The 114751-nt window shown below is 70.6% G+C and carries 97 protein-coding genes, 1 tRNA gene and 1 pseudogene (2 of these 99 cut by a window edge); 49 read left to right on the top strand and 50 right to left on the bottom strand.

What is annotated here, in order from left to right; genetic code table 11:
• Positions 1-2305, top strand: the 3' portion of a protein-coding gene (locus tag LWJ43_RS04685; protein ID WP_277331005.1) for a phage holin family protein. The gene continues 38 nt to the left of window position 1, outside the view; 2305 of the gene's 2343 nt are visible here — the last part of the coding sequence; the start codon falls outside the window, past its left edge; its stop codon occupies positions 2303-2305.
• Positions 2306-2314: 9 nt separating this feature from the next.
• Here the strand turns inward: LWJ43_RS04685 and LWJ43_RS04680 are convergent, their stop codons facing one another.
• The 3 genes from LWJ43_RS04680 to LWJ43_RS04670 form a co-directional block, all read right to left on the bottom strand.
• Complete coding sequence (locus LWJ43_RS04680) at positions 2315-3370, bottom strand: LacI family DNA-binding transcriptional regulator (protein ID WP_277331004.1); 1056 nt, start codon at positions 3368-3370, stop codon at positions 2315-2317.
• 7 nt (positions 3371-3377) lie between these two features.
• Complete coding sequence (locus tag LWJ43_RS04675; protein ID WP_277331003.1) at positions 3378-3992, bottom strand: DUF305 domain-containing protein; 615 nt, start codon at positions 3990-3992, stop codon at positions 3378-3380.
• Between the two features lie 83 nt (positions 3993-4075).
• Entirely contained in the window at positions 4076-5011 is a 936-nt protein-coding gene (locus LWJ43_RS04670) for a DUF1996 domain-containing protein (protein ID WP_277331002.1), read from the bottom strand.
• A 238-nt stretch (positions 5012-5249) separates the two neighbouring features.
• Between LWJ43_RS04670 and ligA the strand changes: the two genes are divergently transcribed.
• The 4 genes from ligA to LWJ43_RS04650 all read left to right on the top strand — a co-directional run bounded on the left by ligA (position 5250) and on the right by LWJ43_RS04650 (position 11886).
• Positions 5250-7346 carry an NAD-dependent DNA ligase LigA gene (gene ligA / locus LWJ43_RS04665; RefSeq protein ID WP_277331001.1) on the top strand — a complete coding sequence of 699 codons (2097 nt, stop codon included), beginning with the start codon at positions 5250-5252 and terminating at the stop codon, positions 7344-7346.
• Between the two features lie 147 nt (positions 7347-7493).
• Complete coding sequence (locus tag LWJ43_RS04660) at positions 7494-8342, top strand: rod shape-determining protein (protein ID WP_277331000.1); 849 nt, start codon at positions 7494-7496, stop codon at positions 8340-8342.
• A gap of 668 nt (positions 8343-9010) precedes the next feature.
• Complete coding sequence (gene secD / locus LWJ43_RS04655) at positions 9011-11305, top strand: protein translocase subunit SecD (RefSeq protein ID WP_277330999.1); 2295 nt, start codon at positions 9011-9013, stop codon at positions 11303-11305.
• A gap of 275 nt (positions 11306-11580) precedes the next feature.
• A complete protein-coding gene (locus LWJ43_RS04650; protein ID WP_277330998.1) occupies positions 11581-11886 on the top strand; it encodes a 4a-hydroxytetrahydrobiopterin dehydratase in 306 nt (101 codons plus the stop codon).
• Between the two features lie 69 nt (positions 11887-11955).
• Here the strand turns inward: LWJ43_RS04650 and LWJ43_RS04645 are convergent, their stop codons facing one another.
• The 3 genes from LWJ43_RS04645 to LWJ43_RS04635 all read right to left on the bottom strand — a co-directional run bounded on the left by LWJ43_RS04645 (position 11956) and on the right by LWJ43_RS04635 (position 15857).
• Positions 11956-12792, bottom strand: coding sequence for an aldo/keto reductase (locus tag LWJ43_RS04645; RefSeq protein ID WP_277330997.1), 837 nt, complete (start codon positions 12790-12792; stop codon positions 11956-11958).
• A gap of 134 nt (positions 12793-12926) precedes the next feature.
• Positions 12927-14726: an AMP-dependent synthetase/ligase gene (locus tag LWJ43_RS04640; protein ID WP_277330996.1), complete on the bottom strand. Its 1800-nt coding sequence runs from the start codon at positions 14724-14726 to the stop codon at positions 12927-12929.
• Positions 14727-14954: 228 nt separating this feature from the next.
• Positions 14955-15857, bottom strand: coding sequence for a LysR substrate-binding domain-containing protein (locus LWJ43_RS04635; protein WP_277335809.1), 903 nt, complete (start codon positions 15855-15857; stop codon positions 14955-14957).
• A 107-nt stretch (positions 15858-15964) separates the two neighbouring features.
• Between LWJ43_RS04635 and LWJ43_RS04630 the strand changes: the two genes are divergently transcribed.
• Entirely contained in the window at positions 15965-16999 is a 1035-nt protein-coding gene (locus LWJ43_RS04630) for a bile acid:sodium symporter family protein (RefSeq protein WP_277330995.1), read from the top strand.
• Positions 17000-17437: 438 nt separating this feature from the next.
• On the opposite strand, the gene LWJ43_RS04625 is transcribed toward LWJ43_RS04630, so the two are convergent.
• Positions 17438-17734 (bottom strand): hypothetical protein, encoded by a 297-nt coding sequence (locus LWJ43_RS04625; RefSeq protein WP_277336064.1) that lies wholly within the window; start codon positions 17732-17734, stop codon positions 17438-17440.
• Entirely contained in the window at positions 17731-18018 is a 288-nt protein-coding gene (locus tag LWJ43_RS04620) for a hypothetical protein (protein WP_277330994.1), read from the bottom strand. Before LWJ43_RS04620 ends, LWJ43_RS04625 begins: the two co-directional genes overlap by 4 nt.
• A gap of 175 nt (positions 18019-18193) precedes the next feature.
• Between LWJ43_RS04620 and LWJ43_RS04615 the strand changes: the two genes are divergently transcribed.
• Together LWJ43_RS04615 and LWJ43_RS04610 are read left to right on the top strand one after the other, a co-directional pair.
• The gene (locus LWJ43_RS04615) at positions 18194-19036 is read left to right on the top strand and encodes a helix-turn-helix domain-containing protein (RefSeq protein ID WP_277330993.1); all 843 of its coding nucleotides are present in this window, start codon (positions 18194-18196) and stop codon (positions 19034-19036) included.
• Positions 19018-19227, top strand: a complete 210-nt coding sequence (locus LWJ43_RS04610) for a DUF397 domain-containing protein (protein WP_277330992.1) — start codon at positions 19018-19020, stop codon at positions 19225-19227. The genes LWJ43_RS04615 and LWJ43_RS04610 overlap by 19 nt, the downstream gene beginning before the upstream one ends.
• A 77-nt stretch (positions 19228-19304) precedes the next feature.
• Here LWJ43_RS04610 and fdhD read toward each other — a convergent pair whose 3' ends face one another.
• The 5 genes from fdhD to LWJ43_RS04585 are packed head-to-tail and all read right to left on the bottom strand — an operon-like array spanning position 19305 to position 25864.
• On the bottom strand, positions 19305-20153 hold the full coding sequence (gene fdhD, locus LWJ43_RS04605) for a formate dehydrogenase accessory sulfurtransferase FdhD (RefSeq protein WP_277330991.1): 849 nt from the start codon (positions 20151-20153) through the stop codon (positions 19305-19307).
• Between the two features lie 5 nt (positions 20154-20158).
• A complete protein-coding gene (locus tag LWJ43_RS04600; RefSeq protein ID WP_277330990.1) occupies positions 20159-21019 on the bottom strand; it encodes a 2Fe-2S iron-sulfur cluster-binding protein in 861 nt (286 codons plus the stop codon).
• Positions 21016-22932: an NAD(P)H-dependent oxidoreductase subunit E gene (locus LWJ43_RS04595; RefSeq protein ID WP_277330989.1), complete on the bottom strand. Its 1917-nt coding sequence runs from the start codon at positions 22930-22932 to the stop codon at positions 21016-21018. The genes LWJ43_RS04600 and LWJ43_RS04595 overlap by 4 nt, the downstream gene beginning before the upstream one ends.
• The gene (locus LWJ43_RS04590) at positions 22923-24878 is read right to left on the bottom strand and encodes a molybdopterin oxidoreductase family protein (RefSeq protein ID WP_277330988.1); all 1956 of its coding nucleotides are present in this window, start codon (positions 24876-24878) and stop codon (positions 22923-22925) included. The genes LWJ43_RS04595 and LWJ43_RS04590 overlap by 10 nt, the downstream gene beginning before the upstream one ends.
• Positions 24875-25864, bottom strand: a complete 990-nt coding sequence (locus LWJ43_RS04585; protein ID WP_277330987.1) for a 2-dehydropantoate 2-reductase — start codon at positions 25862-25864, stop codon at positions 24875-24877. Before LWJ43_RS04585 ends, LWJ43_RS04590 begins: the two co-directional genes overlap by 4 nt.
• A gap of 278 nt (positions 25865-26142) precedes the next feature.
• On the opposite strand from LWJ43_RS04585, the gene LWJ43_RS04580 reads away from it, so the two are divergent.
• The gene (locus LWJ43_RS04580) at positions 26143-27093 is read left to right on the top strand and encodes a beta-ketoacyl-ACP synthase III (protein ID WP_277330986.1); all 951 of its coding nucleotides are present in this window, start codon (positions 26143-26145) and stop codon (positions 27091-27093) included.
• Between the two features lie 73 nt (positions 27094-27166).
• On the top strand, positions 27167-27844 hold the full coding sequence (locus LWJ43_RS04575; RefSeq protein ID WP_277330985.1) for a GntR family transcriptional regulator: 678 nt from the start codon (positions 27167-27169) through the stop codon (positions 27842-27844).
• Between the two features lie 103 nt (positions 27845-27947).
• Here LWJ43_RS04575 and LWJ43_RS04570 read toward each other — a convergent pair whose 3' ends face one another.
• Positions 27948-28418, bottom strand: a complete 471-nt coding sequence (locus LWJ43_RS04570; protein ID WP_277330984.1) for a MerR family transcriptional regulator — start codon at positions 28416-28418, stop codon at positions 27948-27950.
• A 150-nt stretch (positions 28419-28568) separates the two neighbouring features.
• Between LWJ43_RS04570 and LWJ43_RS04565 the strand changes: the two genes are divergently transcribed.
• The 16 genes from LWJ43_RS04565 to LWJ43_RS04490 all read left to right on the top strand — a co-directional run bounded on the left by LWJ43_RS04565 (position 28569) and on the right by LWJ43_RS04490 (position 49849).
• A complete protein-coding gene (locus LWJ43_RS04565; RefSeq protein ID WP_277330983.1) occupies positions 28569-29618 on the top strand; it encodes an aldo/keto reductase in 1050 nt (349 codons plus the stop codon).
• 430 nt (positions 29619-30048) lie between these two features.
• On the top strand, positions 30049-31230 hold the full coding sequence (locus tag LWJ43_RS04560; RefSeq protein ID WP_277330982.1) for an ROK family transcriptional regulator: 1182 nt from the start codon (positions 30049-30051) through the stop codon (positions 31228-31230).
• Positions 31231-31489: 259 nt separating this feature from the next.
• Positions 31490-33013: a sugar ABC transporter ATP-binding protein gene (locus LWJ43_RS04555; protein ID WP_277330981.1), complete on the top strand. Its 1524-nt coding sequence runs from the start codon at positions 31490-31492 to the stop codon at positions 33011-33013.
• Positions 33010-34062: an ABC transporter permease gene (locus LWJ43_RS04550; RefSeq protein WP_277330980.1), complete on the top strand. Its 1053-nt coding sequence runs from the start codon at positions 33010-33012 to the stop codon at positions 34060-34062. The genes LWJ43_RS04555 and LWJ43_RS04550 overlap by 4 nt, the downstream gene beginning before the upstream one ends.
• 101 nt (positions 34063-34163) lie before the next feature.
• The gene (locus LWJ43_RS04545) at positions 34164-35201 is read left to right on the top strand and encodes a substrate-binding domain-containing protein (RefSeq protein ID WP_277330979.1); all 1038 of its coding nucleotides are present in this window, start codon (positions 34164-34166) and stop codon (positions 35199-35201) included.
• 47 nt (positions 35202-35248) lie between these two features.
• The gene (locus LWJ43_RS04540) at positions 35249-36469 is read left to right on the top strand and encodes a Gfo/Idh/MocA family protein (protein WP_277330978.1); all 1221 of its coding nucleotides are present in this window, start codon (positions 35249-35251) and stop codon (positions 36467-36469) included.
• A 12-nt stretch (positions 36470-36481) separates the two neighbouring features.
• A complete protein-coding gene (locus LWJ43_RS04535) occupies positions 36482-37489 on the top strand; it encodes a sugar phosphate isomerase/epimerase family protein (RefSeq protein ID WP_277330977.1) in 1008 nt (335 codons plus the stop codon).
• Positions 37490-37800: 311 nt separating this feature from the next.
• Positions 37801-41508, top strand: coding sequence for a ThuA domain-containing protein (locus tag LWJ43_RS04530; RefSeq protein ID WP_277330976.1), 3708 nt, complete (start codon positions 37801-37803; stop codon positions 41506-41508).
• A gap of 97 nt (positions 41509-41605) precedes the next feature.
• Entirely contained in the window at positions 41606-42724 is a 1119-nt protein-coding gene (locus LWJ43_RS04525) for an inositol-3-phosphate synthase (RefSeq protein WP_277330975.1), read from the top strand.
• On the top strand, positions 42721-43794 hold the full coding sequence (locus tag LWJ43_RS04520) for an SCO3242 family prenyltransferase (protein WP_277330974.1): 1074 nt from the start codon (positions 42721-42723) through the stop codon (positions 43792-43794). Before LWJ43_RS04525 ends, LWJ43_RS04520 begins: the two co-directional genes overlap by 4 nt.
• The gene (locus LWJ43_RS04515) at positions 43791-44654 is read left to right on the top strand and encodes a sugar phosphate isomerase/epimerase family protein (protein ID WP_277330973.1); all 864 of its coding nucleotides are present in this window, start codon (positions 43791-43793) and stop codon (positions 44652-44654) included. The genes LWJ43_RS04520 and LWJ43_RS04515 overlap by 4 nt, the downstream gene beginning before the upstream one ends.
• On the top strand, positions 44648-45286 hold the full coding sequence (locus LWJ43_RS04510) for an EboA domain-containing protein (RefSeq protein ID WP_277330972.1): 639 nt from the start codon (positions 44648-44650) through the stop codon (positions 45284-45286). Before LWJ43_RS04515 ends, LWJ43_RS04510 begins: the two co-directional genes overlap by 7 nt.
• On the top strand, positions 45283-46131 hold the full coding sequence (locus LWJ43_RS04505) for a TatD family hydrolase (RefSeq protein ID WP_277330971.1): 849 nt from the start codon (positions 45283-45285) through the stop codon (positions 46129-46131). Before LWJ43_RS04510 ends, LWJ43_RS04505 begins: the two co-directional genes overlap by 4 nt.
• A gap of 3 nt (positions 46132-46134) precedes the next feature.
• Entirely contained in the window at positions 46135-47310 is a 1176-nt protein-coding gene (eboE, locus tag LWJ43_RS04500; RefSeq protein WP_277330970.1) for a metabolite traffic protein EboE, read from the top strand.
• Positions 47307-48698 (top strand): nucleotide pyrophosphatase/phosphodiesterase family protein, encoded by a 1392-nt coding sequence (locus tag LWJ43_RS04495; protein ID WP_277330969.1) that lies wholly within the window; start codon positions 47307-47309, stop codon positions 48696-48698. Before eboE ends, LWJ43_RS04495 begins: the two co-directional genes overlap by 4 nt.
• A 41-nt stretch (positions 48699-48739) precedes the next feature.
• Entirely contained in the window at positions 48740-49849 is a 1110-nt protein-coding gene (locus tag LWJ43_RS04490; protein WP_277330968.1) for a sugar phosphate isomerase/epimerase family protein, read from the top strand.
• A gap of 71 nt (positions 49850-49920) precedes the next feature.
• On the opposite strand, the gene LWJ43_RS04485 is transcribed toward LWJ43_RS04490, so the two are convergent.
• The 4 genes from LWJ43_RS04485 to LWJ43_RS04470 form a co-directional block, all read right to left on the bottom strand.
• Entirely contained in the window at positions 49921-51312 is a 1392-nt protein-coding gene (locus LWJ43_RS04485) for an OFA family MFS transporter (protein WP_277330967.1), read from the bottom strand.
• Between the two features lie 124 nt (positions 51313-51436).
• The gene (locus LWJ43_RS04480; RefSeq protein WP_277330966.1) at positions 51437-53593 is read right to left on the bottom strand and encodes an acetate--CoA ligase family protein; all 2157 of its coding nucleotides are present in this window, start codon (positions 53591-53593) and stop codon (positions 51437-51439) included.
• A gap of 2 nt (positions 53594-53595) precedes the next feature.
• A complete protein-coding gene (frc, locus tag LWJ43_RS04475; protein WP_277330965.1) occupies positions 53596-54834 on the bottom strand; it encodes a formyl-CoA transferase in 1239 nt (412 codons plus the stop codon).
• A gap of 12 nt (positions 54835-54846) precedes the next feature.
• Positions 54847-56538, bottom strand: a complete 1692-nt coding sequence (locus LWJ43_RS04470; protein ID WP_277330964.1) for a thiamine pyrophosphate-binding protein — start codon at positions 56536-56538, stop codon at positions 54847-54849.
• A 166-nt stretch (positions 56539-56704) separates the two neighbouring features.
• On the opposite strand from LWJ43_RS04470, the gene sucC reads away from it, so the two are divergent.
• From sucC to LWJ43_RS04455, 3 genes are all read left to right on the top strand, one after another.
• Positions 56705-57841 (top strand): ADP-forming succinate--CoA ligase subunit beta, encoded by a 1137-nt coding sequence (gene sucC / locus LWJ43_RS04465; RefSeq protein ID WP_277330963.1) that lies wholly within the window; start codon positions 56705-56707, stop codon positions 57839-57841.
• 2 nt (positions 57842-57843) lie between these two features.
• The gene (gene sucD / locus LWJ43_RS04460) at positions 57844-58725 is read left to right on the top strand and encodes a succinate--CoA ligase subunit alpha (protein ID WP_277330962.1); all 882 of its coding nucleotides are present in this window, start codon (positions 57844-57846) and stop codon (positions 58723-58725) included.
• Positions 58726-58939: 214 nt separating this feature from the next.
• Positions 58940-60496 (top strand): aldehyde dehydrogenase family protein, encoded by a 1557-nt coding sequence (locus LWJ43_RS04455; protein WP_277330961.1) that lies wholly within the window; start codon positions 58940-58942, stop codon positions 60494-60496.
• An 85-nt stretch (positions 60497-60581) separates the two neighbouring features.
• On the opposite strand, the gene LWJ43_RS04450 is transcribed toward LWJ43_RS04455, so the two are convergent.
• From LWJ43_RS04450 to LWJ43_RS04415, 8 genes are all read right to left on the bottom strand, one after another.
• On the bottom strand, positions 60582-61352 hold the full coding sequence (locus LWJ43_RS04450; RefSeq protein WP_277330960.1) for an enoyl-CoA hydratase/isomerase family protein: 771 nt from the start codon (positions 61350-61352) through the stop codon (positions 60582-60584).
• Entirely contained in the window at positions 61349-62596 is a 1248-nt protein-coding gene (locus tag LWJ43_RS04445) for a cytochrome P450 (RefSeq protein ID WP_277330959.1), read from the bottom strand. The genes LWJ43_RS04450 and LWJ43_RS04445 overlap by 4 nt, the downstream gene beginning before the upstream one ends.
• 92 nt (positions 62597-62688) lie before the next feature.
• Positions 62689-64059, bottom strand: coding sequence for a cytochrome P450 family protein (locus LWJ43_RS04440; RefSeq protein WP_277330958.1), 1371 nt, complete (start codon positions 64057-64059; stop codon positions 62689-62691).
• Positions 64060-64071: 12 nt separating this feature from the next.
• On the bottom strand, positions 64072-64632 hold the full coding sequence (locus LWJ43_RS04435) for a GTP-binding protein (RefSeq protein ID WP_277330957.1): 561 nt from the start codon (positions 64630-64632) through the stop codon (positions 64072-64074).
• 3 nt (positions 64633-64635) lie between these two features.
• Entirely contained in the window at positions 64636-65019 is a 384-nt protein-coding gene (locus LWJ43_RS04430; protein WP_277330956.1) for a DUF742 domain-containing protein, read from the bottom strand.
• Positions 65012-65857, bottom strand: coding sequence for a roadblock/LC7 domain-containing protein (locus LWJ43_RS04425; protein ID WP_277330955.1), 846 nt, complete (start codon positions 65855-65857; stop codon positions 65012-65014). Before LWJ43_RS04425 ends, LWJ43_RS04430 begins: the two co-directional genes overlap by 8 nt.
• Entirely contained in the window at positions 65854-67041 is a 1188-nt protein-coding gene (locus LWJ43_RS04420; protein ID WP_277330954.1) for an ATP-binding protein, read from the bottom strand. The genes LWJ43_RS04425 and LWJ43_RS04420 overlap by 4 nt, the downstream gene beginning before the upstream one ends.
• Positions 67042-67523: 482 nt before the next feature.
• Positions 67524-68861 carry a DUF2254 domain-containing protein gene (locus tag LWJ43_RS04415; RefSeq protein ID WP_277330953.1) on the bottom strand — a complete coding sequence of 446 codons (1338 nt, stop codon included), beginning with the start codon at positions 68859-68861 and terminating at the stop codon, positions 67524-67526.
• 189 nt (positions 68862-69050) lie between these two features.
• On the opposite strand from LWJ43_RS04415, the gene LWJ43_RS04410 reads away from it, so the two are divergent.
• Positions 69051-69138: transfer RNA gene (locus LWJ43_RS04410), tRNA-Leu, on the top strand.
• Positions 69139-69268: 130 nt separating this feature from the next.
• Here the strand turns inward: LWJ43_RS04410 and LWJ43_RS04405 are convergent.
• Positions 69269-70927 (bottom strand): hypothetical protein, encoded by a 1659-nt coding sequence (locus LWJ43_RS04405; protein WP_277330952.1) that lies wholly within the window; start codon positions 70925-70927, stop codon positions 69269-69271.
• Between the two features lie 389 nt (positions 70928-71316).
• On the opposite strand from LWJ43_RS04405, the gene LWJ43_RS04400 reads away from it, so the two are divergent.
• The 6 genes from LWJ43_RS04400 to LWJ43_RS04375 all read left to right on the top strand — a co-directional run bounded on the left by LWJ43_RS04400 (position 71317) and on the right by LWJ43_RS04375 (position 77969).
• The gene (locus LWJ43_RS04400) at positions 71317-72333 is read left to right on the top strand and encodes a LacI family DNA-binding transcriptional regulator (protein ID WP_277330951.1); all 1017 of its coding nucleotides are present in this window, start codon (positions 71317-71319) and stop codon (positions 72331-72333) included.
• Entirely contained in the window at positions 72330-73868 is a 1539-nt protein-coding gene (locus LWJ43_RS04395) for a sugar ABC transporter ATP-binding protein (protein ID WP_277330950.1), read from the top strand. The genes LWJ43_RS04400 and LWJ43_RS04395 overlap by 4 nt, the downstream gene beginning before the upstream one ends.
• Positions 73858-75822, top strand: coding sequence for an ABC transporter permease/substrate-binding protein (locus LWJ43_RS04390; RefSeq protein ID WP_277330949.1), 1965 nt, complete (start codon positions 73858-73860; stop codon positions 75820-75822). Before LWJ43_RS04395 ends, LWJ43_RS04390 begins: the two co-directional genes overlap by 11 nt.
• Before the next feature lie 20 nt (positions 75823-75842).
• Complete coding sequence (locus LWJ43_RS04385; RefSeq protein WP_277330948.1) at positions 75843-76790, top strand: ribokinase; 948 nt, start codon at positions 75843-75845, stop codon at positions 76788-76790.
• Positions 76787-77176 (top strand): D-ribose pyranase, encoded by a 390-nt coding sequence (gene rbsD, locus LWJ43_RS04380; protein WP_277330947.1) that lies wholly within the window; start codon positions 76787-76789, stop codon positions 77174-77176. The genes LWJ43_RS04385 and rbsD overlap by 4 nt, the downstream gene beginning before the upstream one ends.
• 358 nt (positions 77177-77534) lie before the next feature.
• Positions 77535-77969 (top strand): VOC family protein, encoded by a 435-nt coding sequence (locus tag LWJ43_RS04375; protein WP_277330946.1) that lies wholly within the window; start codon positions 77535-77537, stop codon positions 77967-77969.
• Between the two features lie 9 nt (positions 77970-77978).
• Here LWJ43_RS04375 and LWJ43_RS04370 read toward each other — a convergent pair whose 3' ends face one another.
• Positions 77979-78782: an N-formylglutamate amidohydrolase gene (locus tag LWJ43_RS04370; RefSeq protein ID WP_277330945.1), complete on the bottom strand. Its 804-nt coding sequence runs from the start codon at positions 78780-78782 to the stop codon at positions 77979-77981.
• A 115-nt stretch (positions 78783-78897) separates the two neighbouring features.
• Entirely contained in the window at positions 78898-79776 is an 879-nt protein-coding gene (locus tag LWJ43_RS04365; RefSeq protein WP_277330944.1) for a septum formation family protein, read from the bottom strand.
• Positions 79777-80040: 264 nt separating this feature from the next.
• Between LWJ43_RS04365 and LWJ43_RS04360 the strand changes: the two genes are divergently transcribed.
• Both LWJ43_RS04360 and LWJ43_RS04355 read left to right on the top strand, forming a co-directional pair.
• Positions 80041-80538 carry an anthrone oxygenase family protein gene (locus tag LWJ43_RS04360; RefSeq protein WP_277330943.1) on the top strand — a complete coding sequence of 166 codons (498 nt, stop codon included), beginning with the start codon at positions 80041-80043 and terminating at the stop codon, positions 80536-80538.
• A 752-nt stretch (positions 80539-81290) separates the two neighbouring features.
• Positions 81291-82265: a hypothetical protein gene (locus LWJ43_RS04355; RefSeq protein WP_277330942.1), complete on the top strand. Its 975-nt coding sequence runs from the start codon at positions 81291-81293 to the stop codon at positions 82263-82265.
• Between the two features lie 151 nt (positions 82266-82416).
• On the opposite strand, the gene LWJ43_RS04350 is transcribed toward LWJ43_RS04355, so the two are convergent.
• The 3 genes from LWJ43_RS04350 to LWJ43_RS04340 all read right to left on the bottom strand — a co-directional run bounded on the left by LWJ43_RS04350 (position 82417) and on the right by LWJ43_RS04340 (position 84683).
• Positions 82417-82572, bottom strand: a complete 156-nt coding sequence (locus LWJ43_RS04350) for a hypothetical protein (protein ID WP_277330941.1) — start codon at positions 82570-82572, stop codon at positions 82417-82419.
• 252 nt (positions 82573-82824) lie between these two features.
• On the bottom strand, positions 82825-83463 hold the full coding sequence (locus tag LWJ43_RS04345; protein WP_277330940.1) for a pyridoxamine 5'-phosphate oxidase family protein: 639 nt from the start codon (positions 83461-83463) through the stop codon (positions 82825-82827).
• Between the two features lie 35 nt (positions 83464-83498).
• Positions 83499-84683 (bottom strand): globin domain-containing protein, encoded by a 1185-nt coding sequence (locus LWJ43_RS04340; RefSeq protein ID WP_277330939.1) that lies wholly within the window; start codon positions 84681-84683, stop codon positions 83499-83501.
• Between the two features lie 850 nt (positions 84684-85533).
• Between LWJ43_RS04340 and LWJ43_RS04335 the strand changes: the two genes are divergently transcribed.
• Entirely contained in the window at positions 85534-86553 is a 1020-nt protein-coding gene (locus tag LWJ43_RS04335) for an alpha/beta fold hydrolase (RefSeq protein ID WP_277330938.1), read from the top strand.
• A gap of 46 nt (positions 86554-86599) precedes the next feature.
• On the opposite strand, the gene LWJ43_RS04330 is transcribed toward LWJ43_RS04335, so the two are convergent.
• The gene (locus LWJ43_RS04330; protein WP_277330937.1) at positions 86600-87400 is read right to left on the bottom strand and encodes an SAM-dependent methyltransferase; all 801 of its coding nucleotides are present in this window, start codon (positions 87398-87400) and stop codon (positions 86600-86602) included.
• 300 nt (positions 87401-87700) lie between these two features.
• Between LWJ43_RS04330 and LWJ43_RS04325 the strand changes: the two genes are divergently transcribed.
• Entirely contained in the window at positions 87701-88420 is a 720-nt protein-coding gene (locus tag LWJ43_RS04325) for a hypothetical protein (protein ID WP_277330936.1), read from the top strand.
• 121 nt (positions 88421-88541) lie between these two features.
• On the opposite strand, the gene LWJ43_RS04320 is transcribed toward LWJ43_RS04325, so the two are convergent.
• Both LWJ43_RS04320 and LWJ43_RS04315 read right to left on the bottom strand, forming a co-directional pair.
• Positions 88542-89354 carry an SAM-dependent methyltransferase gene (locus tag LWJ43_RS04320; RefSeq protein ID WP_277330935.1) on the bottom strand — a complete coding sequence of 271 codons (813 nt, stop codon included), beginning with the start codon at positions 89352-89354 and terminating at the stop codon, positions 88542-88544.
• A gap of 81 nt (positions 89355-89435) precedes the next feature.
• Complete coding sequence (locus LWJ43_RS04315) at positions 89436-90770, bottom strand: MFS transporter (RefSeq protein ID WP_277330934.1); 1335 nt, start codon at positions 90768-90770, stop codon at positions 89436-89438.
• Between the two features lie 47 nt (positions 90771-90817).
• On the opposite strand from LWJ43_RS04315, the gene LWJ43_RS04310 reads away from it, so the two are divergent.
• A complete protein-coding gene (locus tag LWJ43_RS04310; protein WP_277330933.1) occupies positions 90818-92137 on the top strand; it encodes a GntR family transcriptional regulator in 1320 nt (439 codons plus the stop codon).
• Here the strand turns inward: LWJ43_RS04310 and LWJ43_RS04305 are convergent.
• Positions 92114-93466 (bottom strand): MFS transporter, encoded by a 1353-nt coding sequence (locus LWJ43_RS04305; protein ID WP_277330932.1) that lies wholly within the window; start codon positions 93464-93466, stop codon positions 92114-92116. The genes LWJ43_RS04310 and LWJ43_RS04305 overlap by 24 nt on opposite strands.
• Positions 93467-93536: 70 nt before the next feature.
• Between LWJ43_RS04305 and LWJ43_RS04300 the strand changes: the two genes are divergently transcribed.
• The gene (locus LWJ43_RS04300; RefSeq protein WP_277330931.1) at positions 93537-94535 is read left to right on the top strand and encodes a GlxA family transcriptional regulator; all 999 of its coding nucleotides are present in this window, start codon (positions 93537-93539) and stop codon (positions 94533-94535) included.
• 7 nt (positions 94536-94542) lie between these two features.
• On the opposite strand, the gene LWJ43_RS04295 is transcribed toward LWJ43_RS04300, so the two are convergent.
• From LWJ43_RS04295 to LWJ43_RS04265, 7 genes are all read right to left on the bottom strand, one after another.
• Positions 94543-95199: a YceI family protein gene (locus LWJ43_RS04295; RefSeq protein WP_277330930.1), complete on the bottom strand. Its 657-nt coding sequence runs from the start codon at positions 95197-95199 to the stop codon at positions 94543-94545.
• Positions 95200-95424: 225 nt separating this feature from the next.
• Positions 95425-97560, bottom strand: a complete 2136-nt coding sequence (locus tag LWJ43_RS04290) for a UvrD-helicase domain-containing protein (RefSeq protein WP_277330929.1) — start codon at positions 97558-97560, stop codon at positions 95425-95427.
• Between the two features lie 46 nt (positions 97561-97606).
• Positions 97607-99136 (bottom strand): serine/threonine-protein kinase, encoded by a 1530-nt coding sequence (locus tag LWJ43_RS04285; protein ID WP_462100938.1) that lies wholly within the window; start codon positions 99134-99136, stop codon positions 97607-97609.
• Between the two features lie 235 nt (positions 99137-99371).
• Positions 99372-99704 carry a hypothetical protein gene (locus LWJ43_RS04280; protein WP_277330927.1) on the bottom strand — a complete coding sequence of 111 codons (333 nt, stop codon included), beginning with the start codon at positions 99702-99704 and terminating at the stop codon, positions 99372-99374.
• 111 nt (positions 99705-99815) lie between these two features.
• Positions 99816-100310: an ATP-binding protein gene (locus tag LWJ43_RS04275; RefSeq protein ID WP_277330926.1), complete on the bottom strand. Its 495-nt coding sequence runs from the start codon at positions 100308-100310 to the stop codon at positions 99816-99818.
• Positions 100311-100493: 183 nt separating this feature from the next.
• On the bottom strand, positions 100494-100904 hold the full coding sequence (locus LWJ43_RS04270) for a VOC family protein (RefSeq protein ID WP_277330925.1): 411 nt from the start codon (positions 100902-100904) through the stop codon (positions 100494-100496).
• A 112-nt stretch (positions 100905-101016) separates the two neighbouring features.
• Positions 101017-101376, bottom strand: coding sequence for a helix-turn-helix domain-containing protein (locus LWJ43_RS04265; protein ID WP_385452656.1), 360 nt, complete (start codon positions 101374-101376; stop codon positions 101017-101019).
• Between the two features lie 127 nt (positions 101377-101503).
• Between LWJ43_RS04265 and LWJ43_RS04260 the strand changes: the two genes are divergently transcribed.
• Complete coding sequence (locus LWJ43_RS04260; protein WP_277330923.1) at positions 101504-101884, top strand: hypothetical protein; 381 nt, start codon at positions 101504-101506, stop codon at positions 101882-101884.
• A gap of 34 nt (positions 101885-101918) precedes the next feature.
• On the opposite strand, the gene LWJ43_RS04255 is transcribed toward LWJ43_RS04260, so the two are convergent.
• The gene (locus LWJ43_RS04255) at positions 101919-103013 is read right to left on the bottom strand and encodes a MarR family transcriptional regulator (protein ID WP_277330922.1); all 1095 of its coding nucleotides are present in this window, start codon (positions 103011-103013) and stop codon (positions 101919-101921) included.
• 20 nt (positions 103014-103033) lie between these two features.
• Between LWJ43_RS04255 and LWJ43_RS04250 the strand changes: the two genes are divergently transcribed.
• On the top strand, positions 103034-103378 hold the full coding sequence (locus LWJ43_RS04250) for a hypothetical protein (RefSeq protein ID WP_277330921.1): 345 nt from the start codon (positions 103034-103036) through the stop codon (positions 103376-103378).
• 13 nt (positions 103379-103391) lie between these two features.
• On the opposite strand, the pseudogene LWJ43_RS04245 reads toward LWJ43_RS04250, so the two are convergent.
• A pseudogene (locus LWJ43_RS04245) lies at positions 103392-103839 on the bottom strand (transposase); the annotation flags it as partial.
• A 148-nt stretch (positions 103840-103987) separates the two neighbouring features.
• On the opposite strand from LWJ43_RS04245, the gene LWJ43_RS04240 reads away from it, so the two are divergent.
• Complete coding sequence (locus LWJ43_RS04240) at positions 103988-104869, top strand: IS5 family transposase (RefSeq protein WP_277330920.1); 882 nt, start codon at positions 103988-103990, stop codon at positions 104867-104869.
• A gap of 34 nt (positions 104870-104903) precedes the next feature.
• On the opposite strand, the gene LWJ43_RS04235 is transcribed toward LWJ43_RS04240, so the two are convergent.
• Positions 104904-105629 (bottom strand): hypothetical protein, encoded by a 726-nt coding sequence (locus LWJ43_RS04235; protein WP_277330919.1) that lies wholly within the window; start codon positions 105627-105629, stop codon positions 104904-104906.
• 113 nt (positions 105630-105742) lie between these two features.
• Between LWJ43_RS04235 and LWJ43_RS04230 the strand changes: the two genes are divergently transcribed.
• Both LWJ43_RS04230 and LWJ43_RS04225 read left to right on the top strand, forming a co-directional pair.
• Entirely contained in the window at positions 105743-106345 is a 603-nt protein-coding gene (locus LWJ43_RS04230; protein ID WP_277330918.1) for a P-loop nucleotide/nucleoside kinase family protein, read from the top strand.
• Positions 106342-106650 (top strand): hypothetical protein, encoded by a 309-nt coding sequence (locus tag LWJ43_RS04225; protein WP_277330917.1) that lies wholly within the window; start codon positions 106342-106344, stop codon positions 106648-106650. Before LWJ43_RS04230 ends, LWJ43_RS04225 begins: the two co-directional genes overlap by 4 nt.
• 267 nt (positions 106651-106917) lie before the next feature.
• Here the strand turns inward: LWJ43_RS04225 and LWJ43_RS04220 are convergent, their stop codons facing one another.
• A complete protein-coding gene (locus LWJ43_RS04220; RefSeq protein WP_277330916.1) occupies positions 106918-107217 on the bottom strand; it encodes an NIPSNAP family protein in 300 nt (99 codons plus the stop codon).
• 312 nt (positions 107218-107529) lie between these two features.
• Here LWJ43_RS04220 and LWJ43_RS04215 point away from each other — a divergent pair, with 312 nt between their 5' ends.
• Together LWJ43_RS04215 and LWJ43_RS04210 are read left to right on the top strand one after the other, a co-directional pair.
• Positions 107530-108408, top strand: a complete 879-nt coding sequence (locus tag LWJ43_RS04215) for a helix-turn-helix domain-containing protein (protein WP_277330915.1) — start codon at positions 107530-107532, stop codon at positions 108406-108408.
• On the top strand, positions 108405-108662 hold the full coding sequence (locus LWJ43_RS04210) for a DUF397 domain-containing protein (RefSeq protein ID WP_277330914.1): 258 nt from the start codon (positions 108405-108407) through the stop codon (positions 108660-108662). The genes LWJ43_RS04215 and LWJ43_RS04210 overlap by 4 nt, the downstream gene beginning before the upstream one ends.
• A 72-nt stretch (positions 108663-108734) precedes the next feature.
• Here LWJ43_RS04210 and LWJ43_RS04205 read toward each other — a convergent pair whose 3' ends face one another.
• The 3 genes from LWJ43_RS04205 to LWJ43_RS04195 form a co-directional block, all read right to left on the bottom strand.
• A complete protein-coding gene (locus LWJ43_RS04205) occupies positions 108735-111914 on the bottom strand; it encodes a type I restriction endonuclease subunit R (RefSeq protein WP_277330913.1) in 3180 nt (1059 codons plus the stop codon).
• On the bottom strand, positions 111911-113116 hold the full coding sequence (locus LWJ43_RS04200) for a restriction endonuclease subunit S (RefSeq protein ID WP_277330912.1): 1206 nt from the start codon (positions 113114-113116) through the stop codon (positions 111911-111913). Before LWJ43_RS04200 ends, LWJ43_RS04205 begins: the two co-directional genes overlap by 4 nt.
• An 86-nt stretch (positions 113117-113202) precedes the next feature.
• Positions 113203-114751 carry the 3' portion of a type I restriction-modification system subunit M gene (locus LWJ43_RS04195; protein WP_277330911.1) on the bottom strand. Its footprint extends 569 nt past the window's final position, so only the last 1549 of its 2118 coding nucleotides appear in the window; the start codon falls outside the window, past its right edge; it ends in the stop codon at positions 113203-113205.

Below are 114751 nucleotides of genomic sequence, written 5' to 3'. Positions count from 1 at the left end.
CATGCGCGTGATCTCGGTGTGGGCCGTCTCCACACTCACCATGCTGGCGCTCGCCGGGATCCTGCCGGACTTCCAGCTCCAGGCCGACGACGGCGACACGGTCACCAGGACGGCCTTCACCGCGGCCTGGGGGGCCGGCGCGTTCGGCCTGCTCTCGGCCCTGGTGTGGCCGGTACTCGTCAGGGCGCTGCTCATCGTGCCCGCCCTGGTGCTGGGCGCCCTGGTCTTCTTCCTCAACGGATCGCTGCTGCTGATAGCGCTGCGGCTCATCCCCGACGGGCGCGGCGACGCCGACCCGGAGACCGCCGTCGTCGTGGCGGCCGTCATGTCCGCCGTCGCCTCCGCGACCTCCACCGCCCTCGCGGTCCGTGACGACGACGCCTACCGGCGCCGGCTCTCCAGGCTCGCCGACCGGCGCCGCAGACGCAGCGGCATGCCGCGGAGCGCGGACGGAGGGCGCGGTGGACCGCCCGGAATCGTCTTCGTCCAGCTCGACGGTGTCGGCCACGACGTGCTCGAGCGGGCGGCGGCGGACGGCATCATGCCGACCGTGGCCGGCCTGCTCGCCGACGAGGCGGGCCACCGGCTCACCCCGTGGACCACCGACTGGTCCAGCCAGACCGGCGCCAGCCAGCTGGGCATCCTGCACGGGAGCAACTTCGACGTCCCCGCCTTCCGCTGGTTCGAGAAGGAGACCGGCACCGTCATGGTCTCCAGCAGACCGGCGAGCGCCCTCGAACTGCAGCGCAGGGCCATAGCCCGCACCCATGAGGGCGGCCTGCTCACCGTCGACGGCGCGAGCCGGGGCAACCTCTTCAGCGGTGGCGCGGAGGAGCTCGCCCTGGTCCTGTCGATGGCCGCCAGGCTCGGCAAGGGGCGCGGCTCACGCGCCGGCTACTTCGCCTACTTCTCCGACCCCGCCAACGCCGTCCGTACGGCCCTGTCCTTCGTCGCCGAGGTGGTCCGGGAGATCGGCCAGTCCGTCCGGGCACGGGTGCGCAAGGAGTCCCCCCGGGTCAAGCGCGGCGGGCTCTATCCCTTCATCAGGGCCTTCGCGACCGTCGTCGAACGCGACGTGGTGGTCGCCGCCGTGATCGGCGACATGTTCGCGGGACGCACCGCCGTCTACGCCGACCTCGTCGCCTACGACGAGGTGGCCCACCACTCGGGCCCGCACAGCCGGGACGCGGGGAAGGTCCTGACACGGCTCGACCGTTCGCTCGGCCTCATCCTGAAGATCGCGGACCACACCCCCCGCGCCTACCGGATCGTGCTGCTGTCGGACCACGGTCAGAGCCCGGGGGAGACCTTCGCGGGACGGTACGGCCTCACGCTCAAGGACCTCGTACGGGCCGGCTGCGGGCTGCCCGTCCCCCGCAGGGCGCAACGCACCCGCAGCGCGTCGGAGGCCCGCGACGCCGTGCGCATCGCGCTGCACAGGCCCGTCGTCGGGGAACAGGACGCGCATCACCCGGCCAAAGCCTCCGACCCGGTCGTGCTCGCCTCCGGCAATCTCGGGCTGCTGTCGTTCCCGGACATCGAGGGGCGGGCCTCGCGCGAGCAGCTCGACCGCCGCTACCCCGCGCTGCTCGGTACGCTCGCCGCCCATCCGGGGATCGGCTTCCTGCTCGTACGGAGCCAGAAGCACGGATCGGTCGTGCTCGGGCGGGGCGGGGCGGAGATCCCGGTGGCGGACCTGCGCGACGGGGACGGACCGATCGCCGCCTTCGGGGCCGGCGCGGCGGACGCGGTACGGCGGACCGACGGCTTCCCGCACGTCGCGGATGTGATGGTCAACTCGATGTACGACCCCGGGTCCGGCAGCGTCCACGCCTTCGAGGAGCAGATCGGTTCGCACGGAGGGCTGGGCGGCGAACAGTCGCGGCCGTTCCTGCTGTGGCCGCGGACACTGACGGACCCGTTGGACGCGGTGGCGGCGGACACCCCTCGGGACACGGCTTCGGACGCTCCGGCGAGGGTGGTGCCCGCTCCCGGGCCTGCCGGCTCCGGCGCTCCTGCGGGTCCGGCCGGTCCCGTCGTCGGGGCGGAGGCGGTGCACCGGGTGCTGGCGCGCTGGCTGAGGGAGCTCTCCGGCCCCCAGGTGCCACTGCGGCAGGAGGGCTTCACGGGGGCGGACCGGGTGGACGAACCGTTCGCCGGCGGACCGGCCGGGGAACCGCTCGGACCGGTCGGCCCCGCATCCCCGGGCCGGCCCGGGGAGGTGGCCGAGGGGCCGGTCCGTGTGCTCCGCCCCCTTCCGTCCGTCCCGGATCCCGGTGACACCGTGCCCGGCGCGCGGGGATGAGGCCTGGGGTCAGGCGCTCTCGCGCCGCACCAGCGTGGGATGGAACACCACGGACGGCGCGGGGCCGTCGGCCGGGCTGCCGATCTGCTTCAGGAGGAGCCGCGCCATCTCGGCAGCCATCTCCTCCACCGGCTGACGCACGGTCGTGAGCGGCGGATCGCACGCGACCGCCGCGGTGCTGTCGTCGAAGCCCACCACGGCCACGTCGCCGGGCACGTCCCTGCCCGCCCGCAGGAGTACGGGCAGCGCGCCCTGCGCCATCAGGTCCGAGGCGATGAACACCGCGTCCAGATCGGGCCGTTCACGGAGCAGCTGCCGCATCGCCGCCGCGCCGCCCGCGTGGGTGAAACCCCCTTCGGCGGTCACCACGTCCCCGATACCGTGCTGCCCCAGCGCGTCCAGGAAACCCGTGAGACGCACCTGCCCGGCGGGCATGTCCTGCGGACCCGCGATCGTGCCGATGCGCCGTCGCCCCAGGCTCGCCAGGTGCTCGGCCGCCATCTGCGCCCCGGCCCGCTGGTCCGCCTCGACATAGGTGAGCGGCGACGGGTTGCGGGGCCGGCCGGCCAGCACGGCGGGCAGCCGGGTGTCGTGGAGCAGACCGGGCAGCGGATCGTCGGCGTGCGAGGAGATCAGCACCACTCCGTCGACGTGCCCCTGGCGCAGATACGACAGGAGCTGATTGCGGGACGCCTCGTCGTCGGACAGCATCAGCACCATCTGGATCCCGGCCGGGCGCAGTACGTCCATCAGCCCGGCGACCACACGCCCGAAGTGAGGGTCGGAGAACATCCGGCCGATGAACGGCTCGGAGACGCGGCGCCGTTCGCGCTCCGACACGACCAGCGCGATCGAATCCGTCCGCCGGGTCACCAGGGAACGCGCCGCCCGGTTGGGGACGTAGCCCGTCGTCGCCACAGCCTCCTCCACGACCCGGCGCAACGCCGGGTCCACCGTGGTCGCACCGTTGATGACACGGGACACGGTCGCCCGGGAGACGCCCGCCACCGCGGCCACGTCCTCCAGGGTGGCGGGGCGTACGGGCGGCGGGACATCGGCAGTCATGCAGTCTTTATACCGGGTGATCCGAGTGGCAGGCGAAGGGTTCCGGCACGTCAGCGGCCCTGCCCGCGCACAGCGATGTCAGCGAGGCCAGCTGTCTCCCGCGCGCGGTGACGAGCTCCCGGGCACGTGCTGTGGCCTCGGCCCCGCTGCCGGCCGTCGTCTCCGAACGTGAGACCTGCTGCGACTGGCGCAGATGGTCCTGGATCTGCGCCACCAGCAGGCGGTCGAACGCGGCGCCCTCCGACGCGCGGGCGCTCGCGAGGTCCCCGGCGGTCACCATGCCGGGCATGTCGTGTCCCTCGTGCAGATCGGTGTCCGGCAGTCCCATCCGCGTCCGCAGCCCCCGTAGCTCCGTCAGTTCGGCGGCCTGGTCCGTCCGCAGTCGGGCGGCCCAGGCCCGGAGCCGGGGGCCGGTGGCCTTCTCGGCGGCCAGATCCAACAGGGCGACGGCCTGTTGGTCCATGGGGATCATCAACTGGATCCAGGCGGAGTCGGTCGGGTTCGCGGAGGGGGCGGGCGCTACCGCCGTGGCGGACGGCACGGACCCTGAATCCCCTTCCCGGGCGCACGCGGACAGGGCGGTGAGCAGGAGGAGTATCGATGCGGTGAGACGAGCGGGCATGGGCGGTGTCCTTGCGCGGAGGTGCCTGCCCGGGCCCGGGAGGACCCGGGCAGGCACCGGTGGGCGGGGGGACGGACGAACGGTCAGGGGGTGCCGTCGGCGCCGCACTTGATGATGGCGTTGATGCAGTCGCGCACGCGTTGCGCCATCTCCGCCTCCGGCCACACGTTGAAGAAGTCACCGTGCATCGTGTAGCCGCGCCCCGACGCCAGCCGGAACCGCGCCGGGTCGCCGTTGACGGGGTAGCGCAGCACCTGGCGCAGTTTGGGCACCGGGACGGGATGGGTCGACGGACAGGCGCCGCCCACCGGATAGGCCATGTGGCTCTTGTGGTCGGCCGAGTCGAGGTCCCTGCCGTTCCAGCACTGCGGGAAGTCCAGGTAGCTCTCCATCATCGAGCCCGCCGGGCAGTTGACGAAGTCGTGTGACGGGTTGACCTCGCCGTGGTGCAGGCACGACCAGCGGGAGATCGTGTTGTCGTCGGGGCCGGTCGCCTTCGCGTTGCCCGCCACGATCCGGAGCCCGCGGGGGAACGGCTTGATCGTGCGGATGATGTCGTCCCGCACGCCTTCACCGAGGTAGTAGAAGGTGGTGCCGGTCGGCTCCACCTCCTTGGTGCCGTCGTACAGCGTGGGGACCCAGTACGAGGACAGGTCGGTCCTGGGCGCGCAGCTGGTACCGGCCTTCTCCAGCGAGGCCAGATCGGAGTGGGCGTCGGTGGAGTCGTTGCCGAAGAAGCTGTGCATGTGCGAGGCGCCGGGCAGATTGGGCAGCACGATCGGGTCGTCCGGGGCCCGGTGGGTGTAGGGGCACTCCGCGAGGAATTCGGCGACCCTGACCACGTCGGCGGCGGCCTCCGGTACGGGCGGGACCGCCCGGTCCCCGGCCGCGTTGCCGGCGCCGGCCTGGACGAGGGACAGAGCCAGCGCGGCGGCGGCCAGCCCGGCGACGCGGTAGCGCCACGGGGGCGGGGTCCTGCGTCCGCGGTGTTGCTTCGTACGTCTGCGTAGGAAGAGCACGGCACTCCTGTTCCGAGGAAGTGGGGATTCCTCTGACCGGGGCCCGGCCAGGGGAGAGAGCGCTCTCTCATGGAACGTAGAAGCGTGACGCATGCATGTCAATCCTTTGCGCAGGCCCCCCAATTGGCGGGTATTTGATCGAAGTTGAGGCGGCCGACTATAGGAGAGCGCTCTCTCGCGAGTGATGTCCGATCTCGACGGGAAGGCGTTGTCAGTGGTGGGCGGCAGGATGGTGCCCATGACGACGAACTCAGCTGGTGCGCTCGCCGACACAGCCGCCTACGCAGCCGCGGTCGAAGAGGCCGAGCGTGCCGCCGCCGCGTATTACACCGCAGGTGAGAGCAGGCTCGACGACGATGCCTACGACCGGCTGGTGCGCGGGATCGCGGCCTACGAGGAGGAGCACCCGCAGGAGGTGCTGGACGCCTCGCCGACGGGCAAGGTCGCGGGCGGTGCGGCCTCGGGGGACGTGCCGCACACCGTGCCGATGCTCTCGCTGGACAACGTGTTCTCCGCCGAGCAGTTCGTCACCTGGACCGCCTCCGTGGAGCGGCGTATCGGCCGCCCCGTGGCGGCCTGGAGCGTGGAGCCCAAGCTCGACGGCCTGGCCGTCGCCGCACGCTACCGGCAGGGCCGGCTGGAGCAGTTGATCACCCGGGGCGACGGGACGGCCGGCGAGGACGTCTCCCACGCGATCGGGACCGTGCTCGGCCTGCCCGACCGGCTCGACGCTCCCGCCACGCTCGAGATACGCGGCGAGATCCTCATGACCGACGAGCAGTTCGAGACGGCGAACACGGTGCGCACGGCGCACGGCGCCGCGCCCTTCGCCAATCCGCGCAACGGCGCGGCGGGCACCCTGCGGGCCAAGGACCGCCCCTACCGGGTGGAGATGACCTTCTTCGCCTACGGTGCGCTCGCGCTGCCCGATTCCGGCGAGCTGACGGACACCCTGGCCGAACTCCCGCACAGCGAGGTCCTCGAGTACGTCGCCGGTGTCGGCGTTCACACCGCCGCCGACACCGCGGTCGCCCCGCGCACCGTGACCACGGTCGAGGAGGTGCAGGCCGGGGTGGAGGCCATCGCCGCGCTGCGCGCCGCGCTGCCCTTCGGGATCGACGGCATCGTGATCAAGGCGGACCTGGCGGCCGACCAGCGGGACGCCGGATCCGGGACGCGCGCGCCGCGCTGGGCCATCGCGTACAAGCTGCCGGCCGTGGAGAAGGTCACCCGGCTCCTGGGCGTCGAGTGGAATGTCGGCAGGACCGGCATCATCGCGCCGCGCGCCGTGCTGGAGCCCGTCGAGATCGACGGGTCGACCGTCAGCTACGCCACGCTCCACAACCCCGCCGACATCACACGCCGGGACCTGCGGCTGGGCGACCACGTGATGGTCTACAAGGCGGGCGACATCATCCCCCGCATCGAGGCGCCCGTGGCGCACCTGCGGACGGGTGAGGAGCAGCCGATCGAGTTCCCCGAGGCCTGTCCCCGGTGCGGTTCGGAGATCGACGCGAGCGAGCAGCGCTGGCGCTGCACCCGGGGCCGCGACTGCCGTCTGGTCGCCTCCATCTCCTACGCGGCGGGCCGTGACCAGCTGGACATCGAGGGGCTCGGTGCCACCCGGGTCGTCCAGCTCGTCGACGCGGGCCTCGTCCAGGACTTCGCCGATCTCTTCACGCTGGAGCGCGACCAGCTGCTCTCCCTGGAGAGGATGGGGGAGACCTCGACCGACAACCTGCTGGCGGCCATCGGGACGGCCGCGACCCGTCCGCTGTCGCGCGTCTTCTGCGCGCTCGGCGTCCGCGGCACGGGTCGCTCCATGTCCCGCCGGATCGCCCGTCACTTCGCCTCGATGGACCGCATCGCGGCCGCCGACGCGGAGGCGCTGCAGCAGGTCGACGGCATCGGCAAGGAGAAGGCCGCCGCGGTCGTCAGGGAACTGGAGGAGCTCGCGCCGCTCATCGGCAAGCTGGTGGCCGCGGGCGTCAACATGACGGAGCCCGGTGCGACCCCGCCGCCGGAGCCGGGGGCCGAACAGGAGGGTGACGCCGAGGACGCCCCGGCGGCCGGCCTGCCGCTCGCCGGTATGACGGTCGTCGTGACCGGAGCCATGACCGGTGTCCTGGAGAAGCTCTCGCGCAACCAGATGAACGAGCTGATCGAGCGGGCCGGGGGGAAGTCCTCCTCCAGCGTCTCCAAGCGCACGAGCCTGCTCGTCGCCGGGGAGAAGGCGGGATCCAAGCGGACCAAGGCCGAGGATCTCGGTGTCCGGATAGCCGCGCCCGAGGAGTTCGCCGAGCTCGTCGAGGCGTATCTCGCGGTGGAGGCGTGACAGCTACTCATCGACTCATGTCCTTGAATTGTCGAGGCGGTGGCCTTTTCGTGCCTTGTATTGCATAGTGAGGGTTCGATCTGACCTCGCTATCAGTGGGTCGGTGCGTGCTGGCCGCTGTGGCGGCAGACCTGAGGACGAGGGCCGATGCGTACTTCACGTGACGGGCGGCGGCGAGGCCGGCCGGTCCTCCGGCGGCAGGAGGCGCACGCCGCCCGTGCCGCGGGACGGCCCGGCCCCGTCAAGGGGCTGGCCGTCGACCTGGGCAGCTCCGGGATCCGCGCCTGGGTCACGGGACAGGGCCTCGTCACCGGCGGACCGGCCGGCTGGGAGGACGCCGCCACGCGGCCGGTCCGACGAGGGCGCATCGTCGACGCCGACACGTGCGCCGGGCTGCTCGGGCGGCTCGCGGACACCGCGCTGGGCGCCGACCGGGAGGGCAGCGCCGTCGTGCTCAGCCATCCGGTCCTGGCCGGACGGGAACACCGCGCGACGGCGAGGGAGCTCCTCGCGTCCCTGGGGGCGTCGCGTGCCATGGTCCTCAACAGCGCCGGCGCCGTGGCCCGGTCCGCGGGTGATCCGGCCGGCGGCCCGGTGCTCGTCGTCGACATGGGTGCCGGACTGACCGAGGTCGCCCTGCTCGTCGACGGGACGGTCGTCGACGCCCGGCAGGCCGACGCAGGCCTGGGCGACCTCGACCCGGGTTCGGTGCCCGCCGAACTCGCCCGGAACGTCCTCGATATGATCACGTCCATGTGGCGTGAGGACCGGCACGGAGCGGTACGGGGAGCACTGCGCCGCGGGCCGGTGCTCACCGGAGGCGGTGCGCTCCGCCGTGATGTCACCGACCGGATCACCGGTTGCCTCGGCGTGCCGGTGCGCATCGCCCCCGATCCGTCGACCGCTGTCGTTCGGGGCGCGGCCCTGTTCCTGGACTCCGTCCTGTGCCCTGCCGTCGAAGGCAAGGCGACCGTCCGCCCGGTCCGGCTGAGGTGAGCCCCCTCCCGGGGGCACCCCGGGGGAACGCGCCCCCCACGGGGCCGCACGACACAGCGCGGTACGAAACGGCGCAGTACGGCACAGGGCCCCGCCGTACGCCACCGCACACGGTGCGGCACATCCTCGCCGCGCTCCTCCTCGGCGTCCTGACTCTTCTCGGCGGCACGCCCGCGGCAGTGGAGAACGCGCTTCCGGGGCCGGGGCACAGCGCCGGACAGGCCACCGCCTCCCCGGCTCACGCCACCGCCTCCCCGGCTCACGCCACCGCCTCCCCGGCTCACGCCACCGGCCTCGTCGCGCATGTCTCAGGGCCGTCCGCCGCCGCCCGGACGGACGATCCCGCCCGGTGGGCGGAGGCCGGCCCCCTGACGGCGCCGCGTGCGGGCGCCGACCGTCCGCACGCCCCCCAGCACCTTCCCCCGCCCGGCCACGGCGCCCTGCCGCCGCGCCCGCAGAACCTCCTGCTGCCCCGTGGCGCCGCGCCCGGGGCAGCGGGCGCGGGCCCTTTCCTCGTCGCACGGTCCCGGGCGGCGCTGCCCGGTGTCCGGGGTCCTCCGGAGGTGACGGCCGGTCAGCCGGCTCTTCACCGGTTCTGTCCAACGGACCCGTCGCCCTGCCCTTCCCTCTGAGGTACGGGCGGACGACGCCCACTCGAGGGGATACCCATGACTCGCGCCACCACGGTGCGAGCGGTTCTGGCTGCCGCCGTTCTGCTCGTCTCCGTGTTCATCACCCTGACCCAGTCACCCAGACTCGGCCTCGACCTCCAGGGCGGCACCCGGATGGTGCTGCAGGCCAAGGACTCCGCCACCGCGAAGGCGGACCGGGAGAGCACCGACCGCACCCTGGAGGTACTGCGGCAGCGCATCGACTCCCTCGGCGTCGCCGAGCCGACCCTGACCCGCTCGGGGGAGGACCGGATCATCGTCGAACTGCCCGACGTGCAGGACCCGAGGCAGGCCGCCGACGTCATCGGCAGGACCGCCCAGCTCGGCTTCCACGCGGTCGAGGGCCCCGGTGCCGAGGGCGACGGCGGTCAGGAGACGCTGCCCGACGAACAGGGCGGCCTCCTCGCGCTCGGCCCGGTACGTCTCTCCGGCGCCGGGGTCAAGGACGCCACCGCCGAGTTCGACGCCCAGCAGGGCACGGGCTGGGCGGTCTCGCTCGACTTCCACAAGGACGCGGGCCGCGAGTGGAAGAGGCTCACCGGTGACGCCGCGTGCAACCCCGCCGGCGACGAACGGCGCCGCGTCGCGATCGTCCTCGACGGAAAGGTCATCTCCTCCCCCCAGGTCGATCCGTCGATCGCCTGCGAGGCCGGGCTTCCCTCCGGGTCCACCCGGATCACCGGCTCGTTCAGTGCCGAGGAGGCACGTGACCTCGCCCTGCTCATCAAGGGCGGCGCTCTGCCCGTCCCCGTCGAGATCGTCGAGCAGCGGACCGTCGGACCGACGCTCGGCGCCGCCGCCATCGACGCCAGTGCCCGGGCCGCTCTCATCGGCGCCGCTGCCACCGCACTCTTCATCACCGTCATGTACCGGCTCTTCGGCGCCCTCGCCGCTGTGGCACTGGCGGCGTACGGCGTCATCTCCTACGCCGCCCTCGTCGCCCTGGGGGTCACCCTGACCCTGCCGGGTCTCGCCGGCTTCGTCCTCGCCATCGGGATGGCGGTCGATGCCAACGTCCTTGTCTTCGAGCGGGCCCGCGAGGAGTACGCGGACCGCGGCAAGGGATCGCTGCGCACCGCGCTGACCTCCGGATTCCGGGGTGCCTGGAGCGCCGTCGCCGACTCCAACGTCACTACGCTGATCGCCGCCGCGCTCCTGTTCTTCCTCGGCTCGGGGCCGGTCAAGGGCTTCGGGGTCACACTCGCCATCGGCGTCCTGGTCTCGATGTTCTCCGCGCTCGTCATCGCCCGCGCCCTCACCGAGATCGCGGCGGGTTCCCGGTTCGTCAGCGACTACCGCGGTGTGAACGGCATCGCCCGGCCGGGCCGTGTCCGTACCTGGCTGAACGCACGCGACCCCCAGCTGTTCAGGTCGCCGCGCCGCTGGCTGCTGACCTCCACCGCGCTCGTCCTCCTCGCCGTGACCGGCATCCTCGTGCGGGGTGTCGACCTGGGCGTCGAATTCACCGGCGGGCGTCTCGTGGAGTACTCGACGAACCGTCCCGTCGACGTCGAGACCGCCCGGGACGCGATCGCCGCCGCGGGGTTCACCGACGCCGAGGTCACCACCGCGGGCGAACGCGACCTCTCCGTACGCACCGGGCAGCTGGACAACGACGGGGAACACGCCCTGCGGGCCGCACTCGCCGAGGAGGGCGGCGAGACCACCAAGGTGCGCGACGAGCTGATCGGCCCCAGCCTCGGCGACGAACTGAGGCGCAACGCCCTGATCGCCCTCGGGGTGGCCGTGTTCGTGCAACTCGCCTACCTCGCGGCCCGGTTCCGCTGGACGTTCGCCGTCTCCTCGGTCGGGGCCCTGGTGCACGACGTGATCATCCTGGTCGGCGCCTTCGCCTGGCTCGGACGGCCGGTCGACGGGATCTTCCTGGCCGCGCTGCTCACCGTCATCGGCTACTCCGTCAACGACTCGGTGGTGGTCTTCGACCGGGTACGCGAGCTGTGGGCCAGGAACCGGCGCACACCGGTCGCCGACGTCGCCAACAGAGCCGTCCTGCAGACGGTCCCGCGCACCGTCAACACGGGGATGGGCGCCTTGTTCATCCTGGTGGCGCTCGCCGTGCTGGGCGGAGACTCGCTCGCGGACTTCGCGCTCGCCCTCCTCATCGGCATCTGCGTGGGCACGTACTCCTCGGTGATGACTGCTGTGCCCGGGGCGCTCCTCCTGGAGCGGAGCAGCAAGGCCCCGCCGCCGGCCCGTAAGCGGGCGCCGGGCCGCAGGACGGGAGCCGGGCGGAAACGCCGCGACCCGGCCGACAACGGTGCGCGCGTGTAACGCGGGCGCACGAGGTGCCGGGCGGGGCCGATGCCGTCCCGCCCGGCACGTACGACCGGCACGGAAGCCGGGCTGCGGCACGGTCCGGACCACAACGAGTGATCGGAGTGTGCCGCTCGTGCCCGTCGTGCCGAGTGAGGCCCGTGCAGAAGTGGTGTTCTCCCGTGCGAGGCCCGTGTCAGGCGCGACAGCCGACGCGCCCGGACCGTAACGTCCACCTGCACCGACATCCACCCGCGCCGCCGACCGCGCCGATACGCCTCAGGAGCCGCCGTATGCCCGCCGAACCGCTGTCATCCCACGACGTCGAGGCCGGGCTGCGCGAGCTGCCCGGCTGGCAGCTGGAAGGGGACCGGATCACCCGTACGTACCGGCTGCCCTCCCACTTCGCCGCAGCCGCGCTGACCGTCCACGTCGCCCGGATCCAGGACGAGCTCAACCACCACTCGGACCTGACGCTGGGCTACAACACCGTGGCGCTCGCCGTGCACACCCATGACGCGGGCGGCGCCGTCACGCGCAAGGACCTCACGCTGGCCGCGCGCGTCGAGGCCGTGGCGGCCGGGCACGGGGCGCAGTAGCGCAGCTCCGGACGCGACGGCGCCCCCACCGCACGGATGCGGTGGGGGCGCCGTCGCGAGTGGGACGGATCAGGCGCCGAGGTTGAATTCGGCCGGGTCGGCGCCGAGGCGCTTGCCCTCGTCGAGCGCGGCGAACGCGGCCAGGTCGTCGGCGTCCAGCTCGAAGCCGAAGACGTCGATGTTCTCCGCGATCCGTGACGGCGTCACGGACTTGGGGATGACCACGTGGCCGGTCTGCAGGTGCCAGCGGAGCACCGCCTGGGCCGGGGTCCGGCCGTGCTTCTGCGCGACGGCGACCACCGTCGGGACCTCGAGGAGGCCCTTGCCGGAGCCGAGCGGCGACCAGGCCTCGGTGACGATGCCGTGCTCGGCGTGGAAGGCGCGGGACGTGGCCTGCTGGAGCTGCGGGTGCAGCTCGATCTGGTTGACCGCCGGGACGACGGACGTCTCGGCGAGCAGACGCTCCAGGTGCTCCGGGTGGAAGTTGGAGACGCCGATGGCCTTCGCCCGGCCGTCGGCGAGGATCCGCTCGAAGGCCTTGTACGTGTCGACGTAGGCGTCCTTGGCAGGAACCGGCCAGTGGATGAGGTACAGGTCGACGTGGTCGAGACCCAGCTTGTCCAGCGACGCGTCGAACGCGCGCAGCGTCGAGTCGTATCCCTGCTCGCTGTTCCACAGCTTGGTGGTGACGAACAGCTCCTCGCGGGCCACACCGGACGCGGCGATCGCCTTGCCGGTGCCCGACTCGTTGCCGTAGATCGCGGCGGTGTCGATGCTCCGGTACCCGGCCTCGAGGGCCGTGGTCACGGCGGTCGTGGCCTCGTCGTCCGGCACCTGCCAGACACCGAAGCCGAGCTGAGGCATCTCGAGGCCGTTGTTGAGCGTGATGGTGGGGACCTGGCTCACGAGCAGTCGATCCTTACGTCGTCGGTTGATACTCCCCGGTGGAACGAACGGAGGGGCCCGAGCATTCCCGGTGACCGGATCGGGCGCTGTGCCGCGCACACGTCCGACGCCCCGTCAGGTGGCGGAGGCCGTGTTCACCGGTAGAGGGCGTCCACCTCGGCCGAGTACGCCGTCTCGATCGCCTTCCGCTTCAGCTTGAGCGACGGGGTCAGCAGACCGTGCTCCTCGGTGAACTGGTGCGCGAGTATGCGGAAGGTCCGGATGGACTCCGCCTGCGAGACCGCCGTGTTCGCCGCCACCACCGCCCGCCGGACCTCCATCTCCAGATCGGGGTCGCGCACCAGGTCGGCGGCGCGCATCGGCGTGCGGCCCTGCATGGCGAGCCAGTGCTCCACCGCCTCGTGGTCCACGGTGACCAGCGCCGCGACGTAGGGCCGGTCGTTGCCGACGGCGATGCACTGCGCGACCAGCGGATGCGCGCGGACCCGTTCCTCCAGGCCGCTCGGGGCCACACTCTTCCCCCCGGAGGTCACCAGGATCTCCTTCTTGCGCCCGGTGATCGTCAGATACCCGTCCTCGTCGAGCGCGCCGAGGTCGCCCGTGGCCAGCCATCCGTCGTGCAGCACGGCGTCCGTGGCCTTGGGGTCGCCCAGATATCCCGAGAACACGTTGGCGCCGTGCACCCAGATCTCGCCGTCCTGCGCGATGTGCACGCTGGATCCGGGGATGGGCTGCCCGACGGTGCCGTAGCGGGTGCGCTCGGGCGGATTGGCGGTGGCCGCGGCGGTCGTCTCGGTGAGCCCGTAGCCCTCGTAGACCGCGACGCCCGCACCGGCGAAGAAGAGTCCGAGCCGCCGGGCCATGCCGGAGCCGCCCGACATGGCGTGGCGTACCCGGCCGCCCATCGCCTCCCGTACCTTGCGGTAGACGACCTTGTCGAAGAACTGGTGCTGCATCCGCAGGCCGGCGGACGGCCCCGGTCCGGTGGCGAAGGCCCGCTCCTCCAACGCCTCCGCGTACTTCACCGCGATCTCGACGGCCTTGTCGAACGCCCCGACGCGCCCCTCGGACTCCGCCTTGCGCCGGGCGCCGTTGAAGACCTTCTCGAAGATGTACGGCACCGCCAGGATGAAGGTGGGCCGGAAGGACACGAGGTCCGGCATCAGGGCCTTCGCGGACAGCTCCGGCTGGTGCCCGAGCTTCACCCGGCCGCGCAGCGCCGCGATCTCCACCATGCGGCCGAAGACATGGGCGAGCGGCAGGAAGAGCAGCGTCGCGGTCTCCTCACCCGGCTTCGAGAGGAACACCGGATGCCAGCGGGCGACCATGGTGTCGGCCTCGAACATGAAGTTGGCGTGGGTGATGACGCAGCCCTTGGGGCGCCCCGTCGTGCCGGAGGTGTAGATCAGGGTGGCCACGGAGTCGGGTGTCACCGCACGCCGGTGCCGGTGGACGACCTCGTCGTCGACCAGGGCACCGGCGTCGACGAGCTCGGTCACCACGTCCGCGTCCAGCTGCCACAGCCGGCGCAGGTTCGGCAGCCGGTCGATCACCGAGCCGATCGTCATGGCGTGGTCCTCGTGCTCGACCATGACGGCCGCGACCTCGGCGTCGTGCAGCATCCACAGGACCTGCTCCGCCGACGACGTCGGGTAGATCGGCACGGACTGGGCACCCACCGTCCAGAGGGCGTAGTCGAAGAGGGTCCACTCGTAGCGCGTACGTGACATCAGGGCGACCCGGTCGCCGAACCGGACCCCCTGCGCGATCAGGCCCTTGGCGAGCGCGAGCACCTGGTCGCGGAAGTCGGCCGCCGACACGTCGTGCCACCGCCCCTCCCCGTCCTTGCGTCCGAGGGCGATCCGGTGGGGGTCCTCCTCCGCGAAATCGAAGACGGTGTCGGCAAGACCGCCGACTTGAGGGGCAGCGGCCATGGGTGGGACAGTGAACTCGCGCAATGACCTGCTCCTTGTGGCGCTCCGCACGGCGCCGCGACGCTACCTCACCGCGCGAGGCCGCGGGAGGGTCCGAAGTCTCCGGAAAACGTGACATCTGGCCAGGCCAACCGCAGAAATCGGGCCAGATGGGCAAGGCTCGGGCGCACTTCCGACCACGGAGTAACCGCCTCGGGCGGGAATCTCCACCGAATCTGTACGCGGAACTTACGCCGATTCGGGATGCGGAGGCAGGACCGGAGCGCGGTGGAGACGGTCGCCGCCTGCCAGGATCGCCGCCGCGAGGGCGTCCGCGGCCTCCTGCGCCGCGTCCCTGCGACGCCCGTGCAGCAACACGAAGTCCACATCTCCCAGCTCCGGCAGACCGGCCCGGGCCGGCACCGGCACGAGCCCGGGTGGGATGAGCCCCCGGGTGTGCGCCATCACCCCGAGGCCCGCCCTCGCCGCCGCGACGAGCGCGCTCAGGCTCGCGCTCGTGCACGCGAAGCGGAAGGGCCTGCCGTGCTCCTCCAGCACCTCCAGCGCCCGCGCCCGGGTGATGCCCGGAGGGGGGAACGCGATCAGCGGCAGCGGGCGCTCGGGGTCGATCCGCAGCTGCGGGGCGCCGATCCAGGTGAGGGTGTCCTGCCAGACCAGCTCGCCGTGGGTGTCCCCGGTGCGGCGCTTGGCCAGCACCAGATCGAGCCGGCCCGCCGCGAGCTGCCGGTGCAGGACGCCGGACAGCTCCACGGTCAGTTCCAGCTCCACCTCGGGGTGCTCGCGCCGGAAGGACTCCAGGATCTCCGGCAGCCGCGTCAGGACGAAGTCCTCGGACGCCCCGAGGCGCAGCCGCCCGCGCAGCCGGGTGCCCGTGAAGAACGCCGCCGCCCGCTCGTTGGCCTCCAGGATCGTCCGGGCGAAGCCCAGCATGGCCTCGCCGTCCACCGTGAGGTCGACCCGGTGCGTGTCCCGGCTGAACAGCTGCCGGCCTGCCTCGGACTCCAGGCGGCGGACGTGCTGGCTGACCGTGGACTGCCGCACGCCGAGCCGGCGCGCCGCCTGCGTGAAGCTCAGGGTCTGGGCGACGGCCAGGAAGGTGCGGAGCTGGACGGGGTCGTACACGGGAGCCAGGTTATCGCGATCCGTGATGACAGTCAGTGCGGTGTACGGGATTCCCGATCGCTGCGTTCGGGAGCAGGATGGGGAGGCCACGATTCCGCCCAGAGAGCACGGAGCACATGAGCCGCCGCACCAGCCGCCGTATCCCCGCGCCGCCGTCCTGGCTGCCGGTCGACCCCTACATCCTGGCGCTGATCGGCACGGTGGTACTCGCGGCGCTGCTGCCTGTGTCCGGGACCGGCGCGGACGTCGCGGGCGGCGCGTCGACCGGAGCGGTGGCCCTGCTCTTCTTCCTCTACGGCGCGCGACTCTCCACCGCCGAGGCGCTCGACGGGCTGAAGCACTGGCGGCTCCACCTCACCGTCCTGGCCTGCACCTTCCTGGTGTTCCCGCTGTTCGGACTCGCCAGCCACGGGCTGGTGCCCTACGTGCTGACCCCGCAGCTCCAGGACGGCTTCCTCTTCCTGTGCCTGGTGCCCTCGACCATCCAGTCGTCGATCGCCTTCACCTCGATGGCCCGCGGCAACGTGCCGGCCGCGATCTGCGCCGGCTCCTTCTCCAGCATCGCCGGGATCCTGCTGACACCGCTGCTGGCGGCCGTACTCCTCGGCGGGACCGGGGGAGGGTTCTCCGCGGACTCCCTGATGAAGATCGTCCTCCAACTCCTGGTGCCCTTCCTCGCCGGGCAGCTGCTGCGACGCTGGGTCGGAGGCTTCATCGGCCGCCACCGCAAGGCACTGGGCTACGTCGACCGGGGCTCGATCCTGCTCGTCGTCTACACGGCGTTCAGCGAGGGCATGGTGGCCGGGATCTGGGGCCAGGTCACCCCGCTCCGGCTCGGCGCGCTGCTCGGCGCCGAGGCCGTGCTGCTGGCCCTCATGCTCGCGGTCAGCTGGTACGGCGCGAAGCGGCTGGGCTTCGGACGGGAGGACCGCATCGCCATCCAGTTCGCCGGCTCGAAGAAGAGCCTGGCGGCGGGCCTGCCGATGGCCAGTGTCCTGTTCGGCGCGCACGCCGGCCTCGCGGTGCTGCCCCTGATGCTCTTCCATCAGATGCAGCTGATGGTCTGCGCGGTGATCGCGAAGCGCCGCTCCCGCGACCCGCTGCCGGGCGGCGAACCAGGGCGGCCTGTTCGGGCGAAGGTGCTGAATTGAGGCCTCGGCGCGCGGGACCGACGAGCGGCAACGGTTGAGCACCGGGTGCTGAGCGAGCCGAGCCACATGGGCCGGACCCGGGCGGGCGGCGGCGGAATCACCCAGCTGGTTGCTCACGCCGGATTCGACCCCGAACGCAGGCTGGTCGACTTTCGTTCGCTGCGTCGAACTGGCCGCGCCCGGGGCGCCGGTGAACGAGCAGTCTCGTTCGTGATGGCCCCCAGGCGAGGGACGGTTACTGGCTCCCTCCATCCTCGGACCAGGAGAAGAAGGAGTGGATCGCGGCGAACAAGGAGGTCATTCAGGCTGCGGCGAAGAACTCCGGACTGCCGCCGGACATGGTCGCGGGCATCGCATGGCAGGAGGTCGCAGGCCAGCCGGGATACGCGGACGACGTGGTCGACACGATCCGTGAGCAGGCCGACGCGCCCTGGGGGCTCAGCCCCGTCTCGCCGGAGAATCTGCCGGACCGTGCCGGTGGCAGGGTGGGGAGCCCCGTATGCCGCCGAGTCCGAGGCCGGTGCGGCTTCGGGCGTTGGCCTCGGCGACGCGGGCGCTCAACAACTCGGCGGGGCCGAGCGGCCGCAGACGGGCCGGGTCCGCGTCCCACTCGCGGCCACCTCCGAGCGGGCGGAGCTGGAGGTACGGGCCCTCGTGGCCCATCACCAGGCCCACCCGGCCGCTGCCCCCGTCGTGCACGGCTGTCCCGACGCGGAGGGCGCCCTCGTCTTTCACCCGGCCGCCCCCTTCCTGATCACTGCCGCGAGGGCGTGCGCCACGGGGGCGGAGCAGACGCCGAGGTGGACGAGGGCGTAACGGGCCGGCCGTGCGCTGTCGCCGCCGTCCACGTTTGGCCAGGGGGTGCGTACATCCATCACCGGCAGCTGGATGCCGGCGCCGCTCAGTGCGGCAGCGAGGTCATCGCGCGCGGCCACGGCTTCCTGGGTCTTGGCCGTTGCCGCGCACTCTGCCATGGGTGTCCTGCGGGGGAGGGGCGGCTTCTGCTGCGGCGGTGTCATGGCGTCTTCCTTCGGTTGTTCTTTCGCGGATTCCTCTGCCCGGCCGCACCTCCGCGATTTACGTTGCGTGAGGGGCTCGTCACGAGAATGGCCCGGTCAGGGCCGTGACACACCGAGGGCGGAAGGTGCTTCCCCGGCGGATGAGTCACGTTCCACACGTTCCACGGAGGGCGCTATGCCGACGAGGCGGGCGGTCACAGGCCGCAGCAAGGAACCACGGGCACGGTTCGCGGAGGAGCTCCGGCATCTGCGCACCGAGCGCGGCGACAGTCTTCGCCAGCTCGGCGAACGGCTCGGCTGGGACTGGTCGTTGTTCGGCAAGATGGAGAAGGGCGAGACGGTCGGCGGCCCGGAGGTCGTGCAGGCGCTGGATCAGCACTACGGGACACCGGGCATGCTGCTGGCCCTCTGGGAGCTGGCGATCAGCGACCAACGGCAGTTCAAGGAGCGGTACCGGCGGTACATGGCGCTGGAGGCGGGGGCGACGAGTCTGTGGCACTTCGCGGTGAGTGTGCTGCCAGGGCTGTTGCAGACACCCGGGTACGCCCGGGAGTTGCTCGCGTCCGGTGGACTCAGAGGTGAGGCCTTGGACCAGCAGGTCGAAGCGCGGATGGGACGGCGGGTCATTCTGGCCTGCGAGGACCCGCCTCAGTTCCGGACCATCCTGTCGGAGGCGGCGCTGCGTACGGCCCTGCGGAGTGCGGCGCAGTGGAGGGAGCAGCTCGAGTATCTCGCCGACATGGCGGAACGGCCGAATCTGACACTACAAGTCCTGCCTCAGAAGGCTGGGTTGCATGGTCTGTCGGGCACTGACGTCTGGTTCCTGCGGCTGCCGGACACTCGAACGGTGGCGTACACCGAGCACGGGTACGGAGGGGAACTGCACGAGGAGAGTGCTGCGGTGGAGCGCATGCAACGTGCGTACGATGCAACGCGCGACCTGGCGCTCTCCCCGGCCGAGTCTCGAGAATTTGTCCTGCGTACGTTGGAGGAACTGTCGTGCGATCCATCGACCTGAGCGCCGCGACCTGGCGTAGGAGCAGCCACAGCAACCAGGACGGCGGCGCGTGCGTGGAGGTCTCCGACGACTTCACCACCGTCGTCCCCGTCCGTGACAGCAAGAACCCGCACGGCCCCGCGCTCACCTTCGCGGCGGACGGCTGGTCGTCCTTCGTGTCCGCGGTGAAGGACGGCACCGTGGGCGCCTGAGCAGCCAGGAGAGGGCCCGGCCGGCGCAGGGGGCGCTCCCCGTCGGCCGGACCCCTGCCCCGTGCAGCGGGCGGGCGTCAGCCCTGCCCCACCGTCGCCTCGAGGGCGATGCGGTGGTCACCCGCGTACACGTTCATGGACTGTCCCCGCAGGAAGCCGACGAGGGTCAGTCCGCTCTCGGCCGCGAGGTCCACGGCCAGCGACGAGGGCGCCGAGACCGCCGCCAGCATCGGGATCCCCGCCATCACCGCCTTCTGCGCCAGTTCGAAGGAGGCCCGCCCCGACACCAGCAGGATCGCCTGCGAGAGCGGCAGGCGGTCTTCGGTGAGGGCGCGCCCCACGAGCTTGTCGACCGCGTTGTGGCGGCCCACGTCCTCCCGGATGTCGAGCAGCTCGCCCTCCGGGGAGAACAGCGCCGCGGCGTGCAGGCCCCCGGTCCGGTCGAACACCCGCTGAGCCTCACGCAACCGGTCGGGGAGGGCTGAGAGCAGCGCGGGCGTCACCCGGACCGGGGGAGTGTCGGCGACGGGGTGGCGGGTCGTGGTGCGGACGGCGTCGAGGCTCGCCTTGCCGCACAGTCCGCAGGACGAGGTGGTGTAGACATTGCGCTCCAGCGTGATGTCGGGAACCACGACGCCCGGGGCGAGCTTGACGTCCACCACGTTGTACGTGTTCACACCGTCGGCCGTCGCCCCGGCGCAGTACACGATCGACTGCACCTCGGAGCCCTCGCCGATCACGCCCTCGCTCACCAGGAAGCCCGCCGCGAGCGCGAAGTCGTCGCCCGGGGTGCGCATCGTGATGGCGAGCGGCTTGCCGTTGAGCCGGATCTCCAGGGGCTCCTCCGCGACGAGGGTGTCGGGACGGGTCGTGACCGCTCCGTCCCGGATGCGGATGGTGCGGCGACGCTCGGTGACCCGTCCCATGGCCCTCAATCCCGATTCTGTACGTGTTGGAAGCCGAAACGGCCCTTTATACAGAGGTTGCCATGGGTCACCGGGTTGTCGTGCGGCGAGGTGACCTTGACGATCTCGTTCTCCTGCACGTGGAGGGTCACGTTGCAGCCCACACCGCAGTAGGCGCAGACGGTCGTGGTCTGCGTCTGCGCGGTCTCGTCCCATGTCCCGGCCGCCCGCATGCCGAACTCCGTGCTGAACGAGAGAGCCCCCGTCGGGCACACCTCGATGCAGTTACCGCAGAAGACGCAGGCGGAGTCGGGGAGCGCGGCATCGTGTTCGGTGGAGATCCGGGCGTCGAAACCGCGGCCCGACACGGCGATGGCGAAGGTGTTCTGCCACTGCTCGCCACAGGCGTCGACGCACTTGTAGCAGAGGATGCACTTGTCGTAGTCGCGGACGTACAGATCGTTGTCGATCTTCGGCTGTTCGTTCATCCGGGCGGCGTCCGCGCCGAAACGGCCGGGTTCCGCCTCGTACTCCTTGATCCACTCCTCGGCCCGCGGCGTCGTCGACAGGTCGGTCGAGGAGGCCAGCAGCTCCAGGACCACCTTCCGGCTGTGCCGGGCCCGCTCGGTGTCCGTGCGGACGGTCATGCCCGGCTCGGCGCGACGGGAGCAGGCGGGGGCGAGCGTACGGGCGCCCTCCACCTCGACCACGCACACCCTGCACGCGTTCTTCGGGGTGAGTGTGTCGCCCTGGCACAGGGTGGGGATGTCCTGGCCGGCCGAACGGCAGGCGTCCAGGATCGTCGAGCCCTCCGGGACCCGGGTCTCCTCGCCGTCCAGTGTGAACGTGACGAGGCGGCGCGGCGGCTGGAGCGGTACTGCGGTCACTTGTAGACCCCCAGACGGTCGATGGCGGACTCGACGGCGTTCCACGCGGTCTGGCCCAGACCGCAGATCGAGGCGTCCCGCATGGCCTGCCCCACCTCTCTCATCAGTGCGATGTCCTGGGCCGCCGCGGCGCCCGTACGGTCCGCGATCCGGTGCAGCGCCTCCTCCTGGCGGACCGTTCCCACACGGCACGGCACGCACTGGCCGCACGACTCGTCGCGGAAGAACTCCGCGATGCGCAGCAGGATCCGGGGGAGTTCCACGGAGTCGTCGAGGACCAGGACCACCCCCGAACCCAGCGTCGTGCCCGCCGCGCGGGTGCCCTCGAAGGTGAGCGGGACGTCCAGCTCGTCGGGGCGCACGAACCCGCCCGCCGCCCCGCCGAGGAGCACGGCGCGCAGCCGCTCCGGGGGCCCCGCCAGGTCCAGCAGCTCCCGAAGAGTCGCGCCGAAGGGCAGCTCGTAGACACCGGGGCGGTCCACCTGCCCCGAGACGCAGAACAGCTTGGTCCCGGTGGACGTCTCCGTGCCGGTGGCCGCGTACGCCACGGCTCCCCGCTCCAGGATCGGCAGCACGTTCACGAGCGTCTCGACGTTGTTGACGGCGGTCGGCTTCCCGAAGAGGCCCTTCTCCACCGGGAAGGGCGGCTTGGAGCGCGGCTCGCCGCGCTGCCCCTCGATGGAGTTGAAGATCGCGGTCTCCTCGCCGCAGATGTAGGCACCCGCCCCGCGCCGGATCTCTATGTCGAAGGCGTATCCCTGCCCGAGGACGTCGGGGCCGAGCAGCCCGCGGGTGCGGGCACCGCGCAGCGCGTGGGCCAGCCGTTCGTACGCCCGGGGGTACTCGCCGCGCAGATAGATGTAGCCCTGGCCGGCGCCGACCGCGTAGCCGGCGATCGTCATCGCCTCGATCAGGGCGTACGGATCACCCTCCATCAGCACCCGGTCCTTGAAGGTGCCGGGCTCGCTCTCGTCCGCGTTGCAGACCAGGTAGTGCGGGCCGTCGGCCTGCTGTGCGGTGGCCTGCCACTTGCGTCCCGTCGGGAAGGCGGCGCCGCCCCGGCCGACGAGTCCCGCGTCCACCACCTCGCGGATCACGCCTGCCGGGCCGAGCGTGAAGGCTCGGCGCAGGGCCGTGTAGCCGCCGGTCGAGCGGTAGTCGTCCAGCGAGGAGGGGTCCACGGTGCCGATCCGCCTGAGGAGCACGAGGGCGGGGTCGCCGGCCTGGGGGACGGCCGCGGCGGCCGGGGGCTCCTCCGCGGCTTCCAGGGGTGCGCGGACCGCGGTGACCAGCGCGGGTGCGGTGGCGGGGGCGAGCGCGGCGGAGCAGCGGACCGTGCCTGCGGCGGGCGCCGGAGGGGACAGTGGGGCCGTATGCGCCGGATCTTCCCCCGCCTGGAGCACCGGGTCTTCCCCCGCCTGGAGCAGCAGCGCCGCCGGGGCGCGCTCGCAGAGGCCCAGGCAGGGGCTCTCCTGCCAGACCGCGCCCTCGGCCGGGGTGCCCGGGGATCCCAGGCGCTCGGTGAGGTCCGCGCACACGGCCTGGGACCCCCGGGCCGCGCAGGCCAGGTCCGTGCAGACGTGGAGCACCTTGGCGGGGCGGGGCCGCACCGAGAACAGGGAGTAGAAGGTCGCGACGCCGTACGCCTCGGCAGGGGCGACCGTCAGCCGACGGCAGATGTAGTCCAGCGCGCCCTCACTGATCCAGCCCACGCGGTCGTTGACCGCGTGCAGTGCGGGCAGCAGCTGGTCGCGGCGGTCCTTGGCCGCGGACGCGCCGCCCCGCGCCCAGCGCAGATCCTCGCCGGTGCGCTCGGCCCCGCCGTCCCAACCGGAGGACGGTGGTCCGAGCAGCGCGTCCACCGCCTCACGTTCGGTTTCAGTGGGGGTGGCGTCCGTGTATCTCAGGTCCATGCCGGCACCAGCTTCTCTATCCGTACGGCGGAGGCCTTGAACTCGGCGGTACCGGCGATCGGGCAGTTCGCCTCGATGGTCAGCTGGTTGGTGTCGACCTCGTCAGGGAAGTGCATCGTCATGAAGGCCAGCCCCGGCCTCAGCCCGGTGTCGATCCACACGGGAGCGGTGACACTGCCCCGCCGGGACGAGACCCGCACCTCCTCGCCCGCGACGACGCCGTAGGATTCCGCGTCCTCCGGGCAGAGCTCGATGTACTCGCCCCGACGCAAGGGGGACGCGTAACTGCCGCTCTGCACACCGGTGTTGTACGAGTCGAGCCGCCGCCCGGTGGTGAGCCGCAGCGGGTAGGACTCGTCGGTGAGGTCGACCGGCGGGTCGTGCCGCACCAGGCCGAAGGGCGCAGCCGGGCCGCGCAGCGCCGGATCGGTCTCCCAGAGCCGGGCGTGCAGGAAGCCCGACGGCAGCTTCTCCGTGTCGGGGCACGGCCATTGCAGCCCCTGGTGCTCCGCGAGCCGTTCGTACGTCATCCCGAAGTGGTCGGGCGACAGGGAGCGCAGCTCGTTCCAGACGGTCTCGGCGTCCTCGAACTTCCAGTCGTGGCCCAGCAGTCCGGCCATCGCGCAGATGATGTCGATGTCCTCGCGGGCCTCGCCCGGCGGGGTGAGCGCGGCGCGGACCCGCTGCACCCGGCGCTCACTGTTCGTCGTGGTCCCGTCGGTCTCCGCCCAGGCGGCGGTGGCGGGCAGGACGACGTCGGCCAGCTGCGCGGTCCTGGTCAGGAAGATGTCCTGCACCACCAGGTGGTCGAGGGCCTCCAGCCGGCGCACCGCCTGGTCGCTGTCTGCCTCCGACTGCGCGGGGTTCTCCCCGATGCAGTACACCGCGCGCAGTTCGCCGGTCTCCATGGCTTCGAACATCTGGGTCAGGGTCTTGCCGTACCGGGGCTGGATGACGGTGTCCCAGGACCGCTCGAACTTCTGCCTGACGGGCGGGTCGAGGATGTCCTGGAAGCCGGGCAGCTTGTTGGGGATGGCTCCCATGTCCCCGCCGCCCTGCACGTTGTTCTGGCCGCGCAGGGGCTGGACCCCCGCGCCGTACCGTCCCACGTGTCCGGTGAGCAGGCAGAGGTTGATGAGCGCGCGGACGTTGTCGGTCCCGTTGTGGTGCTCGGTGATGCCCAGGGTCCAGCAGAGCTGCGCCCGTTCGGCCGTGGCGTAGGCGTGCGCGAGGTCCCGGATCGCCTGGGCCGGTACTCCGGTGACCTTCTCGGCGGCGGTCAGGGTCCAGGGTTCCACGAGCGCCGCGTACTCCTCGTACCCGGTGGTCGCGCGGTCCACGAAAGCCCGGTTGACGAGTCCCGCGTGGATGATCTCGCGGCCGATGGCGTGGGCGAGCGGGATGTCGGTGCCGACGTCGAGGCCGAGCCAGCTCTCCGCCCACTCCGCGGTCGAGGTCCGGCGCGGGTCGACGGCGTGCATGCGTGCCCCGTTGCGGATGCCCTTCAGCACGTGCTGGAAGAAGATCGGGTGTGCGAAACGGGCGTTGGAGCCCCACATCACGATCAGGTCGGTGTGCTCCACCTCCTCGTAGGAGGAGGTGCCGCCCCCGGAGCCGAAGGCGGCCGACAGCCCGGCGACGCTCGGGGCGTGGCAGGTGCGGTTGCAGGAGTCGACGTTGTTGGTGCCCATGACGACCCGGGTGAACTTCTGTGCCACGTAGTTCATCTCGTTGGTGGCACGTGCGCACGACAGCATCGCGAAGGCGTCCGGGCCGTGGGTCTCGCGGGTCCCCCGGAATCCCGCGGCGGCCCGGGTCAGAGCCTCGTCCCAGCTCGCCCGGCGAAGTACCCCGTCCTCCCCGCGCACGAGGGGATGGGTGAGGCGTTCGTAGGTCTTCGGCTGCCGGCCCTTGCGGTTCCTGCCGCCGGTGCGTTCGCTGTTCATGGTGCGCTCCCTGCCGGTGCCGAGGACGTGGTGGCGAGGAGATCGGCGAGCGCGTGCACGGCGCGCAGCGTCGGTACGGGCGTTCCGGCCAGTTCGGCCAGCTCGACGACGGCCGCGAGCAGCACGTCGAGTTCGAGGGGTTTGCCCTTCTCCAGGTCCTGGAGGGTGGATGTCTTGTGGTCGCCGACGCGCTCCGCGCCCGCGATGCGCCGCTCCACGGATATCTCTGGGCGGCAGCCGACGGCCGCCGCCACGTCGAGGGTCTCGCGCATCATCGTTTCCACGAGCGCGCGGGTGTCCGGATGGCGGCAGATCTGGCCCATGGTCGCGCGGGCCAGCGCGCTGATCGGGTTGAAGGAGATGTTGCCGAGCAGTTTGATCCAGATGTCGTTGCGCAGATCGGACTCCACGGGGCACTTGAGCCCTCCCGCGACCATGGCCTCGCTGAAGTCCAGACAGCGTGTGGACACCGAGCGGTCGGGCTCGCCGATGGAGAACCGGGTGCCTTCGAGATGGCGTACGACGCCGGGTGCCTCGATCTCGGTGGCGGCGTACACGACGCATCCGATGGCGCGTTCGGGCGGCAGTGTGGCGCTCACCGAACCCGCCGGGTCGACGCTGTCGAGCCGGCGGCCCGTGTACGGGCCGTCCAGGCCGTGGAAGTACCACCAGGGGATGCCGTTCTGCGCGGCGATCACCGCGGTGTCCCGGTGCATCAGCGGATGGACCAGCGGTCCTGACCGTGCGTACGAGTTGGCCTTGAGGCCGAGGAAGACGTAGTCGACGGGCCCGACGTCCGACGGGTCGTCGGTGGCGGCGGGCCGTGCGGTGAAGTCACCGCGCGGGCTGAGCACGCGCACGCCGTCACGGCGCATGGCCGCCAGATGCGGGCCGCGGGCGATGAGATGGACCTCGGCGCCCGCGCGGTGGAGCGCGGCCCCGACATAGGCGCCGATGGCTCCGGCGCCGACAACTGCGACTTTCACGGGGCTCTCCGTTCGGTGAGGAGGACCGAGCGAGGGTGTCAAGTCGACAGAATATTGTCTACAGTATGCCTTCGGAGGGGGTCAATACTCGTGACAGCGGGTGCTTCGTCCGTCCGTGATTCCGCTTCGCCGCCGCAGTGCCGGCGAAAGTTCCCGGGAAGCTGTTCGAGACGCTCCAACCTCGGGCCCGGATTCCTGTGGGGTTAGGTGCCCTTGTACCGGTCGGTAGCAACCAAGACTGGATAGTTCCTGCCAAACGTAGCGAGGGGAACCCGTACATGACCGGCTCACGTGTCGTGGCGCTCGGCCACTACCAGCCTGCCAAGGTCCTCACCAATCACGACCTGGCGGCCATGGTCGACACCAGCGACGAGTGGATCACCAGCCGGGTCGGCATCAGGACCCGGCACGTGGGCGGCCCCGACGAACCGGTGGACGAGCTGGCGGCGCACGCCGCGGCCAAGGCGCTCGCCTCGGCGGGCCTGCAGCCCGCGGACATCGACATGGTCCTCGTCGCCACCTCCACGGCGATCGACCGCTCGCCGAGCATGTCCGCCCGGGTCGCCGCGCGCCTGGGCATGGGCTCGCCGGCCGTGATGGACATCAATGTGGTCTGCTCCGGGTTCACGCACGCGCTGGCCACCGCCGACCACGCCATCCGTGCCGGAGCCGCCGGCCGGGCCCTCGTCATCGGCGCCGACAAGATGGGCGACATCGTCGACTGGACGGACCGTTCCACCTGCGTCCTGATGGGGGACGGCGCGGGGGCCGCAGTCGTCACGGCCGACCGCGACGGGGGTGACAGGCCCGGGATCGGTCCCGTCCTGTGGGGTTCGGTGCCCGAGATGGGCAACGTCGTACGCATCGAGGGCACGCCCCCGCGGTTCGCCCAGGAGGGCCAGTCCGTCTACCGCTGGGCCACCACCCAACTGCCGCCGATCGCCCGCAAGGTGTGCGAGCGGGCGGGCGTCACGCCCGAGGACCTCGCCGCGGTGGTGCTGCACCAGGCCAACCTGAGGATCATCGAACCCGTCGCCCGCAAGATCGGCGCGGTCAACGCCGTCATCGCCCGGGACGTCGTGGACTCGGGCAACACCTCGGCCGCTTCGATCCCGATGGCGCTGTCCAAGCTGGTGGAGCGGGGTGAGGTCGAGAGCGGCGCTCCGGCCCTGCTCTTCGGCTTCGGCGGGAATCTTTCCTACGCGGGTCAGGTGATCCGCTGCCCGTGAGGCCCCCGGCGTGGCATTGTGCTCGGTAGACTGTAGACGATAAGCAATGCCCGGCGACCGGAGGGGGACCGCGATGTTGTCCGCAGGACTGCCGCAAGGAACGGTGCCGAAGCTGGAGCGGCCGGGGCCGTTGCGCGAGCGCGTCTACGAGGCACTGCTCGAGCTGATCACCACGCGCGCCCTCCGTCCGGGCCAGCATCTGGTCGAGAGCGAACTGGCGGGGCACCTCGGGGTGTCGCGGCAGCCGGTCCGCGAGGCGCTCCAGCGGCTGAACACCGAGGGCTGGGTCGACCTGCGGCCCGCGCAGGGCGCGTTCGTCCACGAACCCACGGAGGAGGAGGCGGACCAGCTGCTCTCGGTCCGCACCCTGCTGGAGGCCGAGGCGGCCCGGCTGGCAGCCGCCCACTCCGGGCGGCCGGGCATCGAGGCGCTGGAGGAGCTGTGCGAGCGGGGCGAGCGGGCCGTCGCCGCCGACGACGTGGACCTCACCGTCGCCACGAACGCCGCCTTCCACGCCAAGGTCATGGAGCTGGCCGGCAACGTCGTGCTGTCCGAGCTCGCGGCCCAGGTGGACCGGCGGGTCCGCTGGTACTACACACCGGTGGCCCGTCAGCGCGGCACCCAGTCCTGGATCGAGCACCGTGAACTCATCGCGGCGATCGCCGCCAGGGACGAACGGCGGGCGACCGAGATCATGCGGGCGCACACGGAGCACACGCGGCGGACGTATCACGAGCGAGATCAGGCCTGATCCCACCAGGACGGGCCCACGCCTGATCGTCATCGCCCCGGAGGCAGTGGTCGGACGGTGAAGGTCGCTGCGGAGCGCGACGGCCTTCGTGGTGCGTTGCGGGTTACTGGACCACTGCTTCGTGGTGAATCAGCGGCGCGCGTTCTTCGTCGGCCGAAGGGGACGGGGCATGACATCGGTGCGCGGCGGCGCTGCCTTGGTCGACGACGTCCTCGTACACCCCGACCTTGTACCGGATCAGGTCCAGGGACTCGGTGAGCCTGCCGATCTCGGTGGTGACGCGCTCCTGGTGCTCGCGCATGAGCGCGAGTCGCTCCTCCTCGTTGCCGGCGCCTTCTCTCACGAGGCCGGCGTACCGGCGGAGCGCGGTCACGGGCAAGCCCGAGGCGCGGAGGATGATGCAGACGTCCAGCCAGGCCACGTCGTCCTGGCTGTAGACGCGGCGCCCGCCAGGTCCGCGTCGCACGGTGTTGACGAAGAGGCCCTCGTGCTCGTAGAAGCGCAGCGCGTGCACGCTCAAGCCGGTGCGCTCGGAGACCTCTCCGATGCTGAGAGTCGGTGTGTCCTCAACCATGCCGCCAGGGTATCCGGGAGTGATCGGGGGTTGATCTAGAGGGGACTCTACTTCCTAGGGTTCCTCGTGCGACCGGCGATCTGTCGGTCCTCGTGCGACCGGCGATCTGTCGGTCCGCCTCATCGGTCGACCCAGTAAGGAAGCATCAGCATGCGCTACCGCACCCTCGGCAGAACCGGTATCGAGGTCAGTGTCCACTGCCTCGGGACGATGATGTTCCAGGACGGCTGCAACTCCGACCACGACGACTGTGTCCGCATCATCCACGCTGCGCTCGACCAGGGGATCAACTTCGTCGACACCGCCGACATGTACGGACAGGGCGAGTCTGAGGAGATCGTGGGGAAGGCGCTGCGGGGGCGTCGCGACGACATCGTGCTCGCCACCAAGGTGCACTTCCCGATGGGCGAGGGCCGTAACCGCGGTGGCAACTCGCGGCGGTGGATACTCAAGGCGGTCGAGGACAGCCTCAGGCGCCTGGACACGGACTGGATCGACCTCTACCAGGTGCACTTCCCCGACCACTCCACCGACATCGAGGAGACCCTCTCGGTGCTCGGCGACCTCATGCGCCAGGGGAAGATCCGCGCCTTCGGCTGCTCGAACTTCCCGGCCGACGAGATCGTCGAGGCACACCACGTTTCGGAGAGGCGCGGTCTCGGGCGGTTCCGCACCGCCCAGCCGCCCTACTCGATCCTGGCCCGCGGGATCGAGGCCTCGCTCCTGCCCGTCGTCGAGCGCTACGGCATGGGCGCACTCGTGTGGAGCCCCCTCGCTTTCGGCTTCCTCACCGGCAAGCACCGCAAGGACCAGCCCATCGACCTGACGACCGGCCGTGCCGCGCTCCGACCGGCACTCTTCGATCCCGCGATCGCGGAGAACGCCGCGAAGCTCGACGCCGTCGAGCAGCTCATCGAACTCGCGACGAGCATCGGCTGCACCCTTCCGGAACTCGCCGTGGCCTTCACCGTGGCCCACCCGGCCGTCACTTCGGCGATCATCGGGCCGCGGACCATGGAGCAGTTGGACGGTCTCGTCCAGGGCGCCGCGCTGACCCTGGACGACGCGACGCTCGACCGGATCGACGAGATCGTGCCGCCCGGGGTGAACCTGTACAACCCGGCGGCCTCCTTCCCTCCGCGATCACTGACCGACACCGCCTTGCGGCGCCGCCCTCTCGCTGAACGCGCCGCGGCCTGAGTGACGGGTCCTCATCCGGGCGGCAACGGCACTCATCGCTTCTCCGCCCGGAGCCGGTCGGCGGCGTCCCCTGAGTCTGGCGGCTGCTTCGCACCGTAGGTCAGGGACAGGAGGCCTCGGCCGACCGCTGAGAACCAGGACGGTTTCCGGTGGCGCGGGCGTCGCCTTCGCGCCAGGCACGGCTCGACCGGGTGCGGTCAACGAGGCCCGGCAGAGGGGGAGACGGTGGCGGCACGCGCCCTTCGCAGGAGGCGTGGAGGGGGATGGCCGGCCCGGGGGAGGCCTCAGCTGGGCGCATCTTTGTCCTGAGTGTGGAGAAAGTTGGAGCGGATTCATGCGCAACTTCTTCCCACTCAGGTAAACCGCTGCTACGTTCCCCTCGAAAGCCCGACGGACTGGCCGATGTGGCGGGGAGGGACGCGTGAGACGCATGACGGCACGACCCGCGAACACGCACCAGGCTCGACTGCTCAGGCTGTTGCGCGACGGAGGCCCCAACTCCCGTGCACAGCTGGGCGATCAGATCGATCTCTCACGCTCGAAGCTCGCCGTCGAGGTGGACCGGCTCCTGGAGACCGGACTCGTCGTGGCCGACGGACTCGCCGCGTCACGCGGGGGGCGCCGCTCCCACAACATCAGGCTGGCCCCCGGACTCCGCTTCCTCGGCGTCGACATCGGAGCCACCTCCGTCGACGTCGCCGTCACCAACGCCGAGTTGGAGGTCCTCGGGCACCTCAACCACCCCATGGACGTACGGGAAGGGCCCGTCGCGGTCTTCGAACAGGTACTCGCGATGGCGGCCAAGCTCCGGGCGTCCGGGCTCGCCGAGGGATTCGACGGCGCAGGCATCGGCGTCCCGGGACCCGTCCGCTTCCCCGAGGGCGTACCGGTCGCTCCGCCGATCATGCCGGGCTGGGACGGCTTCCCGGTCCGGGAGGCGCTCAGCCAGGAACTCGGCTGCCCCGTCATGGTGGACAACGACGTGAACCTGATGGCACTGGGGGAGCAGCACGCGGGCGTCGCCCGCTCCGTGGGCGACTTCCTCTGCGTCAAGATCGGTACGGGTATCGGCTGCGGCATCGTCGTCGGCGGAGAGGTCTACCGCGGCACGACGGGCAGCGCCGGAGACATCGGCCACATCCAGGTGGAGCCCGACGGGCGTGCCTGCGCCTGCGGCAACCGGGGCTGCCTGGAGGCACACTTCAGCGGCGCCGCCCTGGCCCGTGACGCCGAGGACGCCGCCCGCGCCGGCCGCTCCACCGAACTGGCGGCCCGCCTCGACGGGGCCGGCAAGCTCTCGGCCGTCGATGTGGCCGCCGCCGCGGCAGCCGGTGATCCCACGGCACTGGACCTGATCCGTGAAGGCGGGAACAGGGTCGGGCAGGTCATCGCCGGACTCGTCAGCTTCTTCAACCCGGGCCTCGTCGTCATCGGCGGCGGGGTCACCGGACTCGGCCACAACCTGCTGGCCAGCGTCCGCACCCAGGTCTACCGGCAGTCCCTGCCCCTGGCCACGGGCAACCTCCCCATCGTCCTCGGTGAGCTGGGGCCCGTCGCCGGAGTGACCGGCGCGGCCAGGCTCATCAGCGACCACCTGTTCTCGCCGGCCTGATGTCCGGGCCGGCGCGCCGTTCGGCACGCGCACCACAGCCACCTCCGTAAGCAGCCAGTCCCGAGCTCCGCCCGCAGGACCGCACCGCACGAGCACAGCGCCACCCAGCAGCACGGCACCGCACGAGCACAGCAGCACCACCAGCAGTTCCGTCAGCAGTACGGCACCGCCGGCACTGCACCCTGCCCGCTCACCGGCCTCCCCCGCGCTCCCGGCTTCGCCCGGGCGGGGGAGAACCGATCCGCCGAGGGGATCCGTCATGGCACCAGAACCACCACTGCTCACGATGTCCGGCATCACCAAGTCGTTCCCCGGTGTACGCGCCCTCGACGGCGTGGACCTGGAGGTCGTCGCCGGTGAAGTCCACTGCCTCCTCGGCCAGAACGGCGCCGGCAAATCGACCCTCATCAAGGTGCTGGCCGGGGCCCACCAGCCCGACGGCGGCGCCATCACCTGGGGTGGTGACCCCGTCCAGCTGACCTCGCCGATCACCGCGATGCGCCTCGGCATCGCCACCATCTACCAGGAACTCGACCTGGTGGAGGGCCTGTCGGTCGCCGAGAACGTCTTCCTCGGACACGAACCCACCAGCGCGGGCTTCGTCGTCCGCACCCGCGAGGCCCGCACCCGGGCCGCCGCACTCCTCAAGCGTCTCGGACACCCGGAGATCGACCCGGCCCGCCTGGTCGGCGACCTCTCGGCCGCCCACCAGCAGATCGTCTCCATGGCGCGGGCCCTCTCCCACGACGTGCGGCTCATCGTGATGGACGAGCCGTCCGCCGCCCTCGACCCCGACGAGGTGGACAACCTCTTCCGCATCGTCGACGGACTGACCGCCGACGGTGTGGCCGTCGTCTACATCTCGCACCGGCTGGAGGAGATCCGGCGCATCGGGGACCGGGTGACCGTCCTCAAGGACGGCCGGGCCGTCGCCGTCGGCCTCCCCGCCAAGTCCACCCCCACGCGGGACGTCGTCGCCCTGATGACCGGCCGCAACGTCGAGTACGTCTTCCCCGAGCGGCCCGCCCCCGGCGCCCGGGCCGCCACCGAGCCGGTACTGAAGGTCGAAGGGCTCACCCGCAAGGGCGAGTTCGAGCCCGTCGACCTGGAGTTGAGGCCCGGCGAGATCGTCGGACTGGCCGGGCTCGTCGGCTCCGGACGCTCCGAGATCCTGGAGACGGTCTACGGCGCCCGCAAACCGACCGCGGGCCGCGTCCTCGTCGACGGCGCACCGCTGCGCGCCGGCAGCGTGAGGGCGGCGGTGGCCGCCGGGATCGGTCTGGCGCCCGAGGAACGCAAGGCCCAGGCCCTGCTGTTGACGGAATCCGTCACCCGCAACGTCTCGGTCTCCTCCCTCTCCCGCTTCGCCCGCGCCGGCTGGCTCGACCGGGGCGCCGAGCGCGATGCCGCCAGGACCGCGACCCGCGAACTCTCCCTGCGGCCGGACAACCCGGACGCCGCCGTGCGCACCCTCTCCGGCGGCAACCAGCAGAAGGCGGTCCTGGCCCGCTGGCTGCTGCGCGGCTGCCGGGTCCTGCTGCTCGACGAACCGACCCGCGGCGTCGACGTCGGCGCCCGCGCCGAGCTGTACGCCGTGATCCGACGGCTGGCCGACGAAGGCCTCGCCGTTCTGCTCGTCTCCAGCGAAGTGCCCGAAGTGCTGGGCCTCGCCGACCGGGTGCTGGTGCTCCGGGAGGGCCGTGTCGTGCACACGGCCGACGCCCGGGAGCTCGACGAGCACCGTGTCCTCGACCTCGTCATGGAAGGGAGCCCGACGTCATGACACAGCCCGCACCGTCGGCGCAGCACCACGGGCCGGAGAAGGGGACCGTGCCCGGCCCCGCGGCCGCACCGCCCTCGAAACAGGGCGGCGGCCTGCGCGCACTCGGCCTGCGCGCCGATGTCCGCAACCTGTCGCTGCTCGGTGTCCTCGCCGTGCTGATAGCCGTCGGCGGCTTCACCGAACCGGACGCGTTCCTGGACACCGGGAACCTCCAGCTGATCCTGACGCAGTCCTCCGTCATCGGAGTCGTCACCGTCGGCGTCACCTTCGTCATCATCAGCGGCGGGATCGACCTGTCGGTAGGCGCGATGGTCGCACTGGCCTCCGTCTGGGCGACGACCCTGGCCACCCAGGAGTACGGCTTCGCCGGCATCCTGTTCACCGCCGTGGTCGTCGGACTCGCCGCGGGACTCGTCAACGGGCTGCTGATCGCCTACGGCGGCATGGTCCCGTTCATCGCGACGCTCGCCATGCTCGCCTCGGCGCGCGGCCTGGCCCTGCAGATCACCGACGGCAAGACGCAGATCGTCACCGTGCAGTCCGTGCTGGACCTCGGTCTGCCCGACAGCTACGTCCTCGGCATCCCGCCCCTGGTCCTCGTCTTCGCCGCGGTGACCGTGGCCGGCTGGCTGATCCTCAACCGCACGACGTTCGGGCGCCGCACCGTCGCCGTCGGAGGCAACGCGGAGGCCGCCAGGCTCGCCGGCATCGACGTACGCCGCCAGCGGCTCTACCTCTACCTCCTCTCCGGCCTCTGCTGCGGCATCGCCGCCTTCATGCTCGTCATCCTGTCCGGATCGGGCCAGAACACCAACGGCAACCTGTACGAACTCGACGCCATCGCCGCCGCGATCATCGGAGGCACCCTCCTGAGCGGCGGACGCGGCACCATCGTCGGCTCCGTGCTCGGTGTCCTCGTCTTCACGACGATCACCAACATCTTCGCGCTCAACAACCTGCAGAGCGACGTCCAGCAGATCGCCAAGGGCGCCATCATCGTCGCCGCCGTACTCGTCCAGCGCCGCACCCTGCGCGGCGGCGAGACCTGATCCCCTCCCCGGCGCCGGAGCACTGAACTCCGTCCGCCGCACGGCACCCATCACCACCCGCAGTTCCGTATGCACCGCACCGGATGAAGGGTTTGACAGCCATGCCAGAAACCAGCCGCAGAGGACTGCTCTTCGGCACCGCGGCCGTCTCCGCGGGAGCCTTCCTCACCGCCTGCACCAGCAACGAGCCCAAGGATAAGGCGGCCGCCACCAGCAACCAGCCCGCCGCCGACGACAAGCCGGGCACACCCGTCACCATCGGCTTCGCCGGCCCCCAGGCCGACCACGGCTGGCTCAACGCGATCAACGTGAACGCCAAGTCGCGGGCCGAGAAGTACTCCGAGGTGACCCTGGAGATCACCGAGGGTTCCAACGACACCGCCGCCCAGATCGGCCAGGTCAAGACCCTCATCAACAAGAAGGTCGACGTCCTCGTCGTCCTCCCCGCCGACGGCAAGGCGCTCACCCAGGTCGGCCTGGAGGCCATGAAGGCCGGCATCCCGGTCGTCAACCTGGACCGCGTCTTCGCCTCGCCGCAGGCCTACCGCTGCTGGGTCGGCGGCGACAACTACGGCATGGGGCTCAACGCCGGGCACTACATCGGCGAGCAGCTCAAGGACAAGGCGAACGCCAAGGTCGTCGAGCTCGCCGGCATCGACAACCTGGAACTCACCAAGCAGCGCAGCCAGGGCTTCGCCGACGCGCTGAAGAACTACTCCAACATCAAGCTGGTGGCCCGTCAGGCGGCCGACTTCACCGTGGAGTCGGGCCAGGCCAAGATGGCGCAGCTGCTGCAGGCGCAGAAGCAGTTCGACGCCCTGTGGAACCACGACGACGACCAGGGCGTGGGCGCGCTGCGGGCCATCCAGCAGGCAGGCCGTGACGAGTTCATCATGGTCGGCGGGGCGGGCGCGAAGTCCGCGATGGACGCCATCAAGGCCGACAACAGCGTCCTGAAGGCCACCGTGCTCTACCCGCCCACGATGGCGGCCTCAGCGATCGATCTGGCCCGCGCCCTCGGCCAGAACAAGGGCGTCGCGGGTCTCTCCGAGATGGAGATCCCGACCTCGCTGACCCTGTACTCGGCCGTGGTCACGAAGGAGAACATCGACCAGTACCTGCCGACGGGCTTCAGCTGAGCCGGCCCCACCGCCGCCACCGAACCACCGACGAGGAGGAAGTCCGCATGGCCCGTAGGGAAGAGACCGAGCAGGAGACCGGGGCACCGCCGCCGACGGCGACACTCGGCGTCGGCATGGTCGGATACGCGTTCATGGGCGCCGCCCACTCCCAGGGGTGGCGCACCGCGGGACACGTCTTCGACATGCCGGTGAGACCCGCTCTGGCCGCGATCTGCGGACGTGACCGCACGGCAGTCGAGGCCGCCGCCGCCCGGCACGGGTGGGCGGCGGCGGAGACCGACTGGCGCGCCCTGATCGCCCGGGACGACGTACAGCTGGTCGACATCTGCACCCCTGGCGACAGCCACGCGGAGATCGCCATCGCCGCCCTCGAAGCGGGCAAGCACGTGCTGTGCGAGAAGCCGCTCGCCAACACGGTCGCCGAGGCGGAGGCCATGGCGGAGGCGGCCGAACGGGCGGCGGCCCGCGGACAGGTGGCGATCGTGGGCTTCAACTACCGCAAGGTGCCGGCCCTCACCTACGCCCGCACGATGATCGAGGAGGGGAGGCTCGGGAGGCTGCGGCACGTACGGGCCACCTACCTCCAGGACTGGCTCGTCGACCCCGAGTCGCCGCTGACCTGGCGGCTCGAGCGCGAACGCGCGGGATCCGGCGCGCTGGGGGACCTGGGAGCGCACATCGTCGACCTCGCCCAGTACCTGGCGGGGGAACCGCTGGTCGGAGTGTCGGCGGTGAGCGAGACCTTCGTACGCGAGAGGCCCGTGCTCGCCGGTGCGGCGGCCGGGCTCTCGGGCGCCGCGGACGGTACCGCACGGGGGGCGGTCACCGTCGACGACGCGACGTTGTTCACCGGGCGGATGGCGTCGGGAGCCCTCGCCTCCTTCGAGGCGACCAGGATGGCGGCGGGACGCAAGAACGCCCTGCGGCTGGAGATCAACGGGGAACTGGGTTCGATCGCCTTCGACCTGGAGCGCCTCAACGAACTCTCCTTCCACGACCACACCGAACCCGCCACCCGCGCGGGCTTCCGCCGGATCCTCGTCACGGAACCCCAGCACCCCTACCTGGAGGCGTGGTGGCCGCCGGGACACGGTCTTGGCTACGAGCACACCTTCGTCCACCAGGCCCGTGACGTGGTGCGCACGATCGTCGAGGGCCGTGCCCCGGTGCCCTCGTTCGCCGACGGACTCCAGGTACAGCGGGTGCTCGCCGCGGTCGAGGAGAGCGCCGCCAAGAACTCCGTACACACCCCGGTCCCCTTCTAGGAGGTTCCGCGCATGCCCCGTCCCTTCACTCTCTTCACCGGCCAGTGGGCCGACCTGCCGCTGGAGGAGGTCTGCCGGCTCGCCCGGGACTTCGGCTACGACGGGCTCGAACTCGCCTGCTGGGGAGATCACTTCGAGGTCGACAAGGCCCTGTCGGACCCCGGCTACATCGACGGCCGGCGACAGCTCCTCGACAAGTACGGACTCAAGTGCTGGGCGGTCTCCAACCACCTGGTCGGCCAGGCCGTCTGCGACAGCCCGATCGACGAGCGCCACCAGGGCATCGTGCCCGCCCGGATCTGGGGGGACGGGGAGCCCGAGGGCGTACGCAGGCGGGCGGCCGAGGAGATCAAGAACACCGCCCGCGCGGCCGCCGCCTTCGGGGTCGACACGGTCATCGGCTTCACCGGGTCCTCGATCTGGCACCTGGTCGCCATGTTCCCGCCGGTCCCGCCGCACATGATCGAGCGCGGCTACGAGGACTTCGCGGAGCGGTGGAACCCGATCCTGGACGTCTTCGACGCCGAGGGGGTGCGCTTCGCCCACGAGGTGCACCCCAGCGAGATCGCCTACGACTACTGGACCACGCACCGTGCCCTGGAGGCCGTCGGCCACCGGCCCGCGTTCGGGCTGAACTTCGACCCGAGCCACTTCGTGTGGCAGGACCTCGACCCGGTCGGCTTCCTGTACGACTTCCGGGACCGGATCTACCACGTGGACTGCAAGGAGGCCCGCAAGCGTCTCGACGGGCGCAACGGACGCCTCGGCTCCCACCTGCCGTGGGGCGATCCGCGGCGCGGCTGGGACTTCGTCTCGGCGGGACACGGTGACGTGCCCTGGGAGGACGTCTTCCGGATGCTGCGGTCCATCGGGTACGAGGGTCCGGTCTCCGTGGAGTGGGAGGACGCGGGCATGGACCGGCTGACGGGGGCGCCTGAGGCGCTGGCCTCGCTGAAGCGGTTCGACTTCGACCCGCCGAGCGCGTCGTTCGACGCGGCGTTCGGCGGGGGCGGCCAGTAGGGAGCGGGGCCCGGCCCCGCTCCTCCGTCGCCGGTATCGGGGCGACCCGGCCCCCTGGTGTCCCGAGGAGGACGCCAGGGGCCGGTTCGCCGTGCCCTGGACCGCCTTTGTCCTGACACCGGCAAAAGTTCAACTCAGTCCCTGCGCAAGGGCTTTCCGTACCGGACGAACACAGCTACCGTCCCCTACGTGTACACGACATGACTCGCGTCACCGGGTCCCCACACGACACCGGTGACGAGCGCGGCAGTCCCCGCGCGGATCGGCAGACCTCGCCCGCCCGAACAACCGGCACACTCCGGAGGACGCACGTGCACAGAAGCAGCAGACGGCTCCGCGCCCGCAAGACACTGGCCCTCTTCACCGGCGGACTGCTCGCCGCCGCAACCCTCACCCTGGGCTCCTCGCCCGCCGCCACCGCCGACGCCTCGCAGGCCGCGGCCGCCCAGGACGCCGCCGAGGACTTCCAGCAGGTCACCCTCGCCAAGGGAGCGGCCGAGACCGGCGAACCCATGTCGCTGGCGGTGCTGCCCGACCGCAGTGTGCTGCACACCTCCCGCAGCGGCGAGCTGCGGATCACGGACAGCTCCGGCAACACCCGGATCTCCGGCACCATCCCCGTCTACTCGCACGACGAGGAGGGTCTCCAGGGCGTCGGGATCGACCCGGACTTCGCCGAGAACCGGGCGATCTACCTCTACTACGCGCCCCCGCTGGACACCCCGGCCGGTGACGCCCCGGAGAACGGCACCGCCGCCGACTTCGCGAAGTTCGACGGTGTGAACCGGCTCTCCCGCTTCGTGCTCAAGGAGGACGGGACCCTCGACAACGCCAGCGAGAAGAAGGTCCTCGACGTCCCCGCCACGCGCGGCATCTGCTGCCACGTCGGCGGAGACATCGACTTCGACGCGCAGGGCAACCTCTACCTCTCGACGGGCGACGACTCCAACCCCTTCGCCTCCGACGGGTTCACCCCGATCGACGACCGCCCGGACCGCAACCCGGCGTTCGACGCCCGCCGCACCGCCGGCAACACCAACGACCTGCGCGGCAAGGTCCTGCGCATCAAGGTCGCCGACGACGGTTCGTACACCGTGCCGGAGGGCAACCTCTTCGCGCCCGGCACCGACAGGACCCGCCCCGAGATCTACGCGATGGGTCTCCGCAACCCGTTCCGCTTCAGCGTGGACAAGGCCACCGGCATCCTCTACGTGGGTGACTACGGCCCTGACGCCGGCGCGGCCGACCCGAACCGCGGGCCGGCCGGACAGGTGGAGTTCGCCCGCGTCACGAAGGCCGGCAACTTCGGCTGGCCGTACTGCACCGGTGCCAACGACCCCTACCGGGACTACGACTTCGCGACCAAGACCTCCGGTCCCGCCTTCGACTGCGCGGCTCCGAAGAACGAGTCGGCGCACAACACCGGACTCGTCGACCTGCCGCCCGCGCAGGCCGCCTGGATCCCGTACGACGGTGCCTCCGTGCCCGAGTTCGGCACCGGCTCGGAGTCCCCGATGGGCGGACCCGTCTACCACTACGACGCGGACCTCGACTCGCCGGTGAAGTTCCCGGAGGAGTACGACGGCGACTTCTTCGCCGGAGAGTTCGGCCGGCAGTGGATCAAGCGCATCGAGCAGGACGCCGACGGCGCGGTCCAGTCCATCAACGACATCTCGTGGACCGGCACCCAGATCATGGACATGGCCTTCGGGCCCGACGGCGCGCTGTACGTCCTGGACTACGGCCTCTCGTGGTTCGGCGGTGACGAGCACTCGGCCCTCTACCGCATCGAGAACGCCACCGGCGGCCGCTCACCCATCGCCGAGGCCTCCGTGAACAAGACCTCCGGTGTCGCACCGCTCAAGGTCAAGTTCTCCTCCGCCGGCACCACCGACGGCGACGGGGACGCCCTGACGTACGCCTGGGACTTCGGCGACGGCGGCACGTCCACGGCCGCCGACCCCACGTACACGTACAAGAAGAACGGCACCTACGTCGCCACCCTGACCGCCGAGGACCCGACGGGCCGCACCGGTTCGGCCAGCGTGCACGTCACCGTCGGCAACACGGCGCCCACCGTCGTACTGCAGGCACCGGCCGACGGGCAGCCGTTCGAGTTCGGCGACGAGGTCCCCTTCAAGGTGACCGTCACCGACCCGGAGGACGGGACGATCGACTGCTCGAAGGTGGAGGTCAAGTTCACCCTGGGCCACGACAGCCACGGGCACGACATCACCACGGAGCACGGCTGCGAAGGCACCATCAAGACCGCCATGGAGGGCGGCCACGACCCGAACGCCAACATCTACGGCGGGATCTCCGCGTCCTACACCGACGGTGGCGGCGGCGGACAGGCCGCACTGACCGGCCGTGACGGGGCGAAGCTCCAGCCGCGCCACCGCCAGGCGGAGCACTACGACGACTCGTCCGGCATCACCACCCCGAGCAAGACGAGCGCCCACGGCGGCCGGACCGTCGGTGACATCGACAACGGCGACTGGATCTCCTTCGCCCCGTACATCCTCGACGGCTCCACCAAGCTCACCGCCCGGACCTCGTCGGCCGGCGCCGGCGGGTTCCTCGAGGTGCGGGCCGGGTCGCCCACCGGCAAGATCCTCGGCTCCGCGCCCGTCCCGGTGACCGGCAGCTGGGACACGTTCCAGGACATCGACGTGCCGCTGCGCGGTGCGCCGAAGAAGGCCACGGAACTCTTCCTGGTCTTCAAGGGAGGAGCAGGAGCCCTCTACGACGTGGACGACTTCGAGCTCTCGAACAGCCCGGTCGACCGCACCGCGAAGCGCGTCCTCGTCTTCTCCAAGACGGGCGGCTTCCGGCACGACTCGATCCCCGAAGGCGTCGCCGCGCTGAAGGAGCTCGGCAAGGACACCAACATCACGGTCGACTCCACCGAGGAGGCCGCCCAGTTCACCACCAGCAACCTGGCCCGCTACGACGCGGTCGTCTTCCTGTCGACGACCGGGAACGTCCTGAACGCCGACCAGAAGAAGGCGTTCGAGAACTTCGTGTCCACCGGCGGCGGCTACATGGGTGTCCACGCCGCGGCCGACACGGAGTACGACTGGGAGTTCTACGGCGGGCTCGTCGGGGCCTACTTCGACTCCCACCCGCAGATCCAGCCCGCGACCGTCCGCGTGGAGAACCACGACCACCCGGCCACGGCCCACCTGGACGAGGCCTGGGACCGTACCGACGAGTGGTACAACTACCGCACCAACCCCCGGGACAAGGCCCAGGTCCTCGCCACCCTGGACGAGACCACCTACACCGGCGGCACGATGAAGGGCGACCACCCGATCTCCTGGTGCCAGGCGTACCAGGGCGGCCGCTCCTTCTACACGGGTCTCGGCCACACCAAGGAGTCCTACACCGAACCGGCTTTCCGCCAGCACCTGCTGGGCGGTCTGCGCTACGCCGCCGGCCAGGTCAAGTCCGACTGCAAGCCGGACACCGGCTACCGGTCGATCTTCAACGGCAAGACGCTCGAAGGCTGGAAGCAGGCCGGCCCCGGGAAGTTCGCCGTCGTCGACGGTGAGCTGCGCACCGAGGGCGGCATGGGTCTGCTGACCTACCAGGCCAAGGAGCTGAAGTCCTACTCGCTGAAGCTCGACTGGAAGATGGAGGGCGACGACAACTCCGGCGTCTTCGTCGGCTTCCCCGCGTCCGACGACCCCTGGTCCGCGGTGAACAACGGCTACGAGGTCCAGATCGACGCGACGGACGCCGCGGACCGCACGACCGGTGCCGTCTACACCTTCAAGTCCGCGAACATCAAGGCCCGTGACCGTGTCCTGCGGCCGCCCGGGCAGTGGAACAGCTACGAGATCAAGGTCCAGGGCGAGCGGCTCCAGGTCTTCCTCAACGGGGTGAAGATCAACGACTTCACCAACACCGACCCGGTCCGCAGCCTCAGGAACGGCTACATCGGTCTCCAGAACCACGGAGCCGACGACCAGGTGTCGTTCCGCGACATCCAGCTGAAGGAACTGCCCTCCACGTAGGGCGGCCACCTCCTGCGAAGGCGGCGGGCGGGGGAAGTGCGACTCCTCCCCGCCCGCCGCCCCACCACCCCTCTTCATCCGCCCTGGGAGGCAGCCCGTGACCGCACACGCCGTTCGTACCGGAGTCTGGTTCATCGGAGCACGCGGCTCCGTCGCCACCACCGCCACCGCGGGGTGCGCGGCCGTCGCGGCAGGGCTCCACCCGCCGACCGGCATGGTCACCGAGACACCACCCTTCCACGGCGCCGGGCTGCCCCCGCTGACCTCCCTCGTCTTCGGCGGCCACGACACCCTCGACTGCCCGCTGCCCAAGCGGGCCGAGGCCCTCGCGGCCGGGGGAGTGCTCCCGCACGGCCTTCCCTCGGCAGTGGGTTCCGAACTCGCCGCCGCCGACGAGGAGATCCGCCTCGGCGGCCCCCTCCCCGGCGACACCCGAACCGACGAGGAACTCGTCGCGGCCTTCGCCGAGGACATCCAGGACTTCACCCGACGCCACCGACTGGCCCGCACGGTCGTCATCAACGTCGCCTCGACGGAACCCGCCCCGGGCGAGGACGACTCCCGACTGCCCGCCAGCTCCCTCTACGCGGCGGCCGCACTCCGCGCCGGCTGCCCCTACGTCAACTTCACCCCGTCCACCGGCCTGCGCAGCCCGCACCTCCAGGACGCCGTCGACTCCTGCGGACTGCCCCACGCCGGACGCGACGGCAAGACGGGCCAGACACTGCTGCGCTCCGTGCTCGCGCCGATGTTCGTCCAGCGCGCGCTGCCGGTGCGCGCGTGGTCGGGCACGAACCTCCTGGGCGGCGGGGACGGGGCGGCGCTGGCCGACCCCGCCGCGGCGGCCGCCAAGAACGCGGGGAAGGAACGCGTACTCGCCGACACCCTCGGATGCGCGCCGGAGGGCGAGGTCCACATCGACGACGTACCGGCGATGGGGGACTGGAAGACGGCGTGGGACCACATCGCCTTCGACGGGTTCCTCGGCTCCCGCATGATCCTCCAGACGATCTGGCAGGGCTGCGACTCAGCCCTCGCCGCACCGCTGGTCCTGGACCTGGCCCGTCTCCTGGCCCGCGCCCACGAGACGGGGCTGACCGGACCGCTGCCCGGACTGGGCTTCTACTTCAAGGACCCCGACGGCGGCCCGGCCGGACTGCCCGAGCAGTACCAGGAACTGCTGGCCTTCGCCGAACGCCTGCGGGCGGCCCGATGAGGCCCCCCCGGCTGCTCGCGGCCGTGACCGGCACCCCCCGGCTGCTCGACGGCGGGCCGCGCGCCGCAGCCGGCACCGTGAGCCGCCCCCCTGACAGCCTGTCCGGTGCGGGCGGGACTGCGCCCGCACCGGACAGGCCCCGCACCAGGGCGCGCCTGCGCGCCTGGGCTGAACTGCTGCGCGTGTCCGCGCTGTTCACCGTGCCCGGTGACGCGCTCGCCGGGGCCGCTGCCGCCGGGCGGCGGCCCGGCCCGGGCACCGCACTCGCCGTGGGCGCGTCGCTGTGCCTGTACGAGGCGGGCATGGCCCTCAACGACTGGGCGGACCGGGAGGAGGACGCCGCCGACCGCCCGCACCGCCCGATCCCCTCGGGACGCGTCACGCCGGGGGCCGCACTGGCCGCGGCGGGCGCACTGACGGCGGCGGGTCTGGTCCTCGCGGCCCGCGCGGGCCGGCCGGCCCTGGCCGTGGCATCCGGCCTGGCGGCCACGGTCTGGGCCTACGACCTGCGCCTCAAGCACACGAAGCTCGGGCCGGCCGCGATGGCCTCGGCCCGCACCCTGGACCTGCTGCTCGGCGCGACGGCGACGTCCGGCACCTCGCCGGCTGCCTCCAGGCCCTCCGGTGCCCGCGCACCCGCCGCCGCGCTCTCCGCCGCCCTCGCGCTCGGCGCGCACACCTACGCCGTGACCGCCGTCTCCCGGCACGAGGTCCAGGGCGGCTCCACCGCCGCGCCGCTGGCGGCACTGGCCGGAGTCACCGCACTCGGGGCCGCCGTCCTGCGCGACCGCCCCCCAACGGGGGAGCCACCGCGGACGCCGGCCACCGGGCGGCTGCTGCTCCCCGCCTTCGCCGCCGCCTACCTCCGCACCTCCGCCGTCCCCCTCCTCCACGCCGCCCTCAACCCCTCCCCGCCCCTCACCCAGCGTGCTGTCGGCGGCGGCATCCGGGCGATGATCCCGCTGCAGGCCGCGCTCGCGGCGCGGTCCGGGGCACCCCTCGTCGGCCTCGCGGCCATGGGGCTCGTCCCCCTGGCCCGGGCGCTCTCCCGGAAGGTGAGCCCCACATGACCCTCCGCCTCGGTTACGGCACCAACGGACTGACCGACCTCCGGCTCGACGACGCACTCGGCCTCCTCGCCGACCTCGGCTACGACGGGGTCGGGCTGACCCTCGACCACATGCACCTCGACCCGCTGGCACCGGACCTCGCCGCCCGCACCCGCCAGGTGGCCCGCAGACTGTCCGGGCTGGGCCTCGGTGTCACCGTCGAGACCGGCGCACGCTACGTCCTCGACCCCCGCCGCAAACACGGCCCGTCCCTCCTCGACCCCGACCCCGACGCCCGCGCCGCCCGCACCGCGCTGCTCGTCCGGTCCGTCGAGGTCGCCGCCGGCCTCGGTGCCCACGCCCTGCACTGCTTCAGCGGCATCACCCCGCCGGACACCGCGCCGGACACCGCCTGGCAGCGACTGACCGGCGCACTCGCCCCCGTGCTGGACGCCGCCGACCGCGCGGGCATCCCCCTCGCCGTCGAACCCGAGCCCGGCCATCTCCTCTCCGCACTCGCCGACTTCCACCACCTGCGCACCCTCCTCGGCGACCCGGAGCCCCTCGGACTCACCCTCGACATCGGCCACTGCCAGTGCCTGGAACCCGCCTCACCCGCCGACTGCGTGAAGGAAGCCGCCCCCTGGCTGCGCCACGTCCAGATCGAGGACATGCGCCGCGGTGTCCACGAACACCTGCCGTTCGGCGACGGCGAGATCGACTTCCCGCCGGTGCTCGAAGCGCTCGCCGCCACCGGATACGCCGGCCTCACCGTCGTCGAACTGCCCCGGCACTCCCACGCGGGCCCGGAACTCGCCCGCACCTCGCTGGACTTCCTGCGCCGCGCCGCCGGGACGACGAAGGGAGCCGCACCGTGCTGACCAGCCGCGACGAACTCGACGACCTGCTCCGCGGCGCCGCCAGGGCCTGGCTCGACGAAGCGCTCGCCGAGGCCGCCCACGCAGCGGCCCACCCCGACGCCGACAGCGGCGACCCGCCCTGGGAACTGAGGTTCGCCTCGGCGGGAAGACACTGCGGACTCGAACACGCCGACTCCGTACGCGCGCTGCTGCTCCTCGAAGCCCGGCCGGCGCTGTCCGCCGTGACGAGGCTCTACGAGCGGGGCACCGCCGCCGAACGCCGCGCCGTCCTCCTCACCCTGCACCGGCTCGACCTCGGCGCCGCCGCCCTCCCGCTCGTCGAGGACGCCCTGCGCACCAACGACACCCGGCTGGTCGCCGCCGCCGTCGGCCCCTACGGCGCCGCCCACCTCGACGCGCACGGCTGGCGGCACGCCGTCCTCAAGTGCCTCTTCACGGAGGTCCCCGTCGAGGCCCTCGACCGGCTGGCGGAGCGGGCCCGTGGCGACGCCGAACTGGCGCGCATGCTCGGCGACTTCGCGACGGAACGGACAGCGGCGGGACGTGCCGTACCCGCCGGACTGCGGACCGTCCTGGAACTCACGGCCCCGGCGCCCACCCCCGCCCCCACGCCCACGGAGGAAGCCCGATGAGGATCTTCGACCCCCACATCCACATGTCCTCCCGCACCACGGACGACTACCGGGCGATGTACGACTCCGGTGTCCGCGCCCTCGTCGAGCCGTCCTTCTGGCTCGGCCAGCCCCGCACCTCGCCCGCCAGCTTCTTCGACTACTTCGACGCACTCCTCGGCTGGGAGCCCTTCCGCGCCTCCCAGTACGGCATCGCCCACCACTGCACGCTCGCCCTCAACCCGAAGGAGGCGAACGACCCCCGCTGCACCCCCGTCATGGACGCCCTGCCCCGCTACCTCGTCAAGGACTCCGTCGTCGCCGTCGGTGAGATCGGCTACGACTCGATGACCCCCGCCGAGGACACCGCCCTCGCCACCCAGCTGCAGCTCGCCGCCGACCACGGACTCCCCGCGCTCGTGCACACCCCGCACCGCGACAAACTCGCCGGGCTGCACCGCACCATCGACGTCGTCCGCGAATCGGACCTGGCACCCGAGCTGGTCCTCCTCGACCACCTCAACGAGACGACGGTGCAAGACGCCCTCGACAGCGGGTGCTGGGCCGGGTTCTCCATCTACCCGGACACCAAGATGGACGAGGACCGCATGATCACGGTCCTGCGGAACCACGGCACCGACCGGATCCTCGTCAACTCGGCCGCCGACTGGGGGAAGAGCGACCCGTTGAAGACCCGCAAGGTCGCCGACACCATGCTGAAGGCCGGATTCGACGAGGACGACGTCGACAAGGTGCTCTGGCGCAACCCCGTCGCCTTCTACGGGCAGAGCGGCCGGCTCCAGCTCGACATCGCCGCCCCCGGCCCGCTCCACGAGGGCAACTCCATCCTCCGCGGCGGGGAGTGAACCGTGCGCTTCCGCCACCCCGACGGCTCCACCGTCCACCTCGCCTACTGCACGAACGTCCACCCCGCCGAGACCCTCGAAGGGGTCCGCGCGCAACTGCGCGACCACTGCGAGCCCGTGCGCAGACGGCTCGGGCGGGACCGCCTCGGCATCGGCCTCTGGCTCGCCAGGGACGCCGCCCGCGCCCTCATCAACGACCCCGCCGCACTGCGCTCGCTTCGCGGCGAGCTCGAACACCGCGGCCTCGAAGTGGTCACCCTCAACGGCTTCCCCTACGAGGGCTTCGGAGCGCAGGAGGTCAAGTACCGCGTCTACACGCCGGACTGGACCGACCCCGAGCGGCTCGCCCACACCACCGATCTGGCCCGGCTGCTCGCCGCCCTGCTCCCCGACGACGTCACCGACGGCAGCGTCTCCACCCTGCCGATCGCCTGGCGCACCCCGTACGCCGAGGACCCCTCGGCGGCCGGAACGGCGCGGAAGGCACTCACCACGCTCGCCCAGCGCCTCGACGCCCTCGCCGAGCTGACCGGCAAGTCCATCAGGATCGGCCTCGAACCCGAACCGGGCTGCACCGTGGAGACCACCGCCGACGCCATCGGCCCCCTCACCGCGGTGGGCCACGACCGCATCGGCATCTGCGTCGACACCTGCCACCTCGCCACCTCCTTCGAGGACCCGGACACCGCCCTGGACGCCCTGCGGGCGGCAGGGATCACCGTCGCCAAGGCACAGCTCTCCGCGGCCCTGCACGCCGAGCACCCGCACCTGCCCGAGGTACGCGCCGCGCTGGGCGCCTTCGCCGAACCACGCTTCCTGCACCAGACACGCACCCTCACCACGGCCGGCCTCCGGGGGACCGACGACCTCGCCGAGGCGGTGTCCGGCGGCGTGCTCCCCGACGCGGCGCCCTGGCGCTCGCACTTCCACGTCCCCCTGCACGCGCCACCCGCACCCCCGCTCACCTCCACACTCCCCGTACTCCAGACCGTGCTGGACCGGCTCGTCGGCGGACCCGCGCCGCTGACCCGCCACCTGGAGGTCGAGACGTACACCTGGCAGGCGCTCCCCGCACAGCTGCGGCCGCGCACCCGCACCCAGCTCGCCGACGGGATCGCCGCCGAACTCACCCTCGCCCGCGACCTCCTCGCCGACCTCGGACTGAAGGAGCTCCCGTGACAGCACCCGGCACCGGCACCTCTCCCACCCCGCTCCTCGTTCTCGACGTCGTCGGCCTCACCCCCCAACTGCTGCGGCACATGCCGAACCTCCGGGCGATGGCCGGATCGAAGGCGCCCCTGGCCACCGTGCTGCCCGCCGTCACCTGCGCCGCGCAGTCCACCTTCCTCACCGGCACCACCCCCGCCGAACACGGCATCGTCGCCAACGGCTGGTACTTCCGCGAGCTGGGCGACGTCCTCCTGTGGCGCCAGCACAACGGGCTCGTCGAGGGGGACAAGCTCTGGGACGCCGCCCGGCGCGCCCACCCCGGCTACACCGTCGCCAACATCTGCTGGTGGTACGCGATGGGCGCCGACACCGACTGGACCGTCACCCCGCGCCCCGTCTACTACGCCGACGGCCGCAAGGAACCCGACTGCTACACCAGGCCACCGGAGCTGCACGACGAACTGACGGAGGAGCTCGGCACCTTCCCCCTCTTCCACTTCTGGGGTCCCGGCGCCGACCTCGTCTCCTCGCAGTGGATCATCGACGCCACCCGGCACGTCCTCGCCACCCGCTCCCCCGACCTGGCCCTCTGCTACCTCCCGCACCTCGACTACGACCTCCAGCGCTACGGTCCCGACGACGCCCGCTCCCACCGGGCCGCCGCCGACCTCGACCGGGCCGTGGCGCCCCTGCTCGACGACGCCAGGGCCGCCGGCCGCACCGTCGTCGCGCTCTCCGAGTACGGCATCACCCGCGTCGACCGGCCCGTCGACATCAACCGCGCCCTGCGCCGCGCCGGCCTGCTGGAGGTCCACACCCAGGACGGCATGGAGTACCTCGACCCGATGGCCTCCCGCGCCTTCGCGGTCGCCGACCACCAGCTCGCCCACGTCTACGTGCGCCGGCCCGAGGACCTGGAAGCCACCCGCGAAGCCCTCGCGGACCTCCCCGGCATCGCCGAGCTCCTCGACGACGACGGCAAGAAGGCCCACCACCTCGACCATCCCCGCTCCGGCGAGCTCGTCGCCGTCGCGGAGAAGGACGCCTGGTTCACGTACTACTACTGGCTCGACGACGACCGCGCACCCGACTTCGCGCAGCTCGTCGAGATCCACCGCAAACCGGGTTACGACCCCGTGGAGCTCTTCATGGACCCCCAGGACCCCTACGTCCGGGTCAGGGCCGCCGCGGCGGTGGCCCGCAAGAAGCTCGGGATGCGCTACCGCATGGCGGTCGTGCCCCTGGACCCCTCACCTGTTCGCGGCAGCCACGGCCGCCTCCCCACGAGCGACGACGAAGGTCCGCTCATCCTCTGCTCCACCCCCCACGCGTTCACCGGCCGAGTCCAGGCCACCGAAGTGAAGTCCTTGCTGCTCCAGCTTGCCGGACTGCACTGACAATCCGTCCCGTCCGCACGTTCACAGGGAGATTCGTGATCATGAGCCGCACCCCGAAGGACCCCGAGCTCGCGAGCAGGCTCAGCCGCCGCAACGTCCTGGGCGTCGCCGCAGGAGCCACCGCCGCGACCCTCCTCAGCGGCGCAGCCGCGCGGGCCACGAGCCCGGACAGCGGCCACGGCAAGGACCACGGCCACGCGAACGGCCACGGCAAGGGCCGCGCGGTCCTGCCGCCCGGACGCCTCGGCATCCAGCTCTACAGCCTCCGCGACAAGGTCTCCACCCTCGGCTTCGCCCCCGTCTTCGCCGAGCTGGAGAAGTACGGCTACGACGAGATCGAGTTCGCCGGGTACACCCAGGGCTCGGCCGGCGCCATCACCCTGGCCCAGCTCAAGAGGCTGGCCAAGGACCACGGGCTGAACCCCATCGGCAGCCACGTCGGCTACTACGACGACAACAACCCGGGCGCCTACACCTTCGCGCAGAACCTCACCAAGGTCCTCGACGAGGCGCAGGCCCTCGGCCTCAAGCACATCGGCACGGCCTCCGGCCCCTTCCGCTACGGCTCCACGGTCGACGGCTGGAAGCGGGCCGCCGAGGACTTCAACACCTACGGCGCCGAGGCCCGCAAGCGCGGCATGAAGTTCTACCAGCACAACCACGCGGAGGAGTTCTCCTTCGCGACCGACAAGCCGAAGGTGCGCCTCTACGACGTCCTGCTCGCGGAGACCGACCCCGACCTGGTCTACCTGGAGATGGACATCTACTGGGCGTTCTGCGCCCAGTTCCGCTTCGGCAAGCGGGTGGACGGCACCCCGGCGCCCTTCAACCCCATCGACTACGTGCTCAAGCAGCCCGACCGCTACCCCCTCTTCCACGTCAAGGACGGCACCCGGAACGACGCCGCCCGCGACGGCTACGACATGACGGACGTCGGTGACGGCGACATCGACTACAAGAACTTCCTGAGCCGGGTCACCGCGCGCACGCATCCCCAAGGTCTCGGCTCCGCTCGACCAGGGGAGACCCCATTCGGCCGCACCTACCACCACTGGCAGACCGAGCACGACAACCCGGCCGAGTCGTTCGCCTTCGCCCGCAAGTCCAGCGAGCACCTGCACTCGCTCCGCGAGAGCCGCTGCGGGGACTGACGCCCGGGGGCACACACGCGTGGGGCCCGGTTCCAGGAACCGGGCCCCACGCGTGTGCCACGGGCGTGCGATCAGTCCGTCTCCCGGATGACCGGTGCCGCCCCGGCCTTCACCAGTGGGTTGCCCTTGCGGTCGCGGCCGGGTGCCGCGAGGAACAGTGCCAGGAACCCGGCGAAGAACGAGATGCTGCCCGCCAGGATGAAGGCGCCGTTGAGCCCCCAGGCGTCGACGACCAGGAAGCCCATCCCCGCCCCGAGCCCGGAGACGAGCTTCGAGCTGTAGACCATGCCGTAGTTGGTGGCGTTGTTGTTCTCACCGAAGTAGTCCGCCGTCATCGCGGCGAACATCGGGAAGATGGCGCCACCACCGAAGCCGGACACCGCGGAGAAGAACAGGAACAGCGGCAGGCTCTTCATCTCGGCCGCCCAGATGATGCCGAACTGGGCGAGCCCCAGGATGACGCAGACGTGGAGCAGGCACTTCTTGCGGCCGTAGAGGTCGGAGAGCCAGCCGATGACACCGCGTCCGGTGCCGTTGACGATCGCCTTGAGTGACATGGCCGTGGCCACGATGCCCGCCGCGAAGCCCGCGTCCTGGCCGATGTCGACCTGGAACGCGATCCCGAAGATGTTCACGCCGGACGTACAGGCGAGGCAGCACCACATCAGTGCCACACGGCCGGTCCGCCACGCCTCGCCCGGGGAGTACTGCTTCATGGCCGGCGGGTTCTTCTCCAGTGCCCGGCGGGCCCGCGGGTCCTCCGGCGGGTTGAGCGGGTCGATCTCGGCGGGCCACCAGTTCTTCGGCGGGTCCCGGAAGAAGAACCCGGCGCAGGCCACCAGCGCGGCGAGGAAGAGGCCCGCCGAGACCAGGACCCACCTGAAGTTGGTGATGTCCATGAATCCGGTGAAGATGAAGACGAACGGCACCGAACCGTAGGCGAACCCACCGTTGACGAAGCCCGTCTTGCCGCCCTTGCGCTCCGGATACCACTTGCCGACCATGTTGACGCAGGTGGCGTACACCATGCCGGCGCCCATGCCGGAGAACACGCTGAAGCCGATGTACGCGAAGATCACGTGCGGCGCGTAGGCCAGTGACAGGTAGCCGAGGAGGGTGCCCGTCGCGCCGAGCATCATCGCCCAGCGGGCCGGCAGTCTGCCGGTCTCCCGCAGTCTGCCCGCGGGCATCGCGACCGCGGCCTGGAAGAACACCCAGACGGTCATCATCCAGTAGATGTGACCGCTGTTCCAGTTGTGCGCGTGGTGCAGTGTGTCCTCCGCCGACGCGAAGGCGTACTCGGCCGAGCTGATGCCCATCATGCCGACCCACGGCAGGATGACCATCCACCTGCGCTTGCGGCCCATGATGTCGATGTCGCTCTCGCCGAGCCGGTAGGTCCGGCCGTTGGCGTCCGTCACCTCCCTGAAGGGGACGGACGTGGAGAGGTCTGTTGTCGTCATTGTCGATCGAACCCCTTGCGTGGAAGAAGTCTGGCCAGCGCCCCCTGCCCGTTCTCACTTCGCGCGGGGGTCCGCGGCCGAGCGGTACGCCGCAGACCCCGTGGTTCGAGCCGTCGTCATCAGGTCATCGGCCACCACCCAGCAGTCCGGCGGCCCTGGCCCACCTGTACTTCGCGCCGAGCACCGCGACCGGCCGCTCCGTGGTGTACGGGTACGCGACGACGCCCCGCTCGAACAGGTAGGCGCAGGCCTCCTCGACCTCCGTGTCTCCCGCCAGCGACGCCACCACGGGCTTCTCGATCCCGCGCGCCCGGAACTCCTCCACCACCCGGGCCGTCAGCTCCGCGAACACCATCGGCGGGGTGACGATCGTGTGCCAGTAGCCGAGGACCAGGGCGTGGATGCGCGGGTCCTCCATCCCCAGCCGGATCGTCGCCTCGTACGTCGACGGCGGCTCACCGCCCGTGATGTCGATGGGGTTCCCGGCCGCCCCGAACGGCGGGATGAAGGCCTTGAACGCCGTGTCGAGGTCCGGCGGGATCTCCATCAGGGACAGCCCGTTGTCGACGATCGCGTCGGACAGCAGCACCCCCGAGCCGCCCGCCCCCGTGATGATCACGACGTTGTCGCCCTGCGGGGCCGGCAGCACGGGCAGCGCACGCGCGTACTCCAGCATGTCGTTCAGACCCGGCGCCCGGATCACGCCGGCCTGCCGCAGGATGTCGTCGTAGACGGCGTCGTCCCCGGCCAGCGCGCCCGTGTGGGAGCCCGCCGCCCTGGCACCCGCGCTCGTGCGGCCCGCCTTGAGGACGACCACCGGCTTCTTCGGCACCGTGGCCCGTGCGGCCTCCACGAACGCCCGCCCGTCCTTGAGGTCCTCCAGGTGCATCGCGATGCACTCGGTGTTCGGATCCTCGCCGAACCAGGTCAGCAGGTCGTCCTCGTCGATGTCGGACTTGTTGCCGAGCCCGACGATCGCCGAGACCCCCGTCCTCGTCGACCGTGCGAAGCCCAGGATCGCCATGCCGATGCCGCCGGACTGCGAGGTCAGCGCCACGGAGCCCTTGACGTCGTACGGCGTGCAGAACGTCGCGCAGAGGTCCTGCCACGTCGAGTAGTAGCCGTAGATGTTCGGCCCCAGCAGCCGCACGCCGTGCTGCTCCGCGATCGCCACGATCTCGTCCTGCAGGGCCTGTTCGCCGGTCTCGGCGAAGCCCGACGGGATGAGCACGGCGTTCGGGATCCCCTTGCGGCCCACCTCCCGGAGTGCCGAGGCGACGAACTTGGCGGGGATCGCGAAGACCGCCACATCCACCTCACCGGGAACGTCGGTGACACTCTTGTACGCCTTGCGGCCGAGAATGTCATCGGCTCTGGGGTTCACCGGATGGATCTCGCCCGCGAAACCCCCGTCGATCAGGTTCCGCATCACCGAATTGCCGATCTTCCCCTGCTCGTTGGAGGCCCCGATGACGGCCACCGAACGGGGTTCCATCAGCCGGCGCATCGACACGAGGATCTCCTCACGGCTGTACCGGCGCCGTGGCTTCACCTCCTCGGTCGTCAGCAGGATCCGGATGTCGGCGGCGACCGCACCGTCCGGCGACGCGATGACGGGGTTGAGGTCGACCTCCGCGATCTCCGGGAAGTCCGTGACCAGTCGGGAGACCCGCCGGATCTGCTCCGCCAGCGCCCACCTGTCCACGGCCGGGGCGCCGCGCACTCCCTTCAGGATCTCCGCCGCGCCGATCGAGTCGAGCATCGACCGCGCCTCGTCCGCCGTCACGGGCGCGAGCCGGAAGGTGATGTCCTTCAGCACCTCGACCAGGACACCGCCGAGGCCGAACGCCACCACCTTCCCGAACGTCGGGTCCGTGACCGCCCCCACGATGACCTCCTGGCCGGGGGGCACCAGTTGCTGCACCTGCACACCCTCGATCCGGGCGTCGGCCGCGTAGGCCCGCGCGTTCCGCACGACGGTGCAGAACGCCGCGCGTACCTCCTGCGCACCCGACACCCCGACCACGACGCCGCCCGCATCCGTCTTGTGCAGGATGTCCGGCGAGACGATCTTGAGGACGACGGGCCCGCCGAGCCGGTCGGCCAGCGCCACCGCCTCGTCGACGTCCTGTGCCAGACCCTCGCCCGGCACCGTGATCCCGTAGGCGTCGGCGACGATCTTCCCCTCCGGGGCGGTGAGCGCGCTGCGCCCCTCGCCCCGGACGCGGTCGAGCAGCGCCCTGACGTTTTCCTGCTCCTGTGTCCCGACTGTTCCGGTCATGCTCAGATGACTCCGTTCGTCTTCAGCAGCCGCAGTTCCTCGTCGCCCAGGCCCAGTTCGCCCACGTAGACCTCCGCGTTGTGCTCACCGAGGAGCGGGGAGGTGACGATGTCGACGGGGGAGTCGGACAGCTTCAGCGGACTGCCGACCGTGGTGAAGGTCCCGCGCTCGGGATGCTCGACGCGGACCACCATCTCGTTGGCGGCCAGGGACTCGTCCTCGACGATCTCCCTGGTGGAGAGGATCGGACCGCACGGGATGTTGTGCGCGTTGAGCTGTTCCAGCACGTCCCACTTGGGGAGCGTCGCCGACCACTCCTCGATGAGCTGGAACATCTTCCCCAGCTTCGGCAGCCGGGACTCCGGTGTCGCCCACTCGGGGTCTTCCGCCAGCTCGGGCCGGCCGATCAGCTCGGACAGGGGCTTCCAGCCGACGGGCTGCACGATGACGTACACGTAGTCGTTGGGGCCGCCCGGCGCGCACTTCACCGCCCACCCCGGCTGGCCGCCGCCACTGGCGTTGCCGCTGCGCGGCACCTCGTCGGCTCCGGTGGTGTCCTGCGCGTTCGGGTACTCGGCGAGCGGCCCGTGCTCCAGCCGCTGCTGGTCGCGCAGTTTGACCCGGCAGAGGTTGAGCACCGCGTGCTGCATCGCCACGTTGACCCGCTGTCCCCGCCCGGTGCTCTCGCGCTGGAACAGGGCGGCGAGGATGCCGGCGACCGCGTGGATCCCGGTCCCCGAGTCGCCGATCTGCGCCCCGGTGGCGAGCGGCGGGCCGTCGGCGAACCCGGTGGTGGCCATCGAGCCGCCCATGGCCTGCGCGACCACCTCGTACGCCTTGAATTTGGTGTAGGGGCCCTCACCGAAGCCCTTGATGGAGGCGTAGACGATCCGTGGGTTGATCTCCTGGATGCGTTCCCAGGTGAATCCCATGCGGTCGACGGCGCCCGGGCCGAAGTTCTCCACCATCACGTCGCTGCGGCGGATGAGCTCGGTGAGGATCTCCTTGCCGCGCTCGCTCTTGGTGTTGAGGGTGATGCTCCGCTTGTTGCAGTTGAGCATCGTGAAGTAGAGGGAGTCGACGTCGGGCAGATCGCGCAACTGCTTGCGGGTGATGTCCCCGCTCGGCGCCTCCAGCTTGACCACGTCCGCCCCGAGCCAGCCGAGCAGCTGGGTGGCGGAGGGACCGGACTGTACGTGCGTCATGTCGAGGACGCGCACGCCCTCAAGAGCTTTGGTCATGCCACGGCTCCTCTACTTGTACATGGTCTGGTTCATCGTTCCGGGGGCGTAGGCGTCCGGGTCGACCCAGACGTTGATGAGTGAGGGCAGCCCCGATTCCCGGGCCCTGCGCAGCGCCGGCGCGATGTCGGCGGGGTCGCGCACCTCCTCGCCGTAACCACCGAGCATCTGGGCGAACTTGTCGTAGTGGACGTCCCCGAGGGTGTTGCCGATCCGCTCGCGCTCGTCGCCGTACTTGGCCTTCTGGCCGTATCGGATCTGGTTCATCGAGGAGTTGTTGCCGACGATCCCGACGAAAGGCAGGTTGTAGCGGACCAGCGTCTCGAAGTCCCAACCGGTCAGGGAGAACGCGCCGTCGCCGAACAGCGCGACCACCTCCTTGTCGGGCCTGGCCTGCTTGGCGGCCAGCACGAAGGGCACCCCCACGCCGAGCGTGCCGAGCGGTCCCGGGTCCATCCAGTGGCCGGGGGTGCGCGGCTGTACGACCTGCCCGGAGAAGGTGACGATGTCGCCGCCGTCCCCTATGTAGACGGAGTCCTCGGTGAGGAAGTCGTTGATCTCGCTCACCAGCCGGTAGGGGTGGATGGGGGAGGCGTCCGACTTCAGCTGGGGCAGCCGCTTCTCGATCGCCGTCTGCTCGGCGGCGCGCAACTCGTCCAGCCACGCCTTGCGCAGGGCCGATCCGCCGTTGAGCCGTCCGCTCGCGGCCTCCGTGACGGCCTTCAGGACGACCGACGCGTCGCCGACGATCCCGAGGTCGACGTCGCGGTTCTTGCCCACGGTGCGGTAGTCGAGGTCGATCTGCACGACGGTGGCGTCCGGGGAGAGCCGTTTGCCGTAGCCCATCCGGAAGTCGAAGGGGGTCCCTACGATCACGATGAGGTCGGCGTTGGAGAACGCGTAGCGCCGCGAGAGCTGGAAGTGGTGCGGATCGCCGGGCGGCAGGGTGCCGCGGCCGGCGCCGTTCATGTACGCGGGGATGTTGAGGGTGCGGACGAGTTCGGTGGCGGAGTCCGTGGCGCGCGTCGTCCAGACCTGACTGCCCAGCAGGATGGCCGGCTTCTCCGCGTGCACGAGGAGGTCGGCGAGCTTCTCGATGTCGGCCGGATCGCCGGCCGCCCGGGTGGACGCGCGGTACCGGCCCTCCTCGGGGACCCGCGCCTTCGCCGCCGGGACCTTCGCGTCGAGCACGTCGCGCGGGATCTCCAGGAACGACGGTCCGGGCGCCCCGTGGTAGCACTCGCGGAACGCCATCGACACCATGTCCGCCGCCCGCGCGGTGTCCGGCACGGTGGCCGCGAACTTGGTGATGGGCGTCATCATGTCGACGTGCGGCAGGTCTTGGAGCGAGCCCATCTTGTGCTGGGTGTGGGCACCCTGACCGCCGATCAGGAGCATCGGTGACTCCGCGCGGAAGGCGTTGGCGATCCCGGTGACGGCATCGGTCGTCCCGGGTCCCGCGGTGACGACGGCACACCCGGGCTTCCCGGTGATCCGGGCATAGCCGTCGGCGGCGTGGGCGGCGACCTGTTCGTGCCGTACGTCGACGACCTCGATGCCCTCGTCCACGCAGCCGTCGTAGATGTCGATGATGTGGCCGCCACAGAGGGTGTAGATGCGTTCCACCCCCTCCGCCTTGAGTGCCTTGGCGACCAAGTGCCCACCGGAGATGAGGTTCTGGTTGTCCTGGCTGTCCTCGGGCATGGCGATGTCCTGTCCCTTCGTAGGGGAGTGCGGGAGCCGTTCCGCCGCTCTCGCGGTACATTGCATACAGTCGACGAATACTGTATGAAGCTTGTTATCCCGCATCCGGTGGGTGGTGTCCAGGGGGCGTGCGGCACTTTCACAATCGGCACGATCGGGAGTGGCTATGGATCTGTACGAGCACCAGGCAAGGCAACTCTTCGCGGACCACGGCATCGCCGTACCGGAGGCCGAGGTGGTGGACGACCCGTCCGCGGCCCACGCCGCAGCCGCACGGCTCGGCGGCCGTGTCGTCGTCAAGGCGCAGGTCAAGGTGGGCGGCCGGGGCAAAGCCGGCGGGGTGAAGGTCGCCGAAGACCCCGCGGCCGCCGTCGTCACCGCACGCCGGATCCTCGGCATGGACATCAAGGGCCACCCGGTCCGGAAGGTGATGCTCGCCCAGCCCGTCGACATAGGACAGGAGTTCTACGTCAGTTTCGTCCTGGACCGGGCAGCCGGGACCTTCCTCGCCATCGCCTCCGCCGAGGGCGGCACGGACATCGAGGAGGTCGCCGCCACCCGCCCGGAGGCGGTCGCCCGGATCCCGGTCGACCCGGCCGAGGGCGTCACGGCGGCCGTGGCGGCACGGATCGCCGAAGCGGCCGCGCTGCCGCCCGGGACCGCACCCGTCCTCCGGGCGCTGTGGCGGGTGCTCACCGAGGAGGACGCCCTGCTCGTCGAGGTCAACCCGCTGGTGATCACCACGGACGGCCGGATCCTCGCCCTCGACGGCAAGGTGACCCTGGACGACAACGCGGCCTTCCGGCAGTCCCGTCGGGACGCGGACACCGCGGACCCGTACGGGGACCCGCTGGAGGCGACGGCCGCCGGCAAAGGGCTCAACTACGTCAAGCTGGACGGCGAGGTCGGCATCATCGGCAACGGCGCGGGGCTCGTCATGTCCACCCTCGACGTGGTCGCCGGCTGCGGGGCCCGCCCGGCCAACTTCCTCGACATCGGGGGCGGCGCCTCGGCCCGCGTCATGGCCGACGGCCTCACGGTCATCCTCTCCGACCCCTCGGTGAAGTCCGTCTTCGTCAACGTGTTCGGCGGGATCACGGCCTGCGACGCCGTCGCCGACGGCATCGTCCAGGCCCTCGACTCCGTCCACCTGACGAAACCCCTGGTCGTCCGGCTCGACGGCAACAACGCCGCGCGCGGCCGGGCGATCCTCGACGGCCGTGCGCACCCGATGGTCCAGCAGGTCGACACGATGGACGGCGCAGCCGACCGAGCAGCCCGACTCGCCCTGGGAGGGCACTGATCATGGCCATCTTCCTCAGCAAGGAGAGCAAGGTCCTCGTCCAGGGCATGACCGGTGCCGAGGGCATGAAGCACACCAGGAGGATGCTCGCCGCGGGTACCCGGATCGTCGGCGGCGTGAACCCCCGCAAGGCGGGCCGCGCCGCGGACCTCGACGGCGTCACGGTCCCGGTGTTCGGCTCCGTCCGCGACGGGATGGACGCGACCGGCGCCGACGTCACCGTCGTCTTCGTCCCGCCCCCGTTCGCCAGGGCTGCCGTCGTCGAGGCGGCCGACGCCGGCATCGGTCTGGCCGTGGTCATCACCGAGGGCATCCCCGTCCACGACGCCGTGGCCTTCCACGCCCATGCGAGGGCTCGGGGTACACGCGTCCTCGGCCCCAACTGCCCCGGGGTCATCAGCCCCGGCCAGTCCAACGCGGGCATCATCCCGGCCGACATCGCGACGGAGCCAGGCCGCATCGGTCTCGTCTCCAAGTCCGGCACGCTCACCTACCAGCTGATGCACGAGCTCCGCGAGACCGGGTTCTCGACGGCCGTGGGCATCGGTGGCGACCCGGTGATCGGCACCACGCACATCGACTGCCTGACGGCGTTCGAGAACGACCCGGACACCGAACTGATCGTCCTCATCGGCGAGATCGGCGGCGACGCGGAGGAACGCGCCGCCACCCACATCGCCCGGCACGTCACCAAGCCGGTCGTCGGCTACATCGCCGGCTTCACCGCCCCCGAGGGCAGGACGATGGGCCACGCGGGGGCCATCGTCTCGGGGTCCTCGGGCACGGCCTCGGCGAAGAAGAAGGCGCTGGAGGCCGTGGGGGTCGCCGTGGGCGCCACCCCGACGGAGACGGCCCGCCTGGCGGAGGAGCTCCTGCGCGGCTGACGGTCCACCGGCCGGGCCGCACCGCCTCACCCGTCCGGCGCCGGAGGACCGGGGCCCCGGTTTCGAGACGGGGCGGGCAGGGGACAGTCCGCCGCGGGCGACCGACCCGCCCCGCCCTCCCGTACCGGCGCACCCGCACTCCGGACGTCACGTACGAACACCCGCGTCACCTCACCCCGCACCCGCGTCCCCCGCACCTCAGAGCGGAGACCTCATGACACCCTCATCTCCAGCCGCGAACCTCATCCTCAAGCCGGGAACGGCCTGGCAGGACGCCTGGCGCCGCTGTCTCGCCGCCGCCCCCGAGGCCTTCCAGGACGACCGCGTCCGCAATCTCCGGGGCGCCGCATGGCACCCCGACGGCCGCACCCTCCCCGCCACCAGCCCCGTCGACGGCACCCCCGTAGCCGGACCTCCCCGGCTGGACGCCCCGGCCGCCCGTGACGCCGTACGAGCGGCCCTCGACGCCCACCGGGCCTGGCGCCACGTCCCGCTCCCCGAGCGCCGGGCCCGTGTGTCCGCCACCCTCGACGCCCTCACCGAGCACCGCGAACTCCTCGCCCTGCTCCTGGTCTGGGAGATCGGCAAACCCTGGCGCCTCGCCCAGGCCGACGTGGACCGCGCCATCGACGGCGTCCGCTGGTACGTCGACCACAGCGACCGCCTGCTGGCCGGCCGGACCCCGCTCGCGGGCCCCGTCTCCAACATCGCCAGCTGGAACTACCCCATGTCCGTCCTGGTCCACGCGATGCTCGTCCAGGCCCTGGCCGGCAACGCGGTGATCGCCAAGACCCCCACCGACGGCGGCGTCTCCTGCCTCACCCTGGCCTGCGCCCTCGCGGCCCGCGAGGGCCTCCCGTTCACCCTGCTCAGCGGCAGCGGAAGCGAACTGTCCGAACCCCTCGTCCGGTCGGCCGAGATCGGCTGCGTCTCCTTCGTCGGAGGGCGGGACACCGGTGCCCGCATCGCCACCGCCGTCGCCGACCTGGGCAAGCGGCACATCCTCGAACAGGAGGGCCTCAACACCTGGGGCGTCTGGAACTACTCGGACTGGCCTGCCCTCACCGCCGTCATCCCGAAGCTCTTCGACTACGGCAAGCAGCGCTGCACCGCCTATCCCCGCTTCGTCGTCCAGCGCACCCTCTTCGCGGACTTCCTGGCGGCCTATCTCCCCGCCGTGCGCTCGCTCCGCACCGGGCACCCCCTCGCCGTGGAGCACCCCTCGGACCCGCTGCCCGTCCTGGACTTCGGCCCCCTGATCAACGCCACCAAGGCCAAGGAACTCCACGACCAGGTCACCGAGGCGATCGACCGCGGGGCCGTCCCCCTCCACCAGGGCTCCGCGTCGGACGCCCGCTTCCTCCCCGGCCAGGACACCAGCGCCTACCTCCAGCCGGTCACCCTCCTGAACCCGCCGCCCTCCTCACCGCTCCACCACGCGGAGCCCTTCGGACCGGTCGACACGATCGTCCTGGTCGACACCGAGGCCGAACTCCTCGCGGCCATGAACGCGTCGAACGGCGCCCTGGTCGCGACCCTCTCCACCGACGACCCGGAGACGTACGAGCGGCTGGCCCCGCAGATCCGCGCCTTCAAGACCGGCCACGGCAAGCCGCGTTCGCGAGGGGACCGTGAGGAGCTCTTCGGTGGCTTCGGCGCGTCGTGGCGGGGCGCCTTCGTGGGCGGCGAACTGCTCGTACGCGCCGTGACCGACGGCCCGGGGGAGGAGCGGCTGCCCGGCAACTTCCCGGACCACCACCTGATGCCGTAGCCGAACACTCCTCCTCGGCACCCGGCGAAACCGGCACGGCCCGTGGCAGCCGTGCGCAGGCCGAGGAGGACGTCGAACGGGCCCCTTACCCACGCTGGTTGAGTTGGGCGGTCAGGAGGTGGGAGTCGAGCAGCGAGGTGTCCGCCGTCCGGTCCGCCCGCGCGAAGCCGGCCAGCATGCGCTTGGTCAGGACGAGGGCTTCGGGGGAGCGCCGGGCGAGCGGCCTCGTCCAGGCGTTGACGACCTCGTCGAGCCGGTCGAGCGGGGCGGTCTTGTGGAGGAGTCCGAGCCGTTCAGCCGTCTCCGCGTCGAACACGTCGCAGGTCAGCATGAGTTCGCGGATCCTGGCGGCGCCCGCCTCGGAGACGAGGCGGCCCATCGCCCCTCCCCACGCAGGGGGGAGACCGATGCCGACCTCCGGCATGCGGAATCGGCACGTGTCCGCGCCCACACGCAGGTCGCAGAACGAGGCGAGCGCCAGCCCGGCACCGATCACCCGGCCGTGGAGCCTGGCGATGGTGACGGCGTGGGTGTTCTCCAGGGCCTGACACAGCCGCTGGGCCTTGTCCGCGATGCGCCGCAGCGCGGAACCGGTGGGATCCGCGGCGAGCGCCTCCTGGTACTCGTTGCGGTCCGCTCCAAGGCAGAAGTCCTGCCCCAGGGACGAGAGGGTCAGGAGGCGGATGTCAGGGCGGTCGTGCAGGTCGTCGAGCAGGAGGCGGAGATCGTCGAGGACGGCGCTGTCCAGGGTGTCCTCCTGGTTCCACGGGTTGAGCCGTACATGGAGTACGGGGCCGTCCTCCTCGACGCGTATCGCCTTGCGGGAATTGACGAGCGTACCGGCGGTTGCGTTCATGCGAGAGCGACGTCCAGGTTCAGAGGGCGCCTGAACGCGACCCTGGGGGCCATCGTCGGGCGGCGTACGAGAGTGAGACGGGGCAGACGGCGGACGAGCTGACGGAGAAGGGTCTGGGCCTCCAACCGGGCGAGCGGCGCCCCCAGGCAGTAGTGGATGCCGCCGCTGAAGGCGAGATGGGCGGGCGGGCGCGAGGGGTCGAACACATCGGCGTCGCTGTGTTTCGCCGGGTCCCGATGGGCGGCCCCCACCATGAGGTGGACCATCTCGTCCTTGCGTATCTCCATGCCGCCGAGGACGCTGTCCGCGGCGGCGACCCTGCTGATGACGTGGGTGGGCGGGTCGTAGCGCAGCGTCTCCTCCACGAACCCGGGGACCAGGTCGGGGTTGTCCGCGACCTGGTCCCAGCGCGCCGGGCTCTCGACGAGCAGGAGCGTCATGGTCGTCAGGAGCGTCGCGGTGGTCTCCAGGGCGGCCAGGAGGACGAACAGAACCAGGAAGTACACCGCTTCGTCCGCCTTGTCGCGGTCGGGTTCCACGGCGTCCCAGGAGTCTATCCAGCGGGACACGGGATCGTCGCCGGGGCGGGCGCGCCGGGCCTTCACCAGGTCCGTGAAGTAGGCGCGCAGTTCGGCCGTGGCCGCGTCGGACGCCGCCAGCTGGCTCGCGGACGGAAGCAGCTCCTGGGTGAAGACCTGGTCGTGCGTCAGCTCCCGCAGGCGGGGCCAGTCCGCAGCGGGCAGCCCGAGCCAGTCGCCTATGGTGGCGACCGGCAGCTCCTCGCCCACGACCGCCGCGAAATCGGCCTCCCCGTCCCGCAGCCGCTCCGCGAGGTTGTCAAGGAGCCGCTCGGCCGTCCGGCTCACCGACCGGCCGATCCGCTGAACCGTGGCCCGGTCGAACGTGCCGGCCGCCCGGCGGGCCCGAGTGTGGTCCGGAGGGTTGAGCGCGGCCAGTGTCCTGCTCATCTCCCGCGAGGACGAGGCGTTCCAGCGCGTGCCCGATCCCTGCCGCTCGCGCCAGCGAGCGTCGGGTTCCAACCAGTCCCGGCTGCGCAGGACCTGATCGCAGACGGCGAAGCTCGTGACGAAGGAGCCTCCCCACGGAGCGGGGCTGACCCCGCCCCTCGCCAGCAGTTCCTCGTATATCGGGAAGGGGTCGGCCTGCCCTCTTGCCGTCCTCAGACGCGAGAAGAGGGATGCGGATGCCCTGCGGTCGGACGACGGAGTTGTGGTGACTCCCATGACTGCGGCCCCTTTCTAGAACCAGCCGCCATGCATACCCACAAGATCGTTGAAGCATCCAATAACACAGGGGCATCAGGGGGTAACAAAAATCACTCCCCTCTCGTCCATGCCAGGAACCGGCTGAAGAGACCACCCTTGTGCTGCGGCGCGGCAGCGCCCTGCGGCTGGGAGCCGTGGGATCCGGCGGGGGAGGGCGCGCTCTGCTGGGGCGCGGCGCCCGGCTGCGCGTGGCCGGAGGCGGGCGACGGCTGAGCTCGCGGAGTGAAGCGTACGGGGAGGGTCACCAGCGAGCGGCTCCACGGACTCGGAGCCCAGGCGAGGGTCCCGAACGGAACTCGCATCTCGATGTCCGGCAGCCGGTTGAGCAGAGTCTCGACCGCGGTGACCGCGATCATGAACGCCGGGTCCTTGGCGGGGCAGGCGTGCGGGCCCGCACCGAAGGCGAGATGGGCCTTGGCGCTGAGCTGCCGGCGGTGCTCGGTCAGTTTGGGATCGGTGTTTGCCGCGGCGAAGGAGATCAGCACCGGGTCGTTGGCCCGCAGGGTCCTGCCGCCGAGGTCGACGTCATGGACCGGGTAGTGAGCCGCGTAGTTGGCGATCGGAGCGTAGTTCCACAGGCTCTGGGCGACCGCGTCCTCGACCGGCAGCCCGGGCTGCCACTCCTCGCCCAGGTACAGCGCACTGCTGCTCCCGATCGTGGCGGTCAGGGGAGCGGTACCTCCGGAGAGCAGGGTCACGAGCTGGTGCAGCACCTCCTCGTCGCTCAACCGGGCCGGGTGCTCCATCAGACGGGTCGTCAGGTCGGCCGCCGGACGGCGTCGTTTGAGGGCGATCAGCTCCAGGAGCGCGCCGCCCAGGACCTCGTCGGCACCCGGAGTCCCCTCGAAGATGCCGCTGATACCGGCGATCACCCGGTCACCGATCTCCGGGGGGCAGCCGAACAGGTCGCTGAAGACCAGCAGCGGCAGCGGCTGGGCGTACTCCGACATCAGCTCCGCCTGGCCGCGGGGCTCGGAACCGAAGCGGCTGATCAGGTAGTCGGCGGACTGCTGCGTCTGCTTCACGAGCTGGAGCTCGTTGACCGTGGCGAGGCTGTCGGTGACCGCCTGGCGCAGCCGGGCATGGGCCGCACCGTCGCTGAACAGGGCGTTGGGGCGGTGGCTCATCATCGGCAGGGCCGGGCTGTCCGCCGGGACACGGCCTTCGTTCAGCGCGTTCCAGCGGCGGGAGTCCCGGACGAAGGAGGCGGGGTTCTGCAGGACGTAGAGGGCGGCGTCGTAGCTGGTGACCAGCTCGACCTCCACATCCGGGGCGATGTCGACGGGGGCGCTCAGGCCGAACGAGCGCAGATGCGCGTAGTGGCCGTCGGGGTCGGCTCCGAACGCGGGGCCGTACAACCGGACGTTCTCGTGGGCGGGGCACCCGGGAGGTATCTCCTGCGGGTCAAGCGGCTGCTGCATGGTGCGGCGCTCCTAGCCGAGTTGGGACATGAGATGTTCGACGAGGGTGATGAGGGCCTGCGCCGAGGTTCTCTCGTCGCGGACGTCGCACCTGGCGACGGGCGTGTCGGCGGTCAGGTTCAACGCCTCGCGGACTTCGTCGAGTGGATAGTCGGTGGTGCCCTCGAAGTGGTTGACGCCGATGGCGTACGTCAGACCGAAGCTCTCGACCAGGTCGAGGACGGGGAAGGACTCGTGCAGGCGCTCGGGGTCCACAAGGACCAGTGCTCCCAGAGCGCCCCGTGACAACTCCTCCCACATCTCCTTGAAACGCTCCTGCCCGGGCGTTCCGAAGAGGTAGAGGACCAGCGAGTCACTGAGGGTGAGGCGGCCGAAGTCCATGGCCACGGTGGTGGTCTTCTTGTGAGGTGTGCCCGACAGGTCGTCGAATCCCTCGCTGGCCTCGGTGATCTCCTCCTCGGTCCGCAGCGGCTCGATCTCGGAGAGACTGCCGATGCAGGTGGTCTTCCCGACCCCGAAGTGCCCGACTATGAGGATCTTCACCGCGTGGGAGACGTCTGGATCCAGGTACACGCGTTACGCTCCGAATCGATTCTTCAGGCCTTCGAGCACGGCGCTGACCAGTTCTCTGTCGACACGCTCGGCGCGAGGTATCGGCCTCCTCACCAGAATGAGGCTGTCCTCCTCCAACTGCGCCAGCAGAATGCGCACGATGCCCAGCGGCAGGTGCGTGTGGCCGGCCACCTCGGCGACGGACAGGAAACCCTCGGTGACCAGAGCCATGACCTGGCCGGCTTCGGGGGAGAGGGTGCGTGCCGTGGCCGCCGCGTCCTGCGCCGCCATGACGAGCGTGGTGTGCTCGTACTCGTGGTCCGGGGGCAGGGCCCGTCCGTTGGTGATGACGAAGAGGGGGACTAACGAGGACGTCAGTTCCAGCTCCTGGTCGGGCCCGTCAGGCATGAGCCACCCCCTCTCCCCCCACTGCCGACGGCGTCAGCTTCGGGATCACTTCGTGCAGGCGGGTGGTGAACTCCTCTATGTCGCAGTCATGCTCCGCGGCGGCGGCCAGGAAGGCCCCGGGGCCCGCCGATATCAGGAAGATCCAGCCGTGCTGGAACTCGATGACCGTCTGCCGCCACGCGGCGTCCTCCTGGACGCCCGCGAACCGCGAAGTGACCCTGCTGTAGGCGTGTATGCCCGTCATCGCCGCGGAGATCGTGTCCGCCATGTCCCTGTTCAGCCCGCTGGTCGCCCCGCGGGGCAGTCCGTCGGCCCCGAGCAGCACGGCGTGACGGGCGCCCCGCACGTCGGCGATCACCCGGTCGAGATCGGCGAGCACGAACCCCGAGTCACCGGAACCTCCGCGCCCGCCCGTCCCGGTGTTCCGTGTACCGGCGGCCTCCTCGGAGTTCACCCTGGGAGGAGAGGTGAGGTTGTTTCCCAGCCTCGCCACGAGCCGGTGCATACGGAAGGAGATCTGCTGCATGTCCACGTCGGGCGCCGCGGCAGCGGCCAGGTACGCGCCCTGCCCTGCTCCGATCAGAAAGCTCCATCCGTGGGAGAACTCGATGATCGTCTGACTCCACTGCCGGTCCGTCTCCGGTCCGGCGAAGTGGGACGTGGCACGGCTGAGCGACTGCATCCCGGCCATCGCGGCGGAGATCGTGTTCACCTCCTTCTCGGCCAGGCCTTCAGTGGCACCACGGGGAAGTCCGTCGGCGGACAGCAGGACGGCGTGCCGTGCCCTGGGCACGTTCTGCACGATGTCCTCGAGCATCCACGACAGGTCTGCGGTCATGCGTCTTCGGACCCTTCGGATGTGGTGTCGAGATTGCGGCCTGACAGAGTGCCGCGCTGGAAGGCCCCCAGGCTGCGTCCGGAGGAACGGCTGGTCCTCTCGGGCGCCGGCGGCGTCGGGTCCGGTCGCGTGGCCACCGGGTCCGGCACGCTCGCGATGGGAGCCTGACGGGCTCCCCGCTTCGGCAGGCCGTGGGTCGTGCGCGCGGTCCCGCTCGGCGGCCGGTTCTCCGAACGCAGAATGCTGCTCACGGGCGCCTCCTGGGCGGGCGGCGTCTCCTCCATGGTCCACAGCTCCTCGGGCAGCAGGACGACGGCCCGGACGCCGCCGTACCGGGAGACTCCGGTGACATCCACCTTGAAGCCGTACTGACGAGCGATCAGGCCGATGACGGGGAAGCCGAACTTGGGCTGGTTGCCCAGCTGCGAGAGACGGGGGACGACATCGCCCGACAGCAGTTCGGTCGCCCGCTGGCGGTCCTCGTCGTTCATGCCGACACCGGCGTCGTCGATGACGATGCACAGATTGCTCTGGACCCGCTGGAACGTCACCTCGATCGGTGCGTCGTGCTGGGAGAAGCTGGCAGCGTTGTCAAGGAGTTCGGCCACCGCGAGTGCCACGGGCGCGACCGCCGACGACTTCAGCGCGAGGGCGGTCTGCTGCATGACGGAGACCCGGTGGAAGTTGCGGATCTGCCCCTGGGCGCTGCGCACCACGTCGTAGACGCTGGCGGGCCTGTTGCGGCGGCCGAGCGGAGCACCGCACATGACCGCGATGCCCTGCGCCTTACGGGCCATCTGCGCGTTGGCGTGGTTCACCTCGAGCAGGTCGCTGAGCACGGCGTGGTTGCCGTACTTGCGCTGGACGCCGTCCAGGAGGGTGGTCTGCTCCGCCGCGAGACTCTGCAGGAAGCTGGCCGCGCCCTTGAGGACCGCCTTGGTGTTCTCCTCCGCCGCTTCCTTGGCCTCCCTGACCGTCCCGTCCTGTTCGCTCCTGAAACGTTGCAGTTCAGCCCGCGAGAGGTGGAGGTGACTGTCGGATGTGTGCAGCTGGCGTCTCAGCTCGGCCTCGGACTGCTGCTTCTTCGCCCCCAGGGCTCTGTTGCGGGCGGCGAGTGCCACTACGGCGGCAACGGCTGTCACCGTCACCGCAACCATGCACCACACGAGTGCGTCTTGATTCATGGAAACCTTTCCCGGCGCAGGCGGACGGCGACGGCATACCTCCCGAAGACCCGCGACGCAGCCACTCGGGCTGCCAGGCCGCTGTTACGTGGAGAGCAGGCCGTCGATCGCAAATCAGCATCTGGATCCCAGTGGATCAAGATCACAGATGCCGGGATGCTATCACCGGGTCGCACACCTCCCGGAGGCAGGGAGTCCGGAAGGCTGAGCGGCAACACCGGCCCGAAACAGCCGTGTTGAGGCCTTGTTCGCCCCGTCGCAGTCCGAATGCCTCGTCTCCCGGGCCGGGGCGTCCCTGTGTTCTGCACATCACAGACACATTCCGGCGTGCCACCGTCTTCGGCCGGGTGCCCAGGCCCCTCGCGTTCACACACTGTTTCTCCGCCTGTCACGGCGGAGGCGCGACGCCAGTCGTCCTGTCAGTACCGCGCCGGACGGGGCCGATCCGGAAAAAGGCGCCGTGGCGGTGCCGGTCACGGCGGTCAGCCGATCCCCTGCCGGTCCGGGCGCAGCGCGAACGCCCGCCCCGCCGCCCCGGGCACCGTGCGCTCGACCGCTTCCACCAGGAGTGCGCGGTGCCTCAGGAGCGGCTTCCGCCGCTCGTCGGAGGCGAGCAGCAGCAGATCGTCGAGCCCCGCGAGCAGCCGGCGCGTGACCTGAGGGCTGTCGGCCGCGCACCGGCGGATCTCCTCGAAGGCCAGATCCACGAGATCGGCCCACCCCGGCACCTGCTGGACGAGCCGGACGTCGCCCCGGCGGTCACGGTGGTGCAGCGTGGCGAGCGGCAGTGTGACGGCGACGGAGAGGAACTGCACGATCCGGTCCAGGCACTGCACCGCCGTGGTCGGATCGTGCACGGACGGCGACAGGGCGCGCAGCGCGATGTCCACCAACTGCCGCAGGCCGAAAGCCGGATCCTGGTGCAGGGCCCGCTCCACGCCGACCGACACCGTCCCTCTCAGGGCGCGCGGGGGAGGGGTGGGCCCGCCGTGGACGGTGAGGAGCGGTGTGCCCGGCACCACGAAGTCCCCGGCCCTCGGTACCAGTCGCAGCACGACCCCGTGCCGTCGCGCGCTCCGCACCAGCCGTGCCACCGCCACGTCCCGCACCACCCCCGCCCGCCCGTGGTGGACGAGCTGCGCCGCGCAGGGCTCGCGAGGTGGTTCCGCCGCCGCCCCTCCCGGCTGCCGCACCAGGGCGCGGAGCGAATCCCGGGTGATGTGATCGAGGACGGGCCCGACCTGCATGAGCCGCAGGGTGGACGAGACGTAGGCGACGAACAGGATCAGACTCAGGCCCACCAGGCCCAGGGTCAGCAGGCTCTGCAGCAGTGGCACCGACGTCACCCGCCGGAGGTCGGGCTCCGCTCCGCCCTCGTAGGAGGTCAGGACGAGCAGCGAGAACGCGAAGGTCGCCAGGAACACCGTCAGCGTGAGCTTGCTGATCCTGCTCCGCACGAAGATGCGGACGACGCGCGGCGTGAGCTGCCCGCTCGCCATCTGCACGGCCACCAGCGAGATGCTGAAGACGACACCGATGAAGGTCATCATCGCCGCGCTGACCGTGGTGACGATCGTCCGGGCGTCCACGGCGAAGGCCAGCAGGTCCCCGAGCTCCCGGTACGCCCCTTCCTCCTTCAGATGCGCGACGATCCTCGTGTCCAGCTCGGAGAGGACCCACCACAGTGCGAAGGCGCACACCAGGCCGGCTGTCGGCGCGAACCAGAAGGTGTCGCGCAGCCGCTCCCGCAGCGAGGTCAGCGCGGGGGGCGTCCGGTGGACGTGCGTGCTCCCGCCGCTCGGGACGCTCTTGCCACTCATGCCCGCGAAGGTAGCCCGACGCGACTGCGCGTACACGGCACGCCACGGTGCGTACGCGCGTCGGCGTGAGCCGGGCCGGGGACGGTCCGCGCCGCACTGACCACCGAAAACGCAGGTGAGAGGCACCCCGAACCCCTGGTATTGTTTTCTTCGTCGCCACGGGGAACACCCCGGGACGACAGGCACCTTGTCCGGGTGGCGGAATGGCAGACGCGCTAGCTTGAGGTGCTAGTGCCCTTTATCGGGCGTGGGGGTTCAAGTCCCCCCTCGGACACCACGCAGGACGAAGAACCCCAGCTGAGCTGGGGTTCTTCGTGTTTTCCAGGGGTTGTCGGCGTCGCTCCGGCGAGGGCCGCGGTGGGCCCGGCACCGTGGCCCGGCCCACCTGGCGGCTCACGCCGCACCGGTCACGACGTGGGTGTCGTGCACTTCGTCGTCGTACCGTCGGACAGGCACGCCCGCACCCAGCGGCCGTCGGTCGCCTTCAGCTTGCCGGCGTCGGCGACCTTCGCGTACGCCCCGCCGGGCTGCTTGTCCTCCAGCCACACGGTGACGCCCGCCGAAGTCGAGTGCGCCCAGGCGTAGTGGTCGGTCACGGACCAGTCGGGCCGGCCGCCCGACAGTGTGACCCGGGCGCCGTTCGGCAGGGTCGCCGTCGCCCACTCCGTCGCCTTCGACGCCCAGGTGGTGACCGCCGTCGGGGCGACGCCCTCGCAGGCCTCACCCGGTGCGCACGGGCCGACCGGGCCCTGGACGGACGTCTGGTAGATGTTGTCGTCCTGGTGGGTGGCGAACGCCCACTTCCTGCCGTCCACCACGAGTCCGGCGATCTCGTCTCCGGACAGCGGGTCCAGCGCGATCATCTTCGTCGTACCGGAGGCGGTCAGCCGGCCGCCGGGCAGCGGCTCGGGGCGTGAGTTCCGGGAGTCCGCGCCTCCGGACGCGTGCTTCATGAGCGTGGCCGAGACGTCGTTGCGACCCGGCGGGAGTTCGGCCTCGCCCCAGTAGTAGAAGTGGTACGGGTCCCAGGACGGGCGGCCCTTGTGGATCTTGAGCCGGCCCCCCAGGTAGATGTCGGCGTCCTCGATCACATCACCGTCGTAGAGCGGCATCCACTCCGTGACGCTCGCCGGGTCGATGCCCGTGCACGGCAGGGCATCGCACGGAGCCCCGGCCGGAGGCGTGGCCATGACGTCCTCGTCCTTGGTGCACTCGGTGCCCGTCGCGTCGCTGACGCAGGCCCGCAGTTCCGGCAGCCAGGAGAAGGCCCGGGTCGAGCCGGTCGTCGTACGGGAGGCGCCGGCGCGGGTGAACTCGGAGTACACCTGGCCCCAACGGCCCTGGCCCTGCCACGCCTCCAGCCAGAAGCGGCCGCCCGCGGGGAGCTCGCCCTCGGCCCAGCCCAGGAGACTGCCCTGCTTCAGGCGTCCGGCCACCTGCTGCACGGACGCGCCGGACGGCAGCTCGACCCGGTCGTAGTCGGCGCGCTCGACGTACGACCAGTCGGACTGTGGCACCGCCCGCGGATCGGCGACCTCGGCGCACCAGCCCTCGCACGGTCCGAGGGGGACGACCTCCGCGCCGTACTCGTTCAGGCAGCCGCGCTGGGTGCCGTCCGTGGCGCAGGCGCTGTTGGCGTACGTACCGCGGGGCGCCGAGGTCGAGTACACGAACATGCCGGTGGTGCCCGTGGTGCCACGGTACGAACGCGGGTGCTCCACGGCCTGGATGATGTTGATGCCGTCGCCCCAGTTGTCCTCGGCGCGCAGCCACAGCCGGCCGTCGGTCACCCCGGTCCCGAAGCGCACCTCGGCCCAGGTGTACGTGCGGCCGGCGGCGGCGTCCCAGGCCGGCTTGCCGGTGTACTGGACGATCCGGGTCCCCGAGGCGAGCGTCGTCTCCTTCAGGACCTTCGGCGCCCCGCCGGACTGCCACGCGGTCACCTGACCCGGATCCGACCCCTCGCAGGGCAGTTGCGGGCACGGTGCCGCCTGCGCGGCGACGGGTGCCGCCTGCGCCGTGGGTGCCGTCAGCAGCGCGGCGCCCACCGCGGCCGCGGTCAGCACCGCGAACCGCGACCACCACCACCGCCGCGGTGAAGTGGCGTGCGTCCGAAGGCCGTTCCCCGGTCCGTGGCCGTCAGCCGTGCGTCCATCCGCCCCGCTGTCCATCGCGCCTCCAGTGCGTCGTGTCCCTGCCGTCGTGGGCACATGGGCCCGGGGCGATGGAACTGGCGGCCACTCTCCGAATCGTCTCGGCGATGTCTCGGGGCGCGCATTACGGCCGGCCCTCGGTGAAGGGCGCCGGGGGAGTGGTGCATCACAATCCGGACTCGGGCGCCGCTCAGGGGGTTGATTTCCGCCATGTAATCGATTCCAATCATCCGTGTAATCGATTCCACGGCTTGTTCCGCTGGTTTCGAGGCTCACGGAAACCACAAGGAGGTGGTCCGGAAATGGCGAGCATCAAGGATGTCGCGGCCCAGGCAGGAGTCTCTGTCGCCACGGTCTCCCGCGTTCTCAACAGCCATCCCTCCGTCAGCCCGGACGCGCGCGAACGCGTCCTCGCCGCCGTGGACGCCCTCGGCTACCGGCCCAACGCCGTGGCCCGCTCGCTGCGCACCGACCAGACACGCACGCTCGGTCTCGTCATCAGTGACGTACTCAACCCGTACTTCACCGCGCTGGCCCGCTCCGTCGAGGAGGAGGCCCGGGCACTCGGCTACAGCGTGATCATCGGCAACGCCGACGAGCGGCCCGAACAGCAGGACCACCACGTCCGTACGCTCCTGGACCGCAGGATCGACGGACTCCTGGTGTCGCCCGCCGACGGCGAGTCACCGCTGCTGCTGGACGTCGCACGCACCGGAACCCCGATGGTCTTCGTCGACCGCTGGATCCCCGGGGTGGACATCCCCGTCGTGCGCGCGGACGGCCACCGCGCCATCCAGGACCTGGTCGCCCATCTGTACGCCCTCGGGCACCGCAGGCTCGCCATCATCGCGGGCCCTGCGGCGACCACCACGGGCGACGAACGCGTCGAGGCGTTCAGGGAAGCCATGCGGGCCCACGGGCTCGCGCTCCCCGACGCCTACATCGGACAGGGCGACTTCCAGGCGGACAGCGGACGACGTGCCACCGAGCACTTCCTCTCGCTCCCCGAACCGCCCGAGATCGTGTTCGCAGCCGACAACCTCATGGCGCTCGGCGCCCTCGACGCCATCCGCGCACGCGGTCTGCGCGTACCCGAGGACATCGGGCTCGCTGCCTTCGACGACATCCCGTGGTTCGTCCACACCGGCCCTCCGATCACCGCGATCGCGCAGCCGACGGGCGACCTCGGCCGTGCGGCCGTGCGCGCCCTCGTCGACATCGTCGAGGGCCGGCCCCCGCAGTCCGTCACCCTGCCCGCCACCCTCGTCGTACGCAGCTCCTGCGGCGAGCGCACCTCCACCCCCGGGAGCAACGAGTGAGCGAATCAGTCGAGTTGCTGCGCATCGAAGGCGTACGCAAGACCTTCCCCGGTGTCGTCGCCCTGGACAGCGTCGACTTCGACCTGCGCAGCGGCGAAGTGCACGTCCTGCTCGGCGAGAACGGCGCCGGCAAGAGCACCCTCATCAAGATGCTCTCCGGCGCCTACCGCCCGGACCGCGGGCGGATCTTCGCCGGCGGCCAGGAGGTGCGCATCCACGGCGCCCAGGACGCCGAGAAGCTCGGGATCGCCACGATCTACCAGGAGTTCAACCTGGTGCCCGACCTGACGGTCGCCGAGAACATCTTCCTCGGCCGCCAGCCGCGCCGGTTCGGCATGATCGACCGGCGGCGCATGGAGGCCGACGCCGAGGTGCTGCTGCGCCGGGTCGGCCTGCACATCTCGCCGAGGGCCAGGGTCCGCGAACTGGGTATCGCCCGGCTGCAGATGGTCGAGATCGCGAAGGCCCTCAGCCTGGACGCCCGCGTCCTGATCATGGACGAGCCGACGGCGGTCCTCACCTCCGAAGAGGTCGACAAGCTCTTCGGCATCGTGAGGCAGCTCCGCGCGGACGGTGTCGGCGTCGTCTTCATCACCCACCACCTCGACGAGATCGCCGCGCTCGGTGACCGCGTCACCGTCCTGCGCGACGGCCGCAGCATCGACCAGGTGCCCGCCTCGACACCCGAGACGGAACTCGTCCAGCTCATGGTGGGACGCAGCATCGACCAGCAGTATCCGCGTGAACGCCCGGAAACGGGGGCGCCGTTGCTGTCCGTCCGCGGACTCACCCGCGACGGGGTGTTCCACGACGTCAGCTTCGACGTGAAGGCCGGCGAGGTCGTCGGCCTCGCCGGACTCGTCGGAGCGGGCCGCACCGAGGTCGCCCGCGCCGTCTTCGGCGCCGACCCCTACGACACCGGCACCGTCGACGTACAGGGCGAGCGGCTGGGCAAGCACGACGTGACCGCCGCCATGGGTGCCGGGATCGGGCTCGTCCCCGAGGACCGCAAGGGCCAGGGGCTCGTGCTCGACGCCTCCGTGCAGGAGAACCTCGGCCTCGTCACGCTACGTTCGGCCACCCGCTCCGGACTCGTCGACGTGAAGGGGCAGCGCACCGCCGCCGCCCGCATCGCCGAACAGCTGGGCGTACGGATGGCCGGTCTCGGCCAGCACGTCCGCACCCTGTCCGGCGGAAACCAGCAGAAGGTCGTCATCGGGAAGTGGCTCCTGGCCGACACCCGGGTGCTGATCCTCGACGAACCGACGCGCGGCATCGACGTCGGGGCCAAGGTCGAGATCTACCAGCTCATCAACGAGCTCACGGCCTCCGGACACGCTGTCCTGATGATCTCCAGCGACCTGCCCGAGGTCCTCGGCATGAGCGACCGGGTGCTGGTCATGGCCCAGGGCCGCATCGCCGGAGAACTCCCCGCACACGAAGCCACCCAGGACGCGGTGATGGCACTCGCCGTCAGCGCCGCACCCGTCACCACACCCACCGAGAAGGCAGAGGAGGGCCCCCGTGGCCACTGACACGCATCCGAGCAAGGCGCACGCGGGCGGCGCCGGACACACCCTCCGCCGCCTCCTGCTCGACAACGGCGCCCTGAGCGCACTGGTCGTCCTCCTGGTGGCGATGTCGCTGCTCTCCGGCGACTTCCTCACCACCCAGAACCTGCTGAACGTCGGCGTCCAGGCCGCGGTCACCGCGATCCTCGCGTTCGGCGTCACCTTCGTCATCGTCTCGGCGGGCATCGACCTCTCCGTCGGCTCGGTCGCCGCGCTCTCCGCGACCGTCCTCGCGTGGTCGGCGACGTCCGCCGGAGTACCCGTCTGGCTGGCGGTCATCCTCGCCGTCGCCACCGGCATCGCCTGCGGCTTCGTCAGCGGCGCCCTCGTCGCCTACGGCAAGCTGCCGTCGTTCATCGCGACGCTGGCCATGCTCTCGGTGGCCCGCGGCCTGTCCCTGGTCATCTCCCAGGGCCGGCCGATCCCCTTCCCCGACTCCGTCTCCGTGCTCGGTGACACCCTCGGTGGCTGGCTGCCCGTCCCCGTCCTCGTGATGATCGCCATGGGTCTGATAGCCGCGCTCATCCTGGCCCGCACCTACATCGGCCGCTCCATGTACGCCATCGGCGGCAACGAGGAGGCCGCCCGGCTCTCCGGACTGCGGGTCAAGAAGCAGAAGCTGGCCATCTACGCCCTGTCCGGCCTCTTCGCGGCCGTCGCGGGCATCGTCCTCGCCTCCCGCCTCGTCTCCGCGCAGCCGCAGGCCGCCCAGGGATACGAACTCGACGCGATCGCCGCGGTCGTCATCGGCGGCGCCAGCCTCGCGGGCGGCGTCGGCAAGGCGTCCGGCACACTGATCGGCGCGCTGATCCTCGCGGTCCTGCGCAACGGCCTCAACCTCCTGTCCGTGTCCGCCTTCTGGCAGCAGGTCGTCATCGGCGTCGTCATCGCCCTCGCGGTGCTGCTCGACACGCTGCGCCGCAAGGCCGGATCCGGCGCCGCGACCGCAGGCGGCTCGTCCGCCGCGCCCGGCGGACCCGGCAAGGGCCGCAAGGGGGCGATACAGGTCGGCATCGCGGTGGTCTGCCTGGCCGCCGTCATCGCCGCCGTGACCTTCTTCAAGTCCGGCTCCTCCGGCACCACCACCAAGGTGGGCATGTCGCTCTCCACCCTGAACAACCCGTTCTTCGTGCAGATGAAGGAGGGCGCGCAGGCGGAGGCCGAGGCGGCCGGAGTCGACCTGACCGTCACCGACGCCCAGAACGACGCCTCGCAGCAGGCCAACCAGCTGGAGAACTTCACCAGCTCCGGAGTGGACTCCGTCATCGTCAACCCGGTGGACTCCGACGCGGTCGGCCCCGGCGTCCGCAGCGCCAACAAGGCCGACATCCCGGTCGTCGCCGCCGACCGCGGCGTCAACAAGGCGAAGACCGCGACTCTCGTCGCCTCCGACAACGTCGCGGGCGGCAAGCTCGCCGCGAAGTCGCTCGCCGACCGGCTGGGAGGCAAGGGCAGCATCATCGTCCTCCAGGGCACCGCCGGCACCTCCGCCAGCCGTGAGCGCGGCGCGGGCTTCGCCGCAGGCATCAAGGCCTACCCGGGCATCAAGATCGTGGCGACCCAGCCGGCCGACTTCGACCGCACCAAGGGCCTGGACGTCATGACCAACCTCCTCCAGTCCCACCCCGGGATCACCGGCGTCTTCGCCGAGAACGACGAGATGGCGCTCGGCGCCGTCAAGGCACTGGGCAGCAAGGCCGGGAAGTCCGTCTCGGTGGTCGGCTTCGACGGAACCCCCGACGGCCTGACGGCTGTCGAGGCAGGCACGCTGTACGCGTCCGTGGCCCAGCAGCCCAAGGAACTGGGGAAGATCGCCGTGCGGAACGCGGTACGGGCGGCCGACGGCAAGAAGGTCGACAGCATGGTGAAGGTCCCGGTCAAGGTCGTCACCCGGCAGAACGTCGCCGACTTCTCCTGATCACGGAAGGCACCGTCCAGATGTACGGAAACGAAGACTCCGCGCCCTCCGCCCCCGCCGGGCCCTCCCGGTACGACCTCCTGGTCGTGGGCTCGGCCAACGCCGACCTGGTCGTGGGCGTCGAACGGCGCCCCGGACCGGGCGAGACGGTGCTCGGCACCGACCTCGTCGTCCACCCCGGCGGCAAGGGCGCCAACCAGGCGGTCGCCGCCGCCCGTCTCGGAGCGCGTACGGCTCTGCTGGCACGCGTCGGCGACGACGCCCACGGCCGGCTGCTGCGCGCCTCGCAGCAGGAGGCGGGCGTCGACACGGGCGGAGTCCTCGTCGGGGGTGCGCCCACCGGGGTCGCCCTCATCACCGTCGACCCGTCGGGGGACAACAGCATCGTCGTGTCACCGGGCGCCAACGCCCGGCTGACTCCCGACGACATCAGGGCGGCGGGCCCCCTGTTCGCCGCGGCCCGGGTCGTCTCCGTGCAACTGGAGATCCCACTGGACACCGTCGCGGAGACGGCCCGGGCGCTCGGGCCGGGCGCGCGCCTGGTCCTCAACCCCTCCCCGCCCGCGCCGCTCCCCGACGAGGTGCTGGCCGCCTGCGATCCCCTCGTGGTCAACGAGCACGAGGCGCGCTTCATCCTGGGAGACGGTGCGGGCGACACCCCGGAGTCCTGGGCGCGGGGACTCACCGCCCTCGGACCGCGTTCGGTGGTGATCACGCTGGGCGCGGACGGCGCACTGGTCTCCGACACCCGCGCCGGCGGTCCCGTACGGGTACCGAGCCCCCGGGTCGCCGCCGTGGACACCACGGGAGCGGGCGACGCGTTCACCGCCGCCCTCGCCTGGCGGCTCGGCCTGGGCGAGGAACTCACCGAGGCCGCCGCGTTCGCCGTACGGGTCGGCGCGGCGGCCGTCACCAAGGAGGGCGCGCAGGCGTCCTTCCCGACCAGCGAAGTGGTCTCGGCACTGTGAAGAAGTCAGGCATCCTGAACCGCCACCTCGCGGGCGCCCTGGCCGGACTCGGCCACGGGGACGGCGTCCTGATCTGCGACGTGGGCATGCCCATACCCGCCGGCCCCCGCGTGGTCGACCTGGCCTTCCGGGCGGGCGTCCCGTCGTTCGCCGAGGTCCTGGACGGGCTGCTGGACGAGCTCGTCGTGGAGGGTGGGACGGCGGCCGAGGAGACCGGGGAGGCGAACCCGGAAGCGGCCCGTCTGCTCACCGCCCGCATCCCCGGCCTCGAGCTCGTGTCCCACGAACAGCTGAAGGAACTCACGGCGTCCGCCCGCCTGGTGGTGCGCACGGGAGAGGCCCGGCCGTACGCGAACGTGCTGCTGAGGTGCGGGGTCTTCTTCTGACGTGACACCACGGCACGTCCGTGCCTCGGGTGCCGTCGTGTGCGCCGCCGCCCCGCGACCCGGGACGGCGGCGACCCCCGCGCCGGCACGAGCGGTTCTCCTTCTTGTACCCCGTGCCTGACCCTCGTGCCGTGCGTCCGGGACGTGCCACGTCGGACCGGTGCGCCCGGAGGGCGAAGCCGCTAGGATCGGCCCCGTGACTGCCGGGTCGGCCATGGGCCACGTACGTGAGATGTGCCCGGCCCCTGCGTGAGCGCGCGGCGGGCCAGAGGCCCGCCACCCCGTCGTGTTGTCCCGTCCGGCGCCCGTGAGCGGCGCCCCTCCCAGCGGAATCACACGACATGGAGACCCATCGGGCATGCCCCACACACAGCAGCGGGACCCGCACACGGCCCAGCAGGGCGTCGACGTCGTCCAGTTGGACCACCACGCCGTCCACACCACCGACCGCGGCCTGTCGGCCGAGTTCATCGCCGCCGTCCTGGGACTGGAGGTCGGCGCGCCGTTCGGACCGTTCCTGCCCGTCGACCTGGGCAACGGCGTGACGCTCGACTACTACGAACTGCGGGACGAGCCGGTGCAGTCGCAGCACTACGCCTTTCTCGTCCCCGACGCCCAGTTCGGCACGATGATCGCCCGGCTGGAGGCCCTCGGGGTCACCTACTACGCGGATCCCCACCACACCGAACCCGGCCGTATCAACCGCCTCTTCGGGGGCCGGGGGGCCTACTTCGAGGATCCGGACGGCCACAACATGGAGATCATGACCCGTCCGTACGCCCGTCCCAGGTAGCCGCTCCCGTCACAGGTCCATGAGCCCGTCGACCAGTCCGGCCAGTGCGGAGGCGAGCGCGTCGAGCCCCGGGCCGGCCGGGCCGCCGGGCTCGGTCATGTACAGATCGCGCCGGATCTCGATCATCAGCGCGCCGACCCGGGAGTCCGCCTCGTAGTGCTTCAACGGCACGTACGTACCGGAGAAGGGGCTGTCCAGGCCGGTGCCGCCGAATCCGGAGAACGCCGCCTCCGCCAGGGCAAGGAGCCCGGGTGGGGTGTGGAATCCGTCGGTGCCCAGACAGACCGGAGGGCGCGGGCCGGTGCCGTGCAGTTCGTAGGGGAGCGCGCGCGACGGGTAGGAGTGGACGTCGATGACGACGGCGCGTCCCGTGGCGGCGAGCCGGTCGTCGACGGCCGCTGTCATCGCGTCGGCGTAGGGATGGAAATAGCGGTCGAGCAACGGCTCAGGATCCACCCCGGCCGGGCGGAGCACCTCCCCGTGCGTGGTCCGGGTGTAGACCGCGCCCATACCGGCGGCCAGCATCTCCTCCCGGTCGTCAGGGAAGCGCTCGGGGTCGACGACCAGTCGCGACAGGCCGTTGACGAAGCGCCAGGGGGTCACGGAACAGAGGCCGGACGCCCTGGCCGCCAGGTCGGCCGTGTGGGAGTCCGTGATGTGGTCTAGTTCGGACTCCAGCGCTCCGTCGTCCAGCACGATGCCGCCGCGCACCCGCTGCGGCACGACCCGGGAGGAGTGCGGGACGTGCAGCAGCACCGGCGACCCGGGGGCGCCGGACAGCAACTGGAAGGGAGAGGGTTCGGGGGTGGGCATGGGTTCCTCGTGCGTGTGCGGTGTGATGTGGTGACTGGCCGGGGCGTGGAGAGCCTCACCCCCCGGGAGCGCGCGGGCCGGCCGGCAGTCGGAACGGCGGCCCGCGCGGGCGGGGTCAGCCCGCCCAGGCCGCGGCGTCGTCGGCGGGGACCGTGGTGGCGAGCTCGAGCTCCTTGCGGGCGGCGACCGTCCTGTTCGGGTCGATGCCGGTGAATCCCAGGTCGTAGGCGACGTAGAAGTCGTCCGTGTCACCGGCCGAAGCGGCGTCCTTCCAGGCCTCCGCGGTCTCCGCCAGCTGCGAGCGGAGCTTGGCGGTCTGCGGCTGCTCCAGACCCTTCAGAGCCGCCAGGTGAGTGTCCAGGGCCTCGGAGATGGCCTTGGCCTGCTTCTTGTAGCCCGCCAGGTCGTCCTCGATCTGGTCCGCCTCGGGCTGGTTGTTCCAGAGCGCCTCGTAGACGGCGTTCGAACCCTTCAGGTACGTGACCTGGTCCGCGGTCAGGGACTTGTTCTCGAGCGAACCCGAGAAGGTGCCCGATTCCTTGGCGTACGTACAGCTCACGGCCCGGTCACCCGTCTTCCAGCTCTCGCTGGTCGGGTAGTAGTAGAAGAGGTCGACGCCCTTCGGTATCGCCCAGGTGTCGGGGATGAACTTCAGCGACTCCGCCGGACACCGCCGGTCGGCGATCTCCGTCGCCCCGGCGTCGCCCGGGTACTTCGACTTCCCCTCGATGTCGAACTCGCCGACGACCTGGCCCTTGTGCGCCTCGTCGCACGGAACGATCTCGACGCTGAGCTCCTCGCCCTCGGTCGCCCCGCTGTTCGGGTTGTAGCAGTCGCCAGGGGCGAGGGAGAAGACCGACCGTGTGCGTACGGCCTTCTTGGCGCCGTCCTTGGCGCTGTCGATGGCGTCGGCGCAGCCCACCGCGCCGATCGCGAGAAGGGCGACAGCGGCGGACATGCCGCGTGCTGAACGGGACGTGACACCGAAAAACATGACGTGGGCATCCTCAAACGGAAGAGCTGTGAACAGGTGTGCGCATCGTATGGCATATCTGTGACAGTGCTGTGCCGGGGATTTTCGAGGGATACCGCCTCGTCGTGGCCGGACCGGCCGAGGGGCCGGGCGAGAAGCGGAGGCGATATCGCTTGTGAACCCGATCGGCGATCGACACGGTGGAGTCACCCCGGTCCGGAGCCCGGAGCAGCCTCCAAGCACCGGCGGCCGTGCACCCCTTCTCTCTTCAGTTCAGGAGCAGACATGAGAACGCTGCAGACCGCGGCACTCCTCGCCTCGGCCGGGGGAGCGGCGCTGATGGCCGGGTTGTTCTGCGCCTTCGCGTACGCCGTCATGCCGGGCCTGTCCCGGAACGACGACCGGGCCTTCGTCCGGAGCATGCAGCACGTCAACCGTGCCGTCATCAACGGCTGGTTCCTGGTCCCCTTCCTCGCGCCCCTGCCGCTGCTCGTCCTGGCGACGGTCCTCGCCGCGCGGGGGCACAGCCCGGGGACCCTGCCGTGGATCGTCACGGCCCTGGTGCTCTTCGGGCTGGCGTTCCTGGTCACCGGGACGCGGAACGTGCCCCTCAACGACGCGCTCGACGAGGTCGGGGCGGACGCGTCCCCCAGCCAACTCGGCGCGGCACGGGCCGCGTTCGAGAGCCGCTGGGTCAGGTGGAACACCGTTCGCGCCGTCCTGCACACCGCGTCCCTCGCCGCGCTGCTCTGGGCGATCCACCTGCACGGCGCGATCGTGTAGGAGCTGAGGCGATCTGAGGGGTATCCCTCAGGAGGCACTGGGGGCACTGGGGGCACTGGGGGCACTGGGGGCACTGGGGGCACTGGGGCACCCGGCACACCCGGTCCCGCGGCTTCCCGGTCCCGCGTGACCCCTGCCGTCCCTGTCTCGTTGACCAGGCCGCGCCCCTTCCTCCGCGGCGCCGGTGAGGACTGGAGCGGTCATGTACAACACCCGGCCGTACAACACCCGGCCGGTGCGTCCGGCGCCGCAGCAGGTCCCGGTCCGGCCGGTCCGGCCGGCCGCAGGACCGCTGCCGTGGCTGGTCGCGGTCGCCGTGGTGTTCGCCTCCGTGCAACTGGCCTTCGTCGTACCGGGATCGGGGCTCGCCTGGGACGAGACCGTCTACGTGAGCCAGGTCGGCGGCAACGCTCCCGCGGCCTTCTTCAGCGCACCGCGCGCCCGCGGGATCTCCTACCTCGTGGCTCCCGTCGCGGCACTCACCACGTCCACCACCGCACTGCGGATCCACCTCGCCCTGCTCTCCGCCGCCGCCCTGGTGGTCGCCCTCCGGACCTGGCGCCACGTACTGCCACCGCCCGTACTCGTGGGCGCCGGCGCGTTGTTCGCCGGCCTGTGGCCGACCCTGTTCTACGGCCCCGCCGCGATGCCGAACCTGTGGTGCGCCCTGGGCTCCCTGGCCGCGACGGGCTGGGCCGTGCGTGCCCTGCGCGGCGGCACCGGACACGCCGGGTCGGCCGGCCGGCGCGGCCGTGGCGCTGGTCGCCCTGATGCGGCCCGCCGACGGATTCTGGCTCGCGCTGCCGCTGGTGCTCGCGGCCGTGCTGGTACCCGGCCGGCACCGGCCGGTCCTCTGCGCCGCACTCGCCGGAGGGCTCGTGGCGGGTTGCGCACCCTGGATCGCCGAGGCGTACACCCACTACGGGGGGCTCGTCGCCCGGCTGCACCGGGCCGGCGAGATCCAGGGCGGGCTCGGGTGGAACTTCGCCGTCGACGACCACCTGCGCGCGCTCGCCGGCCGGACCCTCTGCCGCCCGTGCGACATCGGATGGGAGAACCCGGCCACCGCGGTGTGGTGGGCGGCGCTGCCCCTCCTCGCAGCGGGCGGCATCATCGCGGCCCGGCGTGCGGGACGGGGCGCCGTGGCACTCCTGGCCACAGCGACGGGACTCTCGACGGCCGTTCCGTACCTGTTCCTCGTCGGGTACGCGGCGCCCCGCTTCCTGCTCCCCGCCTACGCACTGCTGGCCGTACCGGTGGCCGAGTACCTCACGCATCTGTTCGCCCGCACGCACCGAGCCCGCCGGCCGGCGGGCACCGCCGCGCTGGCGCTGCTGCTGGCAGCCCATCTCGGGGTCCAGCTCTCCGTGCTCAGTCACGTGATCCGCACCAGCCAGGCCACCGGCGCACGGTTCGCCGCGGTCGCCGGTGCGCTGAACAGGATCGGGGTGCGCCCGCCGTGCGTGCTGAGCGGGGACGACGCCGTGCCGATCGCCTACTACGCCGGCTGCGCCTCGCGGCAGACCGCTGGGCATGACGCGAGCATCACGCCTGAGGCGCTCCGCGACCTCGCGCGCCGCGAACCCGTGGCAGTCCTGGTGACCGGTGGCGGTGCGGCGCCGCCCGTCGCCAGGGGTTCGCGAGTGGTGCCGCTGCCGGCGGGCCGGGCCCACCTGCTGCCGGGCGCCGTCGAGGGGTCCGCGGCGCCGACCGGGCCCTCCGGCTGACCGGAGCGGCTCTCGGGCGGCGTCCGGGCCCCGGCACGACGCAGACGTCCGGTGTGGTGGGGATGACCGGACATCTCCACCACACCGGACGTCTGTGCCGTCACCGTGATCCGCGGATCACCCCTGGCGGCAGCGATCGCGCTCACCGCGTCTAGAAGTAGTGCTTGCGCCCACCGATCTTGCGTCCGCTCGCGCCCAGGATCCACAGGATCGCGCCTACCACGACGAGGATGCCACCGATGGTGGTCAGCAGGGAAACGCCGACCAGCATGCCGATGATGAGCAGAATGGCGCCAAGGAGAATCATTCTTCGGTCCGATCTTGGGTCTCTTCGATGCGTACCCGTCGTGATCGACGGGTAGCACTCACTTCCCGCTCCTCGCACCACGTCCACCGGGTGACATCCGGGGCCGTCGTGCGATCGGCGGCTGCATGGCCCTCTGCCGTGCTTCCTCCGTGTGCCCTGCTCATCGCCACCCATGCACGCGATTCCGATGCCTGCGGACGAGGTTCCCCCAGCCGGTTCCGAGCAGGTCGAAACCGTCCGCGGCCGCCTTGCTCAGCGGTCGTGGTAACCGATCGCGGGGTGCTCCGACGGGGCTCCCCGGTCGTGCTCGTGCCGGCCGTGACCGGCCCCCACGGCCTCCGTGGGGGTGCCGGTGAAGTAGTCGGCGTCCTTGGGGCGGCTGCGCGCGAGGCCCAGGGGGCGGGGTGCCGGCTCGAGGTGCGGGATGTGCTTCGAGCAGTGCACGTAGGCCTCGTGGACGCTGATCAGCGTCCACAGCACGGGGTGCCTTCCGGGAGCGGTGTCGGCGGGTATCCAGGGATGCGCGGCACGGAGTTCCTGGTCGCCGACGAGCTGGGCCGAGCCGTTGACGTGCAGCCCGATGTGATCGCGGGTGAAGTCCATGAAGAGCAGACCGATGTGCGGATTCTCGGTGATGTTGCCGGCGCTGGCCATCACGCCGTTCCCGCGGTACTCGGGGTAGGCCAGGGTCCGGTCGTCCAGCACCGTCACGAATCCCGGAGGCCCCGCGCGGAACGTCGCGTCGCAATGCCCGCGGGAGTCGGCGGTGGAGAGGAACACCATCGACTGGCGGCCGATGAAGTCACCCATGTCCGCAGTGAGGTGCGGGCGTACCTGCCGGTCGTAGAACGCGTCGGCGCGTTCGCCGGTGCCGAGGTGGTTCTGCAGCATGCGCTCTCCCCGCGAGGGGGTTGCGTCGTGACGGGTCACAGCTGGTCGATCTCCTGACCGGGTCGGGGCGGTATGAGGGGAGCGGTGAGCACGGGCGTGTCGAGCGGGTCGTGATGGATGTGGGACAGCGGTGTGCCCTGCTGCCTGAGGGTGTGCACCGCGCTGGTGACCATGTCGGGCGGGCCGCACAGGAAGGCTTCGTGCCGGTCCCAGGGGCCGAATTCACGCAGGACCTGCGGGAGTGTCCCCTGCTGACCGGGAATGCTCTGGTGGGAGACGGCCGCCCTGACGGACAGCCAGTGATGGCGTTGGGCCAGGCGCAGCATGTCGTCGAGGCCGTAGAGCTCCTCGGCGGTCCGTGCCCCCACGAACAGGTCCGCGTAGCGGCGCATCCCGGAGACGGCGGCTTCCTCGATCAGGGCGCGGATGGGTGCCAGGCCGGTGCCGCCCGCCACGAACAGCAGGTCGCGGTCGCCTGCCGCGGCAAGGGTCATGTCACCCTGCGGCGGCCCGAGCCGCACCCTGTGCCCAGGGACCGCGTGGTGCACGAGGGCGTTGCTCACCTGGCCCCGGTGGACGGCCCGCACGTGGAACGTGAGCGTGTGGTCCGTGCGTGGCAGGTGGGCGGGGGAGTAGTGGCGCCACGTGCGCGGGTACCAGGGGGTCTCGACGCTGACGTACTGGCCGGCGACGAAGGGGTACGGCTGGTCGGGCAGCACGGTGATCTCGGCGATGCCGTTACCGCGGTGTTCGTGCCGGACGATCTGGGCCTCCCAGGAGGCCGGGCGCAGTCGCGTGTCGTCCTCGGCGGCGTCGATCATGACCTGGGCCGCGACGCTGTAGGCGCGGGTCCAGGCGGAGGCGACCTCGTCGTTCCACGCGGTACCCGCGAAGCGGGCCAGAGACGCCACCAGGCATTCCCCCACCGCCGGGTAGTGGGCCCCCAGGGTTCCGAACTTCCGATGGTCCCGGCCGAGACGGGAGCAGAACCGCACGAGGTTGTCGACGTCGTCCACGAGATCGATGATGCGCAGCAGGCCGCGCAGCAGACGGTCGCGCTGCACGTCCATGTTCTCGGGGAACAGTCCGCGTACATCGGGGTACCGGGCGAACAGGATGGCGTAGAAGTAGACGGTCATCTCGGTCGCCTGGGGCGCCACCACGTTGAGGCTGGTGCGTACGAGAGAGATCTCCCGGTCCGTCAGCGGGGATGAGGTCATCTTCTACCCCCGACGGACGCGGGGCGGAGGCGTGTCCGCACTCGTCGAGCGGTGAAGGCGTGAGGGGCGGCAGGTGTCGCGTTCAGCGGGGGGATCACCAGCCGTACCAGATGTGCTGACAAGAAAAAGTTCGCAATCGTAGATGAACGTTTCGTGTCCTTAAGGATCAGAACCGCGAAAGTGTGATCAGCGGACGAGTCATTGTGCACATAGAGAGCCAGATCCAAACCCGTGCTCGAGATCTTTTCTTGATCCGGGAAGGTTCTCAACATGGTGGAAAAGGGTTGTAACTACCCAGTCCGCCCTCGGGAGGAGGGAAACCGGCGCACGGCACGCGACCAGGCTTCCGGTCCGCCCGGGGCCCCGTCCGGAGAGGTTCGGGCGATGGGCCGCGGGCGAGATGGGTAGATTCGGTGTGCAAATATGTGAGGCAGGGTGCCGGCGCGGCAGCGGGCGGAGAGCGAACCGGCGGATCAGCGTGCGGGGGGCTCCGGATCCTTCCCGATGATCGGCTGGATCCGCGCTCGGCCTCGGTGTCGGTGGTGCGGGCACGACGACAGGACTTCCGTGGCCGGAGAGGGCCCGTTCCGTCGGGGGAGCGCAGTCCGGGGGTGGCGCCGTCCACGAAACCATGGCAGCCGAGGGGCTGTTGCGTGCACAGGTGGTGCCGCGAGGCTCACAGGGCGCGTCTTCCGGCGTGCCCGCCGCGCGCGTGTTACGAATGCCGGGGCGGCGCACGACCACCCGGGTTCCGTCCGGGTGTCGCCTGCAACGTCCCGGTAATTCGCCCGGCGCGGGAGGTTCCTACCCTCGCTCGGGAATCGTCGGAGCAGCAGACGGAGGCGGTGCCGTGGCCGGCGCACCAGCACGCGGACGACGGGCCGAGCAGAGCGTGGGGCTGTCCCACCGGATCATCCACGGCTACCGCCGTGCCTACAGGATGGCCGGGGAGGGGCCCGCCGTCCTGCTCATCCACGGTATCGGCGACTCCTCGGCGACCTGGGCCGAGGTCATTCCCGAGCTGGCCCGCCACCACACCGTGATCGCCCCCGACCTGCTCGGCCACGGGGACTCGGACAAACCCCGGGCCGACTACTCGGTGGCCGGCTACGCGAACGGCATCAGGGACCTCCTGGGCGTCCTCGGCATCGAACGTGCCACCCTGGTCGGCCATTCGCTCGGTGGCGGTGTGGCCATGCAGTTCGCCTACCAGTACCCCGAACGCACCGACCGGCTCATCCTGGTGAGCGCGGGAGGCGTGGGGCGGGAGGTGAACCCCGTCCTGAGAGCGGTGTCCCTCCCGGGCGCCGACCTCATGCTGTCCGCCTTGCGCCTTCCCGGCATGCGCGGTCAGGTCAGCCTCTTCACCCGGCTGATCAAGCTGCTCGACACCGACCTCGGCCAGGACGCCGGCGAACTGCTCGACCTCATGGACGCACTCCCCGACGCCACCTCCCGCAGCGCGTTCATCAGCACGCTGAGGGCGGTGGTCGACTGGCGCGGTCAGACGGTCACGATGCTGGACCGCTGCTACCTGGCCCAGGGCATGCCCACTCTCCTGCTCTGGGGTTCGCGGGACGGCGTCGTCCCCGTCCGCCACGCCCACGGCGCCCACGCGGCCATGCCCGGCAGCCGCCTCGAGATCTTCGAGGGCGCGGGACACTTCCCCTTCCACAGCGACCCCGCCCGGTTCCGTGCCCTGGTCGAGGACTTCATCCGCACCACGGCCCCGGCCGACTGGAGCCAGGAACACTGGCGCGAACTCCTGCGCGCGGGCCTGCCTGGCGGCGCCGGCCCCGCGCCCGACCCGGCGTGCGAACGCGCTGTGGACCGTGACCTGCGGGAGGCGAGCGAACGCAGCGCCACATGAGGACGCGGACGGTCCGCGTGGACGCGCGAGCCCTTGACGCGGAACGTCAGGCCTTGCGGGCGACGCCGCACCACATGGGCAGGGTGTCGTCCGGGACGTCGGACGGCCCGGGACGCCAGCGCGTCAGGGTGACCACACCCGGTTCCAGGATCTCCAGACCATCGAAGAACCGTGCCACCTCCTTCTGGCCGCGCGGGGTGGCGGAGGCGTGGCCGGCGGCGCGCTCGTTGTAGATCCGCATGGACTCGGCGACCTCGGGGGCCGTGACGTCGGCGGCGGGGTGCGACAGGACGAGATAGCTGCCGGGGGCCAGACGCTCCAGCAGCCGGCGGGTGATGTCCCACGGGTCCTCGGCGTCCTTGACGTACTGCAGGATCGCCACCAGCAGCAGGCCGACCGGCCGGTCGAGATCAAGGATGCGCGCGGCCTCGTCGAGGATCGTGTCCACGTCCCGCGCGTCCGCCTGCACGTAGTCGGTCTGCCCCTCGGGGCCGCTGACCAGCAGTGCCCGGGCGTGGGTGAGGACGATCGGGTCGTTGTCGACGTACACGACACGCGATTCGGGTGCGGCCCGCTGGGCGACCTCATGCGTGTTGTCCGCGGCGGGAATGCCTGTGCCGATGTCCAGGAACTGACGGATCCCGGCTGCGGCGAGGTGACGTACGGCGCGGCCGAGGAAGGCCCGGTTGGCCCGGACCGACGGCACGATCGTCGGATTCGCGGTCGCGGCGAGCTCGGCCGCCTCCTGGTCCACCGGATAGTGGTCCTTGCCGCCCAGCCAGACGTTGTAGACGCGGGCGGGGTGCGCGCTCGTGGGATGGGGCGTGGGCAGCGGGTACGCGTTCATCGTTCGTCACCTCGTGCGGCCGGGAGGCCAGGACGGACTCGTGTTCGCTCACGCTACCCCCTGACCCGTGGCCCGCCGTCGAACGGGGAAAGGTCCGCCGTGACCCGCGAATCCGCTGCGTGGAGCCCTGCTGACGGCACGCCAGGAGCGGCGGGTGTGCCAGGGCGTCGGGCCCGTGGGTGGCCTGTGGCTTGTGGTCTGCGGGCCGGCGCCGGCGGCGAGGGGCCTGGTGGCCGGGGGTGTCCGATCGCCCCCTCCGCGGGTGCCGTAGTGTGATCCGCCCATGATCAGGGGGTCTGTGTGCGCAAGAAAACCGTGACGTCGGTACTGGCAGGCCTGCTGCTGGGAGCCGCCCTCACCGGCTGCACGGGCGAGGGCGGGCACGACGAGGAGCTCTCCGCCGACGCGTTGCTGGACGAGGCCCACAGGACGATGGGCAGGTTGAAGACGGTCACCATCGCCTCGTCGACCACAGGGGCCGCCGGCAGCAGTTACTCCAGTCGGCAGACCACCGATCTCAGGGGCCGGTGCACGAACAAGATCACCTGGACCGAGGGCGGCAGCCTCGAACAGATCCGGATCGACGACACCGACTACGTACGCCCGGACCGGGTGTACCTCGACCGGTGGTCGGGCGGCAAGGCGGCCGGAGGCAAGGCGCAGGACCGCTGGATCAAGACCCCTGCCGCCAACGCGAAGCCCGGGGACGGGCTGGTCGACTGCACCTGGCCGTTCAGTGCCTTCGGGAAGGCCGTGAAGGGAGACCGGACCGAGATCGGCGGCCGTCCGGCAGTCGCGTTGCGGGTCACCGACGAGGCCGACGAGGCGGAGGCGGAGGCGAAGGGCACCTACACCTTCTACGTCGCCACCGAGGGCAAGCCGTACCTCCTCGAGGTCCGCTACAAGGGCACCGACTACCGCAGTACCACGGCCTTCAGCGCCTTCGACGAACCGCTGGGCGTGCGAGCCCCTTCGGGGGACGATGTTTTGGACGCCGCGGACGCCGCGGACGCCGGCTAGACGACGCCTCCGGGCGGCCTGCCCGCCACGGTACGGCGTCACCTCGGCCTCGCCGCCCGGGACCGCGGGCGGGGGTGTGCCGCTCGACGGCCGCCCGCGGGTCAGATGTCCCGAACCGCGATCAGGGCTTGCGGGCCAGACCGCCGTGCTCGCCGATGAGCCGCGGGGCGGGCGCGGTGGGGTCCGGGCGCCAGAAGGGGACCGACACGACTCCCGGTTCCAGCAACTCCAGACCGTCGAAGAACGCCGTGATCCGGTCGACGGGACGCAGGAAGTAGGGGACGGCCCCGGTCTCGTTGTAGGCGTCCTGGGCCCTTTCGTAGTCGGCGTCGACGCCTCGTGACCCGTCGTTGACGGAAAGGTAGCTGCCGGCCGGAAGCCCCTCCATCAGCCGCGTGACGATGGCGCGTGCCTCCTCGTGGTCACCGACGTGGCCCAGGATGTTGCTCAGGATCAGGGCGGTGGGCCGGCTCAGGTCCAGAGTCGCGGCGGCGGCCGAGAGGATGCGGTCGGGGTCGGCGAGGTCGGCGTTCACATAGGAGGTCGCGCCCTCGGGTGTGGAGGTGAGCAGGGCGCGGGCGTGTGCCAGCACCAGGGGATCGTGGTCGACGTACACGATCCTGGCTTCGGGGGCCAGCCGTTGGGCGACCTCGTGGGTGTTGTCCTCGGTGGGCAGGCCCGTTCCGACGTCCAGAAACTGCCGGATGCCGGCCTCGGTCACCAGGTGGGCGATGGTGCGGCCCAGGAAGGCGCGGCTGCTGCGGGCCACGGTGACGATGCCCGGGAAGACGGCGCTGTACGCGTCCCCGGCCTGCTCGTCGACGGGGTAGTTGTCCTTGCCGCCCAGCCAGTGGTTCCAGATCCTGGCCGAGTGCGGCACCGACGTGTCGATCTTCTGCTGCGCCGAATCGCGCTCTGTCGTGTGGTCGGTCATGTGCACCGTTCCGTCGTCCAACCGAGGCGTGAACCCTCTGTCGTACAACCTAACCCCAACGGCCTTGCGGAGCATGCTGGTTCAGCCCCCGGCGGCGGGTGCCTCCGATGCCTTGGCGCCTCCGACGGCGGCCTGTGCCGGCGCGGCGTCCGGCCGGACGAGCCGGTGCTGCGCCAGGCAGGCCAGCACGAGCGTGGCACCGAGCACAGGCCAGGCGAACGGGCCGGCGCCCACCGCGGCCCCCACGACGACGGGGCCGAGGCTGCGCTGGGCGGACTGCGCCAGGCCGTGCACACCGAGATAGGCGCCCTGTGCCTCCCCGGGGGCGAGGGCGACGGAGAGTTCCCATGACGCGAGTGAGTGCAGGATCTCCGCGAGGGTGAACGCGACGGCGGCGAGGAGGACGGTGGCGGTGGCGAACCAGGGGCCTCCGACGGCAGAGGCTGCGAGCGCCAAGCCTCCCGTCAGGAAGGCCGCGCCGATCGGGACGAGCAGCCGGCGGGCGGCTGCCCTCGTCTCCCCGAAGCGCGACAGGGGGACCTGGAGGGCGATCACCAACACGCTGTTCAGGACGAGGACGAGCGGTGCCAGTCCGACCGGGGCGTCGGTGGCGTGGACGATCCACAGGGGGAACCCCACCTGGAGGATGCTGTCGTCCAGGAACAGCCAGATCTCCGAACCGGTGAACGCGAGGTAGCGGCGGTCCCGCCAGGGAGTCGCGGGTGCGGGCACGGTTCGGGAGGTGCGGCGGTCCGACGCGGCGGGGGAGGGGCCGGCGCCGGTGGCCGGGGACGCGACGACGCGGCTGGGGGCCGGTGGTTCGGCGCAGCGGAAGGTCAGGGCCCCGATGACGGCGTACGACGCGACGTCGGCCAGCAGGAGGGCCTGGTAGGAGGCGGTGGTGCCCACGGTCAGCGCGGCGGCGGCCCCGGCGGCGCCGACGGCCCACCCGATGTTCACTGCGGTGCGCTGGATCGCCTGGTAGCGGATGCGGTGCGGACCGGCGACCCGCGCGGCGAACAGCTTGGTCAGGACACTCGACGCGCGGTCGGGCAGGGACCCCAGGGCCGAGAACAGCACCAGCAGCGCGTAGTCGTCCGTCGTCAGCAGGGCCAGGAGGGCTGCTCCGCGGGCCAGTTGGGCGACGACCAGGATGCGGGTCACCGGGAAGCGGTCGGCCAGCCGTCCGGCGAGCGGTGGCCCGGCCACCCCGAGGATGCCGGACAGGCCCATGAGCACGCCGATCTGCGCGATCGACAGGTGTGCGACATAGACGAAGTAGAGCGTGGCCGCTCCCGTCCACAGGCCGGTGCCCACCTTGTCGATGACGGCGACCACCAGCATGCGCCGTCCGTCACGGCCGCCCGGGACCTTGAGGCGGTCGGTGAACGGTACGCGTCTCGGCCTCGGTTTCATCAGGATCCCCCTTGACACCATTTTTGTATCGGTACAAACTATTGTCTGTGGCAGAACAATATGGGATCGTCGGCGGTACGGCCAGGGAGATCGCTGCGTCCGCCGAGAGCGGTGTGGCCGACGGCGTGCTGCAGCCGGGCGCTTCGCTGCCTCCTGTACGGCGGCTGGCCGAAGAGCTCGGAGTCAGTGCCGGCACGGTCGCGGCGGCCTACAAGGAGCTGCGCGTACGCGGGGTGGTGGTGACTCTGGGGCGCGGTGGCACAGTGGTGGCGTCCGCCCCCGCCGTCACCTCGCGCCGTCCTCCGCGTGTGCCCACCGGCCTCCGTGATCTGGCGGGCGGGCACCCGGATCCCGGATGGCTCCCGGTGCTCACCCCGCCCGCGCGCGTGGAGCCCGTGCCAGGATCGCACCGTGCCTCGCCGAGGCTCGCCGTCCTCGAGGACGCGGCCCGCGCCTGGCTGGCCCGCGACGGTGTCCCCACCGGCGCGTTGACCTTCGCCCACGGCGCCCTGGACTGCATCGCCAGGCTGCTGTCCACCGAACTCAGACCCGGTGACGCCGTGGCCGTCGAGGACCCGGGCTTCCACCATCTGCTCGACCTGGTTCCGGCCCTCGGACTGCGCATGCTGCCCGTGACGGTCGACGACGAAGGCCTGCGCCCGGCGGCCCTGCGCTCCGCACTCCGTGCGGGGGCCCGGGCCCTGGTGTGCAGCCCTCGCGGCCAGAGCCCGCTCGGCGCCCGCTTCACCCCGGGACGCAGGGACGAACTCCTCTCCGTCCTGCGCGACTTCCCCGACACGCTGGTGGTGGAGGACGACCACAACGCGGACATCGCCGGAGCGGACGCGGTGACCCTCACGTCAGGGGACCTGCCCCGCTGGGCCCATGTGCGTACGGTGTCCAAGCATCTGGGGATCGATCTGCGCTGGGCCGCCCTCGCCTGCGACGCCGCCACCCTCGCGCGCCACGACGGGCGGATGCTGCTCACGTCCGGATGGGTCAGTCACATCCTCCAGGCCACCGTCGCCGCCCTGTTGACCGACCCGGAGGTGACGCGGCTGGTGGCCGGTGCCGCGCGCACGTACGCCGTCCGTCGCGACGCCCTGGGCGTGGCGCTGGGCGAGCGCGGGATCGCGTCCCACGGGCGGAGCGGCCTCAACGTGTGGGTGCCCGTCCGGGACGAATCCGCCGTGGTCAACGGGCTGCGCACACGGGGCTGGTGGATCGCTGCGGGGACACGTTTCCGTATCGCGTCCCCGCCCGGTGTGCGCGTCACGACCGCCACCCTGACCCCCGCCGAAGCGACGTCCCTCGCCGACGACTTCGCGGAGGTGCTCGCGGACTCACAGGCGGTCTACGGCGGTTGACCGCCTGCCGTCGGCTCGGCCGGCCGGGGAGGCGCGCCGGACGAGCAGCGACAGCAGAGCCGCCGCGGCGCACAGGGCGCCGAGAGTCACCCAGACGGGAGCGTATGTCCCGAAGGCGTCGCGGGCCGCTCCGCCTCCGTAGGCGGCCAGAGCGGCACCGACCTGGTGCGCCGCGCCGACCCAGCCGAACACCACCGCGCCGCCGTCACCGTAGACCTCACGGCACAGCGCGACCACCGGGGGCACGGTGGCGAGATCGAGCAGACCGAAGGCGATGACGAAGGCCACCATCGGCGGCTCCACCGTGGCGCTCATCAGCATCGGCAGGCACATCAGGAGCAGCCCGCGCAGCGCGAAGAAGACCGCGAGCAGTTGACGCGGGTCACGGCGGTCCGTGGCCCACCCGGACGCCACGGTTCCGATCACGTTGAAGACCCCGATGGCCGCCAGCAGCGACGACGCCGTCGTGGCTGGCATGCCGTGGTCGTGGGCGGCCGGGGTGAAGTGGGTCCACATGATGCCGTTGGTGGACGCCCCGCAGATCGCGTACGCACCCGCCATCAGCCAGAAGGGACGTGTGCGTGCCGCGTCGCCCAGAAGCGTGAGTGCTCTGCGGCCCGCGCCGTCGTGGGGGACGGGGCGCGGTACCTGGAAAGCGGCGCCGTAGGGCTCACGCCCGACGTCCGCGGGGTGGTCGCGCAGCACGAGCCACACCAGCGGCACCGTCGTGCACGCCGCGAGTACGAGGGTGACGAGGGAGGGGCGCCACCCGTGCCGGTCCACGACCCAGGACAGCGCCGGAAGGAACACCATCTGACCGAAGACGCTCCCGGAGGCGAGCAGACCGGTGACCAGACCGCGTCGCCTGACGAACCAGCGCTGGGTGACCGTGGCCCCGAAGGCCGTCGCCGTGGAGCCGGTGCCCAGACCGACGAGCACACCCCAGTACAGGGTGAACTGCCAGGCCGTCGTCATGACGGAGGTGAGCGCGGCCCCTGAGGCGATGAGCACGAGTGCGACGACCACGACGCGGCGCATGCCGAAGCGGTCCATGAGGGCGGCGGCGAACGGGGCGGTGAGACCGTACAGGACCATGTTCACCGAGGTCGCGAGACCGATCGATCCGCGGGACCAGCCGAATTCCTGCCGCAGAGGCCCGGCGAGCAGGCCGGGCAGGGTCGAGAAGGCCCCGGCCACGACGATCGCGAGCAGCGCGACAGCCGCCACCCACCACGCGCGGTGACCGAGGATGCCCCGGCGCGGGGGAAGGGCGCGATGGCGGAGCCGGCCGAGGTGGCCGCGGTGCGAACGGCCGGTGATTGCTTCCATGCGTCGATCGTCATCGTGTGACTGCGGGGCAACCACTGGCGAGATGGACTGCTTCTGCAAGAATCTGGCCATGGTGAAGAAGAGGCATCGAGTGGTCGTGCTCGTACGCCCCGGGCTGCTGCCGATGGAGCTCGGGATCGTGCACCGTCTGTTCGCCCAGGCGGTCTCGACGTCCGGTGAGCCCCTGTACGAACTCGTCACCTGCACACCGAGGCCGGGCGTCGTGCCGACGGACACCGATTTCACGATCAACGTGGCGGCCGGCCCCGAGGCGCTGGAGCACGCGGACACCGTCATCGTGCCGGCGGCCCAGGAGGACTACGGGGCACAGGAACGTGGCCGGATCGACGCGGAGGTGGCCCGTGCCCTGGAGCGGATCCCCCGCGGAGCACGGGTGGCGTCCATCTGCACCGGCTCGTTCGTCCTCGCGGCGGCCGGACTGCTGCACGGGCGGCGTGCGACGACGCACTGGAAGTCGTGCGAGGAATTCCGGACGCTCTACCCGGAGATCGAGGTGGACGCCGACGTGCTCTACACCGACGACCGGGGCGTCCTCACCTCGGCGGGTGTCGCCTCCGGTATCGATCTCTGCCTTCACATGATCCGTACCGACCACGGGGCGGCGGTCGCCAACACGGTGGCCCGCGGAACCGTGGTACCACCCCACCGAGAAGGCGGACAGGCCCAGTTCGTCGAACGCCCGGTCACCCCGCCCGAGCAGTGCTCGACGGCTCCGGCCCGGGAGTTCGCCCTCCGGCACTTGGACCAGCCCCTGAAGCTGGCCGAGCTGGCGGGCCGCGCCTCGATGAGCGTACGGACCTTCAACCGGCGTTTCCGGCAGGAGGCCGGTCTCACGCCCATGCAGTGGATCACCCAGCTACGTGTCGACAGAGCAAGGCAGTTGCTGGAGAAGACCGACCTGCCGGTGGACCGCATCGCCGTTGACGCGGGCTTCGGCACCGGCACCGCGCTACGGCAGCACTTCCACGTGGCGCTGGGAGTGTCACCCCGCGCCTACCGCTGCACGTTCCGGGGTGCACCCGACCGTAACGCGGATACCGGCGCCTGAGAGCGGGTCAGGCAGCGGGCGGAGTGCGGATCGCCGCGATGTCGAACTGGAGGCGCAGCCGCTCGCTCACCATGGCGCCGCCCTCGGCCAGCCGGGCGTTGTAGGTGAGACCCCAGTCGGACCGGTTGATGGTGGTGGTCCCGTCGAACCCGACACGCTCGTAGCCGAAGGGGTCGGTGACGTAACCGATGTACGTCAGGTCCAGGACCACGGGCCCGGTGACGCCCCGGATCGTGAGGTCGCCCGTCATGCGGTAGACGTCCTTGCCGATGAGCTGTACTGCGCTGCTCGTGAAGCCGATCCGCGGGTGGTTCCTGGCATCCAGGAAGTCCCGTCCGATCAGATGCGCGTCCCGCTGCTCCACACCCGTGTCGACGCTCGCGGTGGCCATCGATATCTCGGCCCGGGAGCGTGCCGGGTTGCGCCCGTCGAAGTAGAGACGGCTCTCGTACTCCGTGAACGAGCCGCGCACGGTCGTCACCATGGCGTGCCGTACGGAGAAGCCGATCCTGCTGTGCGCGGGGTCGATCATCCACTCCCCGGTGAGAGCGGCCAGACGGGGGTCGGGCATGACCGAGGCACCGGTGCCCGCCTGGTCGGTGGTGGACTCCTCCGGACGAGGCTCCGGACGGCGGAGCAGGGAGCTGCGACTGAAGAGGTTCATGGACCAGTTAGTTACTCTGAGGTAAGTCGCACCCGCAAGAGCTGATCAAGGAACCCGAACATTCATGGTCGGACCTTCACAAGATGATGCAGCGGCGGTGGCAGAGAGTTGCCGCACCCTTGCGAGACGCTTTCGTCGAAGACGTGCGACGGTGCTCCGCCCGGGCGGTGTCGGACCATGGGGCGCCGTGGGTCGTGCCGGGAGGGCGCGTCTGACGTCGGACCTTCACAGCCCTGCCTCCACCAGGAACTCACTCGGGTCGCCCCACCACGACACGTACAACCCGTCCCGGGCGCGGGTGCACGCGACGAACAGCAGGCAGCGCTCCGCCAGGAGGTCCGCGTCGTGCTGGAGCCGGTCCACCTCGGCCGCGGTGACCGCCTTCGGGAACGGCAGGGCTCCGTCACTGACGCCGATGACCGCGACGCACCGGAACTCCAACCCCTTGAAGGCGTGCATCGTGCCGATCTGCACGCTCTCCAGGCCGGTGGACGAGTCACCCCGGAGCCGCACGGCAGGGAGACCCGCCGCCCTGAGGCGTTCCACCGCCCTGTCGCAGGTCTTGTTGAACCGGGCGCTGACCCCGATCTCGCCCGGCGCGATACCGCTGTCGAGCCAACCGCGGACCCGTGTGACCAGCGCGTCGAGCTCGGCGTCCTCCGAATCCCCGCCGAACGTCTCGGGCCCGCTGCCGTGCAGGGCCGAACGGTAGCCGAGCAGGGTCTCGTTACGGGCGTCGTCCGCCAGTTGCTCGAAGGGCCGGCCGACGAGGAGCGCGGTGGACCAGCTGAGGATCTCGTGGGTGGAGCGGTAGTTCTTGCGCATCTTCGTCGACCTGCCGGTCACCCTGACACCGACCGTCCTCAGGGAGACCTTCGTGTCGTAGATGCGCTGGTGCGGGTCGCCCGCGATGAACAGGTCGTCCGGGCGCGCCGGAGCCGCGGCCCGCAGCAGCCGCCACTGGGCCGGGTGCAGGTCCTGGGCCTCGTCGACGACCACGTGCCGGTAGGGCGGACCTGAGGTCTCCAGCAGATCCGCGGCCTCCGAGCATGTTCCGAGGTAGGTGCGCAACCCGTCGGCGCCGAGCCGGTCGGTGAACTCCTCGACCGTGTGCCACACCAGAGCGCGGGCGGACGTGGGCAGAGCGCTGCCGCGTCCTCGTCGCTCACAGGCCTCGTACTGCTCCAGGGTGCGCAGGTCCTGGGCCAGGACCACGTGCTTGTACTCCTGCGCGAGGAACTGCGCGGTGCCGGTGAAGCCGGTGGCGCGGGCCGCCCTCTCCCACCGGGCCTCCTCCTCACCGCTTCGCAACGGCCGCCGCGACGTCGACACGACACGGCCCGCGAACGCGTCGACGGTCATGACGTCGACACGGTCGCGCAGCACCTCGTCCTCGACCAAGGCGGCGAGACCGGCGCGCAGTGCCGCTACCAGGGCGTTCGTGTACGTCGTCAGCAGCACCCTGTCGCCGTCGCGCAGATGGCCCAGGAGGTGGCGCACCCGGTGCAGGGCGACGACCGTCTTCCCGGTACCGGGTCCACCGGTGACCTGGGCGGGGCCCGAGTACGAGGGGCGGTAGGCGACCTTGTGCTGCGACGGATGGAGGAAGACCCGCCAGGCCGCGAACGGCTTGTCCAGGATGTCGCGCAGCTCCTCCGACGCGGTGACGAGAGCGATACGCGCACGGGTGCGCTGAATCGCTGTGGCGAAGTCCTGTGTGTCCACCGGCGGATCACCGGCGGAGACGGTGGACATGGCCACGGACACCACGTCCCGCCAGACGTCCTCGACGCTGAAACCGGCCGCCAGGTACTCCAGGACCTCACGCTGATCCTGCGGGAAGTAGGGCGCGAAAACCTCCAGCTGTTCGGCGTCGGACAGCGCGCGAGCCTGCCGCAGGGTGGTCTCGTCGATGCCGAGCGCGGCCATGTCACCGTCGGACACCTTCGCGAACAGCCGCTGATCGGGAACCGGGGCGATCCGCTCGTACGCCGGCGTGAGTTCGTCGAGCATGGCGATGTCCCGGATCTCCACGGCTCGGGTGACCGTGTTGATGCTGGCCTTCTGCTTGACCGCCCACGCGATCGCCTTGTCGTGCGGCATGACGCGCAGCAGCACGTACGTGTCACCGCTGTCCGGTGCGAGGACGACCCCGCGCGTCCCCTGATCGATGCGGATGGTCCTGATGTGCGGATCACGGGCCCGCTTGAGCGTTTCCAGTTTCAGCCCCTGGTCCTTGAACAGCTGGTCCAGGGTGAGGCGCTCGAACTTCTCCCAGGCATCGAACACGCCCTGCTTGACGCTGCCCTGGAGCTTGCTGAGCTGTGCACAGAAGTCGATGTCGAACGCGAGGTGGGGCATGGGCGGACTCTCCGGGGGAGGCTACGGGCGTAGAGGCGGTGGCGGGTCACACTGTCGGGCCGTCGAGGTCGAGCTCGATCAGGCTCAGCACCTCGGCGACTTCTGCGGACATGTCGTCCGTCGGCCCGTACACCAAGCACAGATCGTCGTGGAGGGGCGCGAGGATCAGCTGCGCCTCAGGCGCCTGTCCCTGGGCGAGCAGGAGCATGCCGATGTCCCGGCGCAGCTCGACCGCCTCGTCGCTCACGTCGCCGTCGACGGCGCGGACGATGTCCAGAACGCCCCGTAGCGCGGCCAGCGCGTCGGTCGCCTGGCCCAGTTCGGCACGGCACCGGGCAGCCTGGGCCCGGCACGCACGTGCCTGCGTACTGCTGGGGCCGCCGGTACGCGCGTAGGCGTCGGCCAGGGTGTCGAACTCGGGCAACGCCGCTCGGTAGTCGCCGCCGAGCAGCCGGATCGCGGCGCGCTGCGTCCGGAGCTCCAGGACCTTCCTGCTCTCGGCGCCGAGGGCACGCGCGGCCGGCTCGATGATCTCGCTCAGCACCTCCGCGGCCTGGGCGAACCGCTCCTCGTCCAGCAGCGCGTCGGAGTGCGCGTACGCCTCCGCGATCTCCTCGCGCAGCTGCGCGGGCACGGCGACGGGGGCCGGCTGTGCGGCGGCCGGATCGACCGTGGTGGGCACGGGCCGTCCTGCACGGGCGCGGGCACGCGGCGCGTACGGCTCACGGAAGATCGCGGTCGGATCCGGCGCTCCCTGCGGCCCTGCCTCACCGGGAGCGGGCCGCGCACCGGGCGCGGGCAGGAAGTGCCGAAGCCGCTCGTACACCTCCTGGACATCGGCGGGCCGCGCCTCCGGCGCCTTGAGCAGCAGGTGCAGGACCAGCTCCTCCAGGGACTCCGGCACGTCCGGTCGCAGCAGGCGCAACGGGGCCGGAGCGGCGTTCACGTGCTGGTACATCACCAGGTACTCGCTGTCGGCAGTGAACAGGGGCCGTCCACTGAGCAGTTCGTGCAACACGCAGCCCAGCGCGTACAGATCGGTCTGCGGACTGGTGCGCCCGCCGCGAACCTGTTCCGGTGCCATGTACTGGTAGGTGCCGATGGGGCTGCCGGTCGCGGTCAGCTTGGTGACGTCCGTGCGCAGGATCGCCGCGATTCCGAAGTCGAGGACCTTCACCGTCCCGTCCCGGGCGACCAGGATGTTCGACGGCTTGAGGTCGCGGTGGATCACCGGCACGTCGTGGGCGTGCGACAGCACGGTGGCGACCTGCGCGGCGACGGCCACGGCCCAGCTGACGGGCAGTGGGCGCTCGGGGTGGATGTACGCGGACAGGGGGACGCCGTCGACCAGCTCCATGACGAGGAAGAGCCGCTCGTAGGCGTCGTCGAGCACCGCGTCGAACACCTGCGGGACCCCGGGGTGCTGGATGCGCGCGGTGATGCGCGCCTCCCGCTTGAACCGTTTGGCGAACTCCTCGGCCAGCTGCGGTGAACCGGCGACGGCCTGCCGCCGGACCACCTTCACGGCGACGGGCCGGTCCAGGACGGCGTCGTAACCACGCCATACGTCGCCCATACCGCCGCTGTTGAGCTCCTCCAGGAGCTCGTACCGTCCGGCGATCGGTTGGTCCGGCACCTTGCCCCCGTGTGTGCGTGTGCTGGCCTAGGCGCGTTACGTGGAGCGTCGGCCTTGGCATAGTTGGGGTCAAGTGTCTCCGGCGCGGCGATCTCGGTCCAGCCGTGCAGAAGGATGGGTGGTCACGCCGTCGGTTTCAGGTCAGCGAGCGCGGCACCGGCCTCGTGGATTCGTGTCAGCTTTCCAGTTGGGATGCTCGATCTCGCAGCTCTTCCGCCATGTCGTCCCAGTCGGGGCCGAAGGAGAACAGGTCGGCTGCCGCTTCGCGTAGCAGTTCGGCATCATCCGGGCGCTGCAAGCAGACAAGCCGGTAAGCGAGATTGCGGGCCCATACCGGCATCGCCATCCAGTCCTTGGCCAGCACCTCATGCACAGCGGAGAGGATGTCTTCGGGTGCAGCGAAGGTAATTCTTTCGATGAAATCGCGCACGGGATCAGGGATCTTCGAGGTGTTCTCCTCGTGCGTCGATTCGATCAATTCATGGGTCAATCGAGTCAGGTCGGACATGAGCCTATTTCTTCAGGCGTATTCGTGCCGGCTGCCGGTGGTGTCGGTCCACGCGATGATGCGGCCCAGTTTGTCGCAGTCGAAGCGCAGGCGCTTGCAACGTGATACTGCCTACTGGCTGGAATCCTGTCGCTCCGGGCACCGGGAGACTTCGAGGACCGCCCAGACCGTCTTGCCCGGCCCGTCCGCGCAGGGGTACCAGCCCCAGCGGTCGGTGAGGGCGGCGACCAGGAGCAGGCCGCGGCCGCCGTCCTCGTCGGATGAGGCTGTTTCGGCGGGTGTGGGGAGGCGTTCGCCCCGGGTGTCGGTGACCTCGATGCGGATGGCTGTGCCCTCGGCGGTGAGGCGTAGGCGGAAGTCCCGTCCGGATACGTGGCCGTGGTGCACGGCGTTGCTGCTGAGCTCCGCGACGGTCAGCGTCAGTGTGTCGTGCGCCTCGCTCCCGTACGGGATGCCCCAGGCGTCGAGACGCTCGCCGGCCAGGTGCCGGGCGAGGCGGGCGCCGCGTGGCGTCGAGCTGAACCGCATAGTGAAGTGGTGCCAGGTGAAGCGGGGTTGTGCGGCGCGTACGGGTCGCATGGGGAGGGGTGGCTGCTTGCTGGTCATGCCTCTACGTTGATGCGACATGGCCGAGCGTGACCAGGGGTGACGCGCTGTCGCCAGGCTGCTGTACGTGATGTGCACCGGCCTGTACGCAGGAGGGGGAGCGTGCGGCGACCGTCCGGGGCGGGCGCGGCCGGAGCCGGTGGCGAACCGCCACCGCCGTCCGAGCGCCCCCGCCTTCGGTTCTCAGTCCTTCGGCTGGGTGAAGCGGAGGTGGTTGCCGAAGGGGTCGCGCAGGCCGCAGTCGATTCCGTACGGCCTCTCCGTCGGCTCGTCGGTGAACTCCACGCCCCGGGCCAGCAGTGTCTCGTACGTCTTGCGGCAGTCGTCCGTGGTGAGGATGAGCGCGCTGCCCAGTGCCCCCTTGGTCAGCAGTTCGCGTACCTGCTCCGCCGTCTCGTCGGACATCGCCGGAGGACCGGGCTTCTCCAGCAGGACCTGGCGGTCGGGGTGGCCGGGGACGCTGACCGTGAGCCAGCGCATGAAGCCCATGTCGACATCGGCATTGACCTCCAGGCCGAGCTTGCCGACGTAGAAGTCGAGGGCCTGGTCCTGGTCGAGGACGTAGATCTGTGAGTGCGTGATCGCGTTGAACATGTGGACCACGCTAATCGGCGGGACCGGAGAAAACTTATCCAAAACTGCCCGGTCGGCGGTCGGCGGTCGGCGGTCGGCGGTCGGCAGCCGGCGGCCGGTGCCGACAGGTGGCTCAGGCGCTCGGCCGCGTCCACGCCTTCGTGAAGCACGTGGGGACGTCCACGGCCGCCGACTCCTTGCGGTAGGTCCTCGGCGACCGGCCGACGATGTCGCGGAACGTGCGGCTGAACGTGCCCGTGCTGCCGAAGCCGACCTCGTAACAGATGTCCGTGACGCTTCGGTCGCTCTCCCGAAGCAGGAACATCGCCCGCTCGACGCGGCGACGCTGGAGATAGCGGTGCGGGGTCTCGCCGAAGGTGGCGCGGAAGGTGCGGGCGAAGTGGGCCGGGGAGACATGGGCGATCCGGGCGAGGGCAGGCACGTCCAGCGGCTGCGCGTACGCGCGGTCCATCGCGTCCCGCGCCCGGAGCATACGGCGGTTGGTCTCTTCGGCGGTACGGCTCACAGCACCATCCCACCACAGGGCGGCCCGATGCATCCCACCACAGGACGGCCCGGAGTCGGACAGCACTGTCGTACCCCCTCAGTAGGCTCGGACCATGAGCGTCTCCCTCTACTACCGCGCGAGCCGGGCCACGCCGCTGACGGATGTCGAGACGGCCGCTGTCGAGCGGATCGTCGCCGCCCACAGGGCGTCCTTCCCGTACGAGGACCAGGAAAGCCTGTACCTCTACGACAGCGACGACAGCCGGCCGGACGAGGTCGTTGCCGGTTCCACCAAGATGCCGTTCGACCCCGGCAAGGTGCTGCCGGTGCTCGACCATGTGCTGAGCTCCGTCTCCGAGCTGCGCCGCGCTCTGCCGGGAACGGAGTGGCGCGTGCACATGGATGACCTCGACGTCCCGTGGGATGAGACCGAGGGCTACGCCTTCCCCGGCATGCGCGATCCGGACCTGGCCACCGAGCTGGGCGGCCTCTGAGGTCCCCGTCCACCGTCGGCGACGGGCGCTGTGGTCAGGGCAGTCGTGTCAGCTCGCGGAGCTGGGCGACCAGCGCGTGGACATCGCGTTCGGCCGGCGGACCTGCGGGCGCTGCCGGAGTGGTGTCCGATGCGGCGGTGCGACAGCCTCGGCACAGGCCGTCGGGCAGTGCTTCGGGCGCGCCGGGACGGCCGCACTCGGTGCACTCCGCCAACAGGCGGCGCCCCCTGGTGACGGCGGCCGTCGCAGGGGCGGTGCTGCTGGTCAGCTGCGGTGGCAGCTTGTCGACGAGGCGGCGGCGTACGAGGCCGACGGGGGAGTCCACCTGGGCGGGGAGGCCCGCCGTGAGGGCCTGGGTGAGGTAGTCGGCATCCACGCCGCGTGAGAACCAGGCGGCGGCCAGGGGCTCAAGGACGCGGCAGTCGGCTGCGGAGAGGGCCAGGCGCGCTTCCATACGGCCGAGTTGGGCGAGCGCGAGGTACGCGGGAGAGTGCGCGGCCTGGGCCGCCCCGTGCGCGCGCTGCTCGGGAACGGCAGAGGGTGCGGGCGCGGGGTGCGTCACGCCTGCGGCGGCGGCCTCGGAGGCAACCGCGGTCTGTTGCGGGGCGGGCTCGGGCGTTGCAGCCGGTGACGTGGTCGCGTTCTGGGGTGACGCAGCGACCGGGGCCTGCGCATCGGCGTCGGTCGATGGGGGAGCGGGTGTCGCCTCGGGCGGGGGGACGCTGCCCTCGGTGGTCAGGAACGCGTCCCACCACTCGTTGTCACGCGCGGTCCGGGACCAGTAGGTGCGGGACACCCAGCGGACCTGATCCCGCTCACCGGCCAGGCAGCGCACGCGCCGCAGATGCCCCGCTACTCCAAGGGCTTTCAGGGCGCTGGAGACGGCCATCTGGCCGTACAGGGGCAGGTGTTTGGCCAGCGACTTGATGTCCATCGCCGCGCCTTCGGGGAGGGGGTCGACGTATCCGGCGATGTACCGCTCGCGCTCCGGCATCAGAGCGAAGTCTTCGGCCCAGGGTGCGCGTTGCCCTGACGCGGTTCGTTTGCCGTAGCCGGGGCGGGCCTTTGCGTACGGGCGCGAGGATGCGGGTGCGGGGAGGGCAGGGCTGGGCCCTGTCTGGCGGATCATGACGTCGTAAGCTGCAGCGCATGCACAGCACGCTGACCGAGCACGCCCGGTGTCTTTACGGAGACGAGTTCCGTCCGACTCCGGCATGCGGTCAGGAGCATCGCGAGCACTACTTTGTGGAAGAGCTGACGTTCGCTGACGCGGACGCGATCCTCTCGATGCTGCGGGAGCTCTGCCCGAACCTGGTCGACGGCCAGCTCCCGGTGTGGATCCGCAACCTCGCCTATCGGCTCGTACTGCTGCAGAGGCACGACGAGCCGGCTCTTCTGCGGGAGTCCGCGCAGAACCTGTGGCTGCACGGTCCGGACTGGGACGACATCGCGGCGGAGCTCACGAAGAGAGCCGAAGAACTGGAAGCCCGCTGACGGAACCCATTCGTCAGGGCTTGAGCCACAGGCGGATCGAGGACAAGGTCACGGTGCCCGTGAAGACGTAGGCGCGCTTGTCGTAGCGCGTGGCCACGGCCCCTGGAGTGCTTGAGCTGGTTGATCGTGCGCTCGACCTCGTTGCGCCGCTTGTACATCTCCTTGTCGAACCCTGCAGGCCTGCCGCCTCGGCTGCCTCGGCGGCGGCGGTTGGCCCGCTGGTCCTTCGGTTCGGGGATGGTGTGCTTGATCTGGCCTCGGCGCAGGTAGCACAGGTTCCGGCGGGAGCTGTAAGCCTTATCACCGCCGAAGTGGTCGGGGCGGGTACGTGGATGCCCGCCGCCTGGCCGCTTGACCCGGATCCGTTCGAGCACGGGGATCATCTGTGGGCTGTCGCCCCACTGGCCGGGCGTGATCAGCAGGGACAGCGGCCGGAGCCCCCCTTCGCCAGCGAGGTGGATAGGGCTGACAGAGAAGAGCGCGGCCCCCGGCGGGTATCCCGTGAGGTTGCCAACCGTGCCGGAAGCGCAATGGTCATCGTCCACAGCCGCCCTAGGACCTGTCCGAGGGGTCGCGTGACAGGCTGACCGGTGAATCGTTCCGTCCCGTATGGGGCGGGGTGATCTGACAGATGCGGAGTGGGCCCGGCTGGAACCGCACCTGCCGAGGAACGCAGGCCGGGGCGGGCGGTGGAAGAGCCACCGTGTGGTGATCAACGGCATTCTCTTTCGGCAACGGACCGGCATCCCGTGGCGGGACCTGCCGAGGCGGTTCGGCAAGGGGAAGACGGTGCATGACAGGCATCGCAGGTGGTCGGCGGACGGCACGTGGGACAGGATCTTGCGGGCCGTCCAGGCCGACGCCGATATCGAGGGCCGTCTCGACTGGACGATGGCGGGGGTGGACTCGACGGTCTGCCGGGCGCACCAGCACGCGGCCGGTGCACGAAAGCAGCCTCCGCGGGTCCCCGGTCAGCGGAGTCGGCCCTCTCATCATCGGGACGACGAAGGGCTGGGCCGCTCCCGGGGAGGGCTGAGCACGAAGATTCATCTGGTGGGTGAAGGTGGGCGGCGTCCGCTGGCCGTGCTGATCACACCGGGGCAGGCAGGCGACGGGCCGCGGATGATCCCGGTGCTGGAGCGCGTCCGAGTGCCGCGCCCGGCCGGCGGGCGTCCTCGTACTCGGCCGGACCACCTCAGCGGCGACAAGGCGTACAGCTCCCGCCGCAACCGCCGCTATCTGCGACGTCGGCAGATCAAGCACACCATCCCCGAGCGCCGCGACCAGCGGGCCCATCGGCAAAAGCGCGGCAGCAAGGGCGGTCGGCCCGCCGCCTTCGACCGAGCCCGGTATGCCCGCAGGAACGAGATCGAGCGAACGATCAACGCCCTCAAAGGCTTCCGCGCCGTGGCCACTCGATTCGACAAACGGGCTTACGTCTTCCACGGCACGGTGACCGTCACCGCGATCCGGCTGTGGCTCCGCTCCTGAGCCCTTCCCGCGCTTGCTTCTGATTCACCCCGGCCTACCGCAGGACGGGGCAGTTGGCGGATGTGTACTCGTCCGCGATGTCGAACACGCTGGCGCAGTGTGGGCATTCGGCCCTACCGAAGAGGTGGGCGATTCCGTTGGCGAGGGCCTCGTGCCCGTCACGGAAAGCAGTCTCGTGCATCCACCGGCCGATGCCGGAGAGCTCGTCGGAGGACGCCGGCCGCAGGCCGCGACGGTCCACGTCGCCCAGGTGCCAGTCCCGGATCGCTGAATAGCGCCCGTGGACCCCGATGGCGATCGTCACTTCCACGGCGCAGTGGGGGCAGGCCAGATGGTAGAAGTCGTCCGCGAAGTCCCCCAGGACGGCACTCCAGTGGTACTCCTCCTTGGCCGCGAGCGAATCGAGGAATGTCGCGAGGTAGTCGACCGGCCGCGATTGCAGGTGCCGGTCCAACAGCTCGCGGAACTCCGCGATCGCGTCGGCGCAGTCCGCCAGCAGATCGTCGCAGCCGTGGTGTCCTGCCGCGCGTCGCAGGACCGCTCCGGCCAGTCCACGCGCCCGTGCGCTCCTCGCGGCGAGACGCACCAGGCGCGGCAGGGCGGCAAAGCCGGCGGGGAAGACGAGGTCGTGTTCGAGGACCAGCCGGTATCCCAGTTCCTCCCATGCTTCGGCGTTGTCCTCGAGCTCCACCCCTTCCAGAAGCGCGGGGACGCGATCGACATCCCCGTAGCAGTCGTGTATCTGCGTCCAGTTCACCACCTGGGCATTAAAGCGCCCCACGGCAGCCGGGGTGGACGCCTCTGTTCCTGACCCACCGGACAGGCCCTAGGGTGCGTGGGTGATGATTCGAGACTTCTCGGGGGGCGGACTGCGTGACCACTGCTTCAGGTACGAGCAGCATCACTCTCGCACTCGTCGCCGGGTATGCCGGGTCGGGTAAGTCCGAGGCCGGCAAGCTGCTGGCGACGGCGACGGGTTGGGCCATGCTGGACAAGGACACCATCAGCCGTCCGATGACCGAGCGACTGCTGACGGCCCTGGACGGCGATCCGAACGACCGCCACAGCGCTACGTATCTGGAGCACGCCAGACCCCTGGAGTACGAGTGCCTGATGAAGGTTGTCTGGGAGAACCTCGAGTGCGGCACTTCCGTGGTCGCGGTGGCGCCCTTTCTCGCCGAGAGCGCCGACGAGCAGTGGACTTCGCGTGTCGCACGCCGGTGTCGCAGGGCCGGGGCCCGTTTCGAGACCCTGTGGGTGGACAGCGACCTGGAATCGATGCGGGACCGCTTGATCTCGCGTAATGCCGCACGAGACACGTGGAAGCTCACGCACTGGCCCACGTACACCAACGGCATCGACATCGAGCTGCGGCCGGTGACGGCCCACCATGTCATCGACAACCGGATCAGCGCGTCACGTCCGCTGGCCGAGCAGGTCGAGTCCATCGCTCAGCGGCTGCTGGGGGGCGCGTGAGCGCCATCGTCCTGTACGGACCACCGGCCGCCGGCAAGGACACCGTGACGGCAGCCCTGCGCTCAACCGATCAGCGCTTCGAGTTGATCACCAAGCTGAAGCACGGGACGGGCCGGTCCGCAGGTTACCGGTTCGTCACCGCCGAAGAGCTCGAAGGCCCGCGCCGCCAGGGCAGGATCGTCGTGGAGACCCGGCAACACGGCAACGTATATGCGGTCGACGACCTCTCGCTCACGGAACCTCAGCGTCGGGGCGGGTTCCGGTCACCCACATCGGAAACGTCACGGACATGCGCATATTGCTGAACCGGGGTACGTCCACTGCGTGGTTACGCGTCCTCCTCTGGGGCAGCGCGACGAGTGCGAGCAGCGCCGGAGCTGGACGGCCGCATCGCAAGGTCGACCGGCGGGCGCTTCCTCGCCATTCGACGGGGCCGCTCGTACCGGTCCGCGGACCCCGACTACGACCGGCTCGAAGCCCATGCCCGGGGGCGTGTCTTCCGGACCCTCGATGAGGACGAACGGCGACGGCACCCGTTGTTCCTGGCGGGGGCGTGGACGGCGCGCGTCGGCTCAGTACCACTCCTCCACCGTTCGCTCCTCGGTGCTGACGAGGTAGACGTCCGGGTCGAGGTCCATCGACTTGCGGGCCGGCGAGTCCCAGTACATCGCGTTGCGCTCGGCAAACGTCTCCTGGCCCTCGTAGGTGATCAGCCAGACGAACCGGTTGTGTTCCCGGTCGACCCAGGCGCCGCCGATCGCGAACCCCCACTCAAGACGCAGCGGCAGGATCTCGGCCTTCCACCGCTGCGCCCACTCGTCCAGCAGGCCCTCGCGGACGGTGTAGGTGCGGAGCTGTGTGGTCTTGGCCATGAGGGGTGTCCTCTCGCGGGTCGACACGGTGCGCCACCGCAGAGGCTGGGTGATCCACGGGGTGGCGGGGATGGATGAGCGTCGGCCCGCTTGTACCCACTCTTTGGAGGGACCTGCCTGCGAACGCTGTGCAGGCGTGCGAGCGGGTGATTACGGTGCCCGAGCGGGACGAGGCAAGGCGGGCGCGGTGGTTCGGGGGCCGCAGACGCGGGTGATGTCGTCCCGTCGGTTGAGCTGTGAAGTGCTGGCTGTTGTGTGACGGTTGGGCGCGACGGACGTGGTGCGTGTGCGTACGGGGACAGGCGGTGGCGGATGACGCAGGACGAGATGGATGCGGGCGTGGGTACGGAGGAGGGCGCGGAGCGCTCGGCCGGGGAACGCTCGGAGGGCAGGTCGGAGAACGGGGTTGCGGTCGCGTTCGGGCGGCAGTTGAAGCTGTTGCGAGTGCGGGCGGGGCTGGACCGGGTGGAGTTCGGCAAGCGGGTGGGGTACGCGGCGCAGTCGGTGGCCTCGTTCGAGCAGGGGCGGCGGGTTCCGCAACCGGAGTTCATCGACAAGGCGGACCGCGTGCTGGACGCCGGGGGACTGCTGGTGGCGTTGAAGGAGGAGCTGGCTCGATCGCAGTACCCGGCGTTCTTCAGGGACATGGCCGGGCTGGAAGCCGGTGCCATAGCGCTGTCCGTATATGGCGTCTACGCGATCCCCGGTCTGTTGCAGACTACCGAGTACGCGCGTGCTGTCTTCCAGATGCGGCGCCCCTTGCTCGACGACGACGCGATTGAGCGGGGGCTCTCAGGTCGGTTGGCGAGGCAAGCGATCTATGACCGGCAGCCAGCTCCGTTGCTGAGCTTCATCATTGATGAGGAGGTGCTTCGGCGACCTATTGGCGGACAGGCGGTGCTGTTTGGTCAGCTGGAACAACTACTACTCATTGGCCAGAAGCGTAACGTTGAAGTTCAGGTGATGCCGACTGGCAGGGAGGATCACGGGGCACTGGGCGGGCCGTTCACACTCATTGACACGGTGCAGGGGCAGCGCATTGCCTACACCGAAGCGCAAGGTGACAGCCGTATGTACACAGGCCAAGCGAAGGTCCGCCAGCTCGAAGCCCGCTATGGCATCATCCGATCGCAGGCGCTCACCCCACGTGAGTCTTCGGAGTTCGTTCAGAAACTTCTGGGAGAGAAATGACCGTTCGACGCACTGAACCGACTGCGCCAGAGTTGGAGTGGTTCAAGAGCAGTTACAGCACCGGCGACGGCGGCGAGTGTGTCGAGGTCGCCTGGCGTAAGAGCAACTACAGCACCGGCAACGGTGGAGAGTGCGTGGAGTTTGCCGCCGCCGCCAACCACGTGCACATCCGCGACTCTAAGCAGGCCAGCGGCCCCGTGTTGACGGTCGGCTCCGGAGCGTGGGCCGGGTTCGTCGGGCTCGTCGTCGGCTGAGGAGCGTAAGCGGGAGGGCCCCATCGCACGCCGAACCGGCGTCGCGTCGGGGCCCTCCCGTACGTGGGGGACCTACTCGTCCACGTTCTCCTCGCGGCGGATCATCCGCCACGCTGCCCGGCGTGCGCTGCGGTCAAGGTTGGACCGGAAGCTCTTGTCTGGGCCGAAGTACTGACGCCCTATGCCGGCGGTCGTCTCGATGTGGTCGGCCATGTTGTCGGCGAAGGCCCGGTCGAAGACCTTGCCGAAGTTGGTCTCGTCGTTGACGACGGCCGCCGCCCTGACCTTGGGGTCTTCCGTGGTCTTGTTGAACGGCTTCCGGACGTCCTCCTCCGTGAAGTCCGTGCCGAACTTTGCGTTGAACGCCTCGATCAGCTCCGACAGCAGCGACTTCTCCGCCTCTGCCGCGCCGCCCGTGCCGTCACCGAAGCCGGGGAGTTGGGCGGACCCCTCGGGGGTCAGGGAGACGTCGTACTCGCCGGTCTTCTCCACCCGCAGGTGACTGAGGTCGATCTCGCCTATGTCGACGCCACCGTCCGCACGGCGGGGGAGCCGGTTGAGGAGGTAGCGGCCGTAGAGGTGGAGCCGTTCCAGCTCGGCGTCGCGGTACGGGACGATCTGCGCGAGGAAGCCGTACTTGCGTACGTAGTCGTTGAGGTCTGCGCGGAAGTCCTCCGCCGTCTCCACATCGTCTTCTTCCTCGCTCTCCATGAGCGGGGTGAAGCGGGCGACGGCGGGGGAGAGGAGCCGGTACAGCTCCGCGTGCAGCTTCTCCCACTTGGCCTGCGAGCCGGCCGCCTTCTCCTTCGCCGCGAAGTACGCCGCGGCGAACTCGTCCATCTCCGACTCCGAGATGATCGGCGCCGACATGACCCGGCTCTGCGCGGTGTAGAGCAGGTTCGGGTCGGAGGGGAGGGTGTTCGCCTCCTCGAAGTACGGGCGGAACGCGTCCCGGATGTCCTCGGCGTCGTTCGCGAAGTCCAGGACCGCGAGGTCCGCCTGGTTCTTGCGGTCGGCGGTGCGGTTGAGCCGGGAGAGGGTCTGCACAGCGGAGATGCCGGTCAGCTTCTTGTTGACGTACATGGTCGTCAGCAGCGGCTGGTCGAAGCCCGTCTGGTACTTCTCCGCCACGACCAGGATCTTGAACTCCTGCTGGCCCCGGCCGCCCGCGCCGACCGCCTTGTCGTCGGCTCGGGTGTAGGCGAACGCCTTCGGCAGCGCGCTCTCGGCAATCCCGCCGTTCTCCTTCGGCTCGGTCGTCTCTTCGTCGTCGATCGTGAGCGATCCGGAGAAGGCCACCAGGACACCCAGGTCCGGGAACTTGGTGTCGTACTCCCGGTCCTTGATGTAGCTCTTGATCGCCCGTGCCATCTCCACGGCCGACTGCCGCGAGGACGTGACCACCATGGACTTGGCACGCCCACCCAGCCGGCCGTGGGAGTGCGTCAGGAAGTGCTCGACGATCACCTGGGCATGCTGGGAGACCGTGTAGTCATGGGTGAGCGCGTACCGGGCGAGCAGGCTGTTGGCCTTCGAGGGGTCCACCTCACGCTCGTCCGGGTTCTGGTTCACCAGCTTCCAGTACGTGTTGTACGTGACGTAGTTCCGCAGCGGGTCGAGGATGAACCCTTCCTCGATGGCCTGGCGCATGGAGTACGTGTGGAAGGGGCGGTAGGCGGACTTGCCGTCCACGGTGTCCTCTGTGCCGAAGAGTTCGAGCGTCTTCGCCTTCGGGGTGGCAGTGAACGCGAAGTAGGAGAGGTTCGCGGCCTGTGAGCGCTCCGCGGCCTTCTTCTTCAGCTTCTCGTCGAGCGTGACGGTGGTGGCGCCCTGGTCCTCCGAGTCGGAGTCCAGACCGAGGTCGCGCAGGGCCGCACGTACGGCGGTTGCGGCGTCGCCGGACTGGGAGGAGTGCGCCTCGTCCACGATGATCGCGAAGCTGGTGCCCTTGATCTCGGTGGGGTTCTGCTGGATGTAGTTCAGCAGCGCCGGGAACGAGTGCAGGGTGACCGTGACGATCTTGCCCGTGTCACGGGAGAGCGCACGGGCGAGCTGCTCGCTCTTCGAACCGTGCTTCTCGTCCACCTTCACGACCAGGCCCTCGATCTGCGAGAAGCTGCCGACCGTCTCCCGGAGCTGGGCGTCGAGGTTGCGGCGGTCCGTGATGACGATGACCTTGTCGAAGACCGGTGCACCCGGCTTGATCCGGCCGGCGGAAAGCGCGTCGGGGTCGAGGGTGCGGGGGTCGGTGTCGGAGTGGAGGTCGCTCAGGCGGTGGGCGAGCCAGCCGATGGTGTTCGACTTGCCGGAGCCGGCGGAGGCCATCACGAGGTAGTTCTGGCCCACGCCGAAGGTCGCTGCGTGGGTGGTGAGCTTCTTGACCACGTCCCACTGGTGGAAGCGCGGGAAGATCGTCGACTTGGTGGTCCCGCCACCGGGCGTCTTGGTCTTCTGCTGGTGCACATACCGCTGGAGCAGGTCCAGCCAGTTGTCCCGCGCCCAGACCTGCTCCCACAGGTAGGAGGTGGCGTACGTGCCGTACGCGGTGGGGGCCGGGTTTCCGGCGCCACCGGGCAGGCCGGCACCGTTGGAGCCGGTGTTGAAGGGCAGGAAACGGGTGTTCTTGCCCCGGAGCTGGGTGGCGACGAAGACGAGGTCCGGGTCGACCGCGAAGTTGGCGATGACCCGGCGGGTGAAAATCAGCTCGGTGGGGTCGCGGTCGGTGCGGTACTGCTCCTTGGCGTGCTCGACGCCTTGCCGCGTCAGCGGGTTCTTCAACTCGGCTGTGGCGACGGGGATGCCGTTCAGGAACAGCGTCAGATCGAGCTTGTTGCCCCAGTCGGCCTGCTTGGTGGCGTAGACGAGTTCGCGTACGACGGTGAGGCGGTTGGCGCGGTAGCCGTCGAGGACGGAGTCGCCGGCGACCAGGTTCGGCTTGAAGTAGGCGACGCGGAGGCGGACACCCCGGTCCTTGACGCCGTTGCGGAGGACGTGGAGGAGACCGTCGTCGCTTATGGCCTTGTCCAGGCGCTGGGCGAAGCCGCGCTGGGCGGCGTTGGGGTCGTTGCCGTAGACGGCGAGGAGTTCATCCCAGTCGCGGGGCTGGCTCTCACCGAGGAAGGTGAACAGCTCGTTGGTGTCCAGGCCGAGGTCGGCCTCGTAGGCCGTAGGGCTCGCCTCGTGCCAGCCGCGCTCGGTCATGGTCGCGACGATGGCATCGCCGAAAGCGGACTCGCTGTGGATGGGGGTCATGCCTGCACTCCGTCCCTGACGTTGCGGCCGCTGGCGGTGGAGACATCGAACTGGCCGGTTACGGCGGCGGTAATGAGGGCCTGGCGGCGTTCGGCGAGGAGCGTGAGTTGCGAGTGGAGGGCTTGAACCAGCTCCTCCTGGTGGTGTGAGTGTGAATCAAGACTCCTCACTAGGCGATCTTGAACTTCCTGCTCCGGGAAAGGGAACCTGTATCCGCGCAACTGTTCACCGGTGAGGTGGGAGATCGTGGTGTTGTTCCCCTCGATGGCGAAAACATTCTGAGCGGTAGCTGCGCGCAAGCAATAGAAGAGCCAGCGCGGCGACGTGTATCCTCTGGCTCGAATTCGATGAAGGGCCTTCTGGTAGTAGATCTTGTCCATTCGGCCGTCCCAGATGGCTGCTCGACCGGGTTCCCCGCCCTCGCATACCAGCAGATCGCCGGGGTGCAAGGCGTACCGATAGTGTTCCTCGGGTGGGAAACTCATTTCTAGTAGATCATCGGTTGTGATGCGATCCCACTGCACATTTGTGTTTCTTAGGTAGGGGGCCGGATGCGTTCCTCCGGCTCTTTCCGGGTTAAGCATCTTGCCGAGGAGTACTTCGAATTGGTAGCTGACAGGCATGATCGACCAGTCTGCTGGGATGTTGCCAAGCCAGTTAATGCCGCTCGGCTTGCGTAGACCTGGCTCCGTCTGGCCTCGCACGGTGTTGAGAATCAGGCTGTTCGTGCGTTCCCGAAGCACGACCAACTGGCGATTTCTCGCGTGGCTCAGAGAGTCGATGCGGCCGGTCTCGGCGTCGAGGAAGTCGGCAATTCGGCGCTGCTCATCCAATGGGTAGGACGGGATCTCGAGCTCTCCGATCAGAGCTGCGCTCAAGTTCTGGAGGCCGGTAGTAGTGGAGCTGAGCTTCCGGATCTGCTGTTTAGCGTCGGTGCTGTTGAGGAAGTACCAGGAGAATCTAGAGCTATGTGTAGGCGGGAAACGTAGCCGCTGCAGGAAGTTCGAGAAGTGCATACCCGATGCACCGCGATCAACATAGCCAGTCTTTCCTAGGTGGGCGTCACTTCCGCTTGAGCGGACTACCAGCAGGTCGCCTACTAGTAGCCGGGTACGCGAAGCGTCGCGCCAAGGCAAGGAGCGGACTGCCGGATTGCGCGGGTCAAGCCACCCCTTCAGGTCGATCTCGGTTGATCGGAGCACGGGGACTCCGCCATCGTCCTGTGGTTCTTCTCCCCAAGTTCCAGCGCTCGTGCTGAGAAGTGCGTACTTCAGCTTCGTCCGGGAAGTCACTCCGTCACCTTGCCCAGTAGCGTCTGGATCTCAGCCTCAAGCGTCTTCAACTCCGCGTCGATCTCCGCCAACGGCCTCGGCGGCTCGTACACATAGAAGTGCCGCGTAAATGGGATCTCGTACCCCACCTTCGTCTTCGTGTGATCAATCCATGCGTCCGGCACGTGTGGGTGTACCTCCCGCTTCAGGTACTCCTCCGTGTCCTCGCCCAGCGGCACGTTCTCGAAGTCCCGCAGCTCGCTGTCCGGCTCCGGCTCCCCGCCCTTGACGAGCTGCTTTTCGCCCTCCGGGTCCCGCACCCCCACCGTCTCTCGCAGCGCCTTCGTGAACGGCGCGCCCGCCGGCCCCTGGACGCCGGCTTCCGCCATGGCGTTCCGTACCGCGACCTGCGCCTCGGACTTGGTGTCCCACTCGCTACCCAGCAACGGGCTCAACGCATCGCCCAGCACCTGCGCCTCAGTGTCGGCCAGTTTCTGGAACTGGGCCTGCTCCTCGTCCGTCAGCTTCCGGCGGGCCTTCGCCTTCGCCGCCAGCTCTGGCTCGCGCGGCAGGAAGCGCTCCTCCGCCCACTTCTGCACCGGCTTTGACGCGAGCAGCGCCGCCAGCGTCTCCTCCGTCAGCTCGAACCGCAGCTTCAGCGGCCGCTCCACCGTGATCCGCTGGTAGCCGAACGCCGTGTTGTCGAAGACCTTCACCTTGGCGTGCATCGGGTGTTCCGGGTCCGCCGCGGCCGTCACAGCCTCCCCGTACAGGCGTGTGATGTCGCCGATGTGGTTCGGCTTGCTGCCCGTACCGTCGCCCAGTTCCTTGCGCTTGTCGCCCAGCGACTTTCGCATCTTCACCCACTGGTCGCGCGCGTCCAGCAGGACGACCTTGCCCTTGTGCTGGGCGTCCTTGCGGTTCGTCAGGATCCAGAAGTACGTCGAGATGCCCGTGTTGTAGAAGAGCTGGTCCGGCAGGGCGACGATCGCCTCAAGCCAGTCGTTCTCCAGGATCCAGCGGCGGATCTCCGACTCACCCGAACCGGCCGCACCCGTGAAGAGCGGGGAGCCGTTGAAGACGATGGCGATGCGCGAGCCGCCCCCGCCGTGCACGTCCACCGGCTTCATCTTCGAGATCATGTGCTGGAGGAAGAGCAGCGAGCCGTCGTTGATGCGGGGCAGACCCGCGCCGAAGCGGCCGGAGTCGCCGAGGTTGCTGTGCTCGTACTCGACCTCCTCCTTGACCTTCTTCCACTCCACGCCGAACGGCGGGTTGGCCAGCAGGTAGTCGAACTTCTCCCGCTTGTGACCGTCGTCCGAGAAGGAGTTGCCGAACGCGATGTTCTCCGGTTCCTGCCCCTTGATCATCAGGTCGGACCGGCAGATCGCCCAGGACTCCGGGTTGAGTTCTTGGCCGCTCACCTCGACCGTGGCGTCCTCGTTGTACGCCTTGATGTAGTCCTCGGCAGCGCTGAGCATGCCGCCGGTGCCGCAGGCCGGGTCCATGACCGTGCGTACGACTCCCGGCAGGCTCAGTGCGTCGCCGTCCGGGGCGATCAGCAGG

The organism is Streptomyces sp. JH34, from assembly GCF_029428875.1.
GTDB lineage: Bacteria > Actinomycetota > Actinomycetes > Streptomycetales > Streptomycetaceae > Streptomyces.
Note: the sequence above shows the minus strand (reverse complement) of the source record. Positions and strands in the feature narration are given on the sequence as shown.

Excerpts from the sequence above, each read along its gene's own strand:
- LWJ43_RS04680 (WP_277331004.1), bottom strand. The coding sequence starts at position 3,370 with ATGACTGCCGATGTCCCGCCGCCCGTACGCCCCGCCACCCTGGAGGAC.
- LWJ43_RS04675 (WP_277331003.1), bottom strand. The coding sequence starts at position 3,992 with ATGCCCGCTCGTCTCACCGCATCGATACTCCTCCTGCTCACCGCCCTG.
- ligA (WP_277331001.1), top strand. The coding sequence starts at position 5,250 with ATGACGACGAACTCAGCTGGTGCGCTCGCCGACACAGCCGCCTACGCA.
- LWJ43_RS04660 (WP_277331000.1), top strand. The coding sequence starts at position 7,494 with ATGCGTACTTCACGTGACGGGCGGCGGCGAGGCCGGCCGGTCCTCCGG.
- secD (WP_277330999.1), top strand. The coding sequence starts at position 9,011 with ATGACTCGCGCCACCACGGTGCGAGCGGTTCTGGCTGCCGCCGTTCTG.
- LWJ43_RS04650 (WP_277330998.1), top strand. The coding sequence starts at position 11,581 with ATGCCCGCCGAACCGCTGTCATCCCACGACGTCGAGGCCGGGCTGCGC.
- LWJ43_RS04640 (WP_277330996.1), bottom strand. The coding sequence starts at position 14,726 with ATGGCCGCTGCCCCTCAAGTCGGCGGTCTTGCCGACACCGTCTTCGAT.
- LWJ43_RS04630 (WP_277330995.1), top strand. The coding sequence starts at position 15,965 with ATGAGCCGCCGCACCAGCCGCCGTATCCCCGCGCCGCCGTCCTGGCTG.
- LWJ43_RS04620 (WP_277330994.1), bottom strand. The coding sequence starts at position 18,018 with ATGACACCGCCGCAGCAGAAGCCGCCCCTCCCCCGCAGGACACCCATG.
- LWJ43_RS04615 (WP_277330993.1), top strand. The coding sequence starts at position 18,194 with ATGCCGACGAGGCGGGCGGTCACAGGCCGCAGCAAGGAACCACGGGCA.
- fdhD (WP_277330991.1), bottom strand. The coding sequence starts at position 20,153 with ATGGGACGGGTCACCGAGCGTCGCCGCACCATCCGCATCCGGGACGGA.
- LWJ43_RS04595 (WP_277330989.1), bottom strand. The coding sequence starts at position 22,932 with ATGGACCTGAGATACACGGACGCCACCCCCACTGAAACCGAACGTGAG.
- LWJ43_RS04590 (WP_277330988.1), bottom strand. The coding sequence starts at position 24,878 with ATGAACAGCGAACGCACCGGCGGCAGGAACCGCAAGGGCCGGCAGCCG.
- LWJ43_RS04580 (WP_277330986.1), top strand. The coding sequence starts at position 26,143 with ATGACCGGCTCACGTGTCGTGGCGCTCGGCCACTACCAGCCTGCCAAG.
- LWJ43_RS04575 (WP_277330985.1), top strand. The coding sequence starts at position 27,167 with ATGTTGTCCGCAGGACTGCCGCAAGGAACGGTGCCGAAGCTGGAGCGG.
- LWJ43_RS04570 (WP_277330984.1), bottom strand. The coding sequence starts at position 28,418 with ATGGTTGAGGACACACCGACTCTCAGCATCGGAGAGGTCTCCGAGCGC.
- LWJ43_RS04565 (WP_277330983.1), top strand. The coding sequence starts at position 28,569 with ATGCGCTACCGCACCCTCGGCAGAACCGGTATCGAGGTCAGTGTCCAC.
- LWJ43_RS04560 (WP_277330982.1), top strand. The coding sequence starts at position 30,049 with ATGACGGCACGACCCGCGAACACGCACCAGGCTCGACTGCTCAGGCTG.
- LWJ43_RS04555 (WP_277330981.1), top strand. The coding sequence starts at position 31,490 with ATGGCACCAGAACCACCACTGCTCACGATGTCCGGCATCACCAAGTCG.
- LWJ43_RS04550 (WP_277330980.1), top strand. The coding sequence starts at position 33,010 with ATGACACAGCCCGCACCGTCGGCGCAGCACCACGGGCCGGAGAAGGGG.
- LWJ43_RS04545 (WP_277330979.1), top strand. The coding sequence starts at position 34,164 with ATGCCAGAAACCAGCCGCAGAGGACTGCTCTTCGGCACCGCGGCCGTC.
- LWJ43_RS04540 (WP_277330978.1), top strand. The coding sequence starts at position 35,249 with ATGGCCCGTAGGGAAGAGACCGAGCAGGAGACCGGGGCACCGCCGCCG.
- LWJ43_RS04535 (WP_277330977.1), top strand. The coding sequence starts at position 36,482 with ATGCCCCGTCCCTTCACTCTCTTCACCGGCCAGTGGGCCGACCTGCCG.
- LWJ43_RS04520 (WP_277330974.1), top strand. The coding sequence starts at position 42,721 with ATGAGGCCCCCCCGGCTGCTCGCGGCCGTGACCGGCACCCCCCGGCTG.
- LWJ43_RS04515 (WP_277330973.1), top strand. The coding sequence starts at position 43,791 with ATGACCCTCCGCCTCGGTTACGGCACCAACGGACTGACCGACCTCCGG.
- LWJ43_RS04505 (WP_277330971.1), top strand. The coding sequence starts at position 45,283 with ATGAGGATCTTCGACCCCCACATCCACATGTCCTCCCGCACCACGGAC.
- LWJ43_RS04490 (WP_277330968.1), top strand. The coding sequence starts at position 48,740 with ATGAGCCGCACCCCGAAGGACCCCGAGCTCGCGAGCAGGCTCAGCCGC.
- LWJ43_RS04485 (WP_277330967.1), bottom strand. The coding sequence starts at position 51,312 with ATGACGACAACAGACCTCTCCACGTCCGTCCCCTTCAGGGAGGTGACG.
- LWJ43_RS04480 (WP_277330966.1), bottom strand. The coding sequence starts at position 53,593 with ATGACCGGAACAGTCGGGACACAGGAGCAGGAAAACGTCAGGGCGCTG.
- frc (WP_277330965.1), bottom strand. The coding sequence starts at position 54,834 with ATGACCAAAGCTCTTGAGGGCGTGCGCGTCCTCGACATGACGCACGTA.
- LWJ43_RS04470 (WP_277330964.1), bottom strand. The coding sequence starts at position 56,538 with ATGCCCGAGGACAGCCAGGACAACCAGAACCTCATCTCCGGTGGGCAC.
- sucC (WP_277330963.1), top strand. The coding sequence starts at position 56,705 with ATGGATCTGTACGAGCACCAGGCAAGGCAACTCTTCGCGGACCACGGC.
- sucD (WP_277330962.1), top strand. The coding sequence starts at position 57,844 with ATGGCCATCTTCCTCAGCAAGGAGAGCAAGGTCCTCGTCCAGGGCATG.
- LWJ43_RS04455 (WP_277330961.1), top strand. The coding sequence starts at position 58,940 with ATGACACCCTCATCTCCAGCCGCGAACCTCATCCTCAAGCCGGGAACG.
- LWJ43_RS04450 (WP_277330960.1), bottom strand. The coding sequence starts at position 61,352 with ATGAACGCAACCGCCGGTACGCTCGTCAATTCCCGCAAGGCGATACGC.
- LWJ43_RS04445 (WP_277330959.1), bottom strand. The coding sequence starts at position 62,596 with ATGGGAGTCACCACAACTCCGTCGTCCGACCGCAGGGCATCCGCATCC.
- LWJ43_RS04440 (WP_277330958.1), bottom strand. The coding sequence starts at position 64,059 with ATGCAGCAGCCGCTTGACCCGCAGGAGATACCTCCCGGGTGCCCCGCC.
- LWJ43_RS04430 (WP_277330956.1), bottom strand. The coding sequence starts at position 65,019 with ATGCCTGACGGGCCCGACCAGGAGCTGGAACTGACGTCCTCGTTAGTC.
- LWJ43_RS04425 (WP_277330955.1), bottom strand. The coding sequence starts at position 65,857 with ATGACCGCAGACCTGTCGTGGATGCTCGAGGACATCGTGCAGAACGTG.
- LWJ43_RS04420 (WP_277330954.1), bottom strand. The coding sequence starts at position 67,041 with ATGAATCAAGACGCACTCGTGTGGTGCATGGTTGCGGTGACGGTGACA.
- LWJ43_RS04415 (WP_277330953.1), bottom strand. The coding sequence starts at position 68,861 with ATGAGTGGCAAGAGCGTCCCGAGCGGCGGGAGCACGCACGTCCACCGG.
- LWJ43_RS04400 (WP_277330951.1), top strand. The coding sequence starts at position 71,317 with ATGGCGAGCATCAAGGATGTCGCGGCCCAGGCAGGAGTCTCTGTCGCC.
- LWJ43_RS04385 (WP_277330948.1), top strand. The coding sequence starts at position 75,843 with ATGTACGGAAACGAAGACTCCGCGCCCTCCGCCCCCGCCGGGCCCTCC.
- LWJ43_RS04375 (WP_277330946.1), top strand. The coding sequence starts at position 77,535 with ATGCCCCACACACAGCAGCGGGACCCGCACACGGCCCAGCAGGGCGTC.
- LWJ43_RS04370 (WP_277330945.1), bottom strand. The coding sequence starts at position 78,782 with ATGCCCACCCCCGAACCCTCTCCCTTCCAGTTGCTGTCCGGCGCCCCC.
- LWJ43_RS04365 (WP_277330944.1), bottom strand. The coding sequence starts at position 79,776 with ATGTTTTTCGGTGTCACGTCCCGTTCAGCACGCGGCATGTCCGCCGCT.
- LWJ43_RS04360 (WP_277330943.1), top strand. The coding sequence starts at position 80,041 with ATGAGAACGCTGCAGACCGCGGCACTCCTCGCCTCGGCCGGGGGAGCG.
- LWJ43_RS04350 (WP_277330941.1), bottom strand. The coding sequence starts at position 82,572 with ATGATTCTCCTTGGCGCCATTCTGCTCATCATCGGCATGCTGGTCGGC.
- LWJ43_RS04345 (WP_277330940.1), bottom strand. The coding sequence starts at position 83,463 with ATGCTGCAGAACCACCTCGGCACCGGCGAACGCGCCGACGCGTTCTAC.
- LWJ43_RS04340 (WP_277330939.1), bottom strand. The coding sequence starts at position 84,683 with ATGACCTCATCCCCGCTGACGGACCGGGAGATCTCTCTCGTACGCACC.
- LWJ43_RS04330 (WP_277330937.1), bottom strand. The coding sequence starts at position 87,400 with ATGAACGCGTACCCGCTGCCCACGCCCCATCCCACGAGCGCGCACCCC.
- LWJ43_RS04320 (WP_277330935.1), bottom strand. The coding sequence starts at position 89,354 with ATGACCGACCACACGACAGAGCGCGATTCGGCGCAGCAGAAGATCGAC.
- LWJ43_RS04315 (WP_277330934.1), bottom strand. The coding sequence starts at position 90,770 with ATGAAACCGAGGCCGAGACGCGTACCGTTCACCGACCGCCTCAAGGTC.
- LWJ43_RS04305 (WP_277330932.1), bottom strand. The coding sequence starts at position 93,466 with ATGGAAGCAATCACCGGCCGTTCGCACCGCGGCCACCTCGGCCGGCTC.
- LWJ43_RS04300 (WP_277330931.1), top strand. The coding sequence starts at position 93,537 with ATGGTGAAGAAGAGGCATCGAGTGGTCGTGCTCGTACGCCCCGGGCTG.
- LWJ43_RS04295 (WP_277330930.1), bottom strand. The coding sequence starts at position 95,199 with ATGAACCTCTTCAGTCGCAGCTCCCTGCTCCGCCGTCCGGAGCCTCGT.
- LWJ43_RS04290 (WP_277330929.1), bottom strand. The coding sequence starts at position 97,560 with ATGCCCCACCTCGCGTTCGACATCGACTTCTGTGCACAGCTCAGCAAG.
- LWJ43_RS04285 (WP_462100938.1), bottom strand. The coding sequence starts at position 99,136 with ATGGGCGACGTATGGCGTGGTTACGACGCCGTCCTGGACCGGCCCGTC.
- LWJ43_RS04280 (WP_277330927.1), bottom strand. The coding sequence starts at position 99,704 with ATGTCCGACCTGACTCGATTGACCCATGAATTGATCGAATCGACGCAC.
- LWJ43_RS04275 (WP_277330926.1), bottom strand. The coding sequence starts at position 100,310 with ATGACCAGCAAGCAGCCACCCCTCCCCATGCGACCCGTACGCGCCGCA.
- LWJ43_RS04270 (WP_277330925.1), bottom strand. The coding sequence starts at position 100,904 with ATGTTCAACGCGATCACGCACTCACAGATCTACGTCCTCGACCAGGAC.
- LWJ43_RS04265 (WP_385452656.1), bottom strand. The coding sequence starts at position 101,376 with ATGCTCCGGGCGCGGGACGCGATGGACCGCGCGTACGCGCAGCCGCTG.
- LWJ43_RS04260 (WP_277330923.1), top strand. The coding sequence starts at position 101,504 with ATGAGCGTCTCCCTCTACTACCGCGCGAGCCGGGCCACGCCGCTGACG.
- LWJ43_RS04255 (WP_277330922.1), bottom strand. The coding sequence starts at position 103,013 with ATGATCCGCCAGACAGGGCCCAGCCCTGCCCTCCCCGCACCCGCATCC.
- LWJ43_RS04250 (WP_277330921.1), top strand. The coding sequence starts at position 103,034 with ATGCACAGCACGCTGACCGAGCACGCCCGGTGTCTTTACGGAGACGAG.
- LWJ43_RS04240 (WP_277330920.1), top strand. The coding sequence starts at position 103,988 with ATGGGGCGGGGTGATCTGACAGATGCGGAGTGGGCCCGGCTGGAACCG.
- LWJ43_RS04220 (WP_277330916.1), bottom strand. The coding sequence starts at position 107,217 with ATGGCCAAGACCACACAGCTCCGCACCTACACCGTCCGCGAGGGCCTG.
- LWJ43_RS04215 (WP_277330915.1), top strand. The coding sequence starts at position 107,530 with ATGACGCAGGACGAGATGGATGCGGGCGTGGGTACGGAGGAGGGCGCG.
- LWJ43_RS04210 (WP_277330914.1), top strand. The coding sequence starts at position 108,405 with ATGACCGTTCGACGCACTGAACCGACTGCGCCAGAGTTGGAGTGGTTC.
- LWJ43_RS04205 (WP_277330913.1), bottom strand. The coding sequence starts at position 111,914 with ATGACCCCCATCCACAGCGAGTCCGCTTTCGGCGATGCCATCGTCGCG.